Here is a 115,343-nt window from a genome sequence, read left to right as displayed (position 1 = left end):
TATAAGTTCCCTCCTGTCACAGCGTATAGAACGAGCAGCAGGGCAAGCCCGACGAATGCAACGGTTCCATACATCTGCACTTGGCCATTCTGCATTTTTGAACCGAGCGCACCTGCAGAGCGGACGATTCCGGCGACTCCTTTTACAGCACCTTCTACAAGGAATTTCTCCAGGTACTTGCAGAGCATGCTGACCGTGTTCGTCAGCCAAACTACAGTGACACTGTATAGCTCATCGATAAAGTATTTATTTTTCAAAACCGAGTGAATCATTGGCATGCGGGCTCTTGTTTTTTCAGGTGAAATGGAGCCATTCTTGTACATCAGATAAGCAAGCAAAATGCCGAGCAGCGAGACAGCTGTTGCAACGAACATGATCCAGACCGGACCTTCAATGTGTCCGTGGCCGAGCTGAGGCGCCCCTTCTGTCAGCCAGTCCCCGAGGAACGTTCCGAACCAAGGCGTATTGATGTAGCCTGAAAAAACAGCAAGCACTGCCAGCACACTCATCGGAATCAGCATGGCGGCAGGTGATTCATGAACAGAAGCAAGCTCGGTTTTCGGACGTCCCGTAAAGACGAGGAAGAAGAGCCTGAACATGTAAAAGGCAGTAAAGAAAGCAGCGATGACAGCGAGCCAGAACAGCGCAGGATTTCCGTGCTCCCAGGCGGCGATGAGAATTTCATCTTTACTGAAGAAGCCTGAAAAGAGCGGAACGCCGCTGATGGCAAGGGTGCCTATTAAAAACAGCGGGCCGGTGAATTTGAGTTTTTTCCAAAGACCGCCCATCTCGTCAATGTTCTGGGTATGAACTGCGTGGATGACGCTTCCGGCAGCAAGGAACAGCAGCGCTTTGAAAAAGGCGTGCGTCATCAGGTGAAAGACGCCGGCGACATAGCCTGCAGAACCAAGGGCAAGCATCATGTAGCCAAGTTGGCTCACAGTCGAGTAAGCAAGCACGCGTTTGATATCTTTTTGAACAAGCCCGATGCTTGCGGCAAAAATAGCAGTAAATGCACCAATCGTTGCGACAACCAGAAGCGCCGTTTCACTTGCGGCAAACAGCGGATACATGAGGGCAACAAGGTAGACACCCGCTGCAACCATCGTCGCGGCGTGGATGAGCGCGGAAACCGGCGTCGGCCCCTCCATCGCATCAGGCAGCCACGAATGGAGCGGGAACTGGCCGGATTTCCCGATTGCCCCGATGAAAATCAGGATGCTGGTCAAAGTGATCATATCGAGCGAAATCATACCATCTGCCACACTTGCAAAAATGCGGTCATATTCAAAGCTTCCAACCTGCCAGAACAGAAGAAGCATCCCGACAAACAGGCCGACATCCCCAATCCTTGTCATAATGAACGCTTTTTTCGCGGCAGCCTTCGCTTCTTCTTTGTAAAAGTAGAAGCCAATCAAAAGGAAGGATCCGACGCCGACAAGCTCCCAGAAAATGTAGAGCTGCAGCAGATTGGTCGTCATGACGAGCCCGAGCATGCTGAAGGTGAATAGGCCAAGATAGGCATAAAACACATGAAAGCGGGGATCTCCGTGCATGTATCCTTTGGAATAAATATGTACAGCTAAGCTGACGAGCGTGACGATCACAAGCATCAGCGCATTGAGCGGCGTAATTTCAAAGCCTGCCGTAAGCTCCATGCTGCCGATTGTGAGCCATACAGCTTCTGCTTTATAGGTATTTTGTGCGAACCGGTCTGCGAGCACCGCAAGAGCACCGGCGAATGAGAGGGTCATCAGGATGCCTCCCACGTAGACGCTTCCTTCTTTCAGACGTTTCCCGAACAGGAGCAGCACGAGAAAGGAGACAAGCGGAAACAGCGGGATGATCCAGGCGTATGGCATCATTGTATTCAATCCCCTTCTTGTTAGAGGTGTTAATGCTTCATAGATTCATAGTCATCAATATTGACAGATCTCCGGTTGCGGTATAGGGCAAACAAGATGGCAAGTCCAACGGCCGCCTCAGCTGCAGCAATCGTGATCGTAAACAGCGAGAACACCTGGCCGGTAATGGACGGAATCACTCCGTACTTGCTGAAAGCAACCAGATTGATATTGGTCGCATTCAGCATCAGCTCAATCGAGATCAAAACGATCACCGTGTTCCGCTTCGTCAGGGCCCCGTACAGTCCGATGCAAAAGAGGATCAGAGCGAGCACAAGAAAGGCCGATAATGGTATCGAGCTCATTTTTCGTCCTCCCCTTTTTCATCTTTTCTCGCCAGGATAATGGCTCCGATCAACGCCACAAGCAGGAGAACAGACGTCAGTTCAAACGGAATCACAAAGTGGGAATAAAGCGATATTCCGATTTGCTCCGTATTTTTCACATGCAGATCTGCCTGCTCTTCCCCGAGCTGCAAATCATAGATTCCGAGATACATCACGAGGGCAAACGCCGCAATCCCAAGAAACACGATGAGCTTTTTGCCGATGCCGGCAGACGGCTCATCCTCATCCTGGTGGCGCGTCAGCATGATCCCAAACAGCATGATGATCGTGATCGCACCCGAGTAAATCAGGATCTGGACCGCAGCCACAAATTCCGCAGAAAGGAGAACGTACAGACCTGCGATACTAACAAATGTGAACACAAGCGATACGACCATATGAACCACTTTCGTCACATTCAGCATGAGAATGCCGCCGCCGATGGCCACCATGGCGAGTGCGACAAAGGCAACAAACTCTCCGGTTATACTCACACCTTATTCTCCTCCCTGATGTTTTCATCATTTTCATCCAGCCACTCCAGATTCTTAAACAGCTGATCGCGGCTGTACTCGGCAAGCTCGAAATTGTTCGTCATCACAATCGCTTCTGTCGGACATACCTCCGTGCAAAGATCGCAGAGGATGCAAATTTCAAAATTAATATCGTATGTGTCGATGATCTTCCCTTTTTTCGCCGGATCCGGATGCTTCTTCCCAGTCAGCTCAATGCAGTCCGTCGGGCAAATATTGGCACACTGATTGCACACAATGCACTTCTCCGGATAAAACTTCTGAATGCCCCGGAACCGGTCAGGTAGCGCAAGCGCCTCATTCGGATAATCATACGTCACTTTCTTCTTCGTCAGGCTGTTCAGGGTATACGTCAAACCTTTTGCTAAACCTCGCATGTTATCACCCCTTGTTTGTGTTTTGCGTTATTCATCTGCTATTTAAAGAAAATCTCCTTCACAATGGCTGTGATAAAGATGTTCGCCAGTGCGACCGGCAGGAGCACTTTCCAGCCGAATTCCATGAGCTGGTCGGCGCGGATCCTCGGGAAGGTGACGCGGAACCAGATCAGGATGAAGATTACGACACTGAATTTCAGTCCGAACCAGATGGCGCCCGGGATGAAATCAAGGAAGGCTACAGGCTGCCACCCGCCGAGGAAGAGCACGGTCGTCAGCGATGCCATGGCGAAGAAGTAAACGTATTCCGAGAGCATGAAGAACGCCCAGCGGAAGCCGGAATATTCAACATGGTAGCCTGCGACAAGCTCTGATTCCGCTTCAGGCAAGTCAAACGGCGTACGGTTCAGCTCTGCGACAGATGCGATCAAAAAGATCAAAAAGCCAATCGGCTGGAGGAAAATAAACCAGACATTCTCCTGTGCATCGACAATTGTGTTCAAATTCAGACTTCCGGATAAAAGCACAACGCCGATGACTGACATGACAAGCGGGATTTCGTAGGAAATCATCTGGGCCGCGGCACGCATGCCCCCGAGCAGAGAGTACTTATTGTTCGATGCCCATCCGCCTGTGACAATGCCGATCGTCGTCAGCCCGGAAATGGCGATGTAAAATAGCAGACCCACTCCAAGATCCGCAAATTGAAAGGAATCTGTAAAAGGGATCGTTGATAGCACGATAAAGGCAGGGGCAAAGGCAATGACAGGTGCAAGAATGAAAAGCGGTTTATCTGCAAGCTTCGGAATCGTGTCCTCTTTTATCAGGAGCTTCAGGACATCAGCCACTGTCTGCAGCAGGCCCCACCTGCCGCCTACCTGATTCGGTCCGATCCTGCCCTGCATGAAGCCCATTACTTTTCGTTCAGCCAGGATGCCGTAGGTGACAAATCCAAGGACAACGAACAGGAAAGCTGTTGCGAGTCCGAAAAAAATAGCGAAATTGCCGAGGCCCGGGGACGATTGCAGCAGATCCTGCACCATCAGCCGTCCACCTCCCCTAGCACGATGTCAATGGCGCCGAGAATGGTAATGAGGTTCGCCATGTTTTCTCCCTGAAGCAGCTTTGGCAGGATTTGAAGATTGTAAAAAGACGGACGTCTGAATTTCAGGCGGTACGGCTCTTTTTTTCCATCACTTGCAATGTAGCAGCCAATCTCGCCGCGCGGGGATTCAATCCGTACATACGTCTCTCCCTTTGGAGCCTTAATGATTTTCGGCACCTTAGCCATAATCGGCCCGTCAGCAGGAAACTGTTCAACTGCCTGTTCCAATATCTTCAGGGACTCCTCGATCTCAGCCATCCGGCATTCGTAGCGGGCAAAAGCGTCGCCTTTTGTCCGGACCGGAACGTCAAAATCAAAGCGGTCATAGATGGAATACGGTTCGTCTTTGCGAAGGTCCCATTTCACGCCGGTGCAGCGGAGATTGGCGCCGCTTAGGGAATACTCAAGAGCCTCTTCTTTTGTATAAATGCCGACCCCTTTTACACGGTTCAGGAAAATTTCGTTACCTGACACGAGATCGTGATAGCCCTTGAGCTGCTCTCTCATGTACGGGATGAATTCGGCGACTTTCTCAATCCAGCCCTCCGGTGCATCCCACTTGACTCCGCCTACACGCATGTAGTTAAACGTAAGGCGTGCACCCGACAATTCCGTCAGCAGATTAATGATCATTTCCCGCTCGCGGAAAGCATATAAGAACGGGCTTACCGCACCGATATCAAGCAAATACGTGCCCCACCAGACTAGGTGACTCGCGACCCGGCCAAGCTCCATCGCAATGACGCGCAAATAGTCCGCGCGTTCCGGAACCTGAATACCCGCCATCGTCTCCACTGCATGGCAGATCACGTAGTTGTTGGTCATCGCGGACAGGTAATCCATGCGGTCTGTGTAAGGAATGATCTGCGTGTACTGCAGATTTTCCGCGATTTTTTCCGTGCCTCTATGTAAATAGCCAATCACCGGTGTAGCCTCTTTAATGATTTCTCCGTCAATTTTTATGACCAGCCTGAATACGCCGTGCGTACTCGGATGCTGCGGGCCGACATTCAGGAGCATTTCTTCTGTCCGGATCAAAAGCTACACCTCCACATCATAAGGTTCATAATCTTTTCTGAGCGGATGCCCGACCCAGTCATCCGGCATCATGATTCTGGTTAAATTCGGGTGGTCCGTAAAGCGGATGCCGAGCAAGTCGTAGGCTTCGCGCTCAGGCCAGTCCGCGCCTTTCCAAAGAGGCACAAGCGACTGGATTTCAGGCTGGTCACGGTCAAGCTTCACCTTCAGCACAACCGTGTGCCTGTGTGTATAGGAAAAGAGGTACACGTAAACTTCCATATGAGTCTGAAAGTCGGTGCCATGCAGTTCGGACACATAATCAAACTGTAAGTCTTCCTGTTCTTTCAGCAGCTTTGCTATCGTAAAATAGGATTCTTTTTTTGCAGTAAGGGTAGGTACATCTTTTGACAGTTTGTTGATGCCTGAGTCTTCCAGGACATCCCGGCCGAGATGCGTTTCAATGACATGGATGTATTTCTGCAGGATCGGTTCATTCGGTGAGGGTTCTTCTTGCTGCGGTTCTTCCTGGACCGCCATTTGCTTCGCTTTTGCAGCAGCGGCAGCCTTTGCCTTGGCAGCGGCAATCGCTTTTGCCTTTTCTTTCGCCAGGTCGTCTTCTGACATATTTTCACGGGATGCCTTTGCTTTGGCGGCGGCAGCGGCTTTTGCTTTGGCGGCTGCGACGGCTTTTTGCTTTGCTAATGCAAGGTCGTCTCCTGAGGGTTCGGATCCTCCCGCTTCTTTTGCTTTTTGCTTAGCGAGGGCGGCGGCTTTTGCCTTTGCTGCGGCGACTGCCTTTTGCTTCGCTAATGCAAGATCGTCTCCTGAGGATTCGCTTTCTCCCGCTTCTTTTGCTTTCTGCTTAGCCATTGCAGCGGCTTTTGCCTTTGCTGCGGCCACTGCTTTTTGCTTCACTAATGCCAGGTCGTCTCCTGCGGGTTCGGAAACTCCCGCTTGTTTCGCTTTCTGCTTAGCAAGTGCAGCGGCTTTTGCTTTCGCAGCTGCGACTGCTTTTTGCTTTGCTAATGAAAGGTCGTCCCCTGGGGTTTCGCTTCCACCAGCTTCTTTCGCATTCTGCTTAGCCAGTGCAGCGGCTTTTGCTTTTGCGGCTGCGACGGCTTTTTGCTTTGCTAATGCAAGGTCATCTCCTGGAGTATCGCTTTCTCCCGCTTCTTTTGCTTTCTGCTTAGCCATTGCAGCGGCTTTTGCCTTTGCTGCGGCAACAGCTTTTTGCTTCGCTAATGCGAGGTCGTCTCCTGTAGATTCGTTTTCTCCCGCTTCTTTCGCTTTTTGCTTAGCCAGCGCCGCGGCTTTTGCTTTGGCGGCTGCGGCTGCCTTTTGTTTGGCTAGAGATTCTTCGCTTGCGGGTGCGTTTCCGGCCTGCTTTTCGGCACGTTTTTTCAGGGCAGCTTCCTTTGCCTTTTGAGCGGCTTCTCTCTTTTGCTGCTGGAGGTCTTTTTCATCGCTCATGGATTATTTCACTCCCTGTTTTTGCCTCGTAACGGATTTTTTCTTTCAGCTTGTTGATTCCGTAGATGAGGGCGGCAGGATTGGGCGGACAGCCCGGGATATAGACGTCAACCGGCACAATCTGGTCGACCCCTTTTACAACGGCGTAGGATTTGATGTACGGTCCCCCTGCCGTTGCACAAGAACCCATCGCAATAACCCATTTCGGTTCAGGCATCTGGTCGTACAGACGCTTTAAGACCGGGGCCATTTTTTTCGTAACGGTCCCTGACACGATCATGACATCCGATTGCCGGGGCGATGTTCTGAAAAACGAGCCAAAACGGTCTAGGTCATAGTGTGATGAGCCGACACCCATCATTTCAATGGCGCAGCATGCAAGGCCGAATGTCAGCGGCCAGAGTGAATTGCTTCTCGCCCAGCCCTTTAAATCCTCAAGTGTCGTCAAAAAGACGCTGCGCTTGAGTTCTTCCATTTCATCCTGAGGGATATTCGTTAGCTTTAAGTCCATTTCAGCACCTTCTTCTTCCATGCGTAGACTAGCCCGATCACGAGCATGATGACAAAAATAAGCATTTCGATCAGGGCAAAAACCCCAAGCTTCTCATACGCGACCGCCCACGGATACAAAAACACCGTTTCTACGTCAAAAATGACAAACATCAGACCAAACATATAGTACCGGACATTAAATTGAACGCGTGAATCATGAAATGGATCAATCCCGCTCTCGTAAGTAGTGGCCTTTGCTTCACTCGGCTTGTGCGGCCTTAAAACCCGGCCGATTCCAAGTGCCACGACCGGAAGCAAAATACCAAGCAGCAGGAAAACAACAACAATTAAGTAGTTATTCAAATAGACGTTGAGTGATTCCATCCCTTTCCCCCGTTATGTGAAAGTTGGTAAAACTTTTCTAATATTCAAAATGTAACCGCTAACATTATAACACTGTTGCACAAAACGTGTCGATAAGGGATATTTCCACAAGAACATATCCAGTTTCATCCTCTTTTGTAGCATTACTGTAAGATGCTCTTTTATGGCCTTCAGGATGTTATACTAGCTCATGAATAAAAGACGCGAGGTGACAGAATGCCAGAATCATATCAGCATGACTTTGAAACGGATTACGGCAAGAATCTGCCTGTGTTTGAATCAGAAGAAGCGGCAAAAATCTATTTTTATGAACAGCGGAAAGAGAACTTGTCTCTTTTAGAAGATATATATGCAGAACTTGGCTTACCATTAACCTATTCTCCAAAAAGTTTGATTGAACTTGAAGAAGTCTACTTTGATTTTTTCAAAGAAAATAAATTCAGTGATTTTCAACTAACGGTTGCTGATCTTGAGGAATGCATGAGCATTTACTTTGGTGAGGTGGCAGTGATCCATCTTGAGCATGCTGCATGGGCTGTGAAGGAATACTCGTTCACAGAAAATGCGTATGTGTCAGGAATCCAGTGCGGGCGCACCGTCACTTACTTTTCAAATTTGTTTGAGAATCATTTTTTGTCTGCAAAGGATGCGTCTGAGCAGAAAATTTATGAGCTGTATCAAAAATATCAGCGAAAAAGCAAAAAGCTGGGACCAAACTGAGTGTTTGGTTCTTTTTTTGTGCGCCGGATTGTTAGAGGCGGTTTTTGGATTGTTAGCATGCTGATTTGGATTGTTAGAGAACCAATTTGGACCTTTTTTCAAAAAAAGGAGCAAATCCGGCCGGAATTACGAGTTCCGGCCGGATTCTTTTAAAATTCGACGGCCACTCTTCGCTTTTCTGAATTGGATTTAATCGCAGCTTCATTAACTGCTGTCAGGAACAGGGCATCCTCGTTCGTAATAAACGGCGCTGTCCCAGACAGAATCGCATCCGCCCATTGCTCCATAGGAATCGGCAATTCTTCAGGCAGATCCTCCACAATGCGGACGCCTTCTGCATTCCGAAGCTCGATTTTCCCGTCCTGAATCAGGAGACATCCTTCTGTTCCGTACAGTTCCAGGGAAAACGGACTGCCGAATGAAACGAATGATGTTTCGAGGACAGCTGTGGCACCGTTCTCATACGTGACAAGCACGGATGCCTGGTCCTCCACTTCCTTGCCGTACACATAATCAAAATGCGCGGAAACTTCTTTCGGTTTTCCTGCAAGCCGGTTCATTAAATAGATCGGATGGGCACCCAGGTCGATCAGCGCCCCGCCGCCGCATTGCTCGGCATTGTAAAAGTGTGCCGGCAGCCAGCCCTGCGGATTTTCTTCTGTCGGAACCGAGCCATTATGGGCAACGCGGCATCTCGCGTTTTTCACCTCTCCAAGCAGGCCTTCCTTTACCGCTTTCTCTGCATATAGGTAATAGTCTGTACTCAGCCTTGGCATAGAAACAACCAGGGAAACTTCAGCTTTCTCGACCGCCTTAAAAATTTCATTGCAGTCTGCTGCTGTCAGTGCCAGCACTTTTTCCGTAAATATGTGCTTTCCGTGATCTGCTGCCTTCACAATGACTTCCTTATGCATATTTGTCGGCGTGTCTACCACGACTCCCTGAATCTCAGGATTACCGAGCACCGCCTCGAGGCTCGCCTCAAACGGCACGCCAAGCTCATTTGCCCACTTCTCTCCGCGCTCTTTGTCTTCATCCCAGACCATCGCAATTTCTACTTTCGAACTGTTATGTATATCCCGTGCATAATCAACGGCATGCACGTGCCACTTGCTCAGCATCGCTGCTTTTATCATGTCTGTTCCCTCCTAAACGTTGTCCCTATACTATTTCCTTTTCGCACCGGTGATTTCCTTTTCTTTAATTGGATAAAATGAAAAGAAAAGCACACAAAAAGGTTTCCCGTCTGGATAAAAGAGGGAATATCCCTGTATGACTTCTAGGAGGAAAATGAATGAAACTTCATAATGGTTCCCTTTATTGGCCAAAAACGATCAGCAGCACACAAAAATATCCCGAACTCCGCGAATCCATTACATGCGATGTTCTCATTGTTGGCGGGGGGATGTCCGGCGCCTTGTGCGCCCACACTCTTTCAGCTTATAATCTGAAAACCGTGCTTGTTGAAAAAAGAATTGTCGGAAGCGGAAGTTCGTCTGCCAACACCGGGCTGCTTCAGTTTTCAAATGACAAAATGCTGCATGAATTTATAAAGGAAATCGGCAAGGATGAGGCCGTGCGTTTTTACAAGATGTGCTTAAAGGCTGTGGACGAGCTTGAAAAAACGGCTAAGAGCCTGTCTCAGCCGGTCGATTTCATCAGACGTAAAAGCTTGTATTATGCAAGTGATGAGAAGGATGTGTCAAAGCTTAAAAAAGAATTTAAGGCGCTTTCCAAGCATGGCTTTCCAGTCTCTTTTTTAGAAGAGGATGAGATTGAAGAACGGTTTGGATTCAAAAAGCCTGCGGCGCTTTTGACTGACGGCGATGCGGAGGTAAATCCGTACAAATTCATTCAGACACTCATGAAGGATGCTCATCAAAGAGGTGTGCATATATATGAAAACACACCTGTGGAAGAGGCTGAGCGCGACGGGGAATATGTGACCATGCAGACTTCTCATGGAACCATCCGGGCAAAGAATGTCATTTACTCAACTGGGTATGAAACCATTCCATTTGCCAAAAAGCTTGGTGCGGATGTAAACAGGACCTATGCGATTGCCACCACACCTGTTGCATCGTTGGAAAACTGGGAGGATCAAAGCTTAATTTGGGAGACGAAACGGCCCTACTTTTATATGAGGACAACGGTCGACGGAAGAATTGTTGCCGGCGGACTTGATGAAGACAAGATGGAAGCCCCGAGCAATGAAGACATCATCCGCGAGCGCGGCCAGCGTCTGCTGGATAAAATCAAAGAGCATTATCCTTCATATGACATGGAGGTCGACTCCGCCTGGGGAGCAAGCTTCGGTGAATCAGACGATGGCCTGCCCTTCATCGGACAGCATCCGAAAAAAGACAATATCTACTATTGCCTTGGGTTCGGCGGCAACGGCACCGTCTATTCGATGCTTGGAGCAGAAATCATTAAAGATCTGATTCTATATCAATCCCATCCGGATGCAGATATTGTCCGGCTGGACAGATAGGGAAAGCTGCGGCTTTTCCTTTTTTGTGTTTTTCTGCAGCAAAAAACCGGCACAGGGCCGGCTTTTTCATTACTTTTGCTTTTCATCATAATATTGAACGGGATACATGGAGCCTTCAGAGACCATCTTGTTGTCATCAATGTCTTCCGGATCCGGGTTGCCCGCTTTTTCAACAGGGAATGAATCTGTGTTTTTGCGCGAGAAATACGGGATTTTGTTCTTCGTGCTTTGTACGAATTCAGTTACCTTTTCACGGTTTGCTTTGTCCTTTAATAGGTAGGATGTGACGCCGACTCCGACTGTCGAGATCGCAATGCCTGAAATTAATGCTTTTTGTCTCATGCTTGATGCTCCTTCCGTTTTGCATATTTTTTAAGTGTTTCTTACTTTTACCCGCTTATCAAAATGCAAAACATAGGCGCTTACGATTTCAGGATTGACTCCGCACTTAAGGCCGTTTCATTCATAAGGTCAGCGATTTTTTTATTATCGTCACTGAGGGTTTCAATCGTCGCACTCATCTCCTGCATGCTTGCAGATGCCTGTTCGATGATGGCGGCAAGTTCATTGGTTGACCGCTCGACATTTGCCGTGTTTGTCTCTACGTCCGCCGAAATGGCTTCAAAGCCTGTAAAGCTCTCTTTCATATTGGCCAATTTCTCTTTCAGCTGCTGGAAATTCTCGTGGACTTCACGTGTTGCCTCAACACTTGTCAGCAGGTTCGCGCTGCTTGCCGCCATTTTTTCTTCTGCCTCCCCGCTCGTTTGATTGACCTGTTTCAAGTTTTCCGTGATTTTTTTATTGGCATCATTCGTTAATTCAGCAAGCTTGCGGATTTCCTGGGCAACGACCGAAAATCCTTTGCCTGCCTCTCCCGCTCTTGCTGCTTCGATCGATGCATTTAAAGCGAGAAGATTTGTCTGTTCGGTAATCTGGCGGATGGTGTTTGTGAACTGATTTGTTTCTTCAATCTTCAGGTTCAGGTTTTTAAACGTCGCATTCAAAGCCGTCACGATTTTATTCAGGTCATTCATTTCTGTCATCAGCCTGCTCACTTTTTCACCGCTTTTGTCCGCAATGCGGCTGGCTTGTCTTGAGTCTTCGTTCAACAGGGAAGAAATCTCGTTCAGCTCGTTCATGGAAAGCATGTTGTTGTGGGCACTTTCCGCAATTTCGCTGATCTGCTCGCTCTGGATCTGGCTCCCGGCAGAGACTTCATTAATGGCAATCGTCATTTCTGCCTGGGCGCGTGTATTCATCTGCACTCTCTCGTTCGCTTCGGACACACTGTCAGCTATACGGGAAGCGGCCTGTTCAAGCTTGTGCCTCTGTTCTTCTTTTCGGCCTGCTTCAGCTTCGGCATCCGCTATGAACTGCTGCAGGACCTTGAACTGTTTTTTATTCAGATGGATGAGCACTCCAAGCAGGACCCCTGTTAAAAGATAGGCCAGAATAATGGCGCCCATGCTGCCTGAAATGATTTCCTGTTCTGCAGAGGGCACCGATGCATTGACAAAAAGGGTCACAAGGCCAAGGCCAAATCCCACGGCGAAAACCGTCGAGTAGTAAGGGACCGCCGAGAAAACGATGAGGAAAAACAGAACCGGAATCAGTGATAAGTTAGCGCCCGTCAGAAAAACTGAGGCGCATGTAAGAGAAAAACTCATAACCACACTGAAATACGGAAACAGCCTGTCTTTTTTCAAATACCTGAAAAGGACATATGAACCGATCAGCAGCCCGAACTCTGCCGAATAAATGGGGATTTGCTCCTTTTGTCCCGATAGGATAACGTAAATTAAAGCCAGCAAAGCAGTTACTCCAAACGTAAACAGCATCAGCTTGTTTTTGCTTACTAAATCATCGTGTTTTACCTTTTCAATCGCTGTCATACATGTTCTCCCCTGTGTTCAAGTTGGTTTACTAATTATATCGACAGCGCTTACATATTTTTTATATAGAAAAAAATGACATATTTATAACGGGTTCCGTTCAGAGGTGTAAAACAGAAAATCTCATCATCTAACAGTTACGATGATGAGATTTTTCATTCATAATAATCAAAGCAGAATAGTGGATGATTATGTTAAAATGGAAATATCAGTTATTCCCTTGAAGGGCAGGATTCCGGAATAAGGGAAAGTTCTAATTCTTCTATTGGAGGAATAAACAAATGATTTTTGAAATGACTTATCAAGTCCGTGTATCTGATTTTACTGAAGGGTTAAGGTGGTACAAAGGTTTATTAAATAAAGACCCTGATCTTACACCACACGAAGGATTCGCAGAATGGGAACTAATTCCCGGATGCTGGCTGCAAGTTTCTGAAGGCACGGCGTCCGAAGGGAGTGGACCACTTCGTTTTGGCGTATTATCAATTGAAGATGAAAAAAGCCGAATCAAAAATGAATTAGATGTTGAGTCTTTTGAAATATTTTCAAGAGAAGAAGTCCCCGTTAAGTGGGCTACATTTATTGACCCTTGGGGAAATCAAATTGGTCTCTTTGAATACATAAACAAGCATGAAGAAAATAAAAGAATTCAAACTATATTAGGAAATAGATTAGAAGTATAAGATCTCCTTTGTTTTAAACATTCGGGAGCATGAATAAAAAAGGAACTACAATTTCGGTTGCAGTTCCTTTTTTATCTTTTTGATAAGGTATTTAACGTGTTATTTAGTGATTTCCACCTTTCAGCCGGACCCGTTACTGCATTCAGCGCTTCTTCTTATTCCTGCTGTAAATATCAAACCACACTGCAAGAACCAGAATACTTCCTTTTACAATCAGCTGCCAGTAGGCATCAATGTTCATGATGCTCATGCCGTTATCCAGGCTCGCCATAACAAGAGCTCCAATGATGGCTCCCGGGATGGTTCCGATTCCGCCCATCAAACTTGTGCCCCCGATGACGCAGGCTGCGATGGCATCGAGCTCATACATGTTTCCTGCTCCAACGGTAGCCGCGTTCACGCGCGCAGTCAGGACAAGACCTGCGATCGCTGCAAGTGTGTTCCCGAGAACGAAAACGAGGAGAATTCTGCGCTTCATGTTAATGCCTGAGAGAACAGCGGCCTCGGGATTGCCCCCAATGGCATACACCTGTCTGCCGAATACCGTCTTTTTGGCGATAAAGTGGAAAAGAACAGCGAGGATGATGACCGTTATAAATGGAACCGGAATTCCCTGGTACTGATTCATCAAGTATATGAACGTAAAGATCAGAAGACCGATGCCCACTGAAGCAATCAGCGTCCAGTTCATGGAAAGAACATCAAATCCGTACTTGATGCGCGCGTTTCTTTGTCTGATCAAAAAGTACACGGCAAGGATAAACGCAATAGCTCCCATGATCAGGCCTGCAGCAGGCGTCACATATCCCTGTCCGATAATCTTAAGGCTAGGTGAAAGCGGAGCTACGGTCATGCTTCCGGTTATACCGGTCAGTATTCCCCGGAAAATAAGCATTCCTCCGAGCGTGACGATAAAGGCCGGCACGGCCCTGTAGGCAATCCACCAGCCCTGCCACAGACCAATCAGCGCACCCAATACCACTGTTGCAATAATAACGGGTATCGTATCCCAGCCAAGCCAGACGTTCAGGATTGCTGCAACGCCTCCCGTCAGTCCGACAAGCGAGCCGACTGAGAGGTCAATCTGTCCGGATACGATGATCAGGACCATGCCAATTGCTAGAATGGATGTTACAGACATCTGCAAAAAGAGATTGGATAAATTCCGCGGGGTTAGAAAGGTATCATTTAAGACGGAAAATAAAATCCAGATGATGAGAAGGGCGCCAATCATGGAGTACGCGCGGATATCGATTGTAAACAAATTGATTTTCTTTTCTTTCACTGCCGGCTGTTTAACGGTTTCAAGGTTTGTGCTCATCCTGCAAGTCCTCCTGTCGCTGCTCTCATAATGTTTTCCTGGGTGGCATTTTCTGCATGGAATTCACCTGTGAATTTTCCTTCTGACATCACCAGAATTCTGTGGCTCATGCCAAGTACTTCAGGCAGCTCAGACGAAATCATGATGATGGCCACTCCCTCGTTTACGAGCTCATTCATAATGTGATAGATTTCAAGCTTCGCTCCAACGTCAATTCCCCTCGTCGGTTCATCAAGGATCAAAATTTTAGGTTTCGTCATCAGCCATTTTCCGATGACAACCTTCTGCTGGTTCCCCCCGCTCAGTGTGCCGGTGACTGTTTCAACAGATGGCGCTTTTATTCTCAGCTGTTTTAAATACTGATTCCCGCTGCGGATTTCTTCATTCTGGTTGATGATGCCGAGTGATGAGACGCGCCTCAGGCTCGGAAGCGTCACGTTGTTCTGGATATCCATGTTCAGGACAAGGCCGAATTTTTTTCGGTCCTCCGATACGAGCGCCAGTCCGTTTTCGATTGCCTGCTTGACGGATTTGTTTTTCGCATTCTTTCCGTCGATTTCCACTCTTCCTTCTGAATAGCCCGCATAAGCACCGAACAAGCTCATCACAAGCTCCGTTCTTCCTGAACCCATCAGCCCTGCAATCCCGAGGATCTCACCTTTTTTCACTTGGAATGAGACAGAATCAATGACTTTTTTTCCTGGCAGATCAGGATGATAAACCGTGTAGTCCTCCACCTGCAGGATTGTCTCTCTAGGGTTCGCGGTCATTCGGGGGTAACGGTCTTTGATCTCGCGTCCCACCATATATGCGATGACTTTGTCCTCCGTGAGATCGGCCGTTTTTTGGGAAGTGACCGTTTTTCCGTCGCGGAGAACCGTAATCGTATCGGCAATATCAAACACTTCTCCGAGCTTGTGGGAGATGTAGATGCAGGTGACGCCCCGCTCCCTGAATTCTTTTAAAATCGCAAGCAGAATCTTGACTTCCTGTTCAGTCAGAGCAGCAGTCGGTTCATCTAGAATCAGGATTTTGGCCTTTTTTGAAAGAGCCTTTGCAATTTCGACAAGCTGCTGCTGGCCGATGCCGAGTGTTCCCGTAATCGTATCTGGGCTTACGCCTTTCAGGCCGACCTCAGCAAGCCATTTCTCGCACATTTGAATCATCTTATTCTGATCAATAATGCCGAAGGTTGCCGGCTCATTGCCGAGTATGAGATTTTCTGCCACCGTCATTTGCCGGACAAGAGCGAGCTCCTGATAGATGATGGAGATGCCCGCTTTTTCAGCATCCTTAATCGTTTTAAAAGAATGCACTTCTCCGTCCACCGTTATCTCACCTGAATAAGAGCCTGAAGGATACAGCCCGCTCAGCACCTTCATAAGCGTGGATTTCCCGGCCCCGTTCTCTCCGCAGAGTGCATGGATTTCGCCTTTTTCCACTTGAAACGTGACATCATCAAGAGCCTTCACGCCTGGAAATTCTTTCGTAATACTCGTCATTTCAAGAACAGATGACACGACTTCCCCCTCCAATTCATTAAAATGTCTAGAAAAAAAATGCGGAATTATTTAGAGTTCCGCATTTTTCAATGTATGGTAAAGCTTCAAAGGTTTTATGCTTGCGTTGGTGTGCGGAGCGGCGGCATAGTGTTGCTACTTTTGCATACCCACTGACCGGATTTGTGGCGCCACTCGCCGGAGTGATGCCACTTTCGCACTCCCACCGACTGGATTTGTGGCGGCACTTGCCTGAGTGATGCCACTTTTGCATACCAACCGACTGGATTTGTGGCGCCACTCGCCTTAGTGGTGCCACTTTTGCATACCAACCGACTGGATTTGTGGCGCCACTCGCCTGAGTGATGCCACTTTTGCACTCCCACCGACCGGATTTGTGGCGTCACTTGCCTGAGTGGTGCCACTTTTACACACCCACTGACCAGATTTGTAGCGACACTCGCCGGAGTGGTGCCACTTTTTCAACCTTTTAATCGCATTTGCAGCCACCCGACCGGTCACAATTTGCACAATTGACCAAGACTCTTACTTATAAACATCCTCTTTCTTATGGAACCCGTCTTTAATGATGGTGTCGTCGATGTTGTCTTTATTTACCGCTACCGGATCAAGCAGAAGCGATGGGACATCGATTTTTCCATTGTTCACTTTGCCGTTTGTTTCAACTTCTTCGCCATTGGCCATTTTCACTGCAAGGTCGGCAACTGTTTCTGCGATCAGGGTGATTGGCTTGTAAACCGTCATCGTCTGTGTGCCTTCTACGATCCGCTGTGCAGCCGCAAGCTCGGCATCCTGTCCTGAAACAGGTACTTTTCCTGCAAGGCCCTGAGCGGCAAGCGCCTGAATGACACCGCCTGCAGTGCCGTCATTTGCTGCTACAACAGCATCGACTTTGTTGTTGTTCGCTGTAAGAGCATTTTCCATATTGGCAAGGGCATTTGCCGGATCCCACTCTTCTGTCCACTGGTCGTAGACGATTTTAATGTCGCCGCTGTCAATTAAAGGCTGAAGGACGTTCATTTGTCCCTTTTTGAAAAGATGGGCATTGTTGTCAGTATCCGCGCCTTCGATCAGCACATAGTTTCCTTTAGGTACAAGCTCAGTGATGGCTGTTGCCTGCATTTCTCCTACACGCTCATTGTCAAAGGATACATAGAGATCCACATCCGAATTTTTAATCAGACGGTCGTATGAGATGACTTTAACGTCTTCCTGGTGAGCCATTTCGACGATTGACGCGGCAACCTCCGCGTTATGAGGCACGACAACCAGAATGTCCACACCCTGGCTGATCAGGTTTTCAGCCTGTGCAATTTGCTTTGCGTCGTCCCCGTTTGCTGCCTGTACATTCACTTTTGCGCCAAGCTCCTCGGCTTTTGCAACAAACAGATCACGGTCGCGCTGCCAGCGTTCTTCTTCAAGCGTGTCCATTGAGAATCCGATGACAAGCTCATCATCTTTGCCTGCCTTTTCGCCGTCCCCTTTTGTCGGCTCTGAGCCCGAGCTGACACAGGCAGTAAGACCAAACACAAACATCATCAGCATAAGCAGCATTAACCCTTTCTTCATTTCCCCATTCCCCCTTGGAATATCAATCTTACAAGACTAACTTTATCACCTTTGTAAGCGGTTTATTTTATATGATTTCTGTACTTTTTTAAGATATCTAGCATTATTTTCAGCATTATAGAAACCGCTTTCTTTTTTCCCGAAAAAGACTGTACCTCCAATTGTTCATTAGCGGTACAGTCTTATTAATAGGCCAGTCAATGAGAATGATCCTCTTCTTTTTCCTCGTAAACATATGGCTGTGAAGGAGGATCTGTTTTTGAGATTTTCTTAATTTGCAGATAGGGAATCTCAGTGGATGAATACACAGTGGTCTGCAGCTCGCCCGAGACACTGATCCACTGATTGTCTTTAAAATCCTGTGCATTTTCTGTCGCGGAAAAGAGACCGTATAACCCGTCATGCTCATCCGTGCAGCACGGATCACCGCTTCTTGCGACGACAAACTGTGTCTGTTTAAAATCCTTTTCACGGTGGACAAATCCAGTCAGCTCAATCTGTTTCCCCTCAAACTCCCCCGGAAAACGGTCCAGAACATCCAGTACGGAGATGTAATTTTCATTTGTAAGAATGATAGTATCCATCTTCAATAATTCATTTTTTTGATTCTGGTAATAATCATCCGGCTTTTCTTCTGCATGATGATCATCTTCAAGCTCAGGCTTGTACTTTTCGTCCAGTTCTTCCATATAACTATCTGGATCTTCTAAATACTCTTTTGCATTTGCGAATGGTTCTTCTTTTTTCTGAGAAGCTTCTTGCTTTTCCGGCTCTGCTTTTTCCGGCTGCATGCTCATTCCAACAATAAAAACAATACTTCCTATTATGACAAGACCTAAAGCGGCCATTAAGAAATTTTTCACTCGATTAACTCCCATTCCATTTATAAGAATTGCTCTTTTCAGTGTAACAAAAAAGAAGGGAGTTTCGTTAAGAAGAAACTCCCAATTACTTATCTTTTTGTCCGATGGAGACCAGCGAATCCTTATATTGGCTGGGAGACTTTTTGCATACTTTTTTAAAGACACGGCTGAAGTAGTTCGGGTCGTTATAGCCTACCTCAAAAGCAATTTCCTTTAAGCTGCGGGAGCCTTTTTCCATTAGCTTTTTTGCTTTATCAATCCGGCATTTTGTCAAATAATCGATATAGCTGATGCCGAGCTCTTCTTTGAAAATTTTGCTCACGTACTGCGGGGAAAGGTTAAATTCCTTAGCCATTGCCTCAAGCGACAAATCGGTGTGGCAGTTTTTCCTGATATGCTGCTTCATGCGGTTCGGGATATCCTCCTGAAGATTTTCAGTCACCCGCTTGTATTGGCTCATGACATCTTCCAGGATAAAATTCACTTCTGTTTTCATTTGCAGATAGGATGCTGCGCTGAATGAAAAGACTGGTTTTCTGATCACAAAGCCCATTTCATCCAAGTAGCGGATCATTAATGTCATGGTGTCATAGACTTTTTGCTCCGCTTCAGCAAGCGGGTGCTGAAATTTCTCAAAATAAGCGGTCATTGCCTGAAAATGACTGCGAACTCCTTCCCACTCACCGATCCGCAATTCCTCAAGAATCAGCTCTTCAATATTGTGCATGTCTCTGTCTTTGATTTTTTCATTAGAAATGATATCGCTGTAAAAGCTGTATCTTGCTTTAGAACCTGCTGATATAGAGGCACGGAGCGCTTCGTAGTACGACTGTCTGATTTGCTCAAGCGCCGGGTATGCCTTGCCGATTCCAATCGCTGCTGATGCAGAAAATACACCGCTTAGATTATGCAGGATTTTTTGCACGAGCGATACCGCGTTCCGGCGGTACTGGTGAATCTCTCCTTCTGCAAACACAATAATCGGCACCTGCAGGCCGGACATCGGCCCTACCCAGCCTTTTGTGTGCAGCTGGATGGTCCGTTTCAGCTCTCCGTACATTTGCTCGAGCCGTCCGCTAAGCGTATCCTGGGAAAAGTGGATCACGACCACATAAGATGGCTGCTTCTGGTCAACATTCAGCAGGCCCATGCACTCATGGAGATGAACGTCGTGAACATGGTCAAATAAGAGCTGTGTGACGAGGTCCGCCTCTACGATCGGGATCATTTTCTGCATGCGTTCTTCTGTCTGCTGCTTTCGCTCGGTTTCGAGCCTGTCTTTTTTAATATCATCGATGACCTTCTGAATCGTGGAAAGAATAACCTCCCGCTTACTCGGCTTCAGCAGATAATCTTTTACCCCAAGACGCAGCGCCTGCTGGGCATAATCAAACGTATCGTAGGACGATACAATCAGAATTTTGGCGTCCGGCACGATTTTTTGAATTTCCTTGATCGCTTCAAGCCCGTTGATCCCGGGCATTTTGATATCCATGAGCAGAATGTCGGGCTTATGCTCTGCCGCAAGTTCAATCGCTCTCCTGCCGTTTTCCGCGAGTCCGACAATTTGAATGTCCCTGAATTCTGTTTCAATGATTTTCTTTAATGCGATTCTTTCAATCTCTTCATCTTCCGTGATCAAAAGCTTCATTTTTTTCACCCCTCTGAAGGAAATTTGACCGCGATGACTGTGCCCTCAGCTGATGACTGAATGTCCATCACATCCCGTTTGTTTGTAAAAAGGCGCAGTCTCTGAACAACGTTTCTCAGGCCGATTCCGGTTGATTTGCTTTGAATGATCCCTGTCTGCTGCTCTGACAGCACCTGTTCTTTCACAGTATCTGTCATCCCAAGGCCATTGTCCTCTACGGAAACAACAACCTCTCCGTTCTCTCTAAACACCTTTATTCCGATGTATCCGCCCTCTTCAAACGGCTCCACACCGTATTTAAACGCGTTCTCAACAATCGGCTGCAGAAAAAACGGCGGAACTACAACGTCCAGACACGCTTCTTCCACCTTAAAATCATAGGAAATCCGGGATGAGAACCGCGCTTTTAAAATCGTTAAATATTCCTTCACAAGCTCAAGCTCATCCCGGAGTGACACATTTTCATCCACACTTCGAAGGTTATACCTCAAAAGGTTTGCGACTGTTGAAATTAAATCGCTGGTCTCTAGGGCATCCTCCAAATACGCTTTTTTCGACAGGGTATTCAGCGTATTGAACAGAAAATGCGGATTGATCTGATTGTGCAGTCTCTTTAACTCACTTTCTTTTAAAAGCAGCTGATACTCTTTGATTTCTTTTTCAAGTTTGGCTTTCTCCTGAATTTCAGCAACCAGCTCTTTGATGTTTTCCCGCATCCTGTCAAACGTCTTGGCCAAAAACGAAATTTCATCGTTGCTTTTGACCCTGATCGGATAATCAAAATTCCCCGCGGCCACCTCTTTTGCTCCCTGAGTTAAAAGATAGATCGAGCGGGTGATGCCTTTTGAGAACCAGTACGAAAAACCGACGGAAATGATCAGAACGATCCCGAGAATCCAGAGGCCGAGAGACCTGAGTCTGTTTGTGACCTCAATCATCGATTCATAAAACTGCTTCTGATTCGTCAGTTCTTTTTTAAACAGCAGCAGCGTCGTTTCATCAATGAATTTCGAGATCTGCAGCGCTTCGTCGTAGGCAGTCTGTGAGTTCTGCCGCTTATCGAGCTTATGCATCATCATCGTCAAATCCATTGCTTCAATCTGGCTGTCGAGCATGAAAATATAATCTGTCAAAGCAATCGCATTCGCCTGATTTTTAAGCTGATCAAGCTTCTTTTTGGAGTCATTCAATCTTTGCCGGTGCATTTCATAGCTTGCCTGATTGGCAGGAGAAGGTGTGCTGACATACTGGCTTAGCTTTGCAAGCGCAGCCTGGCTCGTCGTCGAGACATGGTTCAGCAGCAAATACCGTTCAAGGATATTGTTGTATTCATAGATGGATTTCTGATTAATATAGCTGATGGCTGTCCAGAAGGCGCCCATGATCATGATAATGATGAGCGACATCGTGAGGATTTTTCTCTGAATTCTCGTCACGGCCTGCTTCCCTCCGTCATGACGCCTGTTTTCGTGTAAGTCGTGACGGGCAGAGGCAAGTCCTTCTTTTCAAGCCATTTCACGATGGTTTCGACGCCTTTTTCACCCATTAAGGCATGACTGTGGCTGATTGTGCCTTCAATCTTTCCGCTCCGCAGAAGATTCATTGTTTCCTGGGTATTATCAAATGTATAGACCTTAAACCCTGAAAGGGCCGATCTCGCTTCAATAGTCCGGACGATGATGTCACCGTCATCCACTGCCGTCCCTATCAGCACCTTCATGGACGGATATTGATTGAGGAGCTCATTGGTCTGGTCCTCAGGATGCTGCTTATTTGTTTCAGCCAGTTTAATAGAAGAGGCCTGCAGGCTGTCCATCAGCCCTTTCATTCTTTCGTTTTCAATAGATGTCACCATGTTCCCTTTGATAATGCCGATCGTTTCATTGCCGGTGAGAGTCTTTTTTAAATAGTTTCCAAGCTCGAGGCCGGTCTCATAGTGATTGGATCCGATATAGGATTTCCGGAGACTGTCGGGCAGGTCAGCCATGATTGTTACAACCGGAATCCCCTGTACCGTGGCCTTTTGGATCGTCTCTTTAAAAGAAGCATCGTCAATGCCGAGCAGCAATATGCCGTCAACCTGCGAGGAAATCGCCATATTCATCGCTTTTTGCAGCTCTTCATTATCAGGAAGATTGGTCCCTTTAATATCGAGGCTGACCTTAGCCTGAACAGCGGCGGATTCTACCCCTGTAATCACCTGATTCCAGTACGCATCGCCAAGATAAGGGGAAATCAGCACAAGCCGGTATCGGTACTCCTCCGCTTCAGCCTGCGCGGAAAACGATTGACTGGATTGATAGATTTGAAAAAGCTGATAAAGAGGAAAAAGAGAAAGAAGAATAAAAGCAAATAGAACCAGTTTTATACGACGTGTCATGAAATCACCATTTTTATAGGACTTTTCATTCATTATAAGGGATTGATGGGGATTGTAAACGCTTTTATTTTTAGCATTACGCTCTAATATGGGGCTGCTGCTTTGATAATAGTCCGGTTTTGAACGGTTACAGTCCGAAACAGGCTGCTAACAATCCAAACCAGTCATTTAACAAGCCAAAACGGCCATCTAACAATCCAAACTCCCGCCCTTACAAGCCAAAATGGCCATCTAACAATCCGGCGGGAAAACTGGCGGGGTGTACCTTCAATTTCAGCCCAAAACAAAAACCCCCGGAAATCCCGGGGGCTTAATGATCAGATCTTATTCTGTGATACGTTAATACGATTCATTGCCCGGCGCAGTGCAAGCTCGGCGCGCTTGAAATCGATGTCGTCTTTGTTTGTGTTCAGACGTTCTTCAGCGCGTTCTTTTGCTGCCTGTGCACGAGTTAAATCAATATCTTCTACAGTCTCGGCAGCCTGTGCCAAGATTGTGACTTTGTCAGGCCGTACTTCTAAAAAGCCGCCGCTAACAGCCACGAGTTCCGTGGATTTTCCTGTTTTCAACCGGACTGCTCCGATTTGAAGAGGAGCTACCAGCGGAATATGACCTGGCAAGATTCCAAGCTCACCGCTTTGAGCTTTTACACTTACCATTTCGACGTCTGCATCGTAAACTGGGCCATCGGGAGTAACGACATTGACTTGTACTGTCTTCATACTCTATACCCTCCTGCGTCCCAAAATTAGACTTCTACACCCATGCTCTTCGCACTTTCGATTACATCTTCAATGCGTCCTACGAGACGGAATGCATCTTCAGGAAGATGGTCGTATTTGCCTTCAAGGATTTCCTTGAAGCCTTTAACTGTTTCTTTAACAGGAACGTAAGAACCTGCTTGACCAGTAAACTGCTCAGCAACGTGGAAGTTTTGGGATAAGAAGAATTGAACTCGGCGTGCACGGTGCACGACTAATTTATCTTCATCAGAAAGCTCATCCATACCAAGGATGGCAATGATATCCTGAAGTTCTTTGTAACGCTGCAGTGTCTGCTGTACTTGACGTGCAACCGCGTAGTGCTCTTCTCCAACGATTTCAGGAGACAATGCGCGTGATGTCGAAGCAAGCGGATCCACCGCCGGGTAGATACCCATTTCAGATAGTTTACGCTCAAGGTTCGTTGTTGCATCCAAGTGAGCGAATGTTGTTGCAGGAGCCGGATCCGTATAGTCATCGGCAGGTACATAGATCGCCTGGATCGATGTAACAGAACCAACGTTAGTAGACGTGATACGCTCCTGAAGCTGACCCATTTCAGTTGCAAGTGTAGGCTGGTAACCTACCGCAGAAGGCATACGGCCAAGAAGGGCTGATACCTCTGAACCTGCCTGCGTGAAACGGAAGATGTTATCCATGAAGAAAAGAACGTCCTGTCCTTGGTCATCACGGAAGAATTCAGCCATTGTAAGACCTGTTAGTGCAACACGCATACGTGCGCCAGGCGGCTCATTCATCTGTCCGAATACCATGGCAGTCTTCTTGATAACACCAGAGTCTGTCATTTCATGGTAAAGGTCGTTTCCTTCACGAGTACGCTCACCTACGCCGGCGAATACAGAGATACCGCCATGCTCCTGAGCGATGTTGTTGATAAGCTCCTGGATAAGTACTGTTTTACCTACACCCGCACCACCGAAAAGACCGATTTTTCCGCCTTTGATGTATGGAGCAAGAAGGTCTACTACTTTAATTCCAGTTTCAAGAATTTCTACCTCAGTAGAAAGCTGATCGAATTTAGGCGCCTGTCTGTGGATTGGATCACGACGAGCTTCAGCAGGAATTGCTGCATCCAAATCGATATTGTCTCCAAGTACGTTGAATACACGTCCAAGTGTAACGTCTCCTACCGGTACAGAAATTGCAGCACCTGTATCCAGTACTTCACTTCCGCGAACAAGGCCGTCTGTTGATGCCATCGCAACGGTACGAACTGTGTCGTCACCTAGGTGAAGGGCAACTTCCAATGTTAATTCTGACGCAGCTTCGCCTTCAGTGCGTCCTTGGAAAGTAACTTTAAGGGCGTTATAGATTTCAGGAAGCTGACCGCTTTGGAACTTTACGTCAACAACCGGACCCATAACTTGAGTAACGCGTCCTTTATTCATCGTTTTCCCTCCTAACTTGCTGTCTGAAAGCCCTTAATGGGCATAAATTCTATTCGAGTGCCGCAGCTCCGCCGACGATCTCCGTAATTTCCTGAGTGATCGCAGCCTGACGTGCACGGTTGTATGAAAGAGTAAGACTGTTGATAAGTTCTTTTGCATTGTCCGTCGCATTTTTCATTGCCGTCATACGGGCAGCATGCTCCGAAGCTTTGCTGTCTAAAAGTGCTCCGTAGATGAGACTTTCAGCATATTGTGGTAATAACACTTCTAAAATCTCTTCCTCAGAAGGTTCGAATTCGTAAGATGTTTTCTTTGCTGATGTCACTTCAATGTCAGAAAGAGGAAGAAGCTTTTTCTCTGTTACGTCCTGCTGGATGACACTTACGAAATGGTTGTAGTACACATAGATTTCGTCGAATGTTCCATCATTGAACATATTTACAGTATTTGCTGCAAGATCTTTAATCTCGGCAAACGACGTGTCGTCTGCAATGCCTGTTACTTCAAGAGCGATTTGCACGCCTCGTTTCTTGAAGAATTCGCGTCCGATCTTACCCATAGCGATAACAGCATACTCATCTTTCGACGAATGGCGCTTTTGGATTGCCTGGTACACAGTACGAAGAACGTTACTGTTGAGGGCACCTGCAAGTCCGCGGTCAGACGTAATGACGAGGTAAGCCGTTTTTTTCACCGGACGGCTGACAAGCATTGGATGGGATACACCCGTGCTGCCAAGAGCGATGTTTGCAACCACCTCTTGAATCTTATCCATGTAAGGCACAAATGACTTCGCATTGTTTTCGGCACGGTTCAGCTTCGCTGCTGAAACCATCTCCATCGCCTTTGTAATCTGGCTCGTCTTCTTTGTTGAGGTGATTCTTGATTTAATGTCGCGTAATGATGCCAAAGGTTCTCACCACCTTTTTATAAAAATCAACCTGATTCATTTACGTGAAGATAAAGTATGAAGGCAAACCTTCATACTTTACCAAGTTTATTCAGAAATCGCGAATGTCTTTTTGAATGCCGTGATCGCAGCCTGGAAGTCGCTGTCTTCAGGAAGATTTCCAGTTGTGCGGATATGATCAAGCATCGCTTTATTGTTTTGCTCGAGGAATGAGAAGTACTCTTCTTCAAAGCGTTTGATATCTTCGACTGGAATGTCATCCAGGAATCCTTTAGTCAATGCATAAAGAATGGCAACCTGCTTCTCAACTGCAAGCGGTTTGTTCAAGCCTTGCTTTAGAACTTCAACAGTACGCGCACCGCGGTTAAGTTTAGCCTGAGTCGCTTTATCAAGGTCAGAACCGAATTGAGCGAATGCTTCAAGCTCACGGTATGAAGCCAGGTCAAGACGAAGTGTACCTGATACTTTTTTCATTGCTTTGATCTGAGCAGATCCTCCAACACGTGATACGGAAAGACCGGCGTTAACCGCTGGACGCACACCTGAGAAGAATAGGTCAGACTGAAGGAAAATCTGTCCATCAGTGATGGAGATAACGTTTGTCGGGATGTATGCTGATACATCGCCCGCCTGTGTTTCAATGAATGGAAGGGCTGTAAGTGAACCTGCACCTTTTGCATCACTGAGTTTTGCAGCACGCTCAAGAAGGCGTGAATGCAGGTAGAATACGTCACCAGGATATGCTTCACGGCCTGGAGGACGGCGAAGGAGCAAGGAAAGCTCACGGTATGCAGATGCCTGTTTTGTTAAGTCATCATACACAACAAGAACGTGCTTGCCGTTGTACATGAAATGCTCACCCATTGTTACACCTGCATAAGGAGCTAAGAATAATAGCGGTGCAGGCTGTGAAGCAGATGCCGTAACAACGATTGTGTAATCTAATGCGCCATTTTTACGCAGTGTTTCTACTACGCCGCGGACAGTCGATTCTTTTTGTCCGATTGCAACATAGATACAGATCATGTTTTCGTCTTTTTGGTTAAGGATTGTATCGATGGCTACAGATGTTTTACCAGTCTGACGGTCACCGATGATAAGCTCACGCTGTCCGCGTCCGATTGGAATAAGAGCGTCAATCGCTTTAATTCCTGTTTGAAGCGGTTCATGAACAGATTTACGATCCATAACGCCTGGAGCAGGGCTCTCGATTGGGCGTGTATGTTTTGTTTCGATTGGACCAAGGCCGTCAACAGGCTGTCCCAGAGAGTTTACAACGCGTCCGATCAGTTCCTCACCTACAGGAACCTCCATGATGCGTCCAGTGCGGCGCACTTCGTCGCCTTCACGGATGTCTGCGTATGGTCCGAGGATGATGATACCCACGTTGTTTGACTCAAGGTTCTGAGCCATACCCATTACGCCGTTTGAAAATTCAACAAGCTCTCCAGCCATGACATTGTCGAGGCCATGAGCACGGGCGATACCGTCACCAATCTGGATAACTGTACCTACATCACTAACTTTGATATCAGACTGATAGCTTTCGATTTGCTTTTTAATCAGTGCACTAATTTCTTCTGCTTTGATGCTCATGAGTTTCACCCCTATCTACGATCTTTTTGCAACTAATTGTCGCTCTATACGTTCAAGCTTACCGCTTATACTTCCATCATAAATGCGATTGCCGATACGAAGCTTGACTCCGCCGATCAGATTCTGATCAATTACGTTTCTTAAACGAAGTGAAGTTTTGCCGATTTTTTTGGCAAATGTATCAGACAGCGCTGTTAATTCATCCTGATCAAGCAGCCTTACAGAGTAGACAATCGCATCCTCTGTGCCGCGCTCGTCATTTGCAAGTTTCACAAAATGCTCAGCAAGCTCAGGAATCACGCTGATTCGCTGACGCTCAATCAATAGAAGAACCGTACTTAAAACAGGTTGAGATAAAGAAGCAAACGCTTCACTCATCATGGATTTTTTCTTTTCTAGCAGCACTTTTGGATGTGTAAGCACGTTCAGTAATTCAGGATTCTCCGCTGTTACCTTCTGGATGACAAGCAGTTCCTCTTCAATCTGATCAATCGTGCGGTTTTCCTTAGCGATTTGAAAAAGAGCCAATGCATAGCGAGCTGCAACTATTTCTTTACTCATCGACCTTCGCCTACCTCTTTGATATAATCGTGGATAAGCTTTTCTTGTTCTTTCTCATTCAATTCTTTTTCAATGACTTTCGTCGCAATTAAAATAGAAAGTGATGCAACTTGCTCACGGAGAGCTGTAATGGCCTGCTCTTTTTCCGTCGCAATTTCTTTAAGCGCAGATTGTTTGATGCGTTCTGCCTCTGAACGAGCTACCAGAATAATATCTTCCTTTTGCTTTTCACCAAGCTTCTTCGCACTTTCCACTAAACTTTGCGCTTCTGTTCTTGCCTGTTTCAAAAGTTCACGCTGTTCTTCCGCAAGCTTCTTTGCTTCCTCATGCTTCGCTTCAGACGCATTAATTTCGCTTGCGATGTGCTCTTCACGCTGCTTCATGATGCCCATGACTGGTCCAAGAGCATATTTTCTCAGCAATGCGAGTAAGATTAAGAAGATAACAAGCTGGAATAGAATATCTCCAGTGTTTAATGTTAAACCTGCTCCTGCTCCAACAACTAAGTTTGACGTTACCATTGCCCGGTTTCACTCCCTTCAAGTGTTCCATGATGGGTTACTATGAAAAAAAGCTCGAGATTGTACGTTTTGATTCTCGGCCGAAACTTTCCTGCATGAATATAAAAACATAAAGCAATGGCGAAGAAGGGTCATACACGATCTTCGCCATTTATGTAGAGACGGGAGTCTCCTTATTAACTTCCAAGTACGATAAACGCGATAACTACTCCGATGATCGGAAGTGCCTCAACTAGTGCGATACCGATGAACATGATTGTTTGAAGCTTACCTTGAAGTTCAGGCTGACGAGCAACACCCTCTACTGTACGTGAAACGATAAGACCATTACCAATACCAGCACCAAGTGCCGCTAAGCCGATTGCAATTGCAGCTGCGATTAAATTCATTATTTAAATCCCCTCTCAAAATAGTAAAAGTTTTTTAAAAACAGTTGATACCTATTAATTAGTGGTCGCTGCTCACTTTGTGAGACATATAAACCATAGTTAACATGACAAAGATGAATGCTTGGATCGAACCTACAAAAATACTGAACGCCTGCCATACCATCATTGGAAGTGCGGCTGATACAGCGCCGAGCACGCCTGTTGTAGCAAGGCCAGCCAGAAGACCCAGAAGGATTTCACCAGCATAGATGTTACCGTAAAGACGAAGACCAAGCGTTAATGTGTTGGCAAACTCTTCAATGATCTTAATCGGGAAAAGAAACGCCATCGGACGGAAGAAATCCTTCCCATACTCAGATGTTCCTTTCATTTTCACACCGTAGTAGTGTGTAAGAGCCACGATCATGACTGCAAGAGTAAGTGTAATCGTCGGATCTGCTGTCGGTGATTTCCACCATAGCTCGTGGTTAACTGCAATTGAGAACGGCAGTCCCAGCATATTTGAGACAAATATGTACATTAACAGGGTAACGCCGAGCGTGAGAAATCGTCCGCCGGTATGCCAGTCCATTGAACTGTTGATGATTCCTTTAACGAAATCGACCACCCATTCAAAGAAGTTCTGCATGCCTGTCGGCTTCATCGCCATTCTGCGTGTTGACATTACCGCAATCAGAAATACGATAACACTGGCAACAGTGATCATTAAAACGTTGGATAAGTTAAAAGTAAGACCTAAAAACTCAACTATAGGAGCTCCGTGATGCAATAGATTCACCTCTCTTCCGGCTAAGCGCGTGAGTGTTGGAAAACATAATCTATCATAATGACGATATAAACTGTCATTAATCCAATAATGACACTAACCATATTCAGGTATTCCGGATACTTCATGGCAAGGAGTGCAGCGAGTCCCGCTGACGCAAGCCTTGTTGCCGTACCAAGTGACCTGACCTTCTTATTCTGCTGAACAGCCTCACCAAATTGCAGTTGTTTGCGGACCATTGACCATAAGTTAAACAAGCTGAGTGATGTTCCGAGCGCAAGCCCCAAAAAGACAGACTGATGCCCTGTGAATCCCCAGCCCAAGGCATAAAGAGACAGCAGGAGGAACATATATTTCCGGTATCTTCGGTACATCTGGTGCAAATCAAACATGAATGATTCAGTCTCCTGAAAAAAAGTGGTGGACAAGCTTGATCATGGCAGTAATTCCTGCTGCCAGGCCTATGAAAAGACCAATGATCATAAAAAGCGGTTCAGTATGGAAATATCGGTCGAGCCATCTTCCTGAAAAGATGCCAATTAGTGTTGAACCGACTAGCTGAGACAGAATGCCTGTCATAAGGGCCATTGCCTGCATGGGATGACGCTCTTTTTTGCGCATTCGACCGCCTCGCTAATAGATTAATAAAGGGTTTATCTGGGGATAGAAACGGGTAATTGAAAGCGTTATGAAAACCTTATCATTTACCCTCGTCTAGCATACAATAGGCTCTATTTAATGTCAATTGCTTTAAAACCAAAAACTTGACAATCAAAAAAGCCTATCACAAAAAGTTCACAATTACTTAGTTTCCCAGTTTTCTCTTGGAATTTTCAAAGATAAGGTCCGTTTCAAACGTATCTTCCCTGTCCCCTTTTCTGGCAAAAACGACCGCTTTGTATAGTCCGTCTTCAAGACCAAGATCCTTTTGTCTGAACGTCTTTTTAACGGCCCCCTTCTGAAGATCCCTGCCCCAGTCCAGAAACGCCACAAATCTCAGAGTGTCCGGATCATAGAGCGCAATGCCCATTTCATCCGCGCCTCCCGGCAGGTACAGTTCATACTGATAGACTCCTGCCGAATCTCCGAATCCGAACTCAAAGCCCATCACCCGCGGATAGTCGGGTTCGTCCACCACAAACAGGTACGGGAGCTCCCTGACCGTTTCATCCGCTTCTGCTTTAATCCACCCCTGATGCAGGCCTTTTTCCAGCTTGTTTGCATAGATATTCACTTTTACGTATACGTCCTTTTTCCCGCCCGGTTTCACTGCCGTTTTCTCAGGCATGTCCCATTGCAGACCATTCTTATAGAAAGGATAAGAGAACGAATAGACAACTTCTTTGTCTGATTGATTATCAAGTGTAAGCTTTACCTTTTTCTGAGTGCTTCCCCCGCCTTTTGAAATGACCTGGCCAAATGACAGTGCACCCGGATACATCAGCGCTTCTGTTTCAAGTGCTTTCATCACGTCTATTCGTCCGGCACCCTGTTCGATCGGCTGGTAATAGTCCGCCTTTTTCCCGCTCAGAGGCCTGGACGAATTCATGAGGGCAGCCTTGATTTGCTCCGGTTTCCATTCCGGATGGGCCTGCTTAATCAGTGCAGCAGCACCTGCCACATGGGGTGCTGACATGCTTGTACCCTGCAGGCTTAAATACCCCTCGGGCACCGTACTGTCAATCGCTACTCCGGGAGCTACAACGTCAGGCTTAATTTCCCATGTGCGGGTAACAGGGCCCCTTGAACTGAAATCAGCCATCTGATCCGATTCGTTCCGGTAAACCGTTCGGATCACCGGTTTTTCGTTCAGCTGTTTTTTCAGCCATAAGCCGTCCTCTTTTGAAATGGAGACAACCGGAATGTTTGCTGGAAGTTCAAGGTTGCCCGCAAAGCTCCCTTTCATATTGTTATAGATAACAACCGCTTTTGCGCCGATCTTCTCAGCAAAAAGAGCTTTTTCGGTAAAGGTGATTTTCCCGCGCTCAACAAGCACTACCTTCCCTTTCATGTCTGGGGAATACTGATGTTCCTCGCCAATGCCGGCAAATACCATCTCTTCTCCCTGGTGCAGCGTCCACTCTTTTGCACCAGCCATCTGAGTGACAGGTATTTCTTTCCTTGAACCGCTTGCTGCGAGGTAGGGAATCCGCTGCGGAGGAGTTGAGGCGCCAACAGAAATGGCCTTGCTGGACGTCCCGGGGGAACCTACTGTCCAGACACCGGGACCGGAATTTCCGGTGGATACAACAGCTGTAATGCCGTGTTCAACCGCGCGGTCAAGCGCAAGACTGGTCGGCCAGTCCGGTCCATTGACCATATTGCCGAGCGACAGATTCAGCACATCAACTTTGTCTTCAATCGCTTTTTCAATTGCCGCAATGACCTGTTCACTTGTCCCGAAGCCTCCCGGACCAAGGGCGCGGTATGCAATGATTTCCGCTTCAGGCGCTACCCCTTTCAGCCTGCCGTTTGCCGCAATAATTCCTGCCACGTGTGTACCATGGAGAGTTTCTGTACCGTCATTCGCTATTGTCTCCATCGGATCATTGTCACCGTCAATGATGTCTGTCCCGCCCGCATAGCTGCGGGATAAATCCGGATGAGTGTAATCGATGCCTGTATCAATAATCCCTACTTTGACTCCCTCTCCTGTCAAACGATGCTGCTTGGAATCAAAGAGCCCCCTCACATCGGCACCGCCAATAAACGGCACACTTTCCTCAAGATCCACCCGATAAGACGCAACCGGACTGGCATGGATAATATGAGGATCCTTTTGGAGAGCCAGTAAATCGTTATGGCTGCCTTCAAGCGAATAGCCGCTGAACACTTTTTCGAACGTTCGGCGGATTTTGACATTCGGATAGTTTTCTTTGATTTTTTCAGAGAAGGCCTGCGCATGAGTTTTCTCTACAATTATCATTACTGTTTCTGTACGGCTTTGAGATACGTCCGGAATGGCAGGCACATCCGGATAGGTTACTGCACTTGTATGTATTGGAAAAATGGATGCCATTAGAAAAATAGAGAGAATGAATTTGCTTGTCATCACCGTCACCTCTCTTTTATCCTTCTCAAACGGGTATAAAAAAATCCCCCTTGTGTAAGGAGGATTCGTGGTTCATATAAAAAGAATAACGTTATAAAGTTATCCTCGCCTAGCTCCTCTGTCAGAACAAGGCACTTCCGCTTTTGTATCTACTTCGTTCCAAACATACGGTCTCCGGCATCACCGAGGCCAGGGACGATATATCCGTGATCATTTAATTTTTCATCAAGTGCCGCGATGTAGATGTCGACATCAGGATGGGCTTCTTTCACAATTTCAACGCCTTCAGGAGCTGCAATCAAGCACATGAACTTGATGTTTTTAGCGCCGCGTTTTTTCACACTGTTAATCGCCTCTACCGCTGAGCCGCCAGTTGCAAGCATTGGGTCGACGACGATGAACTCGCGCTCTTCTACGTCTGATGGAAGCTTCACGTAATATTCAACCGGTTTTAGTGTCTCCGGATCACGGTAAAGCCCTACATGTCCAACTTTTGCAGCCGGAATAAGCTTGAGAATTCCGTCAACCATTCCAAGACCGGCACGCAGAATTGGAACAATCGCAAGCTTTTTGCCTGCAAGCACCATGGATTTTGCCATCTGAACAGGTGTTTCAACCTCTACTTCTTCAAGAGGCATGTCTCTTGTGATTTCAAACATCATCAGGCTCGCCACTTCATCAACAAGCTCGCGAAACTCTTTCGTGCCTGTCTTCACATCGCGGATATATGTCAGTTTATGCTGAATAAGTGGATGATCAAACACGTAAACTTTGCCCATCAGCTCATCTCCTTTTCTAATACACTTCAATAGATTTTACAGAAAAAGAAGAACCGTTTCAAGGAGGATGGGAGATTTATTTTTATGGGTTTATATGGATTGGCAACTTTCATAGAACATACACAATTTGAAAAACCATCTATGTTAACATAAAGCTATACTGGCTATACATTCACTTTTTTGGAGATGAACGATAGATGACAACCGGTTTTATCATTCTGACAATTGCAATTAGTTTGCTTAAAGTAATTATTGCAAGCCCGCCAACCTTCGTTGTTGAATGGCTGCTCGGCAAATTCGCCCTTCATTCCAAGCTCAATGAAGAGAGTGCCACTGTAACCCTCAGCGGAAAACGTTTGGAAGGCGAAGACAAAACTCAATTTATCCGCATGTTTAATGAAGCAACATTTTTTGATAAATACAATGAATACAATCTGCCTGCAAGCAATACGGGCACTCCTTTTATTATTGATGCAAATACGGGAAAAAGGGGTGTAACGCTGTCTGTGTATATTTACAGCGGCCATGCAGATGTATTCAAGCACGGGAAAAAGAAAACAGTGGCATATAGCCTGCGGTCTGAGAGCCTGCAAGAATGTTGAATGCAGTAGCTGAAATGGCCTTATTTATAACCTAATCAAAGCTGCCGGCATCGTGTCCGGCAGCTTTTTTTGCTTTGCAGCATTTAATTCTGATAGCTTGAAACCGATGTGCCCGGGCCGCTTGCCGGCGTTGTATAGACGTGGTTTGAGCCGCTTTCCCATACAACATTTCCGGCAACATCTTTTTTAATAAACTTGAATTCGACTGAACGTCCGGACGGCACGCTTACGTCGTAGTACCAGCTAGGATATTTGGTGATAACCTGGTTGTAGAAAGGCCCGACTGCTTTTGCAGCATCCCAATTGCCAAGCTCGCTTACGTTTCCTACTATATAAACGGCCTGACCGAGGCTGGTTGAAGCACCGTTTACGATGAACCGTACGGAAGACTGCTTGCCTGAAAGAACTTCAACCGGTCCGTACGCGCCGCTTGCTGCACCGCCTGATGTAACGACAGATACCTGGTAGTTTCCGGCTGATGCAGATGGAATCTTAACGGTGATTTCCGTATTGGACCATGAAACGACAGAGGCATTGACGGTTCCGAATTTCACAGTGCCTGCTGAGGATCCGAATGATTCTCCGCTGATGGTTACAGTCGTTCCAGGCGCTCCCATAACAGGACCGACCTGCCCGATTGATGGGGCTGCTGCGCTTCCATTAAAAGAATAAACAGCTGCTTCTCCAGGCGAGAGGTCAAATGCTGATACCGCTCCTCCGCTTCCTACTGAAATGCTGTTTCCTCCCAGGAGTGCTGTGAGCTGATCAGTATATGTGCCTGCAGGCAGCGTTGATGTAAGGCCGCTGATGTTGTAAGATGCTGTTTTGCTTTTGTTGACCGCTGTTAAAACGACGTCTTTCCCGAATGTGCGTTCATATACATATACGTCATTATTAATCCACTTTTCTTTTGTTTTTCCATAGCCTAACGCCTGATTGTTCTTGCGGAGAGTAGCAAGCTTGCTGATGATCTGGTAGGCTTTTGTTGTTTTGTTGAAGGATGTTTGCTTTTTACGGTTGTTTGGATCGCCGTTTCCTGTCATGTACTGCTCTGTTCCGTAGTAAATATTCGGTACGCCGCGAGAGGTAAGCATGACTGCGAGCGCAAGATCTGTATTTTTCACATCGGCGCCGTCAAAGTGGAAACGGTCCATATCATGATTATCAAGGAAGGTTACTTGATCGGCGGTCTGCTCATACTTCGCCTCTGATTCTGCAATCATGGCATTAAAACCGTACCAGTTGTCAGAACCGTTGCGCAGCACCTGTCTCAGCTTCTGGCCGTAGCGGAAATCAAGCAGGGACATGCCTGTGCTGTTGGCAAAGTTGTAGTAGTTCTGATCGACTTCATTCTCTCCAAGGAACCATTCCCCGAAAGTGAACACCGGCTTGTGGCTGTAAATCGTCTCCATAAACGTCTTCTGCCAGCCAAACGGCATATGTTTCACAGCATCAACGCGGATCCCGTCGATTCCCATATCAAGCCACAGCTTGACGGCATCTTTCATATACTTGTCGACAGTCGGATTCTGGTGATTAAAATCGGCCAGATCATAGAGATTTCGGTAGATCCCGTCTTCAATAGATGAAAAGTTCGTGCCGCCATTGTGATGAAACAGACCTTTCGTATCATTTGTATAGCCGCCGACAAGCGTGCCGTTATCATAAAGCTTTCCGTTTTCCATATAGGACGGTGTGTCCTCTGAAGCTGGCGATGTATGGTTCGGTGCGAAATCGATAATGACTTTTATTCCTTTCTGGTGTGCCGTGTTTATAAGTGTCTGAAACTCCTGCATCGTCCCGTAGAAAGGGTTTGTCTTTTTAAAATCCCGTCCCCAGTAACCGTGATAGGAAGTTGTTCCCGCCGCATCATTCAGTACGGTATAGACATTTTCAACAGGCTGGGAAATCCAGAGAGCGGTAATCCCGAGATCCGTGAAATAGCCGTCATTCAGTTTATTGATGATTCCCTGCCAGTCTCCCCCGCAATATTTTCTGAGATTTGAACAGTCAGAGCTGAAAAGAGACCCTGTCGGATTGTTCGCCGGATTTCCGTCAACGAAACGATCCGTCATAATTTGATAGATAACATCATTTGAGTAGTTGACCTTATTATTTATGGAAGCGTTTGCATTAATATCTGAAAAAGGTCCAAATCCGCCTAAAACCAGTGCTGCCGCAAAACCGAGACTTACCGCTTTTTTCAACATTTCCCCATCTCCCCTGATCGTAATGATAAGAATACGAGACTTTACTGCCCTCCTTTTCCAAAAAATAAAACCCCGCTATTCATAAATGAATAACGGGGTTGTTGTCCGGAGACAATGCATGGCCCTCAAGTTAAGATGATCGTGCTCGCTGTTTTTGTCTATCATGATCGTAATAAGTTTTCAGAATATACACAAACTTCTATTTTCCTATTTTCTAAAAATGAAAGTTGTGTCCATTTGCCTACTCTTTTTTTGACACAGATTGACAATTTCATGAAATTCATAGACTTCTACCTGGTTAACGTTTAAAATCATCAAAGAGTGTTTTTTAAAAAGACAGACATGAGGTGAATGGAATTTTGAATTTGTGGGAGATTTTTGTTGCAGTTGTACTTGGCATTGTGGAAGGATTAACAGAGTTTGCACCGGTATCTTCTACTGGACATATGATTATATTTGATGATCTGCTGTTTCAGTCAAAAGACATTTTTGGCCCGGAAGTTGCCAATACCTTTAAAATTGTCATTCAGCTTGGTTCAATTTTAGCGGTTGTCATCATCTTCAAAGACAGATTTCTAAGCCTGCTTGGATTAAAAAAGGAAACGGAAGCAAGGAAAGAATCAAAACTGAAACTGTCTCAGGTTATCATCGGTTTGCTGCCGGCAGCGGTCCTTGGCTTTCTGTTTGAAGATATCATCGACACGTACTTATTTACGATTAATTACGTGGTGTTAAGTTTGCTTGCTGGTGCCGTTTTAATGATTGTTGCCGACTTTGTTCAGAAACGCCGCACAATCACGACGAAAAGTGTGGACCAGATTACAAATAAACAGGCTCTAATTGTCGGTCTTGTACAGTGTATTGCATTATGGCCGGGATTTTCACGTTCCGGATCGACGATGTCTGCAGGCGTCATGCTCGGCATGAACCACAGAACAGCATCAGACTTCACGTTTATTATGGCCGTGCCGATTATGGCCGGAGCAAGCGGACTTTCCTTAATTAAAAACTGGGAGTACTTTTCTTTGGACGCCCTGCCGTTTTTCATTGCCGGATTTATCAGTGCATTCATTGTTGCACTCATTTCCATCCGTTTCTTCCTGGCTCTGATCAACAAAATAAAGCTTGTGCCGTTTGCGATTTACCGCATCGTGCTTGCAGCCGTTATATATTTCGTATTCTTGTAAAAGAGAAAGAGCAAATCCACGGGGATTTGCTCTTTTTGTATGGAAAAATTACACGTATAAATCAAATTTAGCTGTCAGTGTTTCTACACGGTTTTTAGCTTCCTCAAGTTTCGTCTCATCTTCAGGGTTGCTGAGCGCAAGCACCATAATAGAAGCAATTTCATCCATGTCCTCAAGACCGAAGCCTCTGCTTGTTACTGCAGCCGTTCCGATGCGCACGCCGCTTGTCACAAACGGGCTTTCAGGATCAAATGGAATCGTGTTTTTGTTCACTGTAATGCCGACATCATCAAGTACTTTCTCAGCTACTTTTCCAGTCAGGCCAAGTGAGCGGACATCAATCAGAATGAGGTGGTTGTCCGTTCCGTCAGATACGAGATTCAGACCCTGGCTTTTCAGACCTTCAGCCAGACGGTTGGCATTGGCAATAATGTTTGATGCATATGTTTTGAACTCATCCTGCAGGACTTCTCCAAACGAAACAGCTTTTGCAGCGATCACATGCATAAGCGGACCACCCTGAATGCCCGGGAAGATGGATTTGTCGATTTTCTTAGCAAATTCTTCTTTGCAGAGAATCATGCCGCCGCGCGGACCGCGAAGCGTTTTATGCGTTGTTGTTGTCACAAAATCAGCATACGGGACAGGGTTCTCATGAAGGCCTGCAGCAACGAGGCCTGCAATGTGGGCCATATCGACCATAAAGTAAGCGCCGACTTCATCTGCAATTTCACGGAACTTCTTGAAGTCAATGGCACGCGGATAAGCACTCGCACCTGCTACAATCAGCTTCGGCTTGTGAAGGCGTGCTTTTTCAAGGACGTCTTCGTAATTGATGCGGTGTGTTTCTTTATCAACGCCATACTCAACGAAATTGTACTGAACTCCGCTGAAGTTAACCGGGCTGCCGTGAGTTAAGTGGCCGCCGTGTGAAAGGTTCATGCCAAGAACCGTATCTCCATGCTCAAGAATCGTGAAGTAAACAGCCATATTCGCCTGTGCGCCTGAATGAGGCTGCACATTGACGTGCTCAGCACCAAAGATTTCTTTCGCGCGGTCTCTTGCAATGTTTTCCACAACATCTACGTGCTCACATCCGCCATAATAGCGGCGTCCAGGATAGCCTTCTGCATACTTGTTTGTTAACACAGAGCCCTGGGCTTCCATGACTGCTTCTGTTACGAAGTTTTCAGACGCGATCAGCTCAATTTTCGTGCGCTGGCGCTGCAGTTCATCCTGGATTGCTTCAAATACACTAGTATCCTGCTTGCTTAAATGTTTCATGCTAAGAATCCCCCTATCCAATTCAAACGATTTTGCTGACAATTTCACATTTTCATTCATCTACATTGTACACGTTCAGATAGAAGAATGTAATAGATTTATGCGTGATTTTCGTTTAATTGCGTTATTTTTGATAAAAAAGCACTAAAATAACGAATAAAACACATCTATATAATTTTATCGTTCGTATTTATAACGTGCATTGTTGATTCTCTTTTTTTGAAGCAGAATATACCGCTCTCTCTCCGCCAATCAGCTTGGGACGGGTTTTCGCCATCGTCACATGGGCATGTCCGACTTGGTGTAAAGAGCTTCTTACCGGAACCGCCACATGCTTTAGGTGCATGCCGATAAAGGTATCGCCTATATCTATTCCGCCGTCCGCCTTAATAAACTCAACAACGGCAGGATTTTTAAAAACGGAATAGGCGTATGTGGCCATTGCCCCTCCCGCTGAGCGGACAGGTGTAACCGTTACTTCATCAAGCCCGTATTTCTCAGCCGTTTCCCGCTCCACCACAAGGGCTCTGTTTAAATGTTCACAGCACTGAAAAGCGAGATGTACGCCAGTCCGCTCTTTAAAAGCTTCAAGCTCTGAAAAGATCATCTCCGCCACATCAGTGGTACCTGCTGTACCAATCTTTTTGCCAATCACTTCACTCGTGCTGCAGCCGACCGCAAACACCATGCCGGGTCTGAAAGAGGACTGCTCCTCCAAGTCGGCAAGCATGGTTCCAAGCTGAACCTTCCACTCCTGAATGTCAGTCATTTTCTCTTCACCCTCAGAGCTTATTTTCAAACTCAGTGATTTTATTCACGCGGTTTTCATGCCGTCCGCCTTCAAACTCAGTTGTCAGCCAGATTTTCGCAATTTCGCGTGCAAGGCCGGGCCCGATGACGCGCTCGCCCATCGCAAGCATGTTGCTGTTATTGTGCTCACGCGTTGCCTTCGCACTGAACGTATCGTGCACAAGCGCACAGCGGATGCCCTTCACTTTATTGGCAGAAATGCTCATGCCGATACCAGTTCCGCAAATCAGAATGCCGCGGTCAAATTCCCCGCTTGCCACTTTTTCAGCAACAGGAAGTGCATAGTCAGGATAATCAACCGACGTTTCGCACTCACAGCCGAAATCTTCATATGGAATATTCATCTCGTCCATCAAGCTTTTTATTTCCTCGCGCAGTCTCAGACCGCCGTGATCAGATGCAATCGCAATTTTCATGAAAATACCCTCCACATTAATTAGTCTTTGAGCTTATCCATTAATCGTACAATCATCTTCTCCAAGTCTTCGCGTGTCATTCTGTATACCTCAAGCGACCCGCCGAACGGATCCATCACATCCCTGCGTGAATGCTCATCTTCGGCGGTAAATTCTGAAAGCGTAAACGTTTTTTCAATCGCCTGCGGATACCTTTCAAAAATCAGCTCTTTATGGCTTTCTGTCATCGTCAGAATGTAGGTTGCCCACTTGATATGCTCTTCGTCCAGCAGAGAAGACTGATGACTGCACGCAATGCCCTTTTCATCAAGCGCCTGTTTGGCAAAATGCGAAGCATCGCTGCCGTGGCTTGCAAACACACCGGCAGACTTAACGGACAGCTGCCTGTCTTCTTTCATATGATTCAACAATGCTTCAGCCATCGGGCTTCTGCATGTATTTCCCGTACAAACAAAAAGGATATTCGTCATTCGTGTTCCCCCTTTTCTGTTATTATAACCTGAAAAACGCCAGGAACATAGTCACCCGTCTTCTTACCATTTTTGACTGAAAAAGATAGAATGTATGCCTATTTTAGCGCACAAAAAAAGCCCGTTTCCGGACCTTTCCCTACATCGGAAAAATAAGCTTCAGCCCAAAGCCGAGCAGAATACTTCCGCCAAGCGCCTCGCCGTATGTACCAAGCCAGGTTTGAACGCGTCTGCCAATCAACAGGCCGGTCCACGTGAGGAGCATACTCACAACCCCGAACATCAAAATGGTCAAAAGCGTCCTCGCCCCATAAATCCCAAGCGTCAGGCCAACTGAAAAACTGTCGAGGCTGACACTGAGCGCGAAAAAAAGCAAGCCGAATCCAACTGGAGTGATCATTGATTCTTGATCCTTTTTAAATGAGGCAAGAATCATCTGGACTCCAAGAATGATAAGCAGCGCTCCGCCTGCAAGCGAAGCAATATGGCCGAATGTTCCTGAAAGCACTTTGCCGATCCACATTCCGGCGAGCGGCATCCATATATGAAACAGGCCGATTGTCAGGCCAATATAAAAAATCTGCCGAAGCCTGAGTTTGATCATCCCCATGCCAAGTCCGACCGAAAATGCATCCATTCCAAGCGCAAATGCCATCATAAATAACGTAATCAGTTCGCCAATCAATGCTTCCAGATTCATATACAAGCCTCCCCGGACACGCCTCAATCAAACTTATGCATGTCCGGGAAGGCTTAGAACATTTCAATTTTCCGGTTTGGACAATTCGTCCTATTCTTTTATTAAACGGTGGCCAGCCGCCTTCATAAGCCTGTTCATCACTGCCTGGCCGACACCGGCTGACGAAAAACTTTCGCTGAAAATACAGTCTACATCCGTTTCATTGAATTCCCTCAAAACGTCGTAAAGCTCTGCAGCGACTGTCTGCATGTCCTCTCTGCTTCCGCAGGAAAGGACGACGTCGGCCTCATAGCTACCTGCCGTCTCTTTTGCAGAGAGAACGCCGACTTTTTTCCCTGCGCTTTTTGCCTCGCTGATAATTTTCTGAAGGAAAGAAGGCGTGCCTTCCACAATCGTCATCGGTGCAGACGGGGCGTAGTGTGTATACTTCATTCCCGGTGATTTTGGCGCCTGGTTCTCGTCAACCAGCGCCTGGTCAACGGTGACTTCTCCAATCAGTGTTTCAAGCTGTTCCTTTGTAACGCCGCCCGGTCTCAGGATGACAGGGATTTGCTGCGTGCAGTCCAAAACGGTTGATTCAACGCCTACGCCCGTTGATCCGCCGTCTACTATTCCGGCAATTCTTCCATTCAAATCATCAAAAACATGTGACGCCCGTGTCGGGCTTGGTTTTCCCGAGAGATTCGCACTCGGTGCTGCTACCGGGAGATTCGCTTCCTTTATTAGTGCAAGCGCAAGCGGATGATCCGGCATTCTCACTGCCACTGTATCAAGTCCGGCTGTTACACGGTCTGACAAACCGGCTCTTTTGGGCAATACAAATGTAATTGGCCCCGGCCAAAGAGCGTGAATCAGTTTATCCACATAAGCAGGCACATGCGATGCAATCTCATGCAGCTGTTCAATGGATGCAATGTGGACAATCAGGGGATTATCACTAGGTCTGCCTTTAGCCTCATAGATTTTACCCACAGCTTCGTCCGATTTTGCGTTGGCACCAAGGCCGTAAACCGTCTCCGTAGGAAAAGCAACAACCTCATTTTCCCTTAATTTTGCTGCTGCCTGTGCAATTTGTGGATAACTTGAAGATAAATCCTCCAAATTATCCACAATCCAAACATTCGTCTTCATTTTCCTTACTCTCCTGTCTAACATGTGAATAACTTTGTATTTCCCGCACTTTTCATTCATTCCTCATGAAAGTATAAAAGAACCCCTAAAAGAATACAAGCCTTATCCACAAATTGTGGATAAGGCAAGTGAATTAGTGGATAACTATGTGGATATATCCACATCAGGATGTTTTTGCCATCACTTCTGCATGTTCCTTGCTGAAAGACTCTTTAAAATGCGCTGACTGCAGCAAATGCAGCGGAATGTTTTCTTTTTCCACAGCCTGAAAGCCAATGATGCTTAGAAAATCAACTGCACTTCTGCTGTTTGCCACAAGGTAACAGCTCCCCATCCCCTTTTCTTTCGCAAGCGCATAAACACTCTCAAAAAGAGAAAGCAGGTGCGCCTGGTTCATAGATTCCGAAACAGCAAGCGACCGAAGCAGGCCGTCCCCGCCGACTGGTTCCACACCCAACGTAGCCGTGATCTGTCCATCACTCTCAAGCAGAGCAAAACACTCCACAAACTCTTCCATTCCGTCCGATCTCAAGCCGGCTTTCTCAATAAACGCTTTTATAGCCTGTACATCCTTTTTTTCAGCAATTCTTAACTGGTAGTACATCCAATCCCTCCGTTTTTCGTTTCTACTTCACTCTATGACGAAAAATGATGGGATATGACTCAAGGTAAAATCCGTCTCTGAAAAAAAGAGAGACGTACGGTCAAACCGTACGCCTTTTACGAAAATACTCCTTCAAACCATTCTACTAGAAAGAATTTCACTTCTACTTCTTCTTTTTCCTCTTCTTCATCCACAATTAAGGATGTCACTTCTTCAGATGCTTTTTCCACTGTCTCTTCTTCATCTGCAAGCAATGAAACAAGCTCCTCAGATGCATCTGCCTCTTTTGCAGCAGGCGGCGTTTCTTCCTCAAGTTCAGCTGCCTGAACAGCCTGCCCGTTTGAAAAATCAAGGAAACATAGAGGCGGGAACAGTACACACCACCAGTTAGCGCCTTTTCCTTCGCCGAGCGTAATCAAAATCGCTTCATAATCACCGGCAGGGTAAATGTAGCTGCCGTACATCTTCGTCGGAAAGCTTACATTATTGAAATCAACCGTATACTCCTGAACCATGTTCTCTCTCTCAAGTGTCGCCTGGACAATCTTTTCAATCTCTGGAAGTCTTGACTTGATCAGCTCTCTGGCCTCTTCAACCGATGTCAGCTTCTCCACCCAAACCGTAATTTCCTTGTTTACCTCATCGCGGATCTTGCGCTTCAGCACCTGATCCTCTTCAGAGTCACTATTTGCCAGAATCCGCAGGCGAATCGCCTCTTCCGGAATCACAACCGCCTCATTCACCTGCTGCGCGCCAGCTGCGAGCGGCTCCTTATAAACGTTCATAACTGCCCCGATCATTAATAATGAAATATATATAAATGCCATATAATGCTTCTTCATTTTCATCACCATCCCCTTCTAGCAACCAGTATGGACAGGGAGGCAGAATCTTAAACTAGCTTTTTGAAAACTAGTAATCTATTTTTTTGAGTGTTTTGCAACTGAACAGTGTCCGACTCAGTTCAGGACTGAAAAGAAACTGATAAATGGTCAAGATCTTGCTAGTAAAAGAAGTAGTTTGGGGTTGGAATGGGGGTTGGGTGTAAATGAGGTAAAGTTGGTACGCAATCATTGTTGGATGTAAATACATTGAAGTTGGTTGTATTGTACGTGTTGTTGGTAGGTACCAGTATTCTCCGCAGCGGGACTGTTGCTGCACCTTAAACTAGTTGTCCGACGCGGTCCAGAATCGCAAATCAACTGATAAATGCCCAAGATCTTGCTAGAAAAAGAGGTAGTTTGCGGTTGGAGTGGGGGTTGGCTGTAAATGGGGCAAAGTTGGTTGTTATGCAATCATTGTTGGTTGTAAATCCATTGAAGTTGGTTGTATTGTACGTGTTGTTGGTTGTTACACAAGTATTCTCCGCAGCGGGACAGCTGCTGCACCTTAAATTAGCTGTCCGATGCAGTCCAGAATCGCAAATCAACTGATAAATGCCCAAGATCTTGCTAGAAAAAGAGGTAGTTTGCGGTTGGATTGGAGGTTGGGTGTAAATGAGGTAAAGTTGGTTGTTATGCAATCATTGTTGGTTGTAAATCCATTGAAGTTGGTTGTATTGTACGTGTTGTTGGTAGTTACACATCTATTCTCCGCAGCGGGGCTGCTGCTAATATATTTTCTCGCCGGTACTTGTCTAAAAATAATATTTACGCGAAGAAATCACATCATTTATTGTTCAAAATACTCTTTTCTCTTAAGCAAAAAGCAAATAGTACGCACTTAAAACTGAAGATCCCGCCTAAAAAGGTTTTTCAAATTGACCATTGAATACAATTAGATGATTAAAATAAAAAGGAGAATACGATGATCAAAAAAGAAAGAGAAATTCCCATCAAGTTACTGAAACTTGAAGCGTTGATCAGGCGCTTGCCTATGAATCATCCTAAACGGGGAAAAATTGAAGAGGAAATAGCAAAATTGCGAGCTGGATTCAGAGGAGAGCAATCCATTGACTACTATCTTAAAGATCAGAAAAACTATTTCATTTTCCACAGCCTGAGACTGCAGCACCGCACCTCTGATTTTTTCCAAATGGATACTTTGCTTTTACATGAAAGCCATGTCATCATCCTTGAAATAAAGAATGCGAGCGGAACCCTTTGTTTTGACCGTACGTTTCACCAGCTGATCCGGACTCAAAACGGGAAAGAGGATGCTTTTTCTGATCCGATTGAACAGGTTTATCGTCACCAAAAATTGCTGAGACACTGGCTTGCCCAGCACCAGTTCCCGAACCTCCCCGTTTATACACTGGTTGTTATCAGCCATCCCTCGACCATCATCAAGTCTATTCCACCTTACTCTGAAACTGTAGCAAAAACGGTTCTTCACTCTTCTCAGTTAATCAGCAGATTGGAACTTTTAAGCAAGCGTCCGCACAATTTTTCCTTATCCACAAGGGAAAAGAATAAACTCTCAAAGCATTTGATCAAAAGTCATATTCCTGCAAACCCGGATGTATTGGCTCAATTTAAACTATCAGCAGACGATTTAATACCAGGGGTACAATGTCCATCCTGCAAGCAATTTCCGATGAAAAGGAAATACGGACTTTGGTTATGCAGCCTTTGCCGGACCACCAGTAAAGACGCACACATTCCTGCAATAAATGATTATGAGCTCCTGATATCAGATACGATTTCAAACCTCGAGCTTCGGCGTTTTCTAAAAATCTCCTCGTCTCAGCATGCTACACGTATTCTCCTCTCCCTCAACCTTCAGTCTACAGGCACTTACCGTAACCGCCGCTATCTTCTTCAACAGAAAAAAACGCCTCAATCGTGAGGCGTTTCTTCTACTACAGCAAATACCATTCTGTCCTTGCCGTTGATGTCGTATCTGACTTCAGCCTGTGCGTGCGGAAGCTGTTCAAGCAGGAGTGCTTTAACGTCTTCACCCTGACCTGCTCCGACTTCGAATGCAATTAAGGCACGGGTGCTGATGACGCGCGGAATGTCAGCTGCCAGTCTGCGGTAAAAATCCAGTCCGTCTACTCCTCCTGCAAGCGCGCGGTGCGGTTCATGGTCTCTTACGACCGGTGAAAGCTCAAGCACTTCTGCATCCGGGATATACGGAGGGTTCGAGACTACCACATCCATTTTCGTTCCGCTTTCCATCACCGGCTCTAGCAAGTCTCCATGCATGAATTCCACTTCAGCTCCAAGGCTTTCTGCGTTCATGCTTGCGACTTCAAGCGACTCAGGTGCAATATCGACAGCCCTTACTTTAAAAGCAGGATTTTCAAGTGCGAGGGAAATGGCAATAGCTCCGCTGCCTGTCCCGATGTCCGCTGCAGCAATCGTTTCATAGCCTTTAAACAGGCTTTTCGCTTTAAGCAAAATCCCTTCAACCAGTTCCTCTGTTTCAGGGCGGGGAATTAACACTTCTTTATTGACCGTAAACGAGCGGCCGTAAAACTCTTCTGATCCAATCATGTGCTGGACAGGGACTCCGTCGGCATGACGGTGAACGTCTGCTTTGAATGGTTCCCAGACTCCGTCAGGCAGTTCCATCCTCAGAGAGGCAAGCATTTCCGAACGGCTCATGTTCAGATGGTGGCGAAGCAGGAGCTCTCCCGCATTATGATCACGCTCTGCTTCTGCCAAAAAAGAAGAAGCCCACTTCAGGGCTTCGTACACCTTAATCATGCTTAACGGTCTGCCTGGTCGAGTCTGCTTGACTGATCCTCTACGATTAGAGCATCAACAAACTCATCCAGTTTCCCCTGCAGGATCTGATCAAGCTTTTGGATCGTCAGGCCAATGCGGTGGTCTGTTACACGGTTTTGCGGGAAGTTGTACGTGCGGATCCGTTCTGAACGGTCACCAGTACCGACAGCAAGCTTCCGGTTTTGATCGTATTCAGCCTGTGCCTCGCGCTGGAATTTGTCATATACGCGCGCGCGGAGTACTTTCATGGCTTTTTCTTTGTTTTTAATCTGTGATTTTTCATCCTGGCAGGAAACCACTGTTCCTGTCGGCAAATGCGTCAGGCGTACGGCTGACATTGTCGTGTTAACACTCTGTCCGCCCGGTCCGCTTGAAGTAAATGTATCGACGCGGATGTCTTTATCATGAATTTCCACTTCCACTTCCTCCGCTTCCGGAAGGCAGACAACCGTCGCTGTAGACGTGTGAATTCTTCCGCCGGATTCTGTTTCAGGGACACGCTGCACACGGTGTGCACCGTTTTCATATTTAAGCTTTGAGAATGCGCCGTTTCCGTTGATCATAAAGATGATCTCTTTATAGCCGCCTACACCGGTAGTAGTGGCTTCCATGACTTCTGTCTTCCACCCTTGAGCTTCCGCAAAACGGCTGTACATGCGGTAAAGGTCTCCTGCAAACAGGGCTGCTTCGTCTCCGCCTGCAGCGCCGCGGATCTCCATGATAACGTTTTTGTCATCGTTAGGGTCCTTCGGAATCAGAAGAATCTTCAGGCGTGCAGCCAGGTCTTTCTCCTGTGACTGAAGCTCAGAAAGCTCCTCCTTCACCATGTCGCGCATATCAGCGTCCAGCTTGTCATCAAGCATGGCTTTGGCGTCGTCAATCTGTTCTTTTACTGATTTATATTCACGGTATACGTCAACTGTTTCCTGCAAATCGGATTGTTCTTTTGAATATTCACGGAGCTTCTTTGAATCGTTGATAATATCAGGATCCATCAAGAGTCCGTTTAGCTTTTCGTAGCGGTCTTCTACGGATTGTAAGCGGTCCAGCACGTTATTCACCTCTATTTTCGTCCATAACGTTATAATTATAGTATAGGTTATTCAAAGCGTCAAAAGCAAATCGCTCGAAAAGCGGAATTGCTCGTTTAGACCTGACAGGCAGAAAAGAAAGGACCATTACCATGAACATCCAAAAAGTGCACCACATCGCCATTATTTGTACAGATTATGAGGTTTCAAAGGAGTTTTATGTGAAAAAGCTTGGTTTTGGCATTTTGAACGAGGCATACAGATCAGAAAGAGATTCATACAAGCTCGATCTTGCTGTCAGCGATCACACTCAAATTGAGCTGTTTTCTTTTCCTTCCCCGCCGGAGCGCCCTTCGCGTCCTGAGGCGGCAGGTCTCAGACACCTTGCTTTCTCTGTTGAAAATATAGATGATGCAGTCGCAGAGCTGAATGCGCTGGGCATTGAGACGGAACCGATCCGGGTGGATGAGTTTACAGAGAGAAAATTTACGTTTTTCCAGGATCCGGACGGGCTGCCGCTTGAGCTGTATGAGGATTAAGTCGAAAGAGCTGGCGGAATTCGTAAAATCAGCACTTTCTTTGGCGAATTGATTCTTCTTTTGTCTGGCCGGAAGGGATCGGACTTTCTCTTATCGAACATGTTGATCATCGTGTTTTGTATGTTTCGGGAAAACTGGACAAGGGGGAATGGAGATGAATACAAGCCAGGTTGCCAAACTGCTGGGTGTTTCGCCGAAAACCGTTCAGCGCTGGGTAAAGCAGCTGAATCTTCAGATGGAGCGGAATGAGCTTGGTCATTACTTTTTTACGGATGAGGATATTAACACACTTCGGGATATTAAGGATCAGCTGGGTAAGGGGATTCTTTTTCAGGAAGTAAAAGTAACGGAGAAAAAACCGCCTAGAAAAGCGGTCGTAAAAACAGCGGAAGCGCCACCCGCTGATCTTGATTATGAGGAAATTATGCAAAAGCTGAAGGCGCTGGACCAAAAAATCGGCAGCAAGGCAGACAGTGTCGTCTCCTATCAGCTTCTGCAGCACCGGAGAGAAATTGAAGAACTGAACAGCCGCATTGAAGAGCTTGAAGCTAAAGTACAGACACTTGAGAAGCAGAAAGAAAAGCATCCGATTGAGCATGCTCTAGTGTTTGACCATGTAAAACCGCCTAAAAAACAGAAAAGAAGAAGTCTGATCAGCTCTCTTTTCAGCTTCTGAACAAAACAAAAACTCGTTTAATCAGAAACGAGTTTTTTATTTTGCCTCCAAGTCGACATGAACGTCATATCTCGGGATGATGTTCTGCATTTTTCTCTGCAGTTCTTCCTGTTTGTCACGCATCTCCTCATCCGTCATATCTTTTGAGGACACAACATCCACGCTGATTTTTCCGCCGTTCATCGTGATGTTCTCGATTTTCAGTGACGGGTCATTGCGGATGACCTCCCGCAGTTTATCCATTTCGTCTTCGTTCTGCTCCCTGTTTTTAGACAGATTCAGAAAGTTCGGGTTCTGCTCGGTTGTTCCCCGGTTATTGGAAACACTCTCCCCTGTCCTTCTCAGCTCGCTGCCCTTGTCTGATTCAGGCTGAATCTCTGATTGATTCGATGGATTGTCGCATGCCCCGAGAACCAGGATTAAAAAAAGGATCCATAACATTTTCATAAAAACACCTCCATTTGTAAGGTGCCCAAAAGGTTATGAAAAAAAGCTGCCCTTTGAAAAATTCAGGCAGCTTTCATCTTTATGACAAATTTTGTGTTTCCGGCTCTGATTGTTTTGACTGAGCCGGCTTTTCCGGCACCTCGTGATGGTGGCGGCATCTTGGTTCGTATGATTCAGAAGCACCGACCAGAATAATTGGATCATGGTAGGATGCAGGCTTTCCGTTGATCAGCCTCTGCGTTCTGCTCGCAGGTGAACCGCACACTGAGCAGACGGCCTGAAGCTTTGTGACGAGTTCCGCAACGGCCATCAACGCAGGAACAGTGCCAAACGGCTCTCCTCTGAAATCCTGGTCAAGCCCTGCAGCGATGACGCGGTAGCCCTGATTGGCAAGTGATGTGACGACCTGGACAATTTCATCGTCAAAAAATTGCACTTCATCAACCGCAATCACGTCTGTTTCTGGTGTAATGTATTTAAAAAGGTCGCTTGAAGAAGCAACGGCATGACTGATGACGGCCGTGCCATTATGCGAAACAACCTCATCTTCACTGTAGCGATTGTCGATGGCAGGCTTGAATACTTTCACTTCCTGCTTGGCAAACTGCGCACGGCGGACTCTTCTGATCAGTTCTTCAGATTTACCTGAGAACATGCTTCCGCAGATGACCTCAAGCCACCCGCTTTGTTTCATAACATACATGAAAACGGCCTCTCCCTTCATTTCTTAAACGTTGTTCTATTGGCCCCGAGCCTTTTGCTGTTTTCTATCTTTAAATGAACGGAATGACGTTCATTGTAAGGTTCCATATGTACATGGATACTGCTTATTATGGCTGTTTTTCCCAAAAATAGCGGGAAACGGCGTAAAAAAACAGGCAAGACAGAAATCTTGCCTGTTTCCTTCAATCTATAATTATTTAAGACCGTATTTTTTGTTGAAGCGATCAACACGACCGTCAGCAGAAGCGAACTTTTGACGTCCTGTGTAGAATGGATGGCACTCAGAGCAAACCTCGATGCGCACCTCGTCTTTTACAGAACCAGTTTCAAATTCATTTCCGCAAGCACATTTAACCATAACTTTTTTATAGTTAGGATGGATAGCTGCTTTCATTCCGTTTCATCTCCTTCCGCCCTGATTCGTTTACCGAAACAGAGTTATCATTTCCAGAAGAGGTTCTTCCGGAAAAGCACATAAAAAAAGTATAACAAGCTTCCAGTTAATTTGCAACTAATTTTACAATCGTTTTCCGGAAACGCCTGCTGCCTTCCATTCCGCATCAAGAATACTGAAGAATTCTTCGTTGGATTTGGAGTTGCGCAGTTTTTTCAGGAACTTTTCAGCAAAATCAGGCGAATCTGACATTGATTTCCGGATGGCCCACAGCTTCTCAAGGTGATCTTTCGGAATAAGAAGTTCTTCCTTGCGGGTACCTGAGCGGCGAATATCAATGGCCGGGAAGATGCGTTTTTCTGCAAGGGAGCGGTCAAGATGAAGCTCCATATTGCCTGTTCCTTTAAACTCTTCATAGATCACATCATCCATGCGGGATCCTGTATCAACAAGAGCAGTCGCAAGAATGGTGAGGCTTCCACCCTCTTCAATGTTCCGCGCAGCACCGAAGAAGCGCTTTGGACGATGGAACGCAGCCGGATCAATACCGCCTGAGAGTGTGCGTCCGCTTGGCGGAATCACAAGGTTGTACGCACGGGCAAGACGTGTAATGCTGTCCATAAGGATAATAACGTCCTTCTTATGCTCGACAAGGCGCATCGCACGTTCAAGAACAAGCTCAGCAACCTTGATGTGGTTTTCAGGAACCTCATCAAACGTTGAGCTGACAACGTCTCCTGCTACAGAACGCTCAATGTCCGTTACTTCCTCAGGACGCTCGTCAATGAGGAGAACAATCAGTTCAGCTTCCGGATGATTGGTTGTCACGCTGTTGGCGATTTCTTTCAGCAGCATCGTTTTACCTGCTTTTGGAGGCGCAACGATCAGACCGCGCTGTCCGAATCCAACAGGAGCAATCACATCCATGATGCGTGTTGAAAGGTCGCTCGGTTTTGTTTCAAGGATGATTTGGCGGTTCGGATAAAGCGGCGTCAAAGCCGGGAAATGAACACGCTCTTTCGCAGACTCAGGGTCATCTCCGTTAACGGCTTCCACATGAAGCAGGCCGTAGTAACGCTCGTTTTCCTTTGGCGGACGGACTTTTCCGGACACCTTGTCCCCATTCCGCAAATCAAAACGGCGGATCTGTGAGGCCGAAATATAAATATCCTCAGAGCTTGGAGAATAGTTGATAGGTCTTAAGAACCCGAATCCTTCAGACTGAATGATTTCAAGAACGCCTTCCATGAACAATAAGTCCTCTTGCTCAGCGTTCGCTTTTAAAATGGCAAAAATCAATTCTTTTTTCGTCAGCTTGCTGTAATACGACACTTTGTAATGACGTGCAAGCTCATATAATTCTTTTAATTTCAGATGTTCGAGATTGGAAATAGAAACCTCGCTCATAACAGCACCACACTTTATAAATTATAAAAACAGTTGTTCTTCCATCTATATGCGAGAAAAAAACTAGTAAATGGATCAGATATAGAGAAGAAAGAGAAGATAGGCTAGAAGTAGGAAAAGCAGTGTGAAAGGCAGCCCTTTCAAATTACGCAGCACTCTTTAGTTTTACCTTATTTGACTGATTTAATCAATAAGTTTTGGGTTTTGAAATGAGATTGAAACAAACGAAATGCGGAATCAGCCGGTTAGCTCCGATAGGCAGATAAGAAATCGAACAGAAAGGCCGGGTTTGCCTTTTCGGGCGATTTTGTTCTGACAGAGGAGTTGGCTGATGCAGCTGGACACCACAAAATGCGGAATCGCCTTGGTCAGCTCCGAAGGGCAGAAAAGGATCCGTCAGAAAAAGCCGGGTTTGCTTTTTTTGCCGGAGCCGTTCTGGCCAAGGAGTTAGGCGATGCAGCTGGACACCACGAAATGCGGAATCAGCCGGTTAGCTCCGATAGGCAGATAAGAAATCGAACGGAAAGGCCTGGTTTGCCTTTTCGGGCGATTTTGTTCTGACGGAGGAGTTGGCTGATGCAGCTGGACACCACGAAATGCGGAACCGCCTTTATCTCTTCCACAATAAAAAACAGCCGGAAATAGAACAAACCATTTCTATACCCGGCTGTCTGCAGCGTGGCTGCGTTTTACTTTATGACAAGGTTCGGTTTTTTGCTTAGGCTGTGGGTTCCGTCGATAAAGCGGACGGTTCCTGATTTGGCACGCATGACGAGGGATTGAGTCGTTCCCGCAGTGCCTGTAAACTGAACGCCCTTCAGCAGCTCGCCGTCAGTAACGCCGGTTGCTGCGAAGATCGCGTCATCGCCTTTTACAAGGTCCTCCATGCGGAGAACTTTGCTTGTGTCGATGCCCATTTTCTCGCATCGTGCGATTTCTTCGTCATTTTGCGGAAGAAGCTTACCCTGGATTTCTCCGCCGAGGCATTTTAGGGCAACTGCCGCAAGTACGCCTTCAGGTGCGCCGCCTGAACCGAACAGGATGTCGACGCCAGTGTGATCAAAAGCCGTATTGATGGCACCTGCGACATCACCGTCATTGATCAGCTTGATGCGTGCGCCTGCATCGCGAAGCTCTTTAATGATATGCTCATGTCTTTCGCGGTTTAAGATTGTGGCGACGACATCTTCTACATTTTTGTTTTTAGCTTTTGCAACCGCCTTAAGGTTGTCAATGATTGGAGCGTTAATATCAATGCAGCCTACTGCTTCAGGACCGACTGCAATTTTGTCCATGTACATATCCGGTGCATTCAGAAGGTTGCCGTGGTCTGCAATTGCGATAACAGCAAGGGCATTCCAGCCGCCGGAGGCAACGATATTTGTTCCTTCAAGCGGATCAACAGCAACGTCAACGCGCGGGCCATAGCCTGTCCCAAGCTTTTCACCGATATAGAGCATCGGCGCTTCATCCATTTCGCCTTCCCCGATTACAACCGTTCCTTTCATCGGAATGGTGTCAAAAACATCTCTCATGGCAGATGTTGCAGCATCGTCTGCTTCGTCTTTTTTCCCGCGTCCCATCCAGCGTGCAGATGCAAGTGCCGCTGCTTCTGTTACACGGACTAGCTCCATTGATAAACTTCTCTCCATTGTTTCTTCCTCCCCATGTATCCCCTGTTGTTATAGATATCTATTTACTTAAGAACTTTGAAGCTGTTCAATTTCCTGTTCTGTCAGCTTTTCGCGCCAGATTGTCGCGCCAAGGCTTGTCAGTTTTTCTTCAAGCTGGCTGTATCCGCGGTCGATATGCTCAAGTCCTGTTACCTCTGTTACGCCTTCTGCCATCAGGCCTGCTGCGACTAGAGCAGCTCCTGCGCGAAGATCACTCGCTTTCACTTTCGCACCCTGAAGCTTTGTCGGGCCTGTAACAATAGCAGATCTGCCTTCCACTTTAATTTTGGCTCCCATTCTTCTGAGCTCATCAATATGCTTAAAGCGCGCAGAATAGATGGTATCTGTCACGACACTTGTTCCGGTTGACTTTGTAAGGAGTGACGTAAACGGCTGCTGCAGATCGGTAGGAAAACCAGGATAGACGAGTGTTTTAATATCGACACTTTTCAGTTCCTTCTGTCCGCCGACAATCCAGATCTGCTCGTTGTTTGTTTCAACATGAATCCCCATCTCTCTGAATTTTGCAATGAGAGATTCAAGGTGAAGCGGAATAACGTTGTCAATCAGCACTTCCTGCGCCATGGCAGCTCCAATAATCATATACGTGCCGGCTTCAATCCGGTCAGGGATAATAGAGTGTCTGCAGCCGTGAAGGCTTTCAACGCCGTCGATACGGATTACATCCGTTCCGGCTCCCTTAATTCTTGCACCCATGCTTGATAAAAGCGTGGCGACATCGATGATCTCAGGTTCCTTTGCTGCATTCTCAATAATGGTCTGTCCTTTAGCAAGCACAGCTGCAAGCATGATGTTGATGGTTGCACCAACACTGACGACATCAAGATAAATGCGGGCCCCTTTAAGCTCCTCGGCACGCAGATAGATTGCGCCCTGTTCGTTTGTGACCTGTGCTCCGAGAGCTTCAAAGCCTTTGATATGCTGATCAATCGGGCGCGGACCAAGATGGCATCCTCCAGGAAGGCCGATCACTGCCTTTTTGAAGCGTCCGAGCATCGCTCCCATCAAGTAGTAGGAAGCACGGAGCTTTTTCACTTTACCGCTTGGTAGAGGCATTGAAATCATTTCCGCAGGATTCACATACATCTCGTTATTCTTAAATTCTGCGGTTCCCCCGATTTCCTCAAGCAAATCCTTTAAAATATGTACATCTGAAATATCGGGCAAACCTTCAATGGTGACGGGTGACTGTGCCAGTATTGTCGCCGGTATAAGGGCAACCGCACTGTTTTTGGCGCCACTGATGCTTACCGTCCCTTTTAAAGGGTAACCGCCTGCTATTTTTAATTTTTCCATGATAGTCTCCTTTCTCAAAGAAGTTGGCTTTTCGATGTCTTGTCAGGTTTCGCCCTCTCAGTTTCATTCAGAACTGAAAAGCCGGCTCCTTTTTGAAAAGCCATCATGTTATGAGAATAAAATGGTGGTACTGTGACCAAAATCAAGCTGACGTTTCGGGTTGAGACGAAAGAGCAACAAAAAATGCCTCTTTTCAACAAATATTTTCCATTAATCCGACAAAGAATACAAGTTCAAGTTTTTTTCTTTAACCTATTATGACATATGAAATTATTTTAGTGCACGATATGGTTCCTGTGGAGGCATGTAAAATGAGGGTCATTGCCTGAATGGATGGAAGAATCGCATTGTTTTATCTAGTGCGGTGCTTTTCTCATTGTCCAGCTGCGCCTCCTAGCCCTTCTGTCAGAACAAAATCCCCGAAAAAGGCGGGACCCGGACTTTTCCGGGGATTTCTTATCTGACTGAAAGGATTAAACAGTCGGCTCCGCTTTTCTAGCAGAGAATGGCAAGCCTAGGCTTGCCATTCCTGTTATCTATTTATCTTGCAATCTATTGCTGTCTGCTGTTCCAGTCTGCCAGAAACTTTTCGATGCCCTGATCTGTCAGGGGGTGTTTGCAGAGCTGTTTGATGACGCTGAATGGAATGGTCGCAATATGGGCGCCGTGCAGCGCTGCTTCTGTCACGTGCATTGGATGTCTGATTGATGCCGCGATAATCTTTGATTCAATTCCGTGTAAATCAAAGATTTGTGCGATGGTAGAAATCAGCTCCATGCCATTTTGGCCGATATCATCCAGTCGTCCGACAAACGGCGATACATATGTCGCTCCTGCTCTTGCAGCAAGAAGCGCCTGGTTCGCGTTAAAAATCAGGGTCACGTTCGTTTTGATGCCAAGGTCCGTTAAGGCTTTTACTGCTTTTAAGCCGTCCGGCGTCATTGGCACTTTCACTGTGATATTAGGGGCAATTTCAGCAAGCTCTTTGCCTTCTTCAATCATTTCCTCTGCCTTTAAGGAAATGACTTCAGCACTGACAGACCCGGATACGATTCCGGTAATCTCTCTAAGGCGGTCATGGAAGGATACATTCTCTTTAGCTACTAAGCTCGGATTTGTTGTTACTCCGGATAAGACACCGAGTGCCTGTGCTTCTTTAATTTCTTCGACATTTGCTGTATCAATGAAAAATAACATTCTGCCATCCTCCTAAGATATCAGAAAAATAGAACTTGTTTACGCTTACTTTCACTCGGAAAGGAAACCGCCTTGTCGTTTCCTGTGTATCAGAGGCGGTTTTCTATTTTAAAACAAATTATGCGCGTCCCGCAGAACCGAATTCTTTCATCTTTCCTGCAACTGTTGCTTTGATTGCATCGCGAGCAGGTCCAAGGTATTTGCGTGGGTCATATTCGTTCGGCTTAGCTGCAAGTGTTTCGCGGACAGCTTTAGCAGAAGCGATTTGGTTTTCAGTGTTTACGTTGATTTTAGCTGTACCGAAAGAGATTGCTTTTTGGATATCGTGAGTCGGGATACCCGTTCCGCCGTGAAGAACTAGAGGCATGCCAGTAGCTTTGCCGATTTCTTCCATCTCTTTGAAGCCAAGGTTAGGCTCGCCTTTGTAAGGGCCGTGTACAGATCCTAGTGCAGGAGCAAGGCAGTCGATGCCAGTGCGGTTAACAAGCTCTTCGCACTCTTTAGGGTCAGCGTAGATAACGCCTTCTGCGATAACGTCGTCCTCTTGTCCGCCTACTGTTCCAAGCTCAGCTTCAACAGAAACGCCTTTTGAATGAGCATATTCAACAACTTTAGCTGTTGTTTCAATGTTCTCTTCAAATGGGTGGTGAGAAGCGTCAATCATTACAGATGTGAAACCTGCATCGATTGCTTCTTTACATTTGTCAAAGCTTGAACCGTGGTCAAGGTGAATCGCAACAGGAACTGTTACGTTCAGGTCTTCCATAAGACCTTCAACCATTTTTACAACTGTTTTGAAGCCGCTCATGTAACGTGCAGCGCCCTCGGATACACCAAGGATAACCGGTGATTTTTCTTCTTCAGCAGCTTGAAGAATCGCTTGAGTGAACTCAAGGTTGTTCAGGTTAAACTGACCTACAGCGTAACCTTCTTCTTTTGCTTTATTCAACATTTCTGTCATTGATACTAAAGGCATGTCGAAATATCCTCCCTATGCAGCTAATTTGCTAAACCCGAAAAGCTTACGTAACATCTAGCATGACCAGAACGATTGCAATGTATGTAATCTGATTAAAATGTACACGGGCTTTTCTCATTCACTAGCATACCAACTTCTGAGAAAAACGGCAACTTTTCGACATAAGTTTGCCGATTCAGGGCGGCGTCAGTTCGAGCGGATTGGAAGGTACTTGCGGACAGCGTCGCGAATCTCGTCAATATCAAACGGTTTTGCGAAATGCGTTAGAGCCCCAAGGTCTTTCGCCTCCTGAATCATGTCCAGTTCACCGTAAGCAGTCATGATAATGACGCGGATATCCGGCTCAACCACCCGCATTCTTTTCAGGATTTCTATTCCATCCATACCAGGAATTTTCATATCAAGAAGCACAAGATCCGGCTTATGCTTGTCTACAATCTCCAGAGCCTGAAAACCGTTTGCTGCCTGGAAGGTCTGATATCCCGCTTTTTGAAACACTTCGTTTAATAAAATACGGATTCCATATTGATCGTCTACAATTAAGATTTTTTCATTCATCTTCCTGCACCTCTTCATATTTGGATTATCCAGCTATTCTGCCGGTCAGCATGTATTGCAAGGAACCAAAACGTCCGGAAAACTGTTTGCATCATAAAAACAAATTAGGCGCCTAACGCATGCCCGATTTGCCTTTCTTTAGTATAAAACAGTCCGGTGAAACATACGATAGTTATTCGGTTGTGTGTATTCTTATTCCTGCTTAAACTTATCGACAAATTTCTGAACCTGTCCGGTTAGGTATTGGCTCTCTCATTCGTTATAATGGAGTCGTAAAGGAGTGTTCAGACAGATGATGAAGATATTTTCAACCCAGTTAACCGGCCATTTCAGCCGGATTCACGAGCAGGAGGAAGAAGCCATTGAAGACGGCGCAAGACTGCTCGCACAGGCTGCAGTCGGAAGCGGCACGATTTACGTGCACGGCTTTGGAGAGCTTGAAGGGATTACGCTCGAAGCAACAGCAGGTTCAAACCCCCTGCCAGGTGCAAAAACGCTTTTTCTTGAGGACGGCACAATGAATAAGCTGACAGATGCTGACCGCGTGCTTTTATTCTCGCACCGTTCAAATGACAAAGAAGCGGTTGAACTTGCGAAAAAGCTCCGCGAGGACATGATCGGGACCGCGGCAGTCTCCTGTTTTATGAAAGAAGAACCGGGCGGCTTGGAAGAGTTTGCCGATGTCCATATTGATTCGAAACTGAAAAAAGCGCTGATTCCGGATGAAGACGGCAGCCGCTACGGCTACCCCGTTCTGATGACATCGCTTTTTGCCTATTATGCCCTGAGTTTTACGCTGAAAGAGATGGTAAGTGAGTACGAGTAAAAAACAGGCATGTAAAAAACCCCTGACACGCGTGTCAGGGGTTTTGTTTATGGTTATTTCTTTTCAGATGCTGTTAGCGATGCATTGATAAACTCGCGGAACAGCGGCTGCGGTCTTGTCGGTCTTGATGTGAATTCCGGGTGGAACTGGGAAGCCACGAACCAAGGGTGATCTTTAAGCTCAATGATTTCAACAAGTCTGCCGTCAGGGCTTGTACCAGAGAAGATGAAGCCTGCATCTTCCATAGCCTGGCGATACTCGTTGTTGAACTCATAACGGTGACGGTGACGCTCATAAATCACTTCATCCTGGTATGCTTCGAATGCACGTGAAGACGTGTCAAGCTTAGCCGGGTAAAGGCCCAGGCGGAGTGTGCCTCCAAGATCCTCGATGTCTTTTTGCTCAGGAAGCAGGTCAATGACAGGATACGGCGTAGCGACGTCAAGCTCAGAAGAATGTGCTCCTTCAAGGCCAAGAACGTTGCGTGCATATTCAATAGAAGCAACCTGCATGCCAAGGCAAATTCCAAAGAACGGCACCTTGTTTTCGCGCGCATATTGAGTTGCAAGGATTTTACCTTCCACTCCGCGGTCTCCGAATCCGCCAGGGACAAGGATTCCGTCTACATCAGAAAGAAGCTCCTGTGCATTAAGAGCATTTACTTCTTCTGCATTGATCCATTTGATGCTGATATCTGCATCAAATGCATAGCCTGCATGACGAAGTGCTTCAACAACAGAAATGTAGGCATCCTGAAGTTCAACGTATTTTCCGACGATGGCAATACGAACGTTCTTTGAAAGGTTGGTTACTTTTTGAACGAGTTCAATCCACTCAGACATTTCAGGCTCGCGTGAATCAAGTTTTAAGTGATCGCAAGTGATTTGATCAAGATGCTGTTCCTGAAGCGCCAATGGAATAGAGTAAAGCGTATCTGCATCACGGCACTCGATAACTGCGTTTGTATCAATGTCGCAGAACAGCGCAATTTTGTCCTTCATATCCTGTGAAATCGGCATTTCTGTACGCAGAACAATCACGTTTGGCTGGATGCCGAGGCTTCTTAGTTCTTTTACGCTGTGCTGTGTCGGCTTTGTTTTCATTTCGCCTGCTGCCTTAATGTAAGGAACAAGTGTACAGTGAATGTACATCACGTTGTCGCGGCCGATATCGCTCTTCATCTGGCGGATTGCTTCAAGGAATGGAAGAGATTCGATGTCCCCTACTGTTCCGCCGATTTCTGTGATGACCACGTCTGCGTTTGTTTCTTTTCCTGCACGGAAGACGCGGTCTTTGATTTCATTTGTAATATGCGGGATAACCTGTACCGTTCCGCCAAGGTAGTCGCCGCGGCGCTCTTTTTTAAGGACAGAAGAGTAAATTTTACCAGTAGTGACGTTGCTGTATTTATTTAAATTGATATCGATGAAGCGCTCATAGTGTCCAAGGTCAAGGTCTGTTTCAGCTCCGTCGTCTGTTACGAAAACCTCACCGTGCTGATACGGACTCATCGTTCCAGGATCCACGTTGATGTATGGGTCAAACTTCTGGATTGTCACCTTTAATCCTCTGTTTTTAAGCAAGCGTCCAAGAGAAGCTGCCGTAATCCCTTTACCAAGTGAGGATACAACGCCTCCTGTAACAAAAATATACTTTGTCATGTGTTCTTCTTCTCCCTTCAAAAGATGTATAAGATTAATGTGCACAAAAGAAAACATTCCCAATCGAATGGGAACGATTTATCTTTTATAAGTGTTGTCAGGCGGACTTTCATGCCTGAAAAAAGGAAAAGCGCCTATGTCAGCCTGAAGGCTTAACTGCGCTAAAAAAAGAAAGCTCCCTTGCGCGTTGCGAAAGGGAGCATGGTATATATAAACCATTGGTATAGCTTTTAAAGAGCCCAAATAAGATTCTACCTAGTTGGACCTCTAAAGTCAAGACGATTATTTATCTTCTTCTTCGTCTTCTTCAAGATCCTCATCAAGGTCTTCGTCAAGCTCTTCCTCGTCAAGATCAAAATCTTCGTCTTCGATGACTTCGTCGATTTCTTCTGCATCATCTTCAAGATCATCGTCGTCCAGATCATCGTCCGTATCATCTTCATACTCTTCGATATCATCGTATTCAAGTTCTTCTTCATCCACTTCATCGAAGTCTTCAAGCTCAAGCTCATCAACAGCTTTTTTCGCTTTTTTCTTCTTAGGTTTTGCAACAGGCACAACCTCTTCTTCGATTTGCTCATACGGGTACCAGCTGCGCAGTCCCCAAGTGTTTTCTCCAACACAAATATAACGGCCGTCGATGTTAAGATCTGTGTAGAATTGTGAGATTTTATCTTCTACCTGGCTTTTCGTAAGACCGATAACCTGGCTGATTTCCTTTACCAGGTCCATGAAAACGTACGGCTGTTTCTTTTCAGTCATCAGGTCGTAGGCTACTTCAACCATTGACAATTCTTTAAGCTGGTCCTTAGAATATTGTGAAATACTCAAAGTGAGGCACTCCCTTTCTAGTCGTTCATCTATTTGTAGATAAGAGCAGGTTCTATTCTCATCTATTAAGAAATCCGGAAGTGAGATTGCTAGTACTATCCGAATCCTATGTATTCAAGTCATACCATTCATTATAAACAAATTCTAACACTTTATGCTACCTTAATCTTCTTCCTTCTAATAAATTGGAATAATTTTTGTCAAAACTGAGCAGACTCATGCTTTGACAAATGGATTTCTCCTATAACCCGTTCCCCTGCGCTCCAGTCACTTGCTTTCCGCGGGGAGTGCCTGAAGCTTCCTCGCTGCGCTTGCGGGATCTTCAGTGCCCTCTTCATCCCCTAGAAAAGCGGAAGCGCCCGTTTTGCTCCGGCAGTCAGATAAGAAATCACCCGAAAAGTCCGGGTCCCGCCTTTTTGGGGGATTTTGTTCTGACAGAGGAGTTGGGCGCTGCAGCTGGACAAGGAGTCAAGTGCCTTCCGCTTCAGTTCACTGGAGTTTTTTTGCTTGCATCAATAATTAATGTGCTGAAAAATCCTGCTCATATGATCAAAGGTATGAACACGGATCGAAGATGAGAAACACCATAGATAAAAGTCATTACTAGGCGGAGTGTGCCGCCACTTTTGAGGTTCTATCACCTATAAAAGTGGCAGCATTCGGGGGAGTGACGCCACTTTTGGGCTTCATCCACCGGTAAAAGTGGCAGCACTCGGGGGAATGACGCCACTTTTGAGGTTCCTTAACCGGTAAAAGTTGCAGCACTCAGGGGAGTGACGCCACTTTTGAGGTTCACCCACCTATAAAACTGGCAGCACTACTTCAAGCATTTACATCTCTTCCCCTCTTCAACGATCTATTAGATTCACAAAGAGTACACTGGTCAATATAGAAAAAATCCGGACTATTTAACGCCAGTCCGGATTATTATTTGCTATTACCTATCAGCGGCCATTATTCAGCTGCTTAAAGTTGTTCTGCAGTTCTTCAAGGCGCACTCTTCCTTGTTCACGAAGCTGTTTGTTTTCGTCTTCGATGGCTTTTGTTTCGTGCATGCCTTTCAGGATGATGCTCCATGTTTCTTCGATTGTTTCCATTTTAATGCCGGGGCTTCCTGCAAGTCTTGCAATGTCCACACTCTGTTTCGATATATTCTGTGCGTTTCGGACAAGCATTTCATTTGTGCGTTTTTCTAGCTCATTCATTGAATCTGCGACGAGCTTCTGTCTTTTGGCTGCTATTGCGTTGATCAGGCCTGTTTTGAAGATAGGGATTGTTGTGACAAATGCAGAATTGATTTTTCCAATCAGCTTTGTGTTCCCTCTTTGCAGAAGACGGATTTGCGGTGCGGACTGGTAGGCTACCTGTTTGGCAAGTTCGAGATCGTATACCCGCTGCTCAAGCACCTCAATTGAGTTCCGCATCGTATCAAGCTCCATTTGAGCAAGCTGGTTGCCCTCAGCTGCTTTTGCTTCTAATGCCGGAAGCTGCTGCTTCAGTTCAGCTGCTTTCATATCTCCTGCCACAATATATTTTTCAAGCTCCATATAGTAGTTGAAGTTCTGTTCGTAAAGCTGCTCAAGCGTATTTGTTGAACGCTTCATTTCATCCTCGTATTTCACAATTTCAAGGTAGACTTTATCAATTTCGCCGCCCATTGTCTGATACTTCGACATGATTTTCTCTACCAGCTTCTGGCCGCGGCTGAAGAATTTTTTTATTCCTTTTTGCTCGGCAAAGTCTTTCGGATCAAAGCGGTCCATGATTCTCCCGAGATGTTTCAGCAGGGCGCTTGATTCTTCCATGCTGCTTGACTTCATGGTGTTCAGGATTTTTCCTGAAAAAGCTGAAATTTCATCAGCAGGTGCTTTTCCGTATTCAAGGATTGCCACCTGGTTCTTGTGGTCAATGCTCTCTGCAAGCTTTTGAACCTCAGGCTCTTTTTGAAGCTGAAGCTTCATATTGCTCGGTCCTTGTCCGAGAACCTCTTCCATCTGATCCGTTTTGCTGAGTCCAGGTACTTGAGACATACGCGAAATCCTCCTTCAATATGGTTTTTATGCATCACACAGACAATTCTGCGCGCATAAATGATTCGGCTTAAAAGATTTTCCGGATGAATTTTTTGAATTTGGACGGCTCCTGGTAGACTTCATTAAAGCTCATTTCCTCCAGCCAGTGACTGTCGTAATGCTTTTCATCGACAAAATTTTCAATGTCATTATGGCCGGGAGGATTGCAGATTACAATGTCCAGGCCGAATTCATTCATCAGCAGAAGCATCGCAGCGTCTGAGCGCGTCATGTAGCCGTTGTTTTCATTATTATAAAGAATGAGCCGGGGCACATGCTGGGAGTAATCAAAATTCTGCATCAATTTTATCAGGGTTTCGGGAATATTCAGCGCCTGATTGAACAGGTAAAGCTGCAGATCATAAGGACTTTCCTGCTCCAGCCTTTTAAGTTTTGGATCAGCACAATACCTCGAAATCGCATCAGCCAGTCCTTTTTGAAGGCCGGTCGGAAGGTTTGAATACTTCCACCAGTGGCTTCCCATCATTTTATCAGCCTGCAGCACCTGATTTTCGTTCAGAGCGTTCTGGTAATGAAAATGAGGATTGCCTTTAGCCTCCCAGGTAAACGGAAAGTACTTTACGACAGCCGCATGTTCATAGTCAGCAAGGTCCTGAATTTTGCCCCAGTACGAGCGTCTGTTTTTTGTCACTCCGAAGATTTTTGAAAAAATAGCGGGTATATGAACCATGTTGTCCCGGACTTCGAAGTCCGGACGCAGAAATGCTCTTTCTTTTATAAGAATAAAAAGTTCATCATACGTTGTTTTCAGTGTCCGTGCATTTGGGGAATAATTTCTGAATTGCCATGGCTTATATAGCATGGATTCGTCTGAATGAAGAACCTGGTCGATTTGTTTTGAAGCTTTGTATGCCACAGTTGATGTGCGCTCAGGCCTCACCTTTGGAAACGCTGTCAGTTCGTGAGTCCCCGGAAAACGGACGATTTTGCTGACCGTTTCTTCCGGATCTTCCTCCTTCAGAATGTCTGTCCCCTCCGGATGGGCAATGATGACATCGCATCCAAACCGGATCAGGAAATGAAGGAAGAACTGTTCGCTTTTCGTTGCATTTCCGTACCAGAAAAACGCAGGCGGCCGGACGCCGTCTGTTTTTTGCAGCTCAGGATGCAGGTGGTTCCAGGTCCATTTGATCAAATCAACAATGATGCGCCGGAAATCAGCGCTGTCATTCGCTTTGTCAGGAAAGAAGCGCGAAAGCATATGAATGACACAAGTCCGCAGATGGCGGTTCAGCTCCGGATCGGAAAGAACCGGAAGAAGGCGGTCTCTGTCCATAAAAGCAACAAACCGGTTCACGGAGAGCTTTTCGTTTTTATGCAGAATCAGCAGGTTCTGTATCGCCTGAAATTTTTCCTGCGGGATGTTTTTATCCAGGAATTCACTTAGAAAATGCACACCGAGTTCCTCGTGATGAACAAGGTCAAAAAGCATTTGATAGTATTCGTCGTCTGTTAATGGTGTTCCAAGAAGCCGGATGGCGACTTGCGGAATTTTCACTTCAGAGGGAGTGTTCACATAATCCGGACGCTCAGGCAGCGGCATAAACAGAAGAGTCTGCCAGTCTGTATCCAGATGTTCTGCAAGCGCAGGCTTATATGTTCTTATCATCTCTCTTCCCTCCTCTGAAAATATCTCCATTTTACTTTCCGTTTCGTCTTTTTTCGCCAAAGACGCGGCACATTCCTTCACTCGTAACCACCCATGTTTTTCCGAACTTCCGGATGGTGCCCGGCGGAAACTGATTGACCCTTTTTCTGAGCGCAGAATCGTCAATTCCCCATTCCTTGCAGGCCTGAGCGGAACTCATAATGTTTTTATCCAATAGATTGGTTTTTGGTTTTTCTGCTGTTGCCAAGACGTTCACTCCAATAAGCACTGAAGAAAATCAGCCTGGAAGCCAAAGGCCCCCTGAGAACACCCCGCTTCTATTGTACCACTTCATACAGGTAAATATTTCTATTTGATGTGGACAGGCTTGATTTTCGCCAGGACATTTTCCAGAATTTCCTCTGAAGCGAAGATTCCATTTTTCGACGTTCGCTGAATGGTTCCAGACAGCCTTGCGCCTGACTCGCCAAGCTCGCCGTGCAGCGGTGAAAAGGCAAGATCTGCTTCTTCGAGCATGCACAAATCAAGCAGGGAGTCTCCTGCTGTCATTACGGTTTTTGCGCCGGCAGCTTCTTTCACATAGGCAACCGCATCCCATTTATTAATTGGTTTCGGCACAAAATACAGCTTTCTTCCCTGCAGGGAATGCTTCCAGCCGTGACGGTCCGCCCAGAGAATAAACTCCTGCAGGCGTGCCTCCGGAATATTTCCGCGTTCAATAATGTTGTATAAAAAGAGATTCTCGGCATTTTTCTGCTTCAGCACCCAGTCATCTGAAGCAATCTCCTGAAATTTAAGGGAGACATCCTCCAAACTTGTGCATTCATCTTTCATGCGTGCTTCAAGGTGCTGTTTCCACTCCTCGTCAAGCTTCCCCTCTTTGAAAACATGTCCGCCGTTGCTCGTTACAGCGTAGCGCGGAAGGATTTCCTGCTGAAAGATGGAGATCCGTCCGTATTGGGACGGGGTTCTTGTTGTTACAGGAACAAACGTCATCTGTCCGGCTATTTCCTTCAGCATGGAAATCGCTTTTTTCGTCATGAACGAAATTTCCTGGCCGTCGAGAGTTTCAATCAATTGAATATCCTCTTCGCCGACCGGCTCACGGAACGATCTTCTCGAATAAATGAGCGTCTGATCCAGATCACTTGCAAAAATCACAGCAGTACCTCCTAGTTTAAGGGCTTGATAATCCCGCAGCATGAGTAAGACATATTCTTATATTCAATGACAGGGACGTTCCGTTCTTTTGCCAGCAGGAAGATATGCTCGAGGTCTTTGTTGCCCAGATCCTTCACAAGGATTTTCCATGGAACTCTTCTGAGCAGCACACGCGTCGTCTCTCCCACTCCCGGCTTCACATGGTGGATGTTCTCAATGCCAAACTCGTCCTGAATTTGCTTAATATCCTGAATCCCTTTCCATGTCGGTGTCCGGTCCTCTTTATCAAGCAGCGAAACCTGCTTTGAGATCTCCTCTTTTACATTAGGAAACTCAGAGACTACTACGTCAATGAAATGATTGGACACGTCTTCCGGCAGCAGTTCTTCGTAATATTTGGCACCGTGGAAGTCATCCGGTCCGATGAAGGCATCGTTCAGGACAGTTCTGCTGACAAGGCCTGATACAGTTGAGTTCAGGCAGGCGCTCGGAATCAGGAAATCTTCTCGGGTTCCATAGATATCCGTGCAATAACCTGGATCTGCAAGTACCGCAAGCGAGTCATCAATGGCAAGGCCGTGTTTGCTGTTGAAAACTTCCATTGCTTCTCTAAGCTCTCTTGTGATGGCGCCTTTTCCTGTCCAGCCATCCACAAACTGCACGCTTTCATCCGGATGATTTTGGGCGATATAATTCATGGCGTTGGCATCAATGCCGCGTCCTCTCACAATGGAGACACTGTAATGAGGAACATCGATCTGATGCACCTCCTGCAAGTACCGCTTCATCAGAATTCCTACCGGAGTGCCAGCGCGGGCAAGCGAAACGAGCACGATGCTCTTGCCCTTTGTTTTTAAAATCTGCTCTGACACCGTTCCAACAGCAGCTGCAAGCTTTTGTTTATACATGTCTAATGAGTGATGAAAAAGCTGCAAATATTCATCGGTCGGCTTATATTCAATCGGAAGCATCTCAGAATAATGTGTTCCGCTCTGAACAGCCTGCTCCCGTTCGAGTGTTGATTTTTCAAGACTAATTTGGCTCAAGTCCTTCAGCAGGAAAACAACGTCCTTATCTGAATAACTTCCCATTGCTGCCGGCTTCGGCAATTGCTGCTCCACCTTACTCATCAGATGCACTTCCTTTTTGGTTTGTACTGAAATAAACAAAATGAATCACCGGGAAAACAGATTTCAGCTGATCAAGCATCGGCTGCAGTCTCTCTTCAGGAACAGAACGTTCGAAGAAGACAAAAACTTCATCATACTGGCCCTCTGTGACATTGTAGAAAAAGTTTGCTGTTTCCCCGTCTTCCGGATTTGAAAACGGGAACGCGCTGTTCACAGCGTAATCCATGCGGTTAACAGGATGAATCGGGCTTCTTGTCGTAGACTGATAGAAGATGCCGTCCCCCATGTAAGAGGCTGTTTTCATCGGAATGTACATAAACTCCCCTGTACCGAGACAAAGAGTTCTTTTTCCTTTTCTGGCTTCGCGCAGCCTCGCTGCCGCCTTCAGGCAATAAATGTCTGCCTCCAATTGCTCTGCATCAGTCAGACCGAACCTTCCCGTATGCGTCACATAGGGTGAAGACAGCTGTTCGGACGCAAATGAAGTAAGATCGCCTTCTTCCGGAGAAATCACGATTTCCGTCATTTCTGCATCACGTGAAGACAGAGATTCGCTTTGGGATTTACTTTCTGCGACCGGATCTCCATTTGCTGTAATCAGTCCCGTTACCAGGGAAACCTCATGAATGGTAATGCCCAGCCGTTTCTCTGCATCTCTGAATCTCTTTTGATCTTCCTCTGAACGCCAGTCGAGGATGGATACGACCGTATATTCGCTGCGCGGGAATTTTTCCTGAATGGACTCAATGATATTCAGCGCCGTTTTCCCTGTTGTGACTTCATCATCAACAAGAACGATCGGCCTCGTGTTATCAAAAAGCTCTTCATCAACATAGCACCGGTGTGAAGTGGCGTGAGAATGCTCCTCTTCAAAGTTAATAATAGAATCCAGTTCAGACACGTGTTCTCTTGTCGTATGGAAAAAAGCCGCATTTCTGAAGTTCTCAAACACCGCGTGCCCAAGAGCTGTCGCTGTTTCTGCAAACCCGATAAATAATGCCGGTTCAGCTAGTGCATGGCGGTATTCGCTTTTCTTTGCCTGTCCGCCCATTAATCCTGCAAGAATCTGATCCCGCTCCGGGTGCGTTTTTGCCTCAACGACTTCCATGTATCTGGCTGCAAGCGCCTGACCAGTAAGAAGAGCAAGCGAAGGATCAACCGGAATATGCTTGCCGAGAACGGTGCTGACAAACAGAAACGAGCGCTTTTTGTTAATGCGCGCCGCCATCTGAAACAGCTTGTCCAGCGGAAGAAGATAAGGATTTCCGGTCAATTCGATGTCTACTGAAAGCTGACCCAGCAGGTCAAATGTATAGCTGTTCGTTTGCGGTTTCGCTGATAAGGTCGATAAATGATTGCTGCTCATGGAACACCCCGTATAGTTTAGATTTCAAGATGATTTTCCGCGCCCAATTGTAATGGGGTTTAATTTCGTTCATTTTATTTGAAAATTCGCTTCGGATCACGCCGTTGTAGGACTGCGCCTGATCAAGGATGGAGGAGGCGTCCAAATATTCCTCCCTTGTGACCGCGTTCAGCGCATTGACGATTTTAATATGAAGAGGATGTATGATCGTCTTCCCTACAAGCCCGTTCGTATTATCCAGAACGATCTCATGAATAAGTCCGTCGTCATAACGGTCAATGAGGTTCGCTCTGAATTCAAGCCCTTCATGGCCATATGCCTGCTGGAAAGGGGTTTGTCTGATCTGCGGCTTCAAAATTCGCTGTCCGCCACCAAAATATTCCCATACCGGACCTGAGATGACGTATTCTTTTTCACAGCGGCCGAAAACATTGATAATGTCCGTAATGCAGTCACGGATGACTGAAATATCATAGATGGTCGTATCCCTGCTTCTCCTGATTCCAAACAGACCGGATAAGTCTGTGCCTCCAAGCCTTACATTCAGCACATACTCATAAAAATCATCCAGAATCGCTTTGATGCCAAGCAGTTCGTTCAAGCGTGTTTCTTTATAAATAATCTCTTTTGTTTCAAGAATCGGCATACCGTATAGCGTAACAGACGCATCCGATGCGATCTGCTGAAGCGTTGAATAGTACCCTCTCCCGTTTTCAGATGTGAATTTCGGAAAAACAAATCCGCTCAGCAGCTGAATGTGATGCTTCAGCTTCTCAGCCAGCCGTTTCATCTGTTCCCGGCTTCTGATTCTGACAAAAATAAGCGGAAGATTTCTCTGGTCAAACTGCCCTTTCAGCACACTGTCTGAAATGGTTTGAATCTGTCTCACGGTATTTGCTTCTGCTGCCTCTACTTCTGTATCGCCGATGGAATCTTCAAGGCAAATGACCATCGAAGTCAGTCCTTCGTGCTTTCCATTAAGAAATTTACCAGATAGTACATCTCCTGCAATGGCTGTCCGGCTTCCGGGCATATAGAGAGTCGCGCCCAGAGCATAGGCAAGCATTTCCCGCTCGGTCTCCTTTGAAAAGTGAATCGGCTCGTATAAAAAAATCTCGCTGCGTTTTTCCTTGCTTAAATAGTGAAAATGTTTCAAGATTGTTCCTCCATTCAGGGACCGTTCGTGATGTACTAAGTGGTAAATCTCCTTATTAAAAGCAGAATCGCCCGGATGGCCGGGCGATTCGCCGCCTTGCTGCTCTTTCAGCTTTGAAAAAGGCGCGTTGTTTATAAAAACAACGCACCCCCTTCCTGTTTATTTACACTTATGCAATTAAACGTCCAAGCCGTAGTCTTTTACAAGTGAACCAAGACCGCCCTGGTAGCCGCTTCCGATTGCATTAAATTTCCACTCTGCGCCGTGACGGTAAAGTTCGCCTACAACGACTGCAGTTTCAATAGAGAAGTCTTCTCCTAAGTCATAGCGGATAAGCTCTGAATTGCTGTCTTCGTTCAAGATGCGCACGTAAGCATTGGAAACTTGTCCAAAGTTCTGGCTGCGTGATTCTGCATCATGAATCGTGATAGTGAACGCAATTTTGCTGATAGAAGCAGGAACTTCTGAAAGGTTAACTTTGATGACTTCATCGTCACCTGAACCTTCGCCCGTACGGTTGTCGCCAGTATGCTCAACTGATCCGTTTCCGCCAACAAGGTTGTTGTAGAAAATGAAATCTGCTTCGCTTGCCGCTTTGCCGTTTTCATCCAATAAGAAAACAGATGTGTCAAGGTCAAAGTCATTTCCGCCGTCATACTTGTTTGTATCCCAGCCAAGACCGACCAATACTTTTGTTAAACCAGGGTTTGTTTTTGTTAAATCGATTTTCTGACCTTTAGATAAGCTGATTGCCATTTTGAATTCGACTCCTTTTATCCTGTTATTTTTTATGTCTTTCAGAATCCCGTGTCAGGATTCCGGAAAGAATTTATGCGTGACGGTTTGCAATTTCTGTAATGGAAGCGTCTTTTGTACCTGAACCGACTGCGGAGAACTTCCACTCGCCTCCGTGGCGGTAGATTTCGCCCGGGATAAGGGATGTTAAGCCGGAGTAATCATCGCTCAGATTAAAATGAACAAGTTCCGTGCGGCTTGCAGAATCCACTACACGGATAAAGGCATTTTGAATCATGCCGAAATGCTGTTTTCTTTGGACAGCCTGATAGATGTTTACAACAAACACAAGCTTATGAACATTGGCAGGAACCTTGCTCAGGTCGATAAGCACCTGCTCATCGTCTCCATCGCCGTCTCCTGTCAGGTTGTCTCCGGTATGTTTAACTGAACCGCATTTGCTTGTAAGGTTGCCAAAATAAATGACGCTCTTTTTATCAAGCAGACGGTCATTTTCATCAAGCATTAATACTGAAGCATCGCAGTCAACGTTGCTTCCGCCGCCTCCGAAGAGTCCGCCGAGAAGACCGCCGCTTTTTTGCTGGACAGGATCCCATCCTAGTCCTACCATAATGTTTTTAAGACCGGCATTTCCTTTTGTCAGATCAATTTTCTGACCCTTTTGCAGTGTAATTGCCATTTCTTCACTCTCCCTTTCTGGGTAATGGGGAAACTTGCAAACAGAGACCTGAGCCATACTTCTTTATGTATTATTCGGTCTATTGTCACGATAGCGTGACCACAAGTCTTATACTACCAATATCTGAGCAAATTTCAACTAAAAACCTTTTACTGGTCCGCACTATTTCATACGTTTTAAAAGAAGAAAAGTTTCATAGAAGCTAAGATAAAATAATTTCCTTTTCCAGGAAGGTTGCCTTTATATCAAGCTTTGTCTCCTGCTTTTCTACTTTTTCGCCAAGCAGCAGCTTGACCGCCAGATACGGGAAGTTCACTCCCGAGAGGCAGCTGAAATACAGGCCGCCCGACATCCGCGGGTTAATCTCAAGCAGCTTTGGAAGCCCCTGATTATATTTGACCTGGATATTAAAAATGTAGTCCAGCTTAAACTCCTTGGTGAATGCCTCTGCAAGTTCAATTAATTCTTTGTTGTTTTCAAGAATCCGGATTCTTCCTCCGCCTTTCCTGCGCGGCACCGCAGCGATAAGCTCTCCGTTAAAGGCGAGGCAGTCAATGCTGTATTCTTCTCCTTCGAGAAATTCCATGACCATAAGCTCCGGGAACTCTCCGGCAGCTTTCAGCCCGTCGTAGACTCTCTGAAACGGAATCCGGTAGCTCGGCGCCATCACTTCTTTAAGGGGATCAACATTGTCATCAATGATTCTAAACCCGTATCCTCCCTCTCCGACCACAGGCTTATAGCAGACACCGAGTCCTTCGTTTTTCAATTTTTCATATGTATCTTTGAATTCTTCAGATGTTTTTGCTGTATAAAAGGAAGGGATATCAAATAAGCCCTTCTCTCTGCAAATCTCGTAAAAATCATCTTTATTGTCTATAGCCTCTAGCAGCTCAGCATCTCTATTGACTAATACCTTTACACCGAGCTCTTCAAACTTGTCCAGCGCTTTTGCAATCGGCAGCATTTTATACCTTGGGATGAACAGCTCAATGCCATGTTTCCGGCAAAAATCAAGACAGTACTGAACATATTCCTCATCCGTTTCGCACTTCGGTTCAACCTCTGAATAATCGCAGTTGGCAAGCATGACATGATCAGCATCCGGATGCGTCCCGTACACTTCAAACTTAACGCCGTCTTCATTGTTCCTAATCATATCAATATAGTGATAGGCAACCGAGAACCAGCGGTTGAACCAGATTTTATATGTACTCATTTTTCAGAAAAACCCCTCTCTTCGGAACAGTCCGAAGTTTTCTATTTCTTTCATTTTACATAAAACGGGAAGATAAGTCATTGGGAAAAAATTTCTTTCAGGATAAGTGTCGTCAACCTGCGGATTTTTACTTTTGGTGGTACTGTTCTTCCTGTTTTGTGACCTTCACCCCTTGGAAAACTTCATGAAGGGCACAATCATTTCTGTTTTGTGACCTTCACCCCTTGGAAAACTTCACGAAGGGCATAATCCTTCCTGTTTTGTGACCTGCACACATCGGAACACTTCACGAAGGGCAAAATCCTTCCTGTTTTGTGACCTGCACACATCGGAAAACTTCATGAAGGGTACAATCCTTTCTGTTTTGTGACCTGCACACATCGGAACACTTCACGAAGGGCATAATCCTTCCTGTTTTGTGACCTGCACACATCGGAACACTTCACGAAGGGCACAATCCTTCCTGTTTTGTGACCTGCACACATCGGAACACTTCACGAAGGGCATAATCCTTACTTGATAAGTACCATCAAACAAAACGTTTTTCCTTTTAATGGTACCGTTCTCCCGGATAAGTACCATCAACCTGAGGATTCTTCCTTTTGATGGTTCTGTTCTTCGACATAAGTGCCATCAAACAGAGCATTCTTCTTTTTGATGGTTCTGTTCTTCGAGATAAGTGCCACCAACCAAAACATTCTTCCTTTTGATGGTTCTGTTCTCCCGGATAAGTGCCATCAACCCAAGAACTTCTCTTCTTAATGGCACCATTCTACAAAATCAGTAATCTCCTTTCACAAAAAGAAAGAAGCTCCCCGCAAAACCGGTGAGCTCCCTCTTCCTACATATTCCTGCGGTACTGACCGCCTACTTCATATAGTGCCTGCGTGATCTGGCCGAGACTTGCGTAGTTGACGGTCTCCATCAGTTGAGCAAAGATGTTCTGATTGTGGATGGCTGCCTGCTTCAGTCTTTCGATGGCTGCATCAGCTTGAGCGGCATTGCGTTCCTGGAACGCTTTTAAGTTTTGAATCTGTGTTTCTTTTTCTTCTTTAGAGGCCCGGGCTACTTCCATATTGTCAACGGAATCTTCAGATGGCTTGTTCGGATTGATATACGTGTTGACGCCGATGATCGGGAGTTCTCCTGAATGCTTCTGCATTTCGTAATACATGGATTCATCCTGGATTTTTCCGCGCTGGTACTGGGTTTCCATTGCACCAAGCACTCCGCCGCGCTCGTTGATGCTGTCGAATTCTTTAAGGACAGCTTCTTCCACAAGGTCTGTCAGCTCTTCGATGATGAAGGAGCCCTGCAGCGGATTTTCGTTTTTGGCGAGTCCGTGCTCTTTGGTGATGATTAGCTGTATCGCCATCGCTCGGCGGACTGATTCTTCTGTCGGTGTCGTGATGGCTTCATCGTACGCATTTGTGTGCAGCGAGTTGCAGTTATCCTGAAGCGCCATAAGAGCCTGCAGCGTTGTGCGGATATCGTTAAAGTCAATTTCCTGGGCGTGCAGGGAACGGCCGGATGTCTGAACGTGATATTTCAGCTTCTGGCTCCGTTCGTTTGCCCCGTATTTTTCTCTCATAACGGTTGACCAGATGCGGCGTGCCACACGTCCGATGACGGTGTATTCCGGATCAAGGCCGTTGCTGAAAAAGAACGAGAGGTTCGGCGCAAAGTCATCGATTTTCATGCCTCTGCTTAAGTAGTATTCGACATACGTAAACCCGTTTGCTAGTGTAAACGCAAGCTGTGAAATCGGGTTTGCTCCCGCTTCTGCAATATGATACCCGGAAATGGAGACAGAGTAATAGTTTCTCACTTTTTCATTGATAAAGTACTCCTGGATATCCCCCATCATTTTCAGGGCAAATTCTGTTGAGAAGATGCAGGTATTCTGTCCCTGGTCTTCTTTCAAAATATCCGCCTGAACTGTTCCGCGGACGGTTTGAAGGGTTCGTTCCTTCACCTGCACCATCTCTTCTGCCGTCAGCTCGCGTCCAAGCTCTGTCCGCTGCTTTTCGGCCTGCTGGGCAATAGCCGTGTTCATGAACATGGCCAGGATGATTGGTGCAGGGCCATTGATGGTCATTGAAACAGATGTGGCCGGCGCGCACAAATCAAAGCCTGCATAAAGCTTTTTCATGTCGTCAAGCGTACAGATGCTGACTCCGCTCTCGCCGATTTTCCCGTAAATGTCGGGACGGTATGCAGGGTCTTCTCCGTAAAGGGTAACAGAGTCGAATGCGGTGCTCAGGCGTTTTGCCGGGTCATCTTTTGAAAGGTAATGAAAACGGCGGTTCGTCCGTTCCGGTGTTCCTTCCCCTGCAAACTGCCGCTTCGGATCTTCTTCTGCCCGCTTGAACGGGAAAACGCCGGCCGTATAAGGGAATGCTCCAGGTACATTTTCTTTGTAGACCCACTTTAGAATTTCCCCGTAGTCTTTGTATTTTGGAAGCGATACTTTAGGAATCGCGAGTCCTGACAGGGAAACCGTCTTTAATGATGTCACAATTTCTCTATCGCGGATTTTTGTCACAAACTGATCCGCTTCATATTTCTCCCTTAGCTCTCCCCACCCGTCAAGGATCCGCTTTGATTCCGGAGAAAGCTCTTCTTCTGTTTTCTTTTTAATGCCCTCAAGTGAGTCAATCACTTCAGGAGCACCGTTCTGTTCTTTGACACTTTCAATCGCACCCTGAAGCTGAAACAGTCTTCTGGCAGTATCAGCCTGATATTCGGCTTTTTTGTGGTAGTTCCGGACAGATTCGCTGATCTCCCTCAAATAGTAGCGGCGGTCTGTCGGAATGATGACATTCTGTTTTTCAACATCTTTGACAACAGGCAGACTTGAAGACCAGTTTTTATTTTTCTTTTTGTTGATGAGGTCAAGCAGGGCTACAAACAGGGTGTTTGTGCCGGGGTCGTTGAACTGGCTTGCAATCGTTCCGTAAACCGGCAGATCCTCAGCCGGACTTTCAAACAGCATATGGCTGCGCTGGTACTGCTTTTGCACCTGGCGCTTTGCATCCTGGGATCCTTTACGTTCAAATTTGTTGATGACAATTAAGTCCGCATAGTCGATCATGTCGATTTTTTCAAGCTGGGAAGGCGCACCGAATTCGCTTGTCATGACATACATGGACATGTCGCAAATCTCGGTGATGGCAGCATCGCCCTGTCCAATCCCGCTTGTTTCTACAATAATCAAATCATATCCCGCTGCTTTCACAACGGCGATGGCGTCATGGATGGCAAGCGACAGCTCTGATCTGGACTGCCTCGTCGCAAGACTTCTCATATACACGCGAGGTGAAAAAATTGCATTCATCCGGATTCTGTCACCAAGCAGAGCTCCGCCTGTTTTCTGTTTTGTCGGGTCAATGGAAATGACGGCAATCTTAATTTCCGGCACTTCATTTAAAAAACGCCTGATCAATTCATCTGTCAGTGAACTTTTCCCCGCTCCGCCGGTACCGGTAATACCAAGAACAGGGGCATCAGATGCAAGCTGCTTGACCTCTGAAATGACTTTTTCTGCTGCAGCTGCAGCTTCCTGCCTGCTGCCAATCTGCGATTCGGCAACCGTGATCAGTTTTGCGATCGCTCCGGCATCGCCTGTTTTCAGCTTCTCCATCTCTTCCTCAAGCTTTGCGGCTGTCTGGAAATCGCATTCCTTCATCATAAGTTCAATCATGCCCTGAAGACCGAGCTCTCTCCCGTCCTCAGGAGAAAAGATGCGGGCAATCCCGTACTCATGAAGCTCTTTGATTTCCCGCGGAAGGATGACCCCGCCTCCTCCGCCGTAGAGCCTGATATGCGAAGCTCCTCTTTCTTTTAAAAGATCATACATGTATTTGAAAAACTCCACGTGCCCGCCCTGATAAGAAGAAATGGCAATTCCCTGCGCATCTTCCTGAATCGCTGCATTGACAATCTCTTCAACCGAACGGTTATGGCCGAGGTGAATGACTTCTGCGCCGCTCGCCTGAAGAATTCTCCGCATAATATTGATCGATGCATCATGTCCGTCAAACAAACTGGATGCCGTTACAAAACGAACGGCATGTTTCGGTTTATAGGTTTCCTTTGTATGCATGCTGGCCGCATCCCCTTTATTGTCGTTATTCCGGCTGATTTCCGCTTTTTTGTATCCCCCGCAGAATCAGCCTGGTCTGAACTTCAATGTATTCCTCAAGCGTATAGTTCCGCTGAAGGGCCCATCTTCTGAAGCCCCACATCTGTCCCTGAACGAAGATGTTGTGGGCTAGCAGCTGTCTTTCCGTTGCTGTAAGCGAGATTTCCCCTTTTTCCGCACAGCCTGCTATCACCTTTTCAAACATCCCGACCATTTCGATTTCTTTTTGAAGCACATAAGGAAGCGCGTCACGGGACAGTGACTTCGCTTCCTGGTACATGACGAGAACCTCATCCTGCATCTCATCCACCACTCTGAAGTAGTTTGCGATGGCAAGCTTGAGACTCTCAATCGTTCCAAGCTTCATGTCGATGTTTTTCTCCAGCCGGTCGCGCACCTGATCATAGATCGTGTCGCAGACCAGGTAGAGGACGTCTTCCTTCTGCCTGATATATTCGTAGAGCGTTCCGATGCTGAAGCCTGCCGCTTTGGCAATTTCCCTTGTGGTTGTGCGGTGGAATCCCTTTTGTTTAAAAAGATGAACCGCCCCTTTAATCATCTGGTCACGCCGCTTTTCCACAAGCCTCTCATCTTTGACAGAGGCATGCACTTCCCGTTTAGACATGTTCCACCGCCTCCCTGTTTAGACCCTTTATTTTGTCAGCATGCGCGAAATGACAAGTCTCTGAATCTCCTGAGTGCCTTCGTAAATCTGGGTAATCTTCGCATCTCTCATGTAGCGTTCAACCGGATAATCCTTCGTATAGCCGTAGCCTCCGAAAACCTGCACCGCTTCTGTCGTGACTTTCATAGCCGTATCTCCGGCAAACAGCTTGGACATGGCCGATTCTTTTCCATACGGAAGACCCTCAGATTCAAGCCAAGCAGCCTGGTAGGTTAATAGACGCGATGCTTCAATCGTTGTCGCCATATCAGCAAGCTTAAAGCCGATTCCCTGCTGCTGCGCAATCGGCTTGCCGAACTGCTGGCGCTCTTTCGCATAGGCAACAGATGCATCAAGGGCTCCCTGTGCGATTCCGACAGCCTGGGCTGCGATGCCGTTGCGGCCGCCGTCAAGAGTCATCATGGCAATTTTAAAGCCTTCTCCTTCCTGTCCGAGAAGGTTTTCAGCAGGCACAATGCAGTCTTCAAACATGATTTCGGTTGTAGGCGATGAGCGGATGCCGAGCTTGCTTTCTTTTTTGCCGACGGAGAAGCCTTTAAAGTCCTTCTCGACGATGAATGCGCTCGTTCCTTTATGCTTGCTTGAAGGATCTGTGACGGCAAAAACGATATACGTATCGGCAATGCCGCCGTTTGTGATGAAAATTTTGGATCCGTTAAGGACATAATGATCGCCGTTCAGTTTGGCCGTTGTTCTCATGCCGCCTGCGTCTGAACCCGAGCCCGGTTCTGTCAGTCCGTAAGCTCCGATTTTCTCTCCCTGGGCCATTGGCTTTAAGTATTTTTGTTTTTGCTCTTCAGTTCCGAATTTATAAACCGGCCAGCCTGCTAGCGAGGTGTGGGCTGAAAGGGTTACTCCGATGGAAGCGCACACTCTAGATAGCTCTTCTACTGCTATGACGTATGCGAGGTAGTCGCTGCCGATGCCGCCGTACTCTTCCGGCCAAGGAATGCCTGTCAGGCCTAGCTCAGCCATTTTATCGAACAGCTCACGGTCAAAGCGCTCTTCTTCGTCGCGCTCTGCAGCTGTGGGCTCAACCTCATTTTTAGCGAAATCTCTTACCATTTTGCGGATCATTTCATGTTCATCTGACAGTTTAAAAAACATTGCGTTCATCTCCCGTGTTCTTTTTATTGGCTGGCTGTTTCAATGGAGTGCTGTTTTGTACCCGTTCCCTTTCGCTCCAGTCACAAGATTACCGCGGGGAGTGCCTGAAGCTTCCTCGCTGCGCTTGCGGGATCTTCAGTGCCCTCTTCATCCCGCAGGAGTCAAGTGCCTTCCGCTGCAGTCCACTGGTGTTTTATCTCATTAAGCCATGTATGAAAAAGCCTTCTTACTGTTTTACCCCTTAGTTAAATGCTTGCTGATGACGATTTTCTGAATCTCGCTTGTGCCTTCGTAGATTTCACAGACTTTGGCATCGCGGAAGTAGCGTTCGACCGGGTAGTCCTTTGTGTAGCCGTAGCCTCCGAAAACCTGGATGGCCTCTGTCGCTGTTTCCATAGCGGTTTTTGAGGCGAACAGTTTTGCCATGGAGGCTTCTTTGCCGCACGGCATGCCGTTTTCCCTCATGAACGCCGCTCTGTAGGTCAGCAGTTCTGAAGCTTCGACGGCTGTCGCCATGTCGGCAAGCTTGAAGCCGATTCCCTGCTGGGATGAGATCGGCCTTCCAAACTGGACGCGCTCTTTTGCGTATTCAACCGATTTTTCAAGGGCTGCCTGGGCAATACCGAGAGACTGGGCAGCAATTCCGATGCGTCCGACATCAAGGTTGGCCATGGCGATTTTAAACCCGCCGCCTTCTTCGCCGAGCAGATTTTCAGCAGGCACTTCTGCATCTTCAAACGAAAGCTGAACCGTTCTTGAACCGTAAAGGCCCATTTTATGTTCGTCTTTTCCGATGACAAGGCCCTTTGTGTTTTTCCCGACGATAAAAGCAGAAATCCCTTTTAGGCCCGCCTCAGCGTTCGTAGAAGCAAAAACAATATACGTATCTGCTTCCCCGCCGTTTGTAATAAACACCTTTGAACCGTTCAGAATGTAGGTGCCGTCTTTTTTGACTGCTTTTGTTTTGAGGCTGCCCGCATCTGATCCTGATCCCGGTTCCGTCAGGCAGAATGCACCGAGGTACTCGCCGCTTGCAAGCTTTGGAATGTATTTGTTTTTCTGTTCTTCTGTCCCGAAATAAAGGATTGGATTTGTTCCGACCGATGTATGAACGCTCAGGATGACCCCGACTGTCGCACTGACCTTTGAAAGTTCATGGATGGCGATAATGTAGGACGTAAAGTCCATTCCGGCTCCGCCGTACTGCTCCGGCACAGGGATACCCATCAGGCCGAGAGATCCCATTTTCTTGATAATGTCCCGGGGGAATTCTCCCTTTTCCATCCGTTCGACAAACGGTTCAATTTCAGCCTGGGCAAAATCCCGGACCATTTTCCTCATCATTTCCTGTTCTTCCGTGAAGCGAATATTCATATCCCGTCCCCCTGTGATGTCCGATTACCCAACGTACGAATAAAACCCTCTGCCTGTTTTGCGTCCGAGCCAGCCTGCTTTTACATATTTTCTGAGAAGCGGGCATGGACGGTATTTGTCGTCGCCGAAGCCCTCGTGCAGCGTTTCCATAATGTAGAGGCACGTATCAAGACCGATAAAGTCAGCAAGCGTCAGCGGTCCCATAGGATGGTTCATGCCAAGCTTCATCACTTCATCAATTGCTTCCTTCTCTGCTACCCCTTCATACAGCGTATAGATCGCTTCATTGATCATCGGCATCAGGATGCGGTTAGAAACGAATCCGGGGAAATCATTGACCTCAACCGGAATTTTATTCAGCGTCTTCGTCATGTCTTCTATCGACTGATACACGTCATCAGCTGTTGCAAGACCCCGGATAATCTCAACCAGCTTCATGACAGGAACAGGATTCATAAAGTGCATGCCGATTACTTTTTCCGGACGGTTTGTTGCTGCCGCAATTTCCGTGATTGGAAGGGAAGATGTATTTGTTGCGAGAATCGTCTTTTCCGGCGTGATTTTATCAAGCTTTGCGAATATTTCTGTTTTGATTGCCATGTTCTCAACAGCTGCTTCAATGACAAGGTCCGTCCCGGCTGCATCCTGCAAATCTGCTGAAGGCTTGAGCCTGCTTAAGATCTCCTGTTTCTGATCTGCTGTGAGCTTCTGCTTATCAACCTGCCGCTGAAGATTTTTTTCAATAGAGGCGAGTCCTTTTAAAACAAATTCCTCTTTCAGGTCGTTGACTAAAACGTTATATCCTGCCATTGCGCAAACCTGCGCGATCCCTGATCCCATCTGCCCTGCGCCAATTACCATTACGTTTTGAATACTCATTGATATCCCCCTTATTTGACTTCCACCATAATTGCGTCGCCCTGGCCGCCGCCGCTGCAGATGGCTGCAATTCCGATGCCGCCGCCGCGCCGTTTCAGCTCGTGAATCAATGTGATGATAATCCGCGCTCCGCTTGCGCCGATCGGATGGCCGAGTGCAACTGCTCCTCCGTTTACATTCACTTTTTCAGGATCTAGACCTGCAAGCTGATTGCTTGCAAGGGCAACCGCCGAGAAGGCCTCATTTATTTCAAACAAATCGATTTCTTCAAGCTTTCTGCCCGTTTTCTTTAAAAGCTCAAGAATGACAAGACCCGGTGTTTTTGGAAAATCCTTTGCTTCAAGCGCAATTGCCGTGTGGCCAAGGATTGTTGCCAGAGGCTGCTTTCCTTCTTTTTGAGCACGTTCCTCGCTCATTAGAACAAGGGCGCCTGCACCGTCATTCACTCCAGGGGCATTGCCGGCTGTAATCGTCCCTGCCTGATTAAAAACGGGAGACAGCTTTGAAAGCCTTTCGATTGAAGTATCTTTTCTTGGTGCTTCATCGTGCTGAACGATGACAGGATCTCCTTTTCTCTGCGGTACAGGGACAGGAACAATTTCTTCTCCCAGTTTTCCTGACTCAATGGCTGCGATGGACCGCTCATGGCTTCTGAGCGCCCATGAATCCTGTGCTTCTCTTGAAATTTCAAGCTCTGATGCCGTTTCATTTCCGTAGGTTCCCATATGCACGCCTGTAAATGTGCATGTCAGTCCGTCATGCACCATCATGTCCTGTACCTTTGCATCTCCCATGCGGAGGCCCCATCTTGCTTTTGGCATCATGTAAGGCGCATTGCTCATCGACTCCATTCCGCCTGCAACAATGACTTCCTCGTCGCCTGCCCGGATGATCTGGTCTGCGAGCGTAACGCTTCGAAGACCGGAAGCACAGACTTTATTGATTGTTTCGGTTTTAACTTCCCATGGCATGCCCGCGTGTCTTGCTGCCTGGCGGGAAGGAATCTGCCCCTGTCCGCCCTGAAGAACAGAACCCATGATGACTTCATCTACTTCCTCCGCTTTTACGCCTGCACGCTCTAACGCTTCTTTAATGGCAATGCCGCCTAGCTGCGATGCTGTCAGCGTGCTCAGCCCTCCGCCGAATTTCCCAAAAGGTGTGCGCACTCCGCTTACAATGACTGTCCGTTTCATCGTTCATCTTCCCTCCGTATTTTTATAAAAACCCTATAGAAAGCGGTTACAAAACTGCCGATTGAACGCTCGCTCAGTATAAGTCCAGCCAAGAAGGTGAAACGAAATCCGTCTCACCTTCCTATTCAGACTATTGGCTGCTCACACGTTAAGCGGCACTTTCTTTTCCTTCACCAATCACTGCTTTTTCAAGCAGCTCTGCCACATCATACGTGCTGACTGTCTCTTCAACTTCTTTTGCCTTCGTGCCGTCGCTTAGCATGGTCAGGCAGTAAGGACATCCTGAACTGATGACCGTCGGATTCACTTCAAGCGCCTGGTTCGTTCTCGCCACGTTAACACGCGAACCGGCATCCTCTTCCATCCACATGAGACCTCCGCCGGCTCCGCAGCACATGCCTGTTTCGCGGTTCCTGTTCATCTCGACAAGCTTCACGCCCGGAATGGCTTTCAGGATTTCACGAGGCGGCTCATACACTTCGTTGTAGCGGCCAAGGTAGCAGGAATCGTGGAACGTGATCGTTTCCTTCACTTCATGCTTCGGAACAAGCCTTCCTTCCTTCACAAGCGCTGCAAGCAGCTCTGTATGATGGTAGACCTCTGCTTCAAGCCCAAAGTCAGGATATTCATTTTTGAAAATGTTATAAGCATGCGGATCGATTGTGACAATCTTTTTGATCTCATTTTTCTGGAATTCATCAATATTTTTCGTTGCAAGCTCCTGGAACAAAAATTCGTTTCCAAGACGGCGCGGCGTATCTCCAGAGTTCTTTTCCTTGTTGCCGAGAATGGCAAACTTCACTCCCGCTTCGTTCAGCAGCTTCGCAAACGAAAGGGCGATCTTTTGGCTTCGGTTGTCATAAGATCCCATAGATCCTACCCAGAACAGGTACTCAAACTCTTCGCCAGCCTTGTTCATTTCTTTCACCGTCGGAACATGAACATCTTCTCGCGCCTCGCGCCAGTCTTCACGCTCTTTGCGGTTGAGGCCCCACGGATTACCCTGGCGCTCAATGTTCGTCATGGCGCGCTGTGCATCTGCGTCCATTTTTCCTTCTGTAAGAACAAGGTAGCGGCGCATATCAATAATCTTATCGACGTGCTCATTCATTACCGGACACTGATCCTCACAGTTGCGGCATGTTGTACATGCCCAGATTTCCTCTTCTGTGATGATTTCGCCAATCAGACTCGGGTTATAGGCAAGCGATGCTGCAGCTTCCTGTGAGCCCTGACCCTGGGCCATTGCTGCAAGCTGGTTTCCCTTCGTATCTGCAAACGCATAGGCTGGAACCCACGGGGACATCGATGTGACGGCAGCCCCTTTTTCCGTTAAGTGGTCGCGAAGCCTTAAAATCAGGTCCATCGGCGACAGCATTTTGCCTGTACCTGTTGCAGGACACATATTCGTACAGCGTCCGCACTCCACGCAGGCATATAAGTCAATCAGCTGCGTCTGTTTGAAATCTTCAATTTTACCTACCCCGAAAGTCTCCTGACTCTCATCTTCAAAATCAATTTTCTCTAGCTTTCCAGGGTTCGAAAGGCGACCGAAATAGACGTTGGCCGGTCCTGCAAGCAAATGTGCGTGTTTTGACTGCGGCACATAGACAAGGAATGTTAAAAGGATCAATAAATGAACCCACCATGAAATGTAAAAGATGACGGCAGCTCCCGTTTCACCGACAAAGCTCAGCAGATAAGCAAAGCTTGAAGCGATCGGTTCTGTCCACGTCAGTTCGTGATTGTGCCAGATGAGGTTCATTCCGTTTCCAAGAAGAACAGAAAGCATCAGCCCGCCGATGAAAATCAGAACAAGACCGGCTTTAAAATTCTTTTTGAGGCGCACGAGCTTTTCTATGTATCTGCGGTGAAAAGCCCAGACAACCGCAACGAGAATCATCAGAGTGACAATTTCCTGAAAGAATGTAAAACCCGGATACAGCGGACCAAGCGGCAGATGCGAATCCGGAATTAACCCTTTAATAATAAAATCAAGCGCTCCAAACTGGACAAGGATAAATCCGTAAAAGAACATGACGTGCATGATTCCGCTCTTTTTATCCTTTAAAAGCTTTTTCTGGCCGAAAACATTCACCATAATGTTTTTCAGGCGCTCATTTAATCGCTGATCAAACTCCTGCTTTCGTCCGAGCTTGATATAAGCCATGCGTGAACGGATCAGGTATACAAACAAACTGACTCCGTAAGCGGTTACAAGTATGAATGCCAAAAAGTTGACCCATAGTAGTGCGTCCACTGTCTCTCCCCCGTTTCTGTGATGAAATTTCCCGTTTCCCCATGATTTTAAATACTTTAAATCCATTTAATTTTCAGAATTCAACCTATACTTACATGATAATAATGAATGAGCATTCAGTCAATGATTTTCACTCAATCTTCCCCTGATAATTTTTTATCCCGACGTAAAAGATAAAAGATAGATGAATTCATGGAGGGGTTGGAATGAGCGGCATTCTTTTTTTCACAGCGTTTATGATTATTCTTGCTGTCTTTCTCTCTATGGACTTTTATTTTGGGCGCAGACAGCATATAAAGAAGTCTGCAGCAACTGTCTTTCCTACGAGAAAAAGTGATTTGGAACTGTTCACTGTCGGTCAGCACTTTTATGAACGGCTGTTTGAAGATATTGAAAATAGCACCCATTCCGTTCATGTGTTATTTTATATTATAAAAAATGATGCAGACAGCGAGTCCTTTCTTTCTCTCCTGCAGAAAAAAGCGGAGCAGGGAATCAGCGTACGGCTGCTCGCTGACTATGTCGGCAGCCATAAGCTTGAAAAAAAGAAAATCCAGCAGCTGAAAGAAAGCGGCATTTCCTTTGCTTTTGCCCATAAACCGAGATGGCCGTTCTTTTTTTACAGCTCACAGACAAGAAATCACAGAAAAATTACTGTCATTGACGGCAGGACGGGCTACACCGGAGGCTTTAATATCGGGAAAGAGTATCTTGGCAAAGATCCAAAGTTTGGCTTCTGGAGAGATTATCACCTGCGTGTTACAGGGGAAGGTGTACAGGATTTGCAGCGGCAGTTTCTGACGGACTGGAACGCTGCGTCTGATGAGCATTCTGAAGAAGAAACCGGGCTTTTTCCTTCTCTCCCGCAAGGCCTGTTTGAGCACAGGTTTCTTACAACGCCGGGGATGGATCTTGAGGAGAATTTTCTCACTTTCATTAAAGAGGCACAAAAGGAACTCTTTATTTGTTCTCCATATTTCATTCCCGGAGAGAAACTGATGAAGGAGCTTCTGAACGCAAGGAACCGCGGAGTTTCAGTCAAAATTATGGTGCCGATGAAGGCTGATCATCCGCTCGTGAAAGAGGCGTCCTTTCCGTATTTCGGACCCCTGCTGAAGGCAGGCTGTGACATTTATCAATATTATTATGGATTTTATCATGCGAAAGTTATTGTTGTTGACGACGGATTCTGTGATATCGGGACAGCAAACTTTGATAAGCGGAGCTTGTTTTTAAATGACGAACTCAACTGCCTGATTTATGACGAAGCGTTTGTAAAGCAGCTGAAGCTGACTGTAATCGAAGATATGAAGAGCTCGGCGAAATTAAAGCTCGATCAATATAACAGCAGATCTTTCCGGCAAAGAATGCTTGAGAAAACAGCTTCCTTTGTCTCTTATTTTCTATAAAATGACGGGAAAGGAGCATCTCATCTGATGGAAATCCGTTTTGGATATGTATCAAACGCACTCAACTTATGGGACTGTTCCCCTGCAAAAACGATGACTTTTGCCCGCTATTCAAAGCTTGACCGCAAAGAAGCAGAACAGGCGCTTCACACTGCTGCAAAGCAGAACCTTGAGCATACGCTGCGCATTCTGCATTACAGCGTGGCCCATGAAATTCCGCTCTACCGTTTCTCATCTTCCCTCATTCCCCTTGCTACCCATCCTGAAGCAAAGTGGGATTTCCTTACGCCGTTTGGCGGTCTTTTGCAGGAAATCGGCACTTTAGTGAGAAAGAACAGTCTCCGGGTGAGCTTTCATCCAAATCAGTTCACCTTGTTTACGAGCGAGAAGCCGCATATTACAGAAAATGCCGTGGCTGATATGCAGTATCACTATGACCTGCTGAAAGGAATGGGGCTTGAAGATGAAGGGTTTATCAACATTCATGTCGGCGGGGCATACGGTAACAAAGAAACGGCGACAGAACGCTTCTACCGCAATATAAAAAAGCTTCCGGCTGAAATTAAAGCACGGATGACCCTTGAAAATGATGATAAAACATATACAACATCCGAAACGCTGGCAATCTGCGAAAAGGAAAACATACCGCTCATGTTCGATTATCATCACTACTTTGCCAATAAAACCGATGAGGATGATCTTGAGGAGCTGCTGATCCGGTTTGCGCGGACGTGGGACGGAACCGGGAAAAAGCCGAAAATCCATATATCCTCCCCAAAATCAGAAAAGGAACTCAGAGCACATGCCGATTATGTGGACCTGGATTTTATTATGCCTCTTTTGAAAAAGCTGAAAGAGATGGATTTGGACAGTGATTTTATGATTGAAGCGAAACAGAAGGACCGTGCCGTATTGAAGCTTATAGAAGAGATTTCCGCCATCCGGGGTGTAAAGCGGATCAGCGGCGGTTCAGTGGTTTGGTAGGATCAGTTGGCTTAAGCCCCCTGATCCTCTGTTTCTTTGTCAAACAATGTTATAAAGGCGGCCCAGGACATGAAGGCTGCAACAAGACAAAACAAGGCCGCGGCGCATGCAAGAAGATATTCGCCTTCTTTGAATCCGACATATGTTGCATAGCCTGTCATAACAGTAAATAGAGGCGTGAAAATCAGCATCGCATAGTCTCCCACTTTCGATCTAACTTTATGGCGCTCCTTCCCCCACATCATGTAAAGAATCCCAGCAAACACCGCAAGGAAAACCACACATGCTGCCGCATACCCCACTGCTCCCGCCGAAATATTTTTAAACAAGCCGTCCACTGCAACCCACCCAAGAAACAGGACAAGGATTGTGCCCGGAATTTTCATCATGGAAGAAAGACATCCCATCTTCATGACCTCCTTTATGTATTCTGTTGATTTCATACCTCACCCTCATACAGTTTAAAACCTTTTTAAGGAAATTTTATGGGTGAATGGTACTGAATTTCAGCGTGTATCACCAAAATACTGCTCAAAGAACTCTGATTTAGCCAAATAAAAAAGAACGGCCATCAGCCGTTCTTTCTTCCTTACATCTTTTCAGGAGCAGATACTCCAATTAGTGTAAGCGAGTTTTTCAATGTAATTTGTGTCGCTCTCATTAAAGCGAGACGCGCTTTGCTCTTCGCTTCGTTTTCAGGGTCAAGCACTTTTTCTGCGTTGTAGAAGCTGTGAAGCGCAGAAGACAGATCATAAATGTAGTTTGTGATTCTGTGCGGTATCCGCTTTGCTGCTGCTTCTGCTACTGCCTGCGGAAATTCGCCCAGTTTTTTCAGAAGCTCGACTTCTTTTTCAGACGTTATATCTTTAAAGTCCTGAACACCTTCGTATGAAAGGCCCTGTTCTGCGCCCTGGCGCAGCATGCTTTCGATGCGGGCATGTGCATACTGGGCATAGAATACCGGGTTTTCGTTCGACTGTGATGCCGCAAGGTCCATGTCAAAGTCCATGTGGGTATCAGCGCTTCTCATCGCGAAGAAATAGCGTACAGCATCAAGTCCTACTTCTTCCATAAGATCGCGCATCGTTACAGCTTTTCCTGTCCGTTTGCTCATTTTCATCTTTTCGCCGTTTTTAAATAAGTGAACGAGCTGAATGATTTCAACTTCCAGTGTGTCTTTTTCGTATCCAAGGGCTTCAATTGCCGCTTTCATGCGCGGAATGTAGCCGTGGTGGTCAGCGCCCCAGATGTTGATCAGCTTTGTAAATCCGCGGTCAAGCTTATCCTTGTGATACGCGATATCCGGCGTTAAGTACGTGTAGGAGCCGTCGTTTTTAATAAGCACGCGGTCTTTATCATCTCCGTAAGCAGTTGAACGGAACCATGTCGCTCCGTCTTCCTCGAAAATATGTCCCTTTTCGCGGAGAACGGCAAGAGCATCGTCAATTTTCCCGTTTTGGTAAAGAGATGTTTCTGAATACCAGACGTCAAACGGCACGCGGAAAGCATCCAGATCCTTCTTCAATTTATCCATCTCGAATTTCAGGCCGTACTCACGGAAAAACGCAAGACGTTCTTCTTTGCTTTCTGACACAAACCGGTCGCCGAATTCATCAGCAAGCTTTTTGCCGATATCAATGATGTCCTTGCCGTGGTAGCCGTCCTCAGGCATCGCTGCGTCCTGTCCGAGAGCCTGAAGGTAGCGCGCTTCAACTGACAGAGCGAGGTTGTTGATCTGATTGCCTGCATCGTTGATGTAATATTCGCGGGAAACATCATAGCCTGCTTTATCAAGAATGTTGCACAGGGAATCGCCGACCGCTGCACCGCGGGCGTGGCCCAAGTGAAGCGTGCCTGTCGGGTTGGCTGATACAAACTCAACCTGAAGCTTTTCATTGTTGCCTATGTTCACTTCGCCGTATGCCTCTCCTGCGTCAAGAATAGACGGAATGAGATCCGTGAGGTATGAATTATTCATGTAAAAATTGATGAAGCCCGGTCCGGCAATTTCAATTTTTTCAATGGACGCCTTTCCTTTATCAAAAGAAGCTACAATATCTTCTGCGATTGCACGCGGTGCTTTTTTTGCAACACGCGCAAGCTGCATCGCCATGTTTGTTGAATAGTCCCCATGGGCTTTTTCTTTCGGAAGCTCTAAGATCACGTCAGGAATCTGACTTTCTTCTGCAAGTCCAGCCTTAAGTACTGATGCTTTAATTTCGTCCTTTAACCGTTCTTTAACCTGCTCAACGATGTTCATCCTTTTTCCTCCCTAAACATGATCGTTAACATATGTGAATGCGAATCTTCTTCGCCGATTTGAAGTTCATATTGAACACGGATGATGCCGCCTGCGTTCCCGTCAGTCATCCTGACAGAAATGGCTTTTGTCCTCGTTTCAAGCCTGAGTTCCCCGAACTGCGTCCTGTAGTTTGTCATGGTGTCCACATCTTTTACAAAGCGCTGTTTCATGGAGACGGCCCCGGACCTCATAATAAACACTTCATCATCCCTGAATTTGACGACCGTTTTTACTTTTCCGTACTCGTGTTCCTCGTGATAGCTTAAATAGGAGGCGTTGTTTTTTACATAGTGTTCGCCGGAAGTAAAAAGCTCCAGGTTTTCTGTATCCCCGCCCTGATTGATCTCCGTTTTTACGATCACTTGAACTGGTTTGCTTGCCGTCATTGTCACACATCCTTATAAAAGTATCCGCTATTAACTTATCCAGTATAAAGATTTCGGGCAGAAAATTCAATAGAAGGCAAGTAGTAGTTATCAGCGTTGACGTTCTGGGGTCATTTATACCCAAAAATGAAAAAGCTCCAGTTTTGAACTGGAGCTTTTCTCATTACGGGCGCTTTTGCACCCAGCCTAAAATCATTTCGCGGATCAGTTTGCTTGCTGTATTGGCCGTCTGTTCAGAGTTGTCATAGATAGGCGCGACTTCTACGAGGTCTGCACCGACAACATGAATGTCCGAGCCTGCAATCGCATGAATGGAAGCAAGCAGTTCTCTTGATGTAATCCCGCCTGCATCAACAGTTCCCGTTCCAGGTGCATGTGCAGGGTCAAGAACATCGATGTCGATTGTGACATAAACCGGACGTCCTGCAAGAGTCGGAAGGATTTCCTTCAGCGGCTCCAGCACTTCGAATTTCGAGATGTGCATACCGTTTTCCTTTGCCCACTGAAACTCATCCTTCATGCCTGAACGGATGCCGAATGAATACACATTTGACGGTCCGATCAGATTGGCTGCTTTGCGGATCGGCGTTGAGTGGGAAAGAGGCTCTCCTTCGTACTCTTCGCGAAGATCTGTATGGGCATCCATATGAATAATCGCAAGATCCGGATATTTTTTATACATTGCTTTAATGACAGGCCATGAAACGAGATGTTCTCCGCCCATGCCAAGCGGGAACTTATCCTCCGCAAGTAACTTATCAATGAAGTCTTCAATAATATCAAGGCTGCGCTGCGCATTTCCGAACGGAAGCGGAATGTCCCCTGCATCAAAGTATTTTACTTCTTCAAGCTCCCGGTCTAAATACGCGCTGTATTCTTCAAGACCGATAGACACTTCGCGGATGCGCGTCGGACCGAACCTGGAGCCTGGACGGTAGCTGACCGTCCAGTCCATCGGCATGCCGTAAAGGACGGCTTCGCTGTCTTCGAATGTCGGGTGGCTTTTAATAAAAACGTTGCCTGAATAGGCTTCATCAAATCGCATCTGTGTTTCCCCCTGATTATTTGATAAGATCTGCTACAAATTTCGGCAGGACAAACGCTGCTTTATGAAGCTCTTTCGTGTAATACTTCGTTTCGATCTCATGGAAGCGGTCTTCGCTTACTTCAAGCGGATCATATTTTTTCGATCCAAGTGTGAACGTCCAAAGTCCGCTTGGGTATGTCGGGATGTTTGCTGTGTAAAGACGCGTAATCGGGAAGATTTCTCTTACATCGCGCTGCACGTTGCGGATCAGGTCAGGCGTGAACCAAGGGTTGTCTGACTGTGCAACAAAGATGCCGTCTTCTTTAAGCGCTTTTGAAATTCCAGCATAGAAGCCTTTAGAGAAAAGGTTCACAGCAGGCCCTACAGGCTCTGTAGAATCAACCATGATCACGTCGTATTCGTTATTGCTTTCTGCGATGTGCATAAATCCGTCGCCTACTTTAACCTCTACGCGCTCATTTTCAAGCTCTCCGGCAATTTCAGGCAGGTACTTTTTAGAGTACTCGATTACTTTTCCGTCGATATCAACAAGCGTCGCTTTTTTCACGCCTGGGTGCTTCATGATTTCACGGATAACCCCGCCGTCTCCTCCGCCTACAACAAGAACGTTTTCAGGATTCGGATGGGTAAAAAGCGGTACGTGAGCAACCATTTCATGGTAGACGAACTCATCCACCTGTGACGTCATAACCATGCCGTCCAAAAGAAGCATGTTGCCCCACTCTTCTGTTTCGACCATGTCAAGCTTCTGGAATTCTGTCTGCTCTGTATGTAAAGTGCGGTTAATTTTAATAGTAATGCCGAAGTTTTCGGTTTGTTTTTCTGTAAACCAATGTCCTCCCATTTTAAAACTTCCTTTCTATATATAGTTTCTTTTAAAGCTACAGTAACGATTATTCCCTAATCGGTCATTCTGATTCGCCAAATTTCGAGTTCAAAACCTCACGGAAAAGTATAGATGAATCTAGCAAAAATGCAAGAAGAATTTTAATAGAAAAGGTTTAAAAAGACTGAGATTTTCTCATACTGATTAACAGGAAAGGATGCGGATTTCACGTATTCCGAAAAGATGCAGAAATGAGGTGGGGAACATGGAGGTTATGACGCCGCGGAGAATGCGCATAACTATTAAAGCCGTACGAGCTGCTTTTTTTATCAGTCTTATTGCCATTTTTACAGGGTCAGTCTTGCTCGGCACCATCATGCTTACAGCTAAATGGCAGGGTGCTCCTTCCCTGGCCGTTCAGCAGTCTTCCATTATGTATGCAGGTGACGGGTCGGAGATTGCAAGGACCCACCACGGCGGCAAACGGTACTGGGTGAATCTCGAAGAAATGTCCCCTTCCCTGCTGGCAGCGACAGTGGCCGTCGAGGACAGGCACTTTTACAGTCACCACGGGTTTGACTATAAACGGATTGCCGGTGCTGCGATAGCAGACTTAAAAGCAATGGCGAAGGTTCAGGGGGCGAGCACGATTACCCAGCAATACGCACGGAACCTTTATCTTGGCCACGATAAAACTTGGAAGCGAAAACTGTCAGAAGCGTTTTACACCATACGCCTTGAGCTGAATTACAGCAAAGAAGAAATTCTGGAAGGCTATTTAAATACGATTTACTACGGACACGGGGCATACGGAGCTGAAGCTGCCGCCAGGTATTATTTTGACAAGACGGCCGCAGAAGTATCCCTGGCTGAAGCATCAATGCTTGCGGGAATCCCGAAAGCACCCGGCTCCTACTCTCCTTTTGACAATCAGGAACGAGCCAAAAGCAGACAGAAACTGATCCTGAAAACGATGGTGAACCAAGAGCTGATCTCTCAGGCAGAAGCAGATAAAGCCTATGATGAGCCATTAAAATACAGAGCAATCGAAGCTGTCAAAGCACCCGAAGCAGCCCCGTATTTCCAGGATGCTGTCATGAAGGAGCTGTCTGAAAAGCTCAACCTTGACAGAGTCACAATTGAAACGCGGGGTTTGCGGATTTTTACGACCCTTGATCTTGAGATGCAAAAAATGGCGGAGCAGAAGATGGCAGACATCATTGATGAAGACTCGGCGATTCAGGCAGGTTTTATGGCCATGGACCCGAAAACAGGGCAGGTAAAAGCGCTGATCGGCGGAAGAGACTATGCAGCAAGCCCCTTCAACAGGGCTACACAGGCTAAGAGACAGCCTGGTTCTACTATGAAGCCGTTTCTCTATTATGCCGCAGTGAATAAAGGCTTCACTCCTTCTACGCTGCTGAAAAGCGAGCCGTATACGTTCAAATTTGAGGACGGTAAATCGGTTTACAAGCCAAGCAACTATAACGGCTATTATGCAGACGGCGATATCACTCTTGCACAGGCCATTGCGCTTTCAGACAACATCTATGCTGTGAAAACACACCTTTTCCTTGGCATGAATGAACTGATTGATACATCAAAAGCACTGGGCATTACAAGCAGGCTGCAGAAGGTGCCGTCCCTTGCATTGGGCACGTCTCCCGTAAAACTTTCCGAAATGGTCGGCGGATACGGGATGCTTGCAAACGGCGGCAAGCAAATCGAGCCTTCCTTCATTAAAAGAGTGGAAGATGCAGAAGGAAACGTCATTTACCAGAAGGAAAAAACAGGTGAACAAGTACTGAACGCAGAAGCAGCCTTTGTCACGTCCCATTTGATGACAGGGATGTTTGATGAGCAGCTGAATGATTATACATCCGTTACCGGCCATGCCATCATCCCGAAGCTTTCGCGGGAATATGCAGGCAAATCCGGTACGACAAAGACAGACAGCTGGATGATCGGCTATGCCCCGCAGCTTGTTGCGGGTGTCTGGACAGGCTATGACAAAGATCAGACAATCGATGCAGTAGCAGAACGCAGCTATGCCAAGGACATTTGGGCGGGTTTTATGGAAGAAGCGCTGAAGGATGAATCCGTGAAGGCTTTCTCTCCTCCAAAAGGCGTCATCGGCGTCTACATCAATCCGAAGACAGGCAAGCTCGCATCTGACAACTGTCCGGCTAAGAGATTCGCTTATTTCGTAAAAGGCACAGAGCCGACGGAATATTGCACAGATCACTTAGAAGACGGGAACAGCAGTCCTCAAAAAGGTGAAGAAAAGCAGGAAGAAACGTGGTACAAGAAAGTATGGAAATGGTGGGATTAAGCACCGCCTGACGCGAATAAATGAAAAACCCCGGACCGCCCATGGTCCGGGGTTTTTCGTGTCCTAGCTTTATAAGCTATCTTCAGTTTACTAAAATCGAAAGAATTTGACAATTTGTTCACAGGAACGTCACAGGATTGTCACGATTCCAAAAGCCCTGTTTTCAGCTCCGCACCGGAGTTGTTCCACATGTCTGCGTTATGGTTTTTCAAAAAGTTCATCAAAACCTCTTTAGAAGGTGCATCCATGTGATCAACCATAATATGGCGCTTAAGGGATTTATCCATCTTGTTTACGTGTTCAGGGAGCGATTTATAGCCCCTTCTGATTTCACGGTCGACCGTCATTTCACAAGCCGTTACGCCAGCGTAGTACGGCCCTTCTGCTTTGCGGTCAATGGTCACCCATACGAGCCAGAACGGCTTTCCGTTCGGCACATCCTCCTTGTTCGGAAGAAACTTAATGCCCTTTTCAACCGTGCTTCTCGCATGCATCGCACCGATGTCGACAAAAGCTTCCCCTTCATTTACATCTATAAAGACAGGCGAAATATTCTCAAGGCTCAGTGCACCGACCCCATAGCCGCCGTGGCCGTCAGTCGGATCGTTTTTGATGATATTAAACGCGACCTTTTTCTTTTTTTTATCTTGCTCCATTTAGATAACCTCCTAGAAAAACGGGGTGAGTATTGTATAAAAGACAGTCAGAACAGCTTCTTTGCCGTAATCAAAAGCAGGATAAATCGTGTACTCGCCAAGCGGTGTCAGAACTAAAATCAAAAAAACAACAATCCCGTAGTTTTCAAACTGCGTCATTTTCGCCCGGATGCGCGAAGGCGCCAGATCTTCAATGATCCGGTATCCGTCAAGCGGCGGAAAAGGAAACAGATTGAAAATGAACAGGGTAATGTTTAATCCCACAAGAATGTCAAAAAACTGCTCAAGACTTCCTGCCATACCTGGTGACAGACCGGTCAAAACCCCTGTAGTTAAAAGTATATACCATAACGCCAGGCCAATAAAAGCGACGAGCAAATTGCTGAAGGGCCCTGCAGCCGATACGAGAATTCCGGCAAGCCGCGGCTTTTTAAAATAAAACCGGTTGACCGGAACCGGCCTTGCCCATCCGAAGCCCGCAATAAAAATCAGGATCGTCCCGAACGGGTCAAGATGCTTCAGCGGCGACAGGGTCAGCCTTCCCTGATTCTTTGCAGTAGGATCTCCAAATTTAAAGGCTACATACGCATGGGCAAACTCATGCACCGAAAACGCAATCGCAAGCACAATCACAACGTACGGAATGAGCTCCAAATCAAACGCCAAAAATTCCACCAATCATTCTCCTCGCTAAACATTCTATTCTCCTTCAAGTATACTATAGAAGAATCCAGCTAGAATACAAAAAGGAGAGTGTGACATGCCATACGTAACTGTAAAAATGCTTGAAGGCCGCACGGAAGACCAGAAAAAGGCATTAGTTGAAAAAGTAACTGCAGCTGTATCTGAAACAACAGGCGCTCCTGCCGAGAAAGTCACTATATTTATTGAAGAAATGAGCAATAATCATTATGGTGTAGGCGGAAAGAGACTTAGCGATCAGTAAGCAAACAAAATCCCCCGGCAAAGCCCCGGGGGATTTTCTATTGAAAAGCCTTCGTACGAATTGCCTCTATGTACTCATACGCCTGGCCGATCTCTTCTTCTGTATATTTCTGCTTGCTCTTCAGTGTAAAGACCTTTTCTTTTACTTCCTCTTTTTCAAGGGAATCGAAGTACAGAACGGTCGAGACAAGCTCGAGGAATCTGGCGGACTGACCGTTTAAATCCTGCATGCATTCCTGCATCGGCGGCATGTCCGGCTCATAATTGGCAAGGAACTCTTCGCCTGCCTCTGTAAGGGAGTAGCGGTACTGAAAATACCCGCCTTTTTTCTCATGCATTTCATTTAAAAACCCGAGATTGCAGAGCTCTTCAATTCTTAGTGTCAGTTCCTCTGAATACGGTCCGTAAAAGTGGAAATCATATTTTTCATAAAAAGGAAGATTGATCTTTTTGGCTATGTAGATCATCTTCTGCAGCTTTTTCCGCCCGGTAATCTCACCCGAAGAAGAAAAGACCTTCATCAGCTTTGCGTGTTCATTCAGCAAACCCCAACACTCCTAACCTTGTATTTTCACAGTATCTCTCTCTTTTTATTGTGTACTGAAGCGGTCCGCTCCCGGCCTAAACATTCAGCAATTCCATAATCCGTTTCTTCGCTGTTCGTTTTGATGACATATCCTTTATGAGATCTAATGGAAAATACAGCTTGTGGTCGGTTCTGCGCTTCCCTGATATCGCATCTACAATCTCCGACTGGCGGGAAAGCTCCCGCAAATCTCCGTTTGGCAGCTGCAGATGAATCGGAAGACGCTCCTCTTCCTCTCCCGGACGGTAAAAATCGTAAGGAAGATCAGATGATGAATCCACTACAAGATAATAGTCAGGGTCAATGCCTGCTTTTTTAAACAAAGCTGTAAGCTCCATCAGCTTCTTCATTTCCACTGTTGCAGCAGGATTAAACTCCGCATATTGAAACAGATTCCGGTTCATGAACCTCCTGCAAAGATCGCTCAGAATCGGATCTGCTTCCTCCTGCCACTGCTGGAAATAGTACATCACAACGGACTCATCAAGCTTCAGATAATCCTCCGTGGTGACTTCCTCTTCAAAAATCGAATAAAAGTGAACCGGGTCCTGCCTGAATGTGTAGTAGTCTTTGTGAAGCTGCTTCGCACGGTGGAGAATTTTTGTCAGGATAACCTCTGCACTCCGTGTGACAGGATGAAAATACACCTGCCAGTACATTTGGTACCTGCTCATAATGTAATCTTCTACAGCATGCATCCCGCTTTGCTTGATGACCACCTGATCTTCGCGCGGCCTCATGACTCTAAGAATCCGCTCCATATCAAAATGTCCGTAGCTGACTCCCGTAAAATAAGCATCCCGCTGCAGGTAATCCATCCGGTCGGCGTCAATCTGGCTTGAAATAAGGCTGACAACCTGCTTATTCTCATACGTTTTGCCGATCACTTCGGCAACCTTTTTCGGAAAATCGTCTCCCATCTTTCGCAGGACGGCATTCACTTCCGTATCACCCGTCAGGATCTCCCGTGTAAAGACTTCGTGATCCATGTGAAACACTTTTTCAAATGAATGTGAAAACGGACCGTGCCCTAAATCGTGCAGAAGGGCTGCGCAAAGCGAAAGAAGCCTGTCGTCATCATTCCACTCAGGACGTCCTTTAAACACGTCATCTACGATTCTCCGCACAATTTCATAGACTCCCAAAGAATGATTAAACCGGCTGTGTTCTGCTCCGTGGAAGACAAGGTAGGTCGTTCCGAGCTGTCTGATCCTGCGGAGCCTTTGAAACTCTTTCGTTCCGATCAGATCCCAAATCAGCTTGTCCCTTACATGGATGTATCTGTGTACCGGATCTTTAAACACTTTTTCCTCAGAAAGCTTTCCGCTAATGGCCACTTAAAGTTCCCTCTTCCATCTTGACTTGTATCCATTATATCGATTTGGAAATGATGGCTTCAACCATTATTTTCAAAATGAATCCGATAAAAAAATCACCACTGCAGGATGTGCCAATGGTGATATTATTTCTTCAGTTTTGTTTCAATTTTAACGATCAGCTCGTCCTCATTCGGAGCTGATAGCGGACGGTTATTAACAAACGCAAACGATTTTTTTCTGCCTGGACCGCAGTATGACTGGCACCCGATGTCAATTTTCGCATCAGGATCCACTTTTTTCAGGCGCGGCAGCAACGTCTTCATGTTGGTTGCCTGGCAATCGTCGCATATTCTGAATTCATTTGCCACTGTCTTACAACCCTTTCCTTCTGTGAATCACGTTCAAACACTATTTGGTATTTTACAGCTATTTGAACGCCAATGCAAGCAGGGGGAAATAACTTCTAGAAAGAATCCCTTTTTGGAAAATCTACTATCCTTGTAAAGTTTTTGTATAAAACCCGCCCAATCTGGCCAGAATGGTAACAAGAAAATACACAACTATTTATCTAATGAAAAGCGGATGCACATTTTATCTGCTTCGCATCTTAAGAAATTATTCTATCTACACTTTTATTAAGGGAGTTGGAACACATGAAACAGCGACAAGACGCCTGGTCAGAAGAAGATGATCTGTTATTGGCTGAAACCGTCCTCCGCCATGTGCGTGAAGGAAGCACTCAGCTGAATGCCTTTGAAGAAGTAGGAGACAAGCTTAACCGCACGTCGGCCGCCTGCGGATTCCGCTGGAACGCCGTTGTCCGCCATAACTATGAAAGAGCGCTTCAGCTTGCCAAAAAACAGCGCAAGCAAAAAATGCGCGCAGCCGGAAAAGGACAGCCTGCCAAAAAGCAGCTGCTCTACTCTCCGCCTGAAACTGAGAATGTACCTGTACCTGAAGAAATTCATACGGCTGTCTATGAACAAGAAGAACTGCCTGCTGTGACACACCCTGCCTACCAGGAAGATGTGCACATGGAAGAAACTTATGAGATTCCATTTACAGCCCGCAGACCTTCTGTGCCTTCGGTGCCTTCACCATCAGCCGAACTGACCATGAGCCAGGTCATTTCATTTCTAGAATCATATTCTCAGTCAAACGAGCACGTAAATGCGCTCAAACTTGAGAATGAGAGATTAAAGCGAGAAAACTACGAGCTTTCCATGCGAAACCAGGATCTTGCCGTAAAAGTATCACAGCTTGAGCAGGATACCGTCATGGTGCAGGAAGATTACGAAACACTCATGAAAATCATGAACCGTGCAAGAAAGCTTGTCTTATTTGAAGAAGAAGAGCGTCCGGCCACAAAGTTCAAAATGGACCGGAACGGCAATTTGGAGAAGCTGGCGGAGTGATAAAAAAGATGTCCTGATGGGGCATCTTTTTTGTTGAAGATTGAAAGGCTGAATGCTCTTGTTTCGTAAGGAGAAAGTGCTTGAAAAAGAGTTTTGGAGCTCTAACGGCAGATTGTGATGGGGCGTTAGTGTTCATAAAACTGGTTTGCAGCACAAACTCTTCTCTGGGAAGGTGCGTTAGTGTTCTTAAACCTTGTTAGCAGCACAAACCCTTCTCTGGGAAGACGCCTTAGTGCTCTTAAACCTGGTTAGCAGCACAAACTCTTCTCTGGGAAGATGCGTTAGTGTTCTTAAACCTTGTTAGCAGCACAAACCCTTCTCTGGGAAGACGCCTTAGTGCTCTTAAACCTGGTTAGCAGCACAAACTCTTCTCTGGGAAGATGCGTTAGTGTTCTTAAACCTTGTTAGTAGCACAAACCCTTCTCTGGGAAGATACTAAAGTGCTCTTAATCCTGGTTAGCAGCACAAACTTTGTACAGGGAAGACGAGTACAAAAAAACAGGCAAGGAACTCCCCTCCTGCCTGCTTTTTGCCATCTATTGAACGGTCCCGAATACCTTCTCATTCCGGTCATACATCCGAAGCAGGTTTTTTTCAAACAGCACCTGCTCATCAACAGAAAGGGATGCTGAATAGATTCTTCCGCTCAGCTCCTTCAGTGTCTTCAGAAAAGAAAGCATCAGCGACTGTACGCTGATCTCATCGTGAAGCAGCTCGCTTAATGAAGCCATTGTTTCCGGGACAATTTCCGGATACGCAAATTTTGTCTGCTCCCCTTTTTTGGCTAGCTCATAAAATCTGCGGATGAGCTCAGCACGCTCTGAGCCGCTTCCATCTGCACACAGATAGATCTGGACGGCTATTCCACCGCGCAGTCTCCGCTGCGAGATCCCTGCGAACTTTTTCCCGCCGATGCTGAGGTCATAGCTGCCCGGGCAGTACGAACCGGTTATTTCACGTGCTTCAATCTCCGCATTATAAGGCTTCAGCATCCGTTTGATCAGATCCCACATCGTGTCATAGCCGCGGTTTATATCAATTCCTTTATCTGTTTCAGGAAAAATAAGCGAAATATTGAGGACACCCTCATCCAATACAACAGCGAGACCGCCGGAGTTACGGACGATGACGCGGTAGCCCTGCTCCTTCAGGAAAGCAATGCCATCCTGCAGATATGGAAGCTTTGTATCCTGAATGCCGAGTACAATTGTTTTGTGGTGCACCCATGTTCTCGCCGTTGCAGGCGATGTGCCGTTTCCGACAGCCGTGCATAAGGTGTCGTCCATGGCAAAGGACTGCCTCGCATCAAAATGAGGCCCGAGACTGGACTGGTCGACAATTTTCCATTCATCCTGTTTCAACAGTGTTTCAAAAGACATCTTCGTAGACTCCTTAGCGTTTATAAACATGTTTATTATAGCATGGGCTTTAGAAAAAAGAGACAGCAGCCGCTGTCTCTTTCCGTTCTTTTAGATTGCCTGACCTGCAGTAATCAATGCAAGTTTGTATACATCTTCTGCGTTGCATCCGCGAGACAAGTCGTTTACCGGTGCATTAAGTCCCTGCAGAATTGGGCCTACTGCTTCAAAGTTGCCCAGGCGCTGAGCGATTTTGTAGCCGATGTTGCCAGCTTCAAGGCTTGGGAAAACAAATACGTTAGCGTCGCCTTTCAGTACAGAATCCGGAGCTTTAGAAGCTGCTACGGACGGTACGAACGCAGCGTCGAATTGGAATTCTCCGTCAAGCACGAGCGTCGGGTCCATTTCTTTCGCAATTTTCACAGCTTCCGCTACACGCTCTGTTTCCGGTGATTTAGCCGAGCCTTTTGTTGAAAAGCTGAGCATCGCCACTCTCGGCTCGATGTTGAACATGTCAGCTGTTTTTGCGCTTTCGATGGCAATTTCAGCAAGGTCCTGGCTGTCTGGGGAAATGTTGATTGCGCAATCTGCAAAGACATATTTCTCATCGCCGCGCACCATGATGAACACGCCTGATGTTTTTTTAATGCCTTCTTTTGTTTTAATAATCTGAAGAGCCGGGCGAACAGTATCTGCTGTTGAATGCGCCGCTCCGCTTACAAGGCCGTGTGCCTGTCCTGTGTAAACAAGCATTGTGCCGAAGTAGTTTTCATCCAAAAGAATCTTTTGAGCCTGTTCTTCTGTCGCTTTTCCTTTGCGGCGCTCTACAAAAGATGCCACAAGCTCATTCATGCCTTCAAACGTTTGAGGATCATAGATCTCAACACCTTCAAGCGTAAGATTCAGTTCATTCGCTTTTTTCGTGATCTCATCTTTGCTTCCGACAAGAATCGGGACCAGAATGCCTTCTCCGGCAAGACGGTTTGCAGCTGTAAGAATACGCTCATCCGTACCTTCAGGGAAAACAAGTTTCAGCTCTTTTCCTGATACTTTTTCTTTTAAAAGACTAAATAAATCAGACATTCCAAAACCTCCTAATTTGTTAAAAACAAACACTCTACAGACAAGGATACTCCACTTTCAGGCAAATTCAAACAAGCCCGGACCAATGCAGCGCTTACAAGACAAATTCTTTATTTTCTAAATAGACAAACAATTTTACACTTAAACATCCCTATTTAATATGTGCAGCAGAGTCTGATTTCATTATTCGATGGACAAACTGTGGTATAGTAAATAGCGTAAATAAGTATGATGAAACGGAGTGAACGTACATGAGTGAAGCTGCACAAACACTTGACGGCTGGTATTGCCTGCATGATTTCCGCGCAATGAACTGGGCGCTCTGGAAGACGGCAAGCAGCGATGAACGCCAGTCAGCCATTTATGAGTTTCAGGGTTTGCTTGAAAAATGGGGACTTGCAGATGAGCAGAAGCAGGGAAGTCAGGCACTGTACTCGATCGTCGGACAAAAAGCCGACTTTATGCTGATGATTCTGCGCCCTACGATGGAAGAACTGAATGTCATTGAAACAGAGTTTAATAAATCAAAGCTTGCTGATTACACCCTTCCAACCTTCTCTTACGTGTCAGTTGTGGAACTCAGCAATTATCTTCCTGCAGGAGAAGATCCATATCAGAATCCGCAGGTTCTTGCCCGTCTGTATCCTTCCCTTCCTGAAGCGAAGCACGTCTGCTTCTATCCGATGGATAAGCGCCGAAACGGCGAAGACAACTGGTACATGCTTCCGATGGAAGAACGCAAAAGCCTGATGCGCAGCCACGGCATGATTGGCCGCCAGTATGCCGGCAAAGTAAAGCAGATCATTACAGGATCTGTCGGATTTGATGATTTTGAATGGGGCGTAACACTTTTTTCAGATGATGTGCTTCAATTCAAAAAGCTTGTATATGAGATGAGATTCGATGAAGTGAGCGCGCGCTACGGCGAGTTTGGCACATTCTTTGTCGGAAATATTCTGCCTGAAGATAAATTGTACAGCTACTTCCATATTTAACGTTCACAAGCTCTTGCCGGATCAGGCAGGGGCTTTTTTTGTGTCATAACGCTTATTCTCCGTTCATACCTATAAATGAGTGAGATTGATCTTTCATCCGGTCACACTGCTTCTTTGCGCCACCAGGGGCAAATGATTCTGGTGTTTATTCATTTCTTACTGATTAAGGAGGGTTATTATGAATTCAGGTTTCAATCAGTTTGGAGCAGGCTTTAATCCTTATGGATATGATTACCGTCAGCAGCAGCCGCAGTTTGGACAGCAGCAGCAATTTGGACAGCAGCAGGGCGGCGGACAGCAGGGCATGCAGGGCGGGCAGCAGCAGACTCCGACTCAGGCACAGGGCGGGATGCTGCCGCTTGAAGAATCATATGTGGAAAACATTCTTAGGCTTAACCGCGGTAAAGTTGCGACGATTTACATGACATTTGAAAACAGCAAAGAGTGGAACTCAAAAATCTTTAAAGGCGTGATTGAAGCAGCCGGCCGCGATCATATCATTCTGAGTGATCCGAAAACGTCCAAAAGGTACCTGCTTTTGACCATTTACCTTGATTACATTACGTTTGATGAGGAGATCGCCTATTATTATCCATACGACATGGCGTCCTATTCGCCTAGATAAGGTCTGATCTTTGGAGCATATACCGTGTATGCTCTTTTTTATCCTTTCCAATAATAGCGATCGTCTTCACCCGTATCGTCAAGCGATACGTCCTTTTGCTTTTCCTGCTTAAAAAGGGCAATTGTTTCCTGTTCTGCCTGTGAAACCGTACTCTGCAATAGTTTGGGCTCTTCTTTCACAAGTGTAAGGACATAGCTCTCCATGATACTTGTCCTGTCCTCATATCGCTTTAAAAAAGCCGATACGGCGAGAAGCAGGCTGCCGCCGATCATCAGGTATACAAAAATAGACAGGCCGGGAAGCATCTGAATATAAAAAAGACCATATGGCTCGTAATACTGCTGATTCTCTTCTGACACCATTTTGTAGATGGTTGATATGGAGCTTAACCCTCCGGCAAGCCCTCCAATGATCATGATACCCGCAATAATCGTCAGTATTTTCTTCACTCTTCTCCCGCCTTCCTTTTTCTTTATTTTACCATGCAGCAGAATTTTAAGGGTAGCAAAAAGGCGGACAGAACTCTTCCTGCTGATTAGGCCGGCCTCAGTACAAAAGCGCAAGCGCCAAGGCCCGCTCCGATAGGCAGATAAGAATCCGGCAGAAAAGTCCGGTTCCCGCCTTTTTTGACGGATTTGTTCTGACAGAGGATCTAGGCGCTTCCGCTTGCCGATGATATCTTTGTTATCTTATCAACTGCCTTTTATTTTTTATAATTACCTTAACAATGAAAAAAGCCCCGCCTCAGGCGGAGCTCTTTAACACTAATTATAGGAACTTCACGGCTGCAATAATAATCATTACCCAGGCAATAAGGAAGGAAAGTCCTCCAAGCGGAGTAATGGCTCCAAGAACACTGATTTGCGTAACAGCAAGAACGTACAGGCTTCCGGAAAACAGCAGAATGCCGATAAACATCAGCCACCCCGCCCAGTTCAGCATGCCTGCCTGCGGAAGCTTGTCCATGAGAAACGCGATGACGAACAGGCCGCCTGCGTGGAACATTTGATAGGTGACGGCTTTTTCCCAGATGTTCAAGTATCTTTCAGGAATTTTCCCTTCAAGTCCGTGTGCGCCGAATGCACCGAGTGCCACTGAAAGGAACGCATTTGCTGCAGCAAGAATTAAAAATAGTTTCACAATTATCTTCTCCCCGGTTTTGAAATCTAAGCTCTGCTTTCATCTTACCTTAACGCACCTGCAATGCAAAGGCAGGAAGCGTATTCGTCAACGGATAATTAGAAATCGAAAAGGGAGTCGCCGCTGTCTTCCTCTTCTTTTTTCTTATTAAAGGAGGTGGCGCCCATCATTTTCTGCAGCTGAAGAGCATCCACTTCTGAAGGCTGTGATGCCTGCAGTTTCGGTTTGACCGGTTCGTGAGACTCCCCGCTTCTCTCTTCAAGGACAAGGTCGCAAAGAGTCTTAACAGCAAGCAGACGCTCTCTTACCTCTGACTCGCTTGATTCATTCATTGCCATGCGGACCTCTCTTTCCATTTTTGCGAGCAGCTTTGAAATATGAATATCCATTCTTCGTTCCTCCATTATGATTTTTTAAGCGTATATTTTAAGCAGTTTTCACCTGAAGATCTTTTCACCTCAGCAGATGGCCTTGCAGCTGATTTAAAGCCGAAAGCCCTGCATCCGTTTGGAAATTGTCTATCCCAGGTCACGTAGTAATGTGCACATTTTAAACAGTTGATCTGCTGAACGTTCATCTGATATCCTGCCCTTTTCTTATTCCTTGCTCCCTATTATAGCAGGTGTTTTTGCACATCGCCTGAAAAAAAGAGGTTTACTTACCGTGCCCGGGTGATAAATAACCAGTATTACTAAACAGGAGAGTGATTGAATATGAAACCGACAGTTAAAGAATACACAAATGATGAAATGTTGAAGCAGGATGTAACTGAGCTGAAAAATCAGGGTATTGATAAGCAGGACATTTATATTCTTTCACACGATGACGAGCGCACCAACCGTGTAGCAGGCAATGCGGACGCCAACACAATCGGGCTTTCTGAAATGGGCCTTGGCAGCGCAGTCGGCAACATTTTCAGCAAAAAAGGAGACGAGCTCCGCACAAAGCTTGAAGAAATCGGATTCAGCAAGGATGAAGCTGAGCGATATGAAGAAAAGCTTGATGAGGGTAAAATTCTGCTGATGGTGACAAATCATGACCGCGTAACCGGCGGAATTTAATGACTGACAAAAAGGAGGTGCAGAGGCACCTCCTTTTTTCATGCAGATATAGAATGCCTGGGAACGGATGGCCAAGGCGTTTACTCTTATTCTATTTCCCAGTCAATTTCATCCCGTCCCAGTTTCCGCAGTGCTTCGTTTGTTTTTGAAAACGGTTTGCTTCCGAAGAACCCTCTGCGTGCAGAAAAAGGACTTGGGTGAGGCGACTCAATGATGACATGCCTGTTTTCATCAATAAGCTCTTTTTTAGCAGCGGCATGCTTTCCCCAAAGAATAAACACAACCGGCTGTTCCCGTTCGTTCAAAAGCTCAATGATCCGGTCGGTGAAAGTCTCCCACCCCTGACCTTTATGCGAGGCAGCCTGTCCCTTCCGCACGGTGAGAACTGTATTCAAAAGGAGCACACCTTGGTCTGCCCATTTTTCGAGGCAGCCGTGATCCGGAGGCTCGTAACCGAGGTCATCCTTCAGTTCAAGAAAAATGTTGCGCAGTGAAGGAGGCTGCTTCACTCCTTTTTGCACAGAAAAACTCAGCCCGTGTGCCTGGTTCGGTCCGTGGTAAGGGTCCTGACCGAGGATAACGGCTTTCACATTCTCATATGATGTTGCATCCAGAGCATGAAAAATATCATTCATGGGAGGATAGACAGTTTCAGACGCGAATTCCTCTTTCAGGAATTCTCTTAGTTTTGCATAATAGGATTTTTCGAATTCGGGTTTAAGCCACTGCCACCAGCCGTCATGAAGAAGCTGTTTCAATTGTGTTTCCCCCAATCACATGCAGGTTTCTTCTACTAACGAGATCAGTTTTTTCAGCATGGAAACTGAATCTTCAAGTGTTAAAGAATAGAAGCGCTTTGTTCCCTGCTGTTCAGTGACAACCAGGCCCTGATCTTTTAAGATTTTCAGATGATGAGAAATAGCCGGTCTTGAAAGTCTGGACTGATCCGCAATTTCGTTGACGGTCAGCCGCTCTGTTTCTGCCAGTAATAAAATAATATCCTGTCTCGCCGGATCTCCGAGAGCATGGAATAATGGGATGCAAGATCGAAATGTATCAATTGCCTGATCTCCCATTCACTTCACACCTTTCTTACGCACGTTCCTGTGTTTTTCTCACAACCCCTGTTACCGTTTTGCGGGGCATAAACCGTACGGCTGCTGCGAGCATTTTATTTTTCAGTCCAGGGATAATAACGGTTTGCTTCTTTTGCAGCCCTTTATAAGCCGCGTCCGCCACCTCTTTGACATCCATGACCCCGCTTTTAAAAAGCTTGGACTGGCCCAGGTTGGCACGGTCGCTGAAACCGGTTTTAGTCGGTCCGGGGCAAAGCACGGAAACGCTGACCCCTGTCCCTTTAAGTTCATTTTCTATGGCTTCACTAAATGATAACACATATGCTTTTGTGGCGTAATAGACAGCCATAAGCGGACCCGGCTGAAAGGCAGCTGTTGATGCAACATTGAGTATATGGCCGGAACCTCTGGCGGCCATATCAGGTGCGAACAGCTTGGCAAGCAGCGTAATGGATTTAATATTAAGGTCAATCATATTGAGCTCTTCTTCAGCAGATGTGCGGACAAATTCTCCGTACAGCCCAAATCCTGCGTTGTTGACGAGCACATCTATCTGTACACTTTCTGCCTTCAGTTCTTCGTGCAGTTCTCGGACTTGACTCATATCGCTTAAATCTTTTCTTTTAACGATGACAGGTGCAGGCTTAAGTTCTTCTGCGAGCTTCTGCAATTTCCCCTCGCTGCGCGCAGCCAGGACTAGGCGGTACCCATCCTGCGCATATTTATAAGCAAGTTCTTTTCCGATGCCGTCTGATGCTCCTGTAATCAGTACTGTTTTCATTAATTAAGGTCTCCTTCTGTTTGTTAGTTTAAATGTTTAAACATATAATATATTGAGCGTGCAAAAATGTCAAACATAAAGAAAAAACTCCCGCATCACAGGAGTTAAACCAGTCTTGACCGAATCGGCCTTCCGTCCCAGACAATCCGGCTTTCGGCCTCTCTCTTTTTCAGCTCCGGCTCTTCGAGGAGCACAAAGAAGTTTTTTTGCGGCAGCTTTCCAAGCCCGTGTTTTTCACAAAGGACTTCAAGAAAGGACTGCCTTTTTTCATTAAGGGAAAAAGACTGATGGCTTCCGCCTGCAGAAAAGGCATAGACGACACTGGCCACCGGAACCCGCTTCACGGCAAATGCTTCAGACACTCTCAGGAAAAAATCCCAGTCCCAATAATTGTGGACCTCCGGATCGAAATAGCCAATTTCACTATGGATGCTTTTTAAATAAAGACTGCCGGACGGCACATAGGTTGAAAAGCGTCTCATCTCTACCGGATCATATGTGTAGGCAAACAGTCTCCTGCTCACAGGCAGACGGACATGATTCTCTTCTTTAAACGTGACAATTTCCACATCTGAATAGACAAACTGAGCACCGTCTGAAAGTTCCCGGGCCATCCTCTCAACATGCCCTGGAGTGAAATAATCATCGTCGTCACTGAGCATGATGGCATCACTGGAAGCCGCCTCAATCCCGGCATTCCTCGCATGAACATGCCCGCAGTTTTCGCCAAGATCAACGACCTTGAGAGGCAGTTCATGATAAATCTCCTTTAGGGAGTCAACAGACTCTCCTCCATCATTCACAATAATAATTTCTTCCGGCATGCGGGTCTGGCCGGCAATGGATTCAAGCAGATCCGCCAGTGCATATAACCGGTTGTACGTCACAATGACAATCGAAATTCGCACGCTTATCCCCCTCATTCTGTTGGTTTCTTTTATCCATTAAATCATAAACGGGCATGGGATGCGTATTGGCAGTGAATAAGCAGGCCATCTTGCTGTAATTTTTGCTTTAAGGGGATACGTTCAAACCAAGTGTATTGCAGCGGAAGGCACTTGACTCCTTGTCCAGCTGCAGCGCTCAGGCTCCTCTGTCAGAACAAAATCCCCCAAAAAGGCGGGACCCGGACTTTTCGGGTGATTTCTTATCTGACTGCCGGAGCAAAACGGGCGCTTCCGCTTTTCTAAGGGATGAAGAGGGAAGTGGAGACCCCGCAGGCGAAGCTGAGGAGGCTCCACTTCCTCCCCGCGGAAAGCAAGTGACTGGAGCGGAAAGGAACGGATACGAATAGAAATCAACAATAAAACAGCCTTTTAGAAAGCTTGTTTTAAAAATGAAGACACGGGGTAAATATACATCATCAGCACAAAAGGAGAGATCGATTATGAAGACATTCGTTGTTGAAAACGGCGTACAAGCCACCGAAAAAATCAATCACCTTGAAGTTGAAGGGTTCACAAAGGATGATATTTATCTTTTCGCCCATGACCCGAACCGCTCGAAGCATCTTACATCGGGAACAGATACCGAAAGCGTAGGCGTATCAGAACAAGGCGTCTTCTCGTCTATGAAAAACGTATTCCGTTCACGCGGAGATGAGCTGCGTTCCAAAATGGCCTCACTTGGCCTGACGGAAAATGAAGCAGCACACATGGAAGAAGAACTCGATAAAGGCAAAGTTGTCATTATCGCACAGCAGTAATCACGCAATCTATATTCCCCCCTACTCAATATAGATGTGAGGCGTGTCTCGTCCATACGAGGCACGCCTATTTTTTATTTCTCATGGAACAATTATGCGCTCCGATGCGTCTCACGAATAGAATGAACGGTAAAGACAGACTTACTTTATCAGCATTCGACAAGAAGATTCTACACAATCCTCATATCCAGTCTGGTAATCTTTTCTTGTATTCATCTAAAAGGGGACTAGAGAGAAATGAAAAAATGGCTGTTCGCGTTAATCTCGGCTTTCTTCCTGTTTTCTCAAGCTTCATTTCCGGCAAAAGCTGACGGCATTCCGCAGCTTATCATCATCAACAAAAGCACCAATAAACTGGCCTTTTTTGACAATGGAAAGCTCATGCGCGTCTTTCATGTCGCAACCGGCAGAGACAATTCCTTTACGCCGGAAGGGACGTTTCGAATTGTCAATAAGATTAAAAATCGGCCCTACTACAAAGAGAACATACCCGGAGGAGACAGCCGCAATCCTTTAGGCGACAGGTGGCTCGGCCTCAGGGCACTTGGGACGGAGGGAACCACTTACGCCATCCACGGAAATAACAACGCAAACTCCATCGGAACCTACGCCAGTGCAGGCTGCATCCGCATGCACAATGAAGAAATCCGTTATCTCTTTGATCAGGTTCAAACCGGCACATCTGTTATTATTCTGCACTCTACTCACTCCTTTGAAGCAATCGCCGCAGCAAACAACTATCCAAATTCCCTGCCTGCAGATTCACCTCCTGCGGATGATGAAAAACCGCCGGCCGAAAAACCTGTGCCAAAACCGAAGCCTGCTCCGAAGCCAAAACCGGAACCAAAACCCGAGCCTGCTCCTGAAGACCCTCTCTCATGCATCAAAAGCAAGCTGCAGGGCCGCATATTCTTCCCTGACATTCATGTGAAAATGGATGTATCATGTACTACGCAAGCCGGCGGGTTTTAATTGCCGGCTTTTTGAATAGAAGCGATAACTTTCCTGAGACCGGCCTCATACGGGGTTGAAGGAACTGGACCAATCTCCTTTTCGTATTTAGCTCCCGACAGCACAACAGGTTCTTCTGTCAAATACATCATCTCGACTGATTCCTTCATCATTTTGTCAAAAAGCCCAATCAGGGAAATCATCCTTCTTCCGACAGGCATGACACTTTTCTCATAGCCAGTCAGTCCGCGAACAATATCAATAAATTCCCTGCCGCTCATCGTACCTGATCCTGGAATGTTCCAGTTTTGCCGGAACGCTTTAGGAGTAAGCGCTAGTTCAACCGCCGCCTTCGCTCCGTCCGGCGTATAAATATACTCTCTTTTCAAATCAAGTGAACCTACAAACATGGCTCTTTTCTCTTTCAGCATCTGGCCAAGCGTATATTGAATATACGTATTTTCAGCGTGCGGACCGTAATAATCTGGGAAATGAATGATTACATACGGCACGTCAGCAGCTTTTATCATCCCTTCAAGAAGGAGTCTGAGCTTCCCTTTTTTCGTATGCGGCGCTTTGACTGCCGTTTCCGCAGTTAATCCTGTCTGCCTTCCATACGCGTAAATGTTATCTGCCAGAATAAACACTGCCTGCTCTTCTTTTGCCGCACGCAGCAGGTTTTCCACGATGGCCGGATGCTTTTCTTCCCATTGCGGATACGGCATATTGATGCTGTGAAAGATCAGCTCTGCCCCTCTGCATGCCTCCTGCACGTCTTTCTCTTGCAGAGCATCTCCGGTAAAAAGACGCACCCGGTCCATTTGACCAAACAAATCCGTCAGTTTCTTCTCCGTTCTTGCAAAAGCGGTTACAAAAAACCCTCTCTGAACAAGTTCCAAAACGAGCGCGTATCCCATTCCGCCCGAGCCCCCAAATACAACTGCTTTTCTCATTTTCTCCGCCTCCATTTTAATTGACCACTGTTCAAATAATAATAAAAAAATTTAGATGATGCCTTTCATTAAAAACTGCACGTGGCTTTTTAAAAGCGGCTCCACATCTTCATAGGACATTCCCGCCTTGCAGTAATGACTGACAAATCCATGCAGAGATAAAAAGACAGACCAAATCTCTCCTGCAGATAACGGCTTCTCTTTTGAAAGTAAAAACAGGGCCTGTGCAAATTTTTCATAGCTTTCATTCGGTTCATTGATCAGGTAGCTGACTGCAACCAAAATGGCTAACCTTTTTTGAAATTGTTATAATAGGAGAGAAGCTACGCTTAATCACCCGGATGGAGGTACACATACTTATGACAATGAAAAAAGCCTTAACGTTCGCCGGATCAGACAGCAGCGGCGGTGCCGGCATTCAGGCAGATTTGAAAACCTTTCAGGAGCGCGGCGTTTACGGAATGACAGCATTGACCGTAGTAGTCGCGATGGACCCTGCAAACGAATGGCATCACCAGGTATTCCCTGTGGAGCTTGAGACAATTAAAGCTCAGGCAGCCACCATTGTGGAAGGCATCGGCGTTGATGCAATGAAAACCGGTATGCTCCCTACAGTTGATATTATCAAGCTTGCGGCTGAAACGATAAAGAAACACAATGTCCAAAACGTAGTAGTAGATCCTGTTATGGTCTGCAAAGGAGCAGACGAAGTGCTTTATCCTGACCTCGCGGATGCCCTAAGAGAGATTCTGACTCCGCTTGCGACAGTTGTCACGCCAAATCTATTTGAAGCAGGACAGCTGAGCGGAATTGGTACAATTACAACTGTTGATCAAATGAAAGAAGCAGCTGTAAAGATTTTTGACCTGGGCCCGAAATTCGTCCTTGTAAAAGGCGGCGGCAAACTGGATCATGAGAAAGCAGTGGACGTGCTCTATGACGGAAAAGAATTTCAGATTCTTGAAGGCGAGCGCATTGACACATCTTACACGCATGGCGCAGGGTGCACATACTCTGCAGCGATTGCTGCTGAACTTGCAAAAGGAGCTTCCGTAAAAGAAGCGATCTACACAGCAAAAGAGTTCATCACGGCAGCAATCCGCCATTCCTTCCCGCTTAATGAATACGTTGGACCGACAAATCATGCTGCATTGCGTTTGCATGGAGATAAGTAATTTATGAAAAAATCACCCGGCGGATGCCGGGTGATTTTGTTTTGGATGTTGTGCTGTCCACTGTGCCGCCAGCGCGACTTTGTAATGCCCTTTATCTCAGCCGAGCTTTATTATAGGGTTCCATTTTTACTTTTTGCTCCCCCATATTTCAGCCGCATCACTTTATAGGGCACCATTTTCACCTTTTGCTGCCCCATATTTCAGCCGCATCACTTTATAGGGCACCATTTTCACCTTTTGCTGCCCCATATTTCAGCCGCACCAAATTATAGGGCACCATTTTTACTTTTTGCTGCCCCATATTTCAGCTGCGCCACTTTACAGGGCACCATTTTTACTTTTTGCTGCCCCATATTTCAGCTGCGCCACTTTACAGGGCACCATTTTTACTTTTTGCTGCCCCATATTTCAGCTGCGCCACTTTACAGGGCACCATTTTTACTTTTTGCTGCCCCATATTTCAGCTGCGCCACTTTACAGGGCACCATTTTTACTTTTTGCTGCCCCATATTTCAGCCGCATCACTTTACAGGGCACCATTTTTACTTTTTGCTGCCCCATATTTCAGCCGCACCAAATTACAGGGCACCATTTTCCTTTTTTGCTGCCCCATAACCCAGCCGCACCTGATTACAGGGCTCCAATTCCATCAAAAACCTGTCACCCGAGTTCATCACAGCTCCCACTTCTTCAAATCAAAAGCCGCCTCTCCCTCTGCAGAGACCACGATGCTTTTTTCATCCGGTTCCGGGAACAATCTTGCTGTGAACACTTCTTCTCCGTCATTGATAAAGACTTCAATGGATGAGGTGTCAATAAATACATGAATGTTAGATAGGTGCTCCAGCCGGCACTGTCTTGATTCCGGCTGGCCGTCAGCATAGCTTGTGCGGGTCAGCGTAAAGACTTTCTCCTCACTGGAATAGTGAAGAGTCGCATTGTTCTTAATGGAAACGGAAAGGCCGGAACCGACTTCCAGGTTCTCAAGCTTCAGTTCAAAAACAGTTCCAGCCGTCTGGTGCTTCTCTCCCGCCTGCAGCCTGATGCCAGGCACTGACTCTTCTGTTTTCCTCAATGCCTCCAGCTCTTCGACCGGCTGCTGAACAAGTTTCTCTCCACGCATCGACAATTTCCTCGGAAATGTCATGGTGTGTATCCACTTATGCGGGATAGTTGGATGTTTGTCTTCCGCTTGATCCGGCACGCTCATCCAGGCGAACAGCAGGCGTCTGCCTTTCTCGTCTTCTGTTGTTTGCGGTGCATAGAAGTCAAAGCCTCTGTCAAGCTCGGCGAAGTCACCGTGCGTCAGTTTTGCCGATTCATAATCCATTTCCCCGGAGAAGTAGCCGGACTGGTAAACATTCTGATACAGCATTCCCTGCGGCTTGAGGCCTTGAGGCGAGACGATCAGAATGTCTTTGCCGTCAAGATGAAACAAATCCGGGCATTCCCACATATAGCCGAATTCACCCAGCTGCTCTGTATGAGAACCCGCCACGTCGCCTAAATAGGTCCACTTCATAAGATCCTCAGAAGAGAAGATGGCTGTACGGCCTTTGAGTTCAGTTGTCTGGGCACCGACAACCATGTACCACTTTCCATCATGCTCCCACACTTTTGGATCGCGGAAATGAGCGGTATAGCCTTCAGGAAGCTCAGCTACAACGCCTTTTTTCTCAAAATGAAGACCATCCTCAGATACGGCCAGGCATTGATAGGTCTCTCGCTCCCCGTTCTCATCCTTTACATTTCCTGTATAAAAAAGATGCATTTTATCGAAAGCGTCCACTGCACTGCCTGAATAGCAGCCGTTCTTTTCATACCATTCACTCGGAGCGAGTGCAATCGGTTCGTGCTTCCAGTTCACAAGATCCTGAGATGTGTAATGTCCCCAGAATTTAGCACCATGCCCTGTCTTAAACGGCATCCACTGATAAAAAAGATGATAGACACCCTTCCACTGTATGAAGCCGTTCGGATCATTCAGCAGACCGACCGGCGGCATAATGTGGTGCTTAAGGCGATACGGATCGCTTTCAACCATTTCTCTATTCATTTCCGCTTCCAAATAGGCGGCTTCTTTCAGTTCAGCGTCCCGCTTTGTCATATCGCTTCAGCTCCTTATCTCTTTTTCAGAATGTTTTCCACTTCGCCAAGAGTCGGCAAAGCGGTCATAGCACCTTTTACAGATGCAGCAAGGCCGCCCGATACACTGGCAAATCGGCCGATTCGCTTCAGTTCATCCGCAGCCAGCTCACCCGGATGCGTTTCAAGCTCGTGCAGCTGATAAAGGATGCCCGATACGAATGCGTCTCCTGCACCTGTCGTATCAACAGCATTCACCCTCATCGCGTCGATTTTGACAGCCCCATTCTTTGTAAATGCATAGCTGCCTTCGCTTCCCATAGTGATAAACAGCAGCGGAATGTTATAAACAGATAGTTTCCCCACACCCTTTTCAATGTCGGATTCTCCTGTCAGAAATTCAAGTTCTTCCTCTGAAATTTTAATCAGATCGGCCTTGTCGAACATAGATAAAATCGTCTCTTTTGCTGTCTCTTCGTTTTCCCAAAGACCGAGCCTCAAATTGGGGTCGTAGGAAACAATCATTCCGTTCTGCCGTGCAAGTTCGACCGCCTTAACTGTCGCACTTTTTGAAGGCTCGCTGATCATTGAAATCGACCCGTAATGAAGGATTTTGTTTTCTTCAAACAGGGACACATCCAAATTCTCTTCATGCAAAAAACGGTCTGCGCTCGGATCGATGTAAAAGTCGAAGGACCGCTCGCCATCTCCTGCGAGCGTAATGAAGACCGCCCCCGTCTTTGCTTCTTTTGTCAGCAGCATATGGTCTGTATTCACGCCATACGACCGAAGCGTATCCTTCAAAAAAGTTCCAAGCACATCATCCCCGACTTTGCCGAGGAAAGAGGAAGGCGCACCGAGTCTTGCAAGTCCGACTGCTACATTTGCCGGGGCACCTCCTGGGCTCTTCTGATACACAAGATTATCAGAATCCACCGGTATAAAATCAATCAGCGCTTCTCCAAGACTGATCATTCCTTTTTTCATCGCACTCATACCTTTCTGTTTTGAAAGGAAAAACAGGCAGAGTCCCTGACCCTGCCTGATTCTCTTTTCTTACACATTCTTCTTTTAAACCAAAAATCCTACTTCTTCTCTTCCTCTTTTATGCCAAGAAGCATCGTGGCAATAAAGGCACCTGCAACCGCAATGGCAAAACCGATGAGGTAGTTCACAACGGCAGCCGTTCCAAACGGCGCAACAATCGCAATCATAGGAATGCCTGTGAGTCCGTAAGCATTTGCTGCCACATTTGTGAAAACGACATAAGCACCGCCAAGAGCTCCCCCGATCATTCCGCCGATGAATGGATTGCGGTAGCGCAGGTTTACCCCGAATATAACAGGTTCTGTTATGCCAAGGAAGGAAGAAAAGGCACCTGGAAGGGCAATTTCTTTTGTTTTGGCTCTTTTCGTCATGAAGAAAACGGCAAGTCCCGCTCCTCCCTGCGCTACGTTCGCCATTGACCAGATCGGAAGCAGGTAGTTTTTGCCGATGTCAGCAAGCAAACCTGCTTCTATTGCATGGAAGCTGTGATGAACGCCTGTCAGAACGATTAGAGAATACGTTCCTCCAAAAATCAGTCCGGCAAGGAATCCTGCCGTATCATATACATATGTGAGAGCTGCTGTAATTCCTGATCCCAAACCGCGTCCAAGCGGACCGATGGCAATCAGTGCGATAAAACCTGTCGAAATGATGGTAAGGAACGGCGTGACAAGCAGATCAATTGAGTTTGGCACCACTTTCCGCAGTCCTTTTTCAATTTTACTCATAACGTAAACAGCCAGCAGGATAGGAATAACAGTCCCCTGATACCCGAGCATCGCAATGTCCATGCCTGCAAAATTCAAGTATTCAGGTTTAGCTTCTGCAAGACCCCACGGATTTAATAGTGCGGGGTGAGTCAAAATTCCTCCGATTACGGCCCCTAGGTACGGATTTGCACCAAACTCTTTTGAAGCACTGACGCCGATCAGGATCGGCAGAATAATAAAGGCTGCACTCGAGAACATATCAAGAAGCACAATGAAGGCACTGTCAGCGCTCACCCATTCGAACGCTTTCATCATGCCCAGAAGCCCCATTAAAAGACCGCTTGCGACAATCGCAGGAATAATCGGCACGAAGATATTTGAAAGGGTTTTGGCAAACCGGGCAAAAGGATTCATCTTCTGTTTAACAGCATCGGAATGCGAGACATTCTCTTTTTCCTGAACTCCGAGATGAGGCTGAAGCTGTTCATACACCTTGTTGACATTGCCTGTTCCGAAGATAATCTGAAACTGTCCGGAGCTTGCAAATGCTCCTTTTACTCCTTCAAGCTCTTCAATTTCCCCTTTATCCGCCTTGCTGTCATCCTGCAGGACAAGCCGAAGACGTGTCGCACAGTGTGTTGCACTGATAATATTGTCTTTCCCGCCAAGCAGCGGAACCAATTTGTCAGCTGTATCTTTGTAATTCATACCTTTTTCCTCCTTTTTTTAAATAGAAAAAGACCTAAAACTTATAAAGGTATCATAGACAGAGTGTCTCCAATGATCT

At 46.4% G+C, this 115,343-nt stretch carries 115 protein-coding genes (1 of these 115 only partly in view); 20 read left to right on the top strand and 95 right to left on the bottom strand.

What is annotated here, in order from left to right; genetic code table 11:
• The 9 genes in view from nuoL to ACTSEZ_RS15540 are tightly spaced (at most 38 nt apart) and all read right to left on the bottom strand, a layout consistent with a single transcriptional unit that may run on beyond the window.
• Positions 1–1,865: the 5' portion of an NADH-quinone oxidoreductase subunit L gene (gene nuoL, locus ACTSEZ_RS15580; RefSeq protein WP_369735130.1), read on the bottom strand. The gene continues 1 nt to the left of window position 1, outside the view; the window shows 1,865 of its 1,866 coding nt (coding positions 1–1,865); its start codon is at positions 1,863–1,865; only part of the stop codon is in view: it crosses the left edge, with 2 bases visible at positions 1–2.
• A 29-nt stretch (positions 1,866–1,894) separates the two neighbouring features.
• Positions 1,895–2,209 (bottom strand): NADH-quinone oxidoreductase subunit NuoK, encoded by a 315-nt coding sequence (gene nuoK / locus ACTSEZ_RS15575; RefSeq protein ID WP_369735129.1) that lies wholly within the window; start codon positions 2,207–2,209, stop codon positions 1,895–1,897.
• On the bottom strand, positions 2,206–2,718 hold the full coding sequence (locus ACTSEZ_RS15570) for an NADH-quinone oxidoreductase subunit J (RefSeq protein WP_029283404.1): 513 nt from the start codon (positions 2,716–2,718) through the stop codon (positions 2,206–2,208). Before ACTSEZ_RS15570 ends, nuoK begins: the two co-directional genes overlap by 4 nt.
• A gap of 2 nt (positions 2,719–2,720) precedes the next feature.
• The gene (nuoI, locus tag ACTSEZ_RS15565) at positions 2,721–3,140 is read right to left on the bottom strand and encodes an NADH-quinone oxidoreductase subunit NuoI (RefSeq protein WP_369735127.1); all 420 of its coding nucleotides are present in this window, start codon (positions 3,138–3,140) and stop codon (positions 2,721–2,723) included.
• Positions 3,141–3,178: 38 nt separating this feature from the next.
• Complete coding sequence (gene nuoH, locus ACTSEZ_RS15560; RefSeq protein WP_029566620.1) at positions 3,179–4,183, bottom strand: NADH-quinone oxidoreductase subunit NuoH; 1,005 nt, start codon at positions 4,181–4,183, stop codon at positions 3,179–3,181.
• Positions 4,183–5,283 (bottom strand): NADH-quinone oxidoreductase subunit D, encoded by a 1,101-nt coding sequence (locus ACTSEZ_RS15555; RefSeq protein WP_369735126.1) that lies wholly within the window; start codon positions 5,281–5,283, stop codon positions 4,183–4,185. Before ACTSEZ_RS15555 ends, nuoH begins: the two co-directional genes overlap by 1 nt.
• Positions 5,284–5,286: 3 nt before the next feature.
• Complete coding sequence (locus tag ACTSEZ_RS15550) at positions 5,287–6,735, bottom strand: NADH-quinone oxidoreductase subunit C (protein ID WP_369735125.1); 1,449 nt, start codon at positions 6,733–6,735, stop codon at positions 5,287–5,289.
• On the bottom strand, positions 6,725–7,246 hold the full coding sequence (locus tag ACTSEZ_RS15545; RefSeq protein WP_029283394.1) for a NuoB/complex I 20 kDa subunit family protein: 522 nt from the start codon (positions 7,244–7,246) through the stop codon (positions 6,725–6,727). The genes ACTSEZ_RS15550 and ACTSEZ_RS15545 overlap by 11 nt, the downstream gene beginning before the upstream one ends.
• A complete protein-coding gene (locus ACTSEZ_RS15540) occupies positions 7,237–7,611 on the bottom strand; it encodes an NADH-quinone oxidoreductase subunit A (RefSeq protein WP_029566617.1) in 375 nt (124 codons plus the stop codon). Before ACTSEZ_RS15540 ends, ACTSEZ_RS15545 begins: the two co-directional genes overlap by 10 nt.
• A 216-nt stretch (positions 7,612–7,827) precedes the next feature.
• Between ACTSEZ_RS15540 and ACTSEZ_RS15535 the strand changes: the two genes are divergently transcribed.
• Positions 7,828–8,331, top strand: a complete 504-nt coding sequence (locus ACTSEZ_RS15535; protein WP_369735123.1) for a YwmA family protein — start codon at positions 7,828–7,830, stop codon at positions 8,329–8,331.
• A gap of 149 nt (positions 8,332–8,480) precedes the next feature.
• On the opposite strand, the gene ACTSEZ_RS15530 is transcribed toward ACTSEZ_RS15535, so the two are convergent.
• Positions 8,481–9,467 (bottom strand): Gfo/Idh/MocA family protein, encoded by a 987-nt coding sequence (locus ACTSEZ_RS15530; protein ID WP_369735122.1) that lies wholly within the window; start codon positions 9,465–9,467, stop codon positions 8,481–8,483.
• Positions 9,468–9,625: 158 nt separating this feature from the next.
• Here ACTSEZ_RS15530 and ACTSEZ_RS15525 point away from each other — a divergent pair, with 158 nt between their 5' ends.
• Positions 9,626–10,825 (top strand): NAD(P)/FAD-dependent oxidoreductase, encoded by a 1,200-nt coding sequence (locus ACTSEZ_RS15525; RefSeq protein ID WP_369735121.1) that lies wholly within the window; start codon positions 9,626–9,628, stop codon positions 10,823–10,825.
• 69 nt (positions 10,826–10,894) lie between these two features.
• Here the strand turns inward: ACTSEZ_RS15525 and ACTSEZ_RS15520 are convergent, their stop codons facing one another.
• Positions 10,895–11,167, bottom strand: a complete 273-nt coding sequence (locus ACTSEZ_RS15520) for a YbyB family protein (RefSeq protein WP_029283384.1) — start codon at positions 11,165–11,167, stop codon at positions 10,895–10,897.
• An 80-nt stretch (positions 11,168–11,247) separates the two neighbouring features.
• Positions 11,248–12,717 carry a methyl-accepting chemotaxis protein gene (locus ACTSEZ_RS15515; RefSeq protein ID WP_369735119.1) on the bottom strand — a complete coding sequence of 490 codons (1,470 nt, stop codon included), beginning with the start codon at positions 12,715–12,717 and terminating at the stop codon, positions 11,248–11,250.
• Positions 12,718–12,998: 281 nt separating this feature from the next.
• Here ACTSEZ_RS15515 and ACTSEZ_RS15510 point away from each other — a divergent pair, with 281 nt between their 5' ends.
• Positions 12,999–13,400 carry a VOC family protein gene (locus ACTSEZ_RS15510; protein WP_369735118.1) on the top strand — a complete coding sequence of 134 codons (402 nt, stop codon included), beginning with the start codon at positions 12,999–13,001 and terminating at the stop codon, positions 13,398–13,400.
• Between the two features lie 142 nt (positions 13,401–13,542).
• Here ACTSEZ_RS15510 and ACTSEZ_RS15505 read toward each other — a convergent pair whose 3' ends face one another.
• From ACTSEZ_RS15505 to upp, 19 genes are all read right to left on the bottom strand, one after another.
• Positions 13,543–14,721: a sugar ABC transporter permease gene (locus ACTSEZ_RS15505; RefSeq protein ID WP_369735116.1), complete on the bottom strand. Its 1,179-nt coding sequence runs from the start codon at positions 14,719–14,721 to the stop codon at positions 13,543–13,545.
• A complete protein-coding gene (locus tag ACTSEZ_RS15500; protein WP_369735115.1) occupies positions 14,718–16,241 on the bottom strand; it encodes a xylose ABC transporter ATP-binding protein in 1,524 nt (507 codons plus the stop codon). Before ACTSEZ_RS15500 ends, ACTSEZ_RS15505 begins: the two co-directional genes overlap by 4 nt.
• Positions 16,242–16,766: 525 nt before the next feature.
• On the bottom strand, positions 16,767–17,810 hold the full coding sequence (gene xylF, locus ACTSEZ_RS15495) for a D-xylose ABC transporter substrate-binding protein (RefSeq protein ID WP_369735114.1): 1,044 nt from the start codon (positions 17,808–17,810) through the stop codon (positions 16,767–16,769).
• Positions 17,811–18,007: 197 nt separating this feature from the next.
• A complete protein-coding gene (locus ACTSEZ_RS15490; protein ID WP_369735113.1) occupies positions 18,008–18,673 on the bottom strand; it encodes a TIGR03943 family putative permease subunit in 666 nt (221 codons plus the stop codon).
• Positions 18,674–18,758: 85 nt separating this feature from the next.
• The gene (locus ACTSEZ_RS15485; protein WP_369735111.1) at positions 18,759–20,324 is read right to left on the bottom strand and encodes a response regulator; all 1,566 of its coding nucleotides are present in this window, start codon (positions 20,322–20,324) and stop codon (positions 18,759–18,761) included.
• 5 nt (positions 20,325–20,329) lie between these two features.
• Positions 20,330–21,760: a sensor histidine kinase gene (locus tag ACTSEZ_RS15480; RefSeq protein WP_369735110.1), complete on the bottom strand. Its 1,431-nt coding sequence runs from the start codon at positions 21,758–21,760 to the stop codon at positions 20,330–20,332.
• Positions 21,757–22,704 carry a sugar ABC transporter substrate-binding protein gene (locus tag ACTSEZ_RS15475; RefSeq protein ID WP_369735108.1) on the bottom strand — a complete coding sequence of 316 codons (948 nt, stop codon included), beginning with the start codon at positions 22,702–22,704 and terminating at the stop codon, positions 21,757–21,759. The genes ACTSEZ_RS15480 and ACTSEZ_RS15475 overlap by 4 nt, the downstream gene beginning before the upstream one ends.
• Before the next feature lie 317 nt (positions 22,705–23,021).
• Positions 23,022–23,426: a F0F1 ATP synthase subunit epsilon gene (locus ACTSEZ_RS15470; protein ID WP_029566603.1), complete on the bottom strand. Its 405-nt coding sequence runs from the start codon at positions 23,424–23,426 to the stop codon at positions 23,022–23,024.
• Between the two features lie 26 nt (positions 23,427–23,452).
• Positions 23,453–24,874, bottom strand: a complete 1,422-nt coding sequence (gene atpD / locus ACTSEZ_RS15465; RefSeq protein ID WP_369735107.1) for a F0F1 ATP synthase subunit beta — start codon at positions 24,872–24,874, stop codon at positions 23,453–23,455.
• Between the two features lie 49 nt (positions 24,875–24,923).
• Positions 24,924–25,784, bottom strand: coding sequence for an ATP synthase F1 subunit gamma (gene atpG / locus ACTSEZ_RS15460; RefSeq protein WP_029566602.1), 861 nt, complete (start codon positions 25,782–25,784; stop codon positions 24,924–24,926).
• 87 nt (positions 25,785–25,871) lie between these two features.
• Positions 25,872–27,380, bottom strand: coding sequence for a F0F1 ATP synthase subunit alpha (atpA, locus tag ACTSEZ_RS15455; RefSeq protein WP_282033674.1), 1,509 nt, complete (start codon positions 27,378–27,380; stop codon positions 25,872–25,874).
• Positions 27,381–27,395: 15 nt separating this feature from the next.
• Positions 27,396–27,941 carry a F0F1 ATP synthase subunit delta gene (locus ACTSEZ_RS15450; protein ID WP_029283358.1) on the bottom strand — a complete coding sequence of 182 codons (546 nt, stop codon included), beginning with the start codon at positions 27,939–27,941 and terminating at the stop codon, positions 27,396–27,398.
• Positions 27,938–28,462: a F0F1 ATP synthase subunit B gene (gene atpF / locus ACTSEZ_RS15445; RefSeq protein WP_369735105.1), complete on the bottom strand. Its 525-nt coding sequence runs from the start codon at positions 28,460–28,462 to the stop codon at positions 27,938–27,940. Before atpF ends, ACTSEZ_RS15450 begins: the two co-directional genes overlap by 4 nt.
• Before the next feature lie 176 nt (positions 28,463–28,638).
• Entirely contained in the window at positions 28,639–28,851 is a 213-nt protein-coding gene (gene atpE, locus ACTSEZ_RS15440) for a F0F1 ATP synthase subunit C (RefSeq protein ID WP_029283354.1), read from the bottom strand.
• A 58-nt stretch (positions 28,852–28,909) separates the two neighbouring features.
• The gene (gene atpB, locus ACTSEZ_RS15435; RefSeq protein ID WP_029566599.1) at positions 28,910–29,620 is read right to left on the bottom strand and encodes a F0F1 ATP synthase subunit A; all 711 of its coding nucleotides are present in this window, start codon (positions 29,618–29,620) and stop codon (positions 28,910–28,912) included.
• A 20-nt stretch (positions 29,621–29,640) separates the two neighbouring features.
• A complete protein-coding gene (locus tag ACTSEZ_RS15430; protein ID WP_029283350.1) occupies positions 29,641–30,009 on the bottom strand; it encodes an ATP synthase subunit I in 369 nt (122 codons plus the stop codon).
• A gap of 7 nt (positions 30,010–30,016) precedes the next feature.
• Positions 30,017–30,238 (bottom strand): AtpZ/AtpI family protein, encoded by a 222-nt coding sequence (locus ACTSEZ_RS15425; protein WP_029566597.1) that lies wholly within the window; start codon positions 30,236–30,238, stop codon positions 30,017–30,019.
• A gap of 184 nt (positions 30,239–30,422) precedes the next feature.
• Positions 30,423–32,669, bottom strand: coding sequence for a S8 family serine peptidase (locus tag ACTSEZ_RS15420; protein ID WP_369735104.1), 2,247 nt, complete (start codon positions 32,667–32,669; stop codon positions 30,423–30,425).
• A 149-nt stretch (positions 32,670–32,818) separates the two neighbouring features.
• Positions 32,819–33,448 (bottom strand): uracil phosphoribosyltransferase, encoded by a 630-nt coding sequence (gene upp, locus ACTSEZ_RS15415; protein ID WP_369735102.1) that lies wholly within the window; start codon positions 33,446–33,448, stop codon positions 32,819–32,821.
• A 197-nt stretch (positions 33,449–33,645) separates the two neighbouring features.
• On the opposite strand from upp, the gene ACTSEZ_RS15410 reads away from it, so the two are divergent.
• Entirely contained in the window at positions 33,646–34,050 is a 405-nt protein-coding gene (locus tag ACTSEZ_RS15410) for a YfmQ family protein (protein ID WP_369735101.1), read from the top strand.
• A gap of 83 nt (positions 34,051–34,133) precedes the next feature.
• Here the strand turns inward: ACTSEZ_RS15410 and ACTSEZ_RS15405 are convergent, their stop codons facing one another.
• On the bottom strand, positions 34,134–36,260 hold the full coding sequence (locus tag ACTSEZ_RS15405) for an alpha-amylase family glycosyl hydrolase (RefSeq protein WP_369735100.1): 2,127 nt from the start codon (positions 36,258–36,260) through the stop codon (positions 34,134–34,136).
• 365 nt (positions 36,261–36,625) lie between these two features.
• Between ACTSEZ_RS15405 and ACTSEZ_RS15400 the strand changes: the two genes are divergently transcribed.
• A complete protein-coding gene (locus ACTSEZ_RS15400) occupies positions 36,626–37,447 on the top strand; it encodes an undecaprenyl-diphosphate phosphatase (RefSeq protein WP_369735144.1) in 822 nt (273 codons plus the stop codon).
• Between the two features lie 48 nt (positions 37,448–37,495).
• Here ACTSEZ_RS15400 and glyA read toward each other — a convergent pair whose 3' ends face one another.
• The 8 genes from glyA to spoIIR form a co-directional block, all read right to left on the bottom strand.
• On the bottom strand, positions 37,496–38,731 hold the full coding sequence (gene glyA, locus ACTSEZ_RS15395) for a serine hydroxymethyltransferase (RefSeq protein WP_369735099.1): 1,236 nt from the start codon (positions 38,729–38,731) through the stop codon (positions 37,496–37,498).
• A gap of 190 nt (positions 38,732–38,921) precedes the next feature.
• Positions 38,922–39,500, bottom strand: coding sequence for a TIGR01440 family protein (locus ACTSEZ_RS15390; RefSeq protein WP_369735098.1), 579 nt, complete (start codon positions 39,498–39,500; stop codon positions 38,922–38,924).
• Positions 39,501–39,513: 13 nt separating this feature from the next.
• Positions 39,514–39,957, bottom strand: coding sequence for a ribose 5-phosphate isomerase B (gene rpiB / locus ACTSEZ_RS15385; protein ID WP_369735097.1), 444 nt, complete (start codon positions 39,955–39,957; stop codon positions 39,514–39,516).
• 20 nt (positions 39,958–39,977) lie between these two features.
• Entirely contained in the window at positions 39,978–40,427 is a 450-nt protein-coding gene (locus ACTSEZ_RS15380) for a low molecular weight protein arginine phosphatase (RefSeq protein WP_369735096.1), read from the bottom strand.
• Between the two features lie 139 nt (positions 40,428–40,566).
• Positions 40,567–41,127 (bottom strand): manganese efflux pump MntP, encoded by a 561-nt coding sequence (locus ACTSEZ_RS15375; protein ID WP_029283332.1) that lies wholly within the window; start codon positions 41,125–41,127, stop codon positions 40,567–40,569.
• Between the two features lie 90 nt (positions 41,128–41,217).
• A complete protein-coding gene (locus ACTSEZ_RS15370; RefSeq protein WP_369735095.1) occupies positions 41,218–42,258 on the bottom strand; it encodes an L-threonylcarbamoyladenylate synthase in 1,041 nt (346 codons plus the stop codon).
• A gap of 163 nt (positions 42,259–42,421) precedes the next feature.
• Positions 42,422–42,862 carry a GNAT family N-acetyltransferase gene (locus ACTSEZ_RS15365; RefSeq protein ID WP_369735093.1) on the bottom strand — a complete coding sequence of 147 codons (441 nt, stop codon included), beginning with the start codon at positions 42,860–42,862 and terminating at the stop codon, positions 42,422–42,424.
• A 116-nt stretch (positions 42,863–42,978) separates the two neighbouring features.
• Positions 42,979–43,704 (bottom strand): stage II sporulation protein R, encoded by a 726-nt coding sequence (gene spoIIR, locus ACTSEZ_RS15360; RefSeq protein WP_369735142.1) that lies wholly within the window; start codon positions 43,702–43,704, stop codon positions 42,979–42,981.
• Between the two features lie 964 nt (positions 43,705–44,668).
• Here spoIIR and ACTSEZ_RS15355 point away from each other — a divergent pair.
• Positions 44,669–45,649, top strand: coding sequence for a nuclease-related domain-containing protein (locus ACTSEZ_RS15355; protein ID WP_369735091.1), 981 nt, complete (start codon positions 44,669–44,671; stop codon positions 45,647–45,649).
• Here the strand turns inward: ACTSEZ_RS15355 and prmC are convergent.
• Positions 45,640–46,509, bottom strand: a complete 870-nt coding sequence (prmC, locus tag ACTSEZ_RS15350; protein ID WP_369735141.1) for a peptide chain release factor N(5)-glutamine methyltransferase — start codon at positions 46,507–46,509, stop codon at positions 45,640–45,642. The two genes, ACTSEZ_RS15355 and prmC, sit on opposite strands and share 10 nt — an antisense overlap.
• 5 nt (positions 46,510–46,514) lie before the next feature.
• Positions 46,515–47,585 carry a peptide chain release factor 1 gene (gene prfA / locus ACTSEZ_RS15345; protein ID WP_369735090.1) on the bottom strand — a complete coding sequence of 357 codons (1,071 nt, stop codon included), beginning with the start codon at positions 47,583–47,585 and terminating at the stop codon, positions 46,515–46,517.
• A gap of 131 nt (positions 47,586–47,716) precedes the next feature.
• On the opposite strand from prfA, the gene gloA2 reads away from it, so the two are divergent.
• Positions 47,717–48,103, top strand: coding sequence for an SMU1112c/YaeR family gloxylase I-like metalloprotein (gene gloA2 / locus ACTSEZ_RS15340; protein ID WP_369735088.1), 387 nt, complete (start codon positions 47,717–47,719; stop codon positions 48,101–48,103).
• A gap of 154 nt (positions 48,104–48,257) precedes the next feature.
• Positions 48,258–48,779 (top strand): MerR family transcriptional regulator, encoded by a 522-nt coding sequence (locus ACTSEZ_RS15335; protein ID WP_369735087.1) that lies wholly within the window; start codon positions 48,258–48,260, stop codon positions 48,777–48,779.
• 36 nt (positions 48,780–48,815) lie between these two features.
• On the opposite strand, the gene ACTSEZ_RS15330 is transcribed toward ACTSEZ_RS15335, so the two are convergent.
• The 9 genes from ACTSEZ_RS15330 to ACTSEZ_RS15290 form a co-directional block, all read right to left on the bottom strand.
• Positions 48,816–49,226, bottom strand: coding sequence for a hypothetical protein (locus tag ACTSEZ_RS15330; protein ID WP_369735085.1), 411 nt, complete (start codon positions 49,224–49,226; stop codon positions 48,816–48,818).
• Between the two features lie 79 nt (positions 49,227–49,305).
• Complete coding sequence (locus ACTSEZ_RS15325) at positions 49,306–49,929, bottom strand: thymidine kinase (protein ID WP_369735083.1); 624 nt, start codon at positions 49,927–49,929, stop codon at positions 49,306–49,308.
• 213 nt (positions 49,930–50,142) lie between these two features.
• The gene (rpmE, locus tag ACTSEZ_RS15320) at positions 50,143–50,343 is read right to left on the bottom strand and encodes a 50S ribosomal protein L31 (RefSeq protein ID WP_029283312.1); all 201 of its coding nucleotides are present in this window, start codon (positions 50,341–50,343) and stop codon (positions 50,143–50,145) included.
• 123 nt (positions 50,344–50,466) lie between these two features.
• Positions 50,467–51,750: a transcription termination factor Rho gene (rho, locus tag ACTSEZ_RS15315; protein WP_029283310.1), complete on the bottom strand. Its 1,284-nt coding sequence runs from the start codon at positions 51,748–51,750 to the stop codon at positions 50,467–50,469.
• A 689-nt stretch (positions 51,751–52,439) separates the two neighbouring features.
• Entirely contained in the window at positions 52,440–53,402 is a 963-nt protein-coding gene (gene glpX, locus ACTSEZ_RS15310) for a class II fructose-bisphosphatase (RefSeq protein ID WP_029283308.1), read from the bottom strand.
• 48 nt (positions 53,403–53,450) lie between these two features.
• A complete protein-coding gene (gene murA, locus ACTSEZ_RS15305) occupies positions 53,451–54,740 on the bottom strand; it encodes a UDP-N-acetylglucosamine 1-carboxyvinyltransferase (RefSeq protein ID WP_369735081.1) in 1,290 nt (429 codons plus the stop codon).
• Positions 54,741–55,292: 552 nt separating this feature from the next.
• Positions 55,293–55,937, bottom strand: coding sequence for a fructose-6-phosphate aldolase (gene fsa, locus ACTSEZ_RS15300; protein ID WP_029283304.1), 645 nt, complete (start codon positions 55,935–55,937; stop codon positions 55,293–55,295).
• Positions 55,938–56,055: 118 nt separating this feature from the next.
• Positions 56,056–56,913, bottom strand: a complete 858-nt coding sequence (locus ACTSEZ_RS15295; RefSeq protein ID WP_369735080.1) for a class II fructose-bisphosphate aldolase — start codon at positions 56,911–56,913, stop codon at positions 56,056–56,058.
• A 189-nt stretch (positions 56,914–57,102) separates the two neighbouring features.
• Positions 57,103–57,474 (bottom strand): response regulator, encoded by a 372-nt coding sequence (locus ACTSEZ_RS15290; protein WP_029283300.1) that lies wholly within the window; start codon positions 57,472–57,474, stop codon positions 57,103–57,105.
• 292 nt (positions 57,475–57,766) lie between these two features.
• On the opposite strand from ACTSEZ_RS15290, the gene ACTSEZ_RS15285 reads away from it, so the two are divergent.
• Complete coding sequence (locus ACTSEZ_RS15285) at positions 57,767–58,300, top strand: DUF2529 domain-containing protein (RefSeq protein ID WP_369735078.1); 534 nt, start codon at positions 57,767–57,769, stop codon at positions 58,298–58,300.
• Positions 58,301–58,353: 53 nt separating this feature from the next.
• Here ACTSEZ_RS15285 and pyrG read toward each other — a convergent pair whose 3' ends face one another.
• From pyrG to ACTSEZ_RS15190, 19 genes are all read right to left on the bottom strand, one after another.
• Positions 58,354–59,961, bottom strand: coding sequence for a CTP synthase (pyrG, locus tag ACTSEZ_RS15280; protein ID WP_029283296.1), 1,608 nt, complete (start codon positions 59,959–59,961; stop codon positions 58,354–58,356).
• 282 nt (positions 59,962–60,243) lie between these two features.
• Complete coding sequence (gene rpoE, locus ACTSEZ_RS15275) at positions 60,244–60,792, bottom strand: DNA-directed RNA polymerase subunit delta (protein WP_369735077.1); 549 nt, start codon at positions 60,790–60,792, stop codon at positions 60,244–60,246.
• 944 nt (positions 60,793–61,736) lie between these two features.
• Entirely contained in the window at positions 61,737–62,822 is a 1,086-nt protein-coding gene (locus tag ACTSEZ_RS15270; protein WP_369735076.1) for a toxic anion resistance protein, read from the bottom strand.
• A gap of 70 nt (positions 62,823–62,892) precedes the next feature.
• Positions 62,893–64,494 (bottom strand): YceG family protein, encoded by a 1,602-nt coding sequence (locus ACTSEZ_RS15265; protein WP_369735075.1) that lies wholly within the window; start codon positions 64,492–64,494, stop codon positions 62,893–62,895.
• A 31-nt stretch (positions 64,495–64,525) separates the two neighbouring features.
• Positions 64,526–64,741, bottom strand: coding sequence for a helix-turn-helix domain-containing protein (locus tag ACTSEZ_RS15260; protein WP_369735074.1), 216 nt, complete (start codon positions 64,739–64,741; stop codon positions 64,526–64,528).
• A gap of 101 nt (positions 64,742–64,842) precedes the next feature.
• Entirely contained in the window at positions 64,843–65,655 is an 813-nt protein-coding gene (locus ACTSEZ_RS15255) for an HAD family hydrolase (RefSeq protein WP_369735072.1), read from the bottom strand.
• 11 nt (positions 65,656–65,666) lie between these two features.
• The gene (locus ACTSEZ_RS15250; RefSeq protein ID WP_369735070.1) at positions 65,667–66,785 is read right to left on the bottom strand and encodes a cysteine protease StiP family protein; all 1,119 of its coding nucleotides are present in this window, start codon (positions 66,783–66,785) and stop codon (positions 65,667–65,669) included.
• The gene (locus ACTSEZ_RS15245) at positions 66,778–68,151 is read right to left on the bottom strand and encodes a phosphoribosyltransferase family protein (RefSeq protein ID WP_369735068.1); all 1,374 of its coding nucleotides are present in this window, start codon (positions 68,149–68,151) and stop codon (positions 66,778–66,780) included. Before ACTSEZ_RS15245 ends, ACTSEZ_RS15250 begins: the two co-directional genes overlap by 8 nt.
• On the bottom strand, positions 68,090–69,307 hold the full coding sequence (locus ACTSEZ_RS15240; protein WP_369735067.1) for an HpcH/HpaI aldolase/citrate lyase family protein: 1,218 nt from the start codon (positions 69,305–69,307) through the stop codon (positions 68,090–68,092). Before ACTSEZ_RS15240 ends, ACTSEZ_RS15245 begins: the two co-directional genes overlap by 62 nt.
• A gap of 177 nt (positions 69,308–69,484) precedes the next feature.
• Positions 69,485–70,063, bottom strand: coding sequence for a TerD family protein (locus ACTSEZ_RS15235; RefSeq protein ID WP_369735065.1), 579 nt, complete (start codon positions 70,061–70,063; stop codon positions 69,485–69,487).
• 73 nt (positions 70,064–70,136) lie between these two features.
• On the bottom strand, positions 70,137–70,742 hold the full coding sequence (locus ACTSEZ_RS15230) for a TerD family protein (protein WP_369735064.1): 606 nt from the start codon (positions 70,740–70,742) through the stop codon (positions 70,137–70,139).
• Between the two features lie 202 nt (positions 70,743–70,944).
• Positions 70,945–71,961 carry an ATP-grasp domain-containing protein gene (locus tag ACTSEZ_RS15225; RefSeq protein ID WP_369735063.1) on the bottom strand — a complete coding sequence of 339 codons (1,017 nt, stop codon included), beginning with the start codon at positions 71,959–71,961 and terminating at the stop codon, positions 70,945–70,947.
• A gap of 841 nt (positions 71,962–72,802) precedes the next feature.
• Positions 72,803–76,066, bottom strand: coding sequence for a fused isobutyryl-CoA mutase/GTPase IcmF (gene icmF / locus ACTSEZ_RS15220; RefSeq protein WP_369735062.1), 3,264 nt, complete (start codon positions 76,064–76,066; stop codon positions 72,803–72,805).
• Positions 76,067–76,091: 25 nt separating this feature from the next.
• Positions 76,092–76,730 (bottom strand): TetR/AcrR family transcriptional regulator, encoded by a 639-nt coding sequence (locus ACTSEZ_RS15215; RefSeq protein ID WP_369735060.1) that lies wholly within the window; start codon positions 76,728–76,730, stop codon positions 76,092–76,094.
• A gap of 27 nt (positions 76,731–76,757) precedes the next feature.
• Entirely contained in the window at positions 76,758–77,897 is a 1,140-nt protein-coding gene (locus tag ACTSEZ_RS15210; protein ID WP_369735058.1) for an acyl-CoA dehydrogenase, read from the bottom strand.
• A gap of 234 nt (positions 77,898–78,131) precedes the next feature.
• Complete coding sequence (locus ACTSEZ_RS15205) at positions 78,132–79,271, bottom strand: acyl-CoA dehydrogenase (protein ID WP_369735057.1); 1,140 nt, start codon at positions 79,269–79,271, stop codon at positions 78,132–78,134.
• Positions 79,272–79,295: 24 nt separating this feature from the next.
• Positions 79,296–80,150, bottom strand: a complete 855-nt coding sequence (locus tag ACTSEZ_RS15200) for a 3-hydroxybutyryl-CoA dehydrogenase (RefSeq protein ID WP_369735055.1) — start codon at positions 80,148–80,150, stop codon at positions 79,296–79,298.
• Positions 80,151–80,161: 11 nt separating this feature from the next.
• A complete protein-coding gene (locus tag ACTSEZ_RS15195; protein WP_369735054.1) occupies positions 80,162–81,343 on the bottom strand; it encodes an acetyl-CoA C-acetyltransferase in 1,182 nt (393 codons plus the stop codon).
• Between the two features lie 148 nt (positions 81,344–81,491).
• On the bottom strand, positions 81,492–83,603 hold the full coding sequence (locus ACTSEZ_RS15190; RefSeq protein WP_369735052.1) for a (Fe-S)-binding protein: 2,112 nt from the start codon (positions 83,601–83,603) through the stop codon (positions 81,492–81,494).
• Positions 83,604–83,809: 206 nt separating this feature from the next.
• Between ACTSEZ_RS15190 and cls the strand changes: the two genes are divergently transcribed.
• The gene (gene cls / locus ACTSEZ_RS15185; protein WP_369735051.1) at positions 83,810–85,012 is read left to right on the top strand and encodes a cardiolipin synthase; all 1,203 of its coding nucleotides are present in this window, start codon (positions 83,810–83,812) and stop codon (positions 85,010–85,012) included.
• A 27-nt stretch (positions 85,013–85,039) separates the two neighbouring features.
• Entirely contained in the window at positions 85,040–85,996 is a 957-nt protein-coding gene (gene uvsE / locus ACTSEZ_RS15180; RefSeq protein WP_369735049.1) for a UV DNA damage repair endonuclease UvsE, read from the top strand.
• Between the two features lie 11 nt (positions 85,997–86,007).
• On the opposite strand, the gene ACTSEZ_RS15175 is transcribed toward uvsE, so the two are convergent.
• The 5 genes from ACTSEZ_RS15175 to speE all read right to left on the bottom strand — a co-directional run bounded on the left by ACTSEZ_RS15175 (position 86,008) and on the right by speE (position 90,576).
• Entirely contained in the window at positions 86,008–86,439 is a 432-nt protein-coding gene (locus ACTSEZ_RS15175; RefSeq protein WP_369735047.1) for a hypothetical protein, read from the bottom strand.
• A 146-nt stretch (positions 86,440–86,585) separates the two neighbouring features.
• The gene (gene argS, locus ACTSEZ_RS15170; RefSeq protein ID WP_369735046.1) at positions 86,586–88,256 is read right to left on the bottom strand and encodes an arginine--tRNA ligase; all 1,671 of its coding nucleotides are present in this window, start codon (positions 88,254–88,256) and stop codon (positions 86,586–86,588) included.
• Positions 88,253–88,684: a YwiB family protein gene (locus ACTSEZ_RS15165; RefSeq protein ID WP_029566572.1), complete on the bottom strand. Its 432-nt coding sequence runs from the start codon at positions 88,682–88,684 to the stop codon at positions 88,253–88,255. The genes argS and ACTSEZ_RS15165 overlap by 4 nt, the downstream gene beginning before the upstream one ends.
• 163 nt (positions 88,685–88,847) lie before the next feature.
• Positions 88,848–89,729, bottom strand: coding sequence for an agmatinase (speB, locus tag ACTSEZ_RS15160; RefSeq protein WP_369735044.1), 882 nt, complete (start codon positions 89,727–89,729; stop codon positions 88,848–88,850).
• A gap of 16 nt (positions 89,730–89,745) precedes the next feature.
• Positions 89,746–90,576: a spermidine synthase gene (gene speE, locus ACTSEZ_RS15155; RefSeq protein ID WP_029283247.1), complete on the bottom strand. Its 831-nt coding sequence runs from the start codon at positions 90,574–90,576 to the stop codon at positions 89,746–89,748.
• Positions 90,577–90,823: 247 nt separating this feature from the next.
• On the opposite strand from speE, the gene ACTSEZ_RS15150 reads away from it, so the two are divergent.
• Positions 90,824–92,890 (top strand): transglycosylase domain-containing protein, encoded by a 2,067-nt coding sequence (locus tag ACTSEZ_RS15150; protein ID WP_369735042.1) that lies wholly within the window; start codon positions 90,824–90,826, stop codon positions 92,888–92,890.
• Between the two features lie 140 nt (positions 92,891–93,030).
• On the opposite strand, the gene ACTSEZ_RS15145 is transcribed toward ACTSEZ_RS15150, so the two are convergent.
• Positions 93,031–93,546: a YwhD family protein gene (locus ACTSEZ_RS15145; protein WP_369735041.1), complete on the bottom strand. Its 516-nt coding sequence runs from the start codon at positions 93,544–93,546 to the stop codon at positions 93,031–93,033.
• 12 nt (positions 93,547–93,558) lie between these two features.
• Positions 93,559–94,224, bottom strand: a complete 666-nt coding sequence (locus tag ACTSEZ_RS15140) for a site-2 protease family protein (RefSeq protein ID WP_369735039.1) — start codon at positions 94,222–94,224, stop codon at positions 93,559–93,561.
• Between the two features lie 82 nt (positions 94,225–94,306).
• On the opposite strand from ACTSEZ_RS15140, the gene thmT reads away from it, so the two are divergent.
• Entirely contained in the window at positions 94,307–94,492 is a 186-nt protein-coding gene (thmT, locus tag ACTSEZ_RS15135) for a 2-hydroxymuconate tautomerase (protein ID WP_369735038.1), read from the top strand.
• Positions 94,493–94,529: 37 nt separating this feature from the next.
• On the opposite strand, the gene ACTSEZ_RS15130 is transcribed toward thmT, so the two are convergent.
• From ACTSEZ_RS15130 to ACTSEZ_RS15120, 3 genes are all read right to left on the bottom strand, one after another.
• A complete protein-coding gene (locus tag ACTSEZ_RS15130) occupies positions 94,530–95,036 on the bottom strand; it encodes a YwgA family protein (protein WP_369735037.1) in 507 nt (168 codons plus the stop codon).
• Positions 95,037–95,112: 76 nt separating this feature from the next.
• Positions 95,113–96,414, bottom strand: a complete 1,302-nt coding sequence (locus ACTSEZ_RS15125) for an HD domain-containing protein (RefSeq protein ID WP_369735036.1) — start codon at positions 96,412–96,414, stop codon at positions 95,113–95,115.
• A gap of 125 nt (positions 96,415–96,539) precedes the next feature.
• Entirely contained in the window at positions 96,540–96,764 is a 225-nt protein-coding gene (locus ACTSEZ_RS15120) for a YuzB family protein (protein WP_029283232.1), read from the bottom strand.
• Positions 96,765–97,049: 285 nt separating this feature from the next.
• Here ACTSEZ_RS15120 and ACTSEZ_RS15115 point away from each other — a divergent pair, with 285 nt between their 5' ends.
• On the top strand, positions 97,050–97,811 hold the full coding sequence (locus tag ACTSEZ_RS15115; RefSeq protein WP_369735035.1) for an RsfA family transcriptional regulator: 762 nt from the start codon (positions 97,050–97,052) through the stop codon (positions 97,809–97,811).
• Between the two features lie 536 nt (positions 97,812–98,347).
• On the opposite strand, the gene lipL is transcribed toward ACTSEZ_RS15115, so the two are convergent.
• Both lipL and pta read right to left on the bottom strand, forming a co-directional pair.
• Entirely contained in the window at positions 98,348–99,190 is an 843-nt protein-coding gene (lipL, locus tag ACTSEZ_RS15110; RefSeq protein WP_369735034.1) for an octanoyl-[GcvH]:protein N-octanoyltransferase, read from the bottom strand.
• A gap of 90 nt (positions 99,191–99,280) precedes the next feature.
• A complete protein-coding gene (pta, locus tag ACTSEZ_RS15105; RefSeq protein ID WP_369735032.1) occupies positions 99,281–100,252 on the bottom strand; it encodes a phosphate acetyltransferase in 972 nt (323 codons plus the stop codon).
• Positions 100,253–100,503: 251 nt separating this feature from the next.
• Here pta and hemQ point away from each other — a divergent pair, with 251 nt between their 5' ends.
• Together hemQ and gerQ are read left to right on the top strand one after the other, a co-directional pair.
• Positions 100,504–101,247 (top strand): hydrogen peroxide-dependent heme synthase, encoded by a 744-nt coding sequence (gene hemQ, locus ACTSEZ_RS15100; protein ID WP_029283224.1) that lies wholly within the window; start codon positions 100,504–100,506, stop codon positions 101,245–101,247.
• A 178-nt stretch (positions 101,248–101,425) separates the two neighbouring features.
• On the top strand, positions 101,426–101,872 hold the full coding sequence (gene gerQ, locus ACTSEZ_RS15095) for a spore coat protein GerQ (RefSeq protein WP_369735031.1): 447 nt from the start codon (positions 101,426–101,428) through the stop codon (positions 101,870–101,872).
• 38 nt (positions 101,873–101,910) lie between these two features.
• Here gerQ and ACTSEZ_RS15090 read toward each other — a convergent pair whose 3' ends face one another.
• The 4 genes from ACTSEZ_RS15090 to ACTSEZ_RS15075 all read right to left on the bottom strand — a co-directional run bounded on the left by ACTSEZ_RS15090 (position 101,911) and on the right by ACTSEZ_RS15075 (position 103,589).
• Positions 101,911–102,321 carry a hypothetical protein gene (locus tag ACTSEZ_RS15090; RefSeq protein WP_369735030.1) on the bottom strand — a complete coding sequence of 137 codons (411 nt, stop codon included), beginning with the start codon at positions 102,319–102,321 and terminating at the stop codon, positions 101,911–101,913.
• Between the two features lie 319 nt (positions 102,322–102,640).
• Positions 102,641–103,012, bottom strand: coding sequence for a DUF423 domain-containing protein (locus tag ACTSEZ_RS15085; protein ID WP_029283218.1), 372 nt, complete (start codon positions 103,010–103,012; stop codon positions 102,641–102,643).
• A 98-nt stretch (positions 103,013–103,110) separates the two neighbouring features.
• Positions 103,111–103,401, bottom strand: coding sequence for a YwdI family protein (locus ACTSEZ_RS15080; protein WP_369735028.1), 291 nt, complete (start codon positions 103,399–103,401; stop codon positions 103,111–103,113).
• A gap of 14 nt (positions 103,402–103,415) precedes the next feature.
• Complete coding sequence (locus ACTSEZ_RS15075) at positions 103,416–103,589, bottom strand: uracil-DNA glycosylase (protein WP_369735027.1); 174 nt, start codon at positions 103,587–103,589, stop codon at positions 103,416–103,418.
• A 136-nt stretch (positions 103,590–103,725) separates the two neighbouring features.
• Here ACTSEZ_RS15075 and ACTSEZ_RS15070 point away from each other — a divergent pair, with 136 nt between their 5' ends.
• Positions 103,726–104,073 carry a YflT domain-containing protein gene (locus ACTSEZ_RS15070; RefSeq protein ID WP_369735026.1) on the top strand — a complete coding sequence of 116 codons (348 nt, stop codon included), beginning with the start codon at positions 103,726–103,728 and terminating at the stop codon, positions 104,071–104,073.
• Positions 104,074–104,159: 86 nt separating this feature from the next.
• On the opposite strand, the gene ACTSEZ_RS15065 is transcribed toward ACTSEZ_RS15070, so the two are convergent.
• The 4 genes from ACTSEZ_RS15065 to ACTSEZ_RS15050 form a co-directional block, all read right to left on the bottom strand.
• Positions 104,160–104,831 carry a uracil-DNA glycosylase gene (locus ACTSEZ_RS15065; RefSeq protein WP_369735025.1) on the bottom strand — a complete coding sequence of 224 codons (672 nt, stop codon included), beginning with the start codon at positions 104,829–104,831 and terminating at the stop codon, positions 104,160–104,162.
• 15 nt (positions 104,832–104,846) lie between these two features.
• Positions 104,847–105,149 carry an ArsR/SmtB family transcription factor gene (locus ACTSEZ_RS15060; RefSeq protein WP_029283208.1) on the bottom strand — a complete coding sequence of 101 codons (303 nt, stop codon included), beginning with the start codon at positions 105,147–105,149 and terminating at the stop codon, positions 104,847–104,849.
• A 16-nt stretch (positions 105,150–105,165) separates the two neighbouring features.
• Positions 105,166–105,930 (bottom strand): SDR family NAD(P)-dependent oxidoreductase, encoded by a 765-nt coding sequence (locus ACTSEZ_RS15055; RefSeq protein ID WP_369735023.1) that lies wholly within the window; start codon positions 105,928–105,930, stop codon positions 105,166–105,168.
• Positions 105,931–106,034: 104 nt separating this feature from the next.
• Entirely contained in the window at positions 106,035–106,838 is an 804-nt protein-coding gene (locus ACTSEZ_RS15050; protein WP_369735022.1) for a glycosyltransferase family 2 protein, read from the bottom strand.
• A 479-nt stretch (positions 106,839–107,317) separates the two neighbouring features.
• Here ACTSEZ_RS15050 and ACTSEZ_RS15045 point away from each other — a divergent pair, with 479 nt between their 5' ends.
• Complete coding sequence (locus ACTSEZ_RS15045) at positions 107,318–107,635, top strand: YflT domain-containing protein (RefSeq protein ID WP_035207519.1); 318 nt, start codon at positions 107,318–107,320, stop codon at positions 107,633–107,635.
• A gap of 237 nt (positions 107,636–107,872) precedes the next feature.
• Positions 107,873–108,607 (top strand): L,D-transpeptidase, encoded by a 735-nt coding sequence (locus ACTSEZ_RS15040; RefSeq protein ID WP_369735020.1) that lies wholly within the window; start codon positions 107,873–107,875, stop codon positions 108,605–108,607.
• Here the strand turns inward: ACTSEZ_RS15040 and ACTSEZ_RS15035 are convergent.
• Positions 108,604–109,539: an NAD(P)H-binding protein gene (locus tag ACTSEZ_RS15035; protein ID WP_369735018.1), complete on the bottom strand. Its 936-nt coding sequence runs from the start codon at positions 109,537–109,539 to the stop codon at positions 108,604–108,606. The genes ACTSEZ_RS15040 and ACTSEZ_RS15035 overlap by 4 nt on opposite strands.
• Before the next feature lie 51 nt (positions 109,540–109,590).
• Positions 109,591–109,821 (bottom strand): hypothetical protein, encoded by a 231-nt coding sequence (locus tag ACTSEZ_RS15030; protein ID WP_369735016.1) that lies wholly within the window; start codon positions 109,819–109,821, stop codon positions 109,591–109,593.
• Between the two features lie 77 nt (positions 109,822–109,898).
• Here ACTSEZ_RS15030 and ACTSEZ_RS15025 point away from each other — a divergent pair, with 77 nt between their 5' ends.
• The gene (locus tag ACTSEZ_RS15025) at positions 109,899–110,714 is read left to right on the top strand and encodes a bifunctional hydroxymethylpyrimidine kinase/phosphomethylpyrimidine kinase (RefSeq protein ID WP_369735014.1); all 816 of its coding nucleotides are present in this window, start codon (positions 109,899–109,901) and stop codon (positions 110,712–110,714) included.
• 673 nt (positions 110,715–111,387) lie between these two features.
• Here ACTSEZ_RS15025 and ACTSEZ_RS15020 read toward each other — a convergent pair.
• From ACTSEZ_RS15020 to ACTSEZ_RS15010, 3 genes are all read right to left on the bottom strand, one after another.
• On the bottom strand, positions 111,388–112,821 hold the full coding sequence (locus tag ACTSEZ_RS15020; RefSeq protein WP_369735012.1) for a glycoside hydrolase family 32 protein: 1,434 nt from the start codon (positions 112,819–112,821) through the stop codon (positions 111,388–111,390).
• Positions 112,822–112,835: 14 nt separating this feature from the next.
• Positions 112,836–113,786, bottom strand: a complete 951-nt coding sequence (locus ACTSEZ_RS15015; protein WP_369735011.1) for a carbohydrate kinase family protein — start codon at positions 113,784–113,786, stop codon at positions 112,836–112,838.
• Between the two features lie 98 nt (positions 113,787–113,884).
• Positions 113,885–115,264: a sucrose-specific PTS transporter subunit IIBC gene (locus ACTSEZ_RS15010; protein WP_369735010.1), complete on the bottom strand. Its 1,380-nt coding sequence runs from the start codon at positions 115,262–115,264 to the stop codon at positions 113,885–113,887.
• Positions 115,265–115,343 lie beyond the last annotated feature (79 nt).

It is taken from the genome of Metabacillus mesotrionivorans, assembly GCF_052171315.1.
Taxonomy (GTDB): domain Bacteria; phylum Bacillota; class Bacilli; order Bacillales; family Bacillaceae; genus Bacillus_P.
Note: the sequence above shows the minus strand (reverse complement) of the source record. Positions and strands in the feature narration are given on the sequence as shown.

Excerpts from the sequence above, each read along its gene's own strand:
- ACTSEZ_RS15505 (WP_369735116.1), bottom strand. The coding sequence starts at position 14,721 with ATGAGCACAAACCTTGAAACCGTTAAACAGCCGGCAGTGAAAGAAAAG.
- ACTSEZ_RS15545 (WP_029283394.1), bottom strand. The coding sequence starts at position 7,246 with ATGGACTTAAAGCTAACGAATATCCCTCAGGATGAAATGGAAGAACTC.
- ACTSEZ_RS15425 (WP_029566597.1), bottom strand. The coding sequence starts at position 30,238 with ATGCGCAAAAAAGAGCGTCATCCCATGCAGGCAATGGCCCTTATGACA.
- ACTSEZ_RS15330 (WP_369735085.1), bottom strand. The coding sequence starts at position 49,226 with ATGAAAATGTTATGGATCCTTTTTTTAATCCTGGTTCTCGGGGCATGC.
- ACTSEZ_RS15225 (WP_369735063.1), bottom strand. The coding sequence starts at position 71,961 with ATGAGTACATATAAAATCTGGTTCAACCGCTGGTTCTCGGTTGCCTAT.
- ACTSEZ_RS15040 (WP_369735020.1), top strand. The coding sequence starts at position 107,873 with ATGAAAAAATGGCTGTTCGCGTTAATCTCGGCTTTCTTCCTGTTTTCT.
- cls (WP_369735051.1), top strand. The coding sequence starts at position 83,810 with ATGAGCGGCATTCTTTTTTTCACAGCGTTTATGATTATTCTTGCTGTC.
- ACTSEZ_RS15535 (WP_369735123.1), top strand. The coding sequence starts at position 7,828 with ATGCCAGAATCATATCAGCATGACTTTGAAACGGATTACGGCAAGAAT.
- icmF (WP_369735062.1), bottom strand. The coding sequence starts at position 76,066 with ATGCATACAAAGGAAACCTATAAACCGAAACATGCCGTTCGTTTTGTA.
- ACTSEZ_RS15200 (WP_369735055.1), bottom strand. The coding sequence starts at position 80,150 with ATGAGTATTCAAAACGTAATGGTAATTGGCGCAGGGCAGATGGGATCA.
- ACTSEZ_RS15070 (WP_369735026.1), top strand. The coding sequence starts at position 103,726 with ATGAAACCGACAGTTAAAGAATACACAAATGATGAAATGTTGAAGCAG.
- ACTSEZ_RS15195 (WP_369735054.1), bottom strand. The coding sequence starts at position 81,343 with ATGAAACGGACAGTCATTGTAAGCGGAGTGCGCACACCTTTTGGGAAA.
- ACTSEZ_RS15470 (WP_029566603.1), bottom strand. The coding sequence starts at position 23,426 with ATGAAGACAGTACAAGTCAATGTCGTTACTCCCGATGGCCCAGTTTAC.
- ACTSEZ_RS15430 (WP_029283350.1), bottom strand. The coding sequence starts at position 30,009 with ATGTTTGATTTGCACCAGATGTACCGAAGATACCGGAAATATATGTTC.
- fsa (WP_029283304.1), bottom strand. The coding sequence starts at position 55,937 with ATGTTATTTTTCATTGATACAGCAAATGTCGAAGAAATTAAAGAAGCA.
- glyA (WP_369735099.1), bottom strand. The coding sequence starts at position 38,731 with ATGAAACATTTAAGCAAGCAGGATACTAGTGTATTTGAAGCAATCCAG.
- ACTSEZ_RS15525 (WP_369735121.1), top strand. The coding sequence starts at position 9,626 with ATGAAACTTCATAATGGTTCCCTTTATTGGCCAAAAACGATCAGCAGC.
- ACTSEZ_RS15285 (WP_369735078.1), top strand. The coding sequence starts at position 57,767 with ATGATGAAGATATTTTCAACCCAGTTAACCGGCCATTTCAGCCGGATT.
- ACTSEZ_RS15520 (WP_029283384.1), bottom strand. The coding sequence starts at position 11,167 with ATGAGACAAAAAGCATTAATTTCAGGCATTGCGATCTCGACAGTCGGA.
- ACTSEZ_RS15230 (WP_369735064.1), bottom strand. The coding sequence starts at position 70,742 with ATGGCAATTACACTGCAAAAGGGTCAGAAAATTGATCTGACAAAAGGA.
- rpiB (WP_369735097.1), bottom strand. The coding sequence starts at position 39,957 with ATGAAAATTGCGATTGCATCTGATCACGGCGGTCTGAGACTGCGCGAG.
- ACTSEZ_RS15150 (WP_369735042.1), top strand. The coding sequence starts at position 90,824 with ATGGAGGTTATGACGCCGCGGAGAATGCGCATAACTATTAAAGCCGTA.
- pyrG (WP_029283296.1), bottom strand. The coding sequence starts at position 59,961 with ATGACAAAGTATATTTTTGTTACAGGAGGCGTTGTATCCTCACTTGGT.
- nuoH (WP_029566620.1), bottom strand. The coding sequence starts at position 4,183 with ATGGTGCAGGATCTGCTGCAATCGTCCCCGGGCCTCGGCAATTTCGCT.
- ACTSEZ_RS15015 (WP_369735011.1), bottom strand. The coding sequence starts at position 113,786 with ATGAAAAAAGGAATGATCAGTCTTGGAGAAGCGCTGATTGATTTTATA.
- ACTSEZ_RS15295 (WP_369735080.1), bottom strand. The coding sequence starts at position 56,913 with ATGCCTTTAGTATCAATGACAGAAATGTTGAATAAAGCAAAAGAAGAA.
- ACTSEZ_RS15410 (WP_369735101.1), top strand. The coding sequence starts at position 33,646 with ATGACAACCGGTTTTATCATTCTGACAATTGCAATTAGTTTGCTTAAA.
- hemQ (WP_029283224.1), top strand. The coding sequence starts at position 100,504 with ATGAGTGAAGCTGCACAAACACTTGACGGCTGGTATTGCCTGCATGAT.
- ACTSEZ_RS15060 (WP_029283208.1), bottom strand. The coding sequence starts at position 105,149 with ATGGGAGATCAGGCAATTGATACATTTCGATCTTGCATCCCATTATTC.
- atpD (WP_369735107.1), bottom strand. The coding sequence starts at position 24,874 with ATGAATAAAGGACGCGTTACTCAAGTTATGGGTCCGGTTGTTGACGTA.
- ACTSEZ_RS15010 (WP_369735010.1), bottom strand. The coding sequence starts at position 115,264 with ATGAATTACAAAGATACAGCTGACAAATTGGTTCCGCTGCTTGGCGGG.
- thmT (WP_369735038.1), top strand. The coding sequence starts at position 94,307 with ATGCCATACGTAACTGTAAAAATGCTTGAAGGCCGCACGGAAGACCAG.
- ACTSEZ_RS15290 (WP_029283300.1), bottom strand. The coding sequence starts at position 57,474 with ATGAATGAAAAAATCTTAATTGTAGACGATCAATATGGAATCCGTATT.
- ACTSEZ_RS15235 (WP_369735065.1), bottom strand. The coding sequence starts at position 70,063 with ATGGCAATCAGCTTATCTAAAGGTCAGAAAATCGATTTAACAAAAACA.
- atpF (WP_369735105.1), bottom strand. The coding sequence starts at position 28,462 with ATGGTAACGTCAAACTTAGTTGTTGGAGCAGGAGCAGGTTTAACATTA.
- ACTSEZ_RS15055 (WP_369735023.1), bottom strand. The coding sequence starts at position 105,930 with ATGAAAACAGTACTGATTACAGGAGCATCAGACGGCATCGGAAAAGAA.
- ACTSEZ_RS15265 (WP_369735075.1), bottom strand. The coding sequence starts at position 64,494 with ATGATAAGAACATATAAGCCTGCGCTTGCAGAACATCTGGATACAGAC.
- spoIIR (WP_369735142.1), bottom strand. The coding sequence starts at position 43,704 with ATGAAGAAGCATTATATGGCATTTATATATATTTCATTATTAATGATC.
- ACTSEZ_RS15175 (WP_369735047.1), bottom strand. The coding sequence starts at position 86,439 with ATGAAATCAACAGAATACATAAAGGAGGTCATGAAGATGGGATGTCTT.
- nuoK (WP_369735129.1), bottom strand. The coding sequence starts at position 2,209 with ATGAGCTCGATACCATTATCGGCCTTTCTTGTGCTCGCTCTGATCCTC.
- ACTSEZ_RS15450 (WP_029283358.1), bottom strand. The coding sequence starts at position 27,941 with ATGAGTAAAGAAATAGTTGCAGCTCGCTATGCATTGGCTCTTTTTCAA.
- atpA (WP_282033674.1), bottom strand. The coding sequence starts at position 27,380 with ATGAGCATCAAAGCAGAAGAAATTAGTGCACTGATTAAAAAGCAAATC.
- ACTSEZ_RS15165 (WP_029566572.1), bottom strand. The coding sequence starts at position 88,684 with ATGACGGCAAGCAAACCAGTTCAAGTGATCGTAAAAACGGAGATCAAT.
- ACTSEZ_RS15420 (WP_369735104.1), bottom strand. The coding sequence starts at position 32,669 with ATGACAAGCAAATTCATTCTCTCTATTTTTCTAATGGCATCCATTTTT.
- ACTSEZ_RS15035 (WP_369735018.1), bottom strand. The coding sequence starts at position 109,539 with ATGAGAAAAGCAGTTGTATTTGGGGGCTCGGGCGGAATGGGATACGCG.
- ACTSEZ_RS15375 (WP_029283332.1), bottom strand. The coding sequence starts at position 41,127 with ATGAATCTGGAAGCATTGATTGGCGAACTGATTACGTTATTTATGATG.
- nuoI (WP_369735127.1), bottom strand. The coding sequence starts at position 3,140 with ATGCGAGGTTTAGCAAAAGGTTTGACGTATACCCTGAACAGCCTGACG.
- uvsE (WP_369735049.1), top strand. The coding sequence starts at position 85,040 with ATGGAAATCCGTTTTGGATATGTATCAAACGCACTCAACTTATGGGAC.
- ACTSEZ_RS15245 (WP_369735068.1), bottom strand. The coding sequence starts at position 68,151 with ATGAGCAGCAATCATTTATCGACCTTATCAGCGAAACCGCAAACGAAC.
- ACTSEZ_RS15045 (WP_035207519.1), top strand. The coding sequence starts at position 107,318 with ATGAAGACATTCGTTGTTGAAAACGGCGTACAAGCCACCGAAAAAATC.
- ACTSEZ_RS15205 (WP_369735057.1), bottom strand. The coding sequence starts at position 79,271 with ATGAATATTCGCTTCACGGAAGAACAGGAAATGATGAGGAAAATGGTC.
- upp (WP_369735102.1), bottom strand. The coding sequence starts at position 33,448 with ATGGGCAAAGTTTACGTGTTTGATCATCCACTTATTCAGCATAAACTG.
- ACTSEZ_RS15550 (WP_369735125.1), bottom strand. The coding sequence starts at position 6,735 with ATGAGCGATGAAAAAGACCTCCAGCAGCAAAAGAGAGAAGCCGCTCAA.
- rho (WP_029283310.1), bottom strand. The coding sequence starts at position 51,750 with ATGAGCGAGGTTTCTATTTCCAATCTCGAACATCTGAAATTAAAAGAA.
- ACTSEZ_RS15250 (WP_369735070.1), bottom strand. The coding sequence starts at position 66,785 with ATGAGTAAGGTGGAGCAGCAATTGCCGAAGCCGGCAGCAATGGGAAGT.
- speB (WP_369735044.1), bottom strand. The coding sequence starts at position 89,729 with ATGCGATTTGATGAAGCCTATTCAGGCAACGTTTTTATTAAAAGCCAC.
- ACTSEZ_RS15390 (WP_369735098.1), bottom strand. The coding sequence starts at position 39,500 with ATGACTGACATTCAGGAGTGGAAGGTTCAGCTTGGAACCATGCTTGCC.
- atpE (WP_029283354.1), bottom strand. The coding sequence starts at position 28,851 with ATGAATTTAATCGCAGCTGCAATTGCAATCGGCTTAGCGGCACTTGGT.
- ACTSEZ_RS15270 (WP_369735076.1), bottom strand. The coding sequence starts at position 62,822 with ATGTCTCAAGTACCTGGACTCAGCAAAACGGATCAGATGGAAGAGGTT.
- ACTSEZ_RS15080 (WP_369735028.1), bottom strand. The coding sequence starts at position 103,401 with ATGGATATTCATATTTCAAAGCTGCTCGCAAAAATGGAAAGAGAGGTC.
- glpX (WP_029283308.1), bottom strand. The coding sequence starts at position 53,402 with ATGGAGAGAAGTTTATCAATGGAGCTAGTCCGTGTAACAGAAGCAGCG.
- ACTSEZ_RS15380 (WP_369735096.1), bottom strand. The coding sequence starts at position 40,427 with ATGACGAATATCCTTTTTGTTTGTACGGGAAATACATGCAGAAGCCCG.
- ACTSEZ_RS15355 (WP_369735091.1), top strand. The coding sequence starts at position 44,669 with ATGATCAAAAAAGAAAGAGAAATTCCCATCAAGTTACTGAAACTTGAA.
- ACTSEZ_RS15145 (WP_369735041.1), bottom strand. The coding sequence starts at position 93,546 with ATGGAGCAAGATAAAAAAAAGAAAAAGGTCGCGTTTAATATCATCAAA.
- ACTSEZ_RS15515 (WP_369735119.1), bottom strand. The coding sequence starts at position 12,717 with ATGACAGCGATTGAAAAGGTAAAACACGATGATTTAGTAAGCAAAAAC.
- ACTSEZ_RS15405 (WP_369735100.1), bottom strand. The coding sequence starts at position 36,260 with ATGTTGAAAAAAGCGGTAAGTCTCGGTTTTGCGGCAGCACTGGTTTTA.
- ACTSEZ_RS15370 (WP_369735095.1), bottom strand. The coding sequence starts at position 42,258 with ATGAAGACGAATGTTTGGATTGTGGATAATTTGGAGGATTTATCTTCA.
- ACTSEZ_RS15075 (WP_369735027.1), bottom strand. The coding sequence starts at position 103,589 with ATGAACGTTCAGCAGATCAACTGTTTAAAATGTGCACATTACTACGTG.
- gerQ (WP_369735031.1), top strand. The coding sequence starts at position 101,426 with ATGAATTCAGGTTTCAATCAGTTTGGAGCAGGCTTTAATCCTTATGGA.
- xylF (WP_369735114.1), bottom strand. The coding sequence starts at position 17,810 with ATGAAGAAAGGGTTAATGCTGCTTATGCTGATGATGTTTGTGTTTGGT.
- ACTSEZ_RS15510 (WP_369735118.1), top strand. The coding sequence starts at position 12,999 with ATGATTTTTGAAATGACTTATCAAGTCCGTGTATCTGATTTTACTGAA.
- ACTSEZ_RS15475 (WP_369735108.1), bottom strand. The coding sequence starts at position 22,704 with ATGACACGTCGTATAAAACTGGTTCTATTTGCTTTTATTCTTCTTTCT.
- ACTSEZ_RS15025 (WP_369735014.1), top strand. The coding sequence starts at position 109,899 with ATGACAATGAAAAAAGCCTTAACGTTCGCCGGATCAGACAGCAGCGGC.
- argS (WP_369735046.1), bottom strand. The coding sequence starts at position 88,256 with ATGAACATCGTTGAGCAGGTTAAAGAACGGTTAAAGGACGAAATTAAA.
- ACTSEZ_RS15210 (WP_369735058.1), bottom strand. The coding sequence starts at position 77,897 with ATGTTTTTTAAACTGTCAGATGAACATGAAATGATCCGCAAAATGGTA.
- ACTSEZ_RS15530 (WP_369735122.1), bottom strand. The coding sequence starts at position 9,467 with ATGATAAAAGCAGCGATGCTGAGCAAGTGGCACGTGCATGCCGTTGAT.
- ACTSEZ_RS15020 (WP_369735012.1), bottom strand. The coding sequence starts at position 112,821 with ATGACAAAGCGGGACGCTGAACTGAAAGAAGCCGCCTATTTGGAAGCG.
- pta (WP_369735032.1), bottom strand. The coding sequence starts at position 100,252 with ATGTCTGATTTATTTAGTCTTTTAAAAGAAAAAGTATCAGGAAAAGAG.
- murA (WP_369735081.1), bottom strand. The coding sequence starts at position 54,740 with ATGGAAAAATTAAAAATAGCAGGCGGTTACCCTTTAAAAGGGACGGTA.
- ACTSEZ_RS15485 (WP_369735111.1), bottom strand. The coding sequence starts at position 20,324 with ATGAAGCTTTTGATCACGGAAGATGAAGAGATTGAAAGAATCGCATTA.
- lipL (WP_369735034.1), bottom strand. The coding sequence starts at position 99,190 with ATGTCTTTTGAAACACTGTTGAAACAGGATGAATGGAAAATTGTCGAC.
- rpmE (WP_029283312.1), bottom strand. The coding sequence starts at position 50,343 with ATGAAAGCAGCTATCCATCCTAACTATAAAAAAGTTATGGTTAAATGT.
- ACTSEZ_RS15540 (WP_029566617.1), bottom strand. The coding sequence starts at position 7,611 with ATGGAATCACTCAACGTCTATTTGAATAACTACTTAATTGTTGTTGTT.
- ACTSEZ_RS15335 (WP_369735087.1), top strand. The coding sequence starts at position 48,258 with ATGAATACAAGCCAGGTTGCCAAACTGCTGGGTGTTTCGCCGAAAACC.
- gloA2 (WP_369735088.1), top strand. The coding sequence starts at position 47,717 with ATGAACATCCAAAAAGTGCACCACATCGCCATTATTTGTACAGATTAT.
- ACTSEZ_RS15325 (WP_369735083.1), bottom strand. The coding sequence starts at position 49,929 with ATGTATGTTATGAAACAAAGCGGGTGGCTTGAGGTCATCTGCGGAAGC.
- ACTSEZ_RS15115 (WP_369735035.1), top strand. The coding sequence starts at position 97,050 with ATGAAACAGCGACAAGACGCCTGGTCAGAAGAAGATGATCTGTTATTG.
- speE (WP_029283247.1), bottom strand. The coding sequence starts at position 90,576 with ATGGGAGGACATTGGTTTACAGAAAAACAAACCGAAAACTTCGGCATT.
- ACTSEZ_RS15365 (WP_369735093.1), bottom strand. The coding sequence starts at position 42,862 with ATGTACTACCAGTTAAGAATTGCTGAAAAAAAGGATGTACAGGCTATA.
- ACTSEZ_RS15215 (WP_369735060.1), bottom strand. The coding sequence starts at position 76,730 with ATGTCTAAACGGGAAGTGCATGCCTCTGTCAAAGATGAGAGGCTTGTG.